Genomic DNA, 115,343 nt, shown 5'->3' with positions numbered 1-115,343 from the left:
TTTACCATTACTTGTTGGCGTTTTCCTGACTGCTCAGTTCACTCCAGCATTCCAAATAGATCAGACGGTGGTTGTCATGGCTGGCATCTTCGGTACCAGCCTGGCACCTATTGCCGGTTACTATGGTCCCATTTATGGCTTAATTGCAGGCTACCTGCATTTGTCTCTCGTCACGAATGTGAACTTTCTTCACGGGGGATTAAATCTCTATAACAATGGCTTTTCAACAGGCTTTGTGGCAGCAGTGATGGTGCCTCTGCTTGATAATATTTTACAGATTAAAAAGGAGAAAATGAATGCAGGAAAGAGAAAAAGCAAAAAGAATTATTGATGAACTGCTCACTTATTTCTTTTCTAATAATATTGAGGATATTCGGATTGGATTGGATTTTACTGAGGAGGGCTTCTATATTGAAATGCAAGGTAAAATTGATGAAGAGCCGGATGGAGTCATGGACTTGCTTGAGCTCTTAAATACACCGAGAGATACAAGCATTGAATCCTATTATGATGAGCTGCTGGGAATCTCTCATCATGAAGAAAAAGATTACCGCTTGTTGGGACTGATGATCGATGAGGCAGAGATTACTTTTGATTCTTCTATTTTTGATATTAAAGTATTTCGAAAAAGATAAAAGAAAACATTCAGATGAATTTTTGTGAAAAACTGAATGTTTTCTTTTTTATCTTTTTTAGTTGTAAACAGCACGCGGACCACCGATAAGCTTAGGTCGGGAAGCCAGATAAGTGGTATGCGCTTTACCGATTTCTTTAACAGAGGTACGAACTGGAATCTGCACATGCTTTACGTGCATGCCGATAAATGTATCACCAATATCAATTCCGCCGTTGCTGACAACCTTTTCGACTATTACAGGCTTTTCAAAAGAATGATACGCCGCTGCTGTTGCAGCACCGCCTGCCTGAAGGGAAGGAATTACTGTTACTATTTCAAAATCAAATTTTTCAGCAACTGCTTTTTCAACAACCAGTGCACGATTGATATGTTCACACCCTTGAACTGCAAGGTTGAGTCCTCGTTCTGTTAATATTGATTTTAGTGTTTCAACAACAACTTGACCCACTGCCAATGTGGAATGTTTGCCGATTCGTTCACCAAGTATTTCGCTCGTACTGCAGCCTAAAACAAATATCTTTCCTTCTTCCATCGGATACTGGGCAAAATATTCGTTCATCCCGGTTTCCAGCTGCCTCTGATAAGTATAAAGCTCTTTTTCCATAACAACGCCTCCTTGTACTTATTATCCTTCAGCAAAATAGAAAAAACCAGTAAAACAATGGATGTTTTACTGGCATAAAATTACTGTCCATCTAAAATATTTAAACGAACTTTCTTTGGTCCATCTGTACGAACGCTGTAAACAATTGTACGAATCGCTTTAGCAACGCGTCCCTGTTTACCAATTACTCGCCCAATATCTTCTTGTGACACAGTCAAATTATATTCAAAAAAATTATCTGACTCTTTGATTTCCAAAGAAACAGCTTCTGGATGACTTACTAACGGACGAACAATCGTTAATACTAACTCTTTCACATCAGTCATTTTTAGTCACCTTATTTCTTTTCAAGTTTAGCTTCATGATGTTTTTTCATCACGCCTTCTTTTGAAAGGATGTTACGAACAGTATCTGAAGGTTGAGCACCTTTAGACAACCAATCCAACACTAAATCTTCTTTTAAAACTACTTCCGCAGGATCTTTTAAAGGATTGTAAGTTCCTACAGTTTCGATGAAACGTCCGTCACGAGGAGAACGTGAATCTGCTACTACAATACGGTAAAAAGGACTCTTTTTAGAACCCATGCGTTTTAAACGAATTTTAACTGCCATTTTCTATTACACCTCCATTAACTTAATCACAAATGCTAGTTTAACAGATTTACCATTAGCTGTAAAGAGTTTTTTCTTGACACCTTTATTTTTGTTGTTTTTCATGGTATTGCCATGGTATAGTGGACTCACCTTGGCAGGGGCATCTTTTTGCCTTAGCTGAATACAGGCTGAACAGGAATTGGGCTGTAATACAAAATTCCAATACATTCTGTATTCAGCTTTTTTGTTCCAGATCGTGGCTGAAAATTATTAGGGCTTACAAATTGCCTGTCCATTGTTGCAGGAACAGCTAGTGGAATGATATGTGTACCGACATTCTTATAAATGTGCAGACATTCAATCTCCGCACTATTTAATCAACTCGATCTCCAGTCTCTGAATATAACCAAGTGCCTGTTCTGCTGAACCGTTAATCGTCTAGAGGCTCTGTGAATTGGATTAGAAACATAACTTATTTTTAATTCGGTCAACATACTAATACTTTAACACATAATAATTATATTGATTTCTCACCTGAAATCCCTCTGATAAATACAATTGGTAGGCAGGAACATTTTTAGTCTCAACTTCTAAATAAATACCAGCAGGATTTTTTTCCTTAATTGAATGAAGGACAGCAGACAGAACTTTTCTGCCTATTCCTTTGCCTCGATAATTCGCATTTACTACAAAGCCGTAAATTCCCCACAAACCAGAAGCTTCCTCCAAACGAATGCAAGCCAACAGTTCCCCTTCTTCTTTATAAATCAATGTATTGATAAGGTCTTCTTCTAAAGGTTCCCCTTCTAGCAAAAGCTCTAAATCAGGCAAATTCACCGATTTTGGTTGAACCAGAGAAACAGCTGCAGACAAGCTGTCAACCAAAGTATCCATTTGAAATTTCATATAATATTCCGAGAAAAGCAGTTTACACTGATTATTAATCAGATATTTAGTCAAAAACAAATGTGAGGAATCTACAATAAAAAGAATTTCTTTAATGTTATTCTTCTCTGAATACAGCTTAACCTCTTTTAGCAAAACGCTAAGTACAACCTTGGAATCTGGAACAATCATTGTTGCCTCAAGTGATGATACATCGAAGCTTGTGCACCAGACATACCCCTTCAGTTGATCCCCTTCCCAATAAAGAAGATGTGTTGCATAGGATTTTTCTTCTTCTGAAAAATTAAGATCCAACTTATGATAAACACTTTGTATATTTTCAACCTGCTTCAGCAATTCTGACACTTGGCGTCTTTCTTCTTTCGTCAGTTTCCTCTTCCAGATAATTTCATTTTTCAACCAGCAATCCCTCCTCACCTGTTATATCGATTATACGTGACTGAAATTCAGAATACAATCGCCTTGTAAAGCCCTTTTGCTTGCAATAATATAGCATCAGTCCTAGTATGAAGATAGAATCTTTTTCAGAATGGAGGAATTAGGTATGGTAAAAAAAATCGGATTTTTTGTAGGAAGTTTAAGAAAAGGATCTTATACTAGAAAGGTCGCAAATGCACTGGCTGGTCTGCTGCCAGATGGTTATGAAGCTGAATTTATCGATTTGGCGCCTTTAGAAATATACAATCAGGATCTAGATGATGAAAAAAGACCAACAGAGGCTTGGAAAACTTTTAGAAATCAGGTGAAACAGCTGGATGCGGTGGCCTTCTTTACACCTGAATATAATCGTTCTGTTCCAGGAGTTTTAAAAAATGCTTTGGATGTCGGCTCGCGTCCTTATGGTCAAAATGTCTGGGATAAAAAACCTGGGTTGGTTGTCAGCGTTTCCCCCGGTGCTCTGAGTGCTTTTGGAGCAAATCATCATTTAAGACAGTCACTTGTCTTCCTTAATGTTCCGACATTGCAACAGCCGGAAGCGTATATAGGAAATGTCACTCAATTAATCACTGATGATGGAACGCTTGTTGAAGGAACGATGAGTTTCCTTCAGGTAATTGTAGATGCCTTCATTTCATTTACTGAAGCAAACAGCTAAAATTTATTCTCTCCTTTACCCGTTGTTTACATGATGATAGATAAAGGAGAGTTCTTTTCATATTTTACAAATGATTATCATATCCTAAGAAGGAAATTCATTTTCATTCCAATCCTTAGCCAGCATTTTTTTATAAAATACATCCATTCCGACAGCTTCCATCGGTGCGGTAATAAGAATTGAGAGAACCGCAACTGTCAACATCATTTCTCCGTTATGAATTCCCATAGTTAATGGAATACTGCCGATTGCTGCCTGAACTGTAGCTTTCGGAAGATAATAGTAATTAAGTGAAAGAATTCTGTCACGATACCTTTCATTTCAGCTGTTATTTTTAGACTGCAACTCATCATGTCGATAACATTCCACAACGTGATCATTGATTATTCCAACCGCCTGAAAATAAGCATAAATAATTGTGCTTCCAATGAACTTAAATCCCTGTTTTTTCATATCCTGACTCGCTGCATCTGATAATTCACTGGTTGCAGGAATCGGTACATTCTTATATTGTTGTGTATCCAGAGGCTTATAATCAACAAACTTCCACAGGTAATCAGAAAAGCTGCCGAACTCTTTCTGGATTTTTTTAACTATCTGAGCATTGTGAATTGCAGCTTCAATTTTTCTGCGATTACGAATAATTTCTTTATTTTTCAAAAGCTCCTCTATTTTATTCTGATCATATTCTGCAACCGTGTCGATATCAAATGAGTCAAAAGCCAGATCAAAAGCATCTGACTTATTCAGTATTGTCTGCCAGCTTAATCCTGCCTGATTGATGTCAAGAACCAGTTTGCGAAACAATAGACGGTCATCATAAATTGGCACTCCCCACACCTGATCATGGTAGAGCTCCATAGTTGAACTGACTTTTGCCCAGTCACATTTTTCCATTTGAATTCCTCCATATAAAATCCATAACCAAACCCACTTTTCTCTAAAAAAGAGGAAAGACCACTTTTTATATCGCTGTCTTTCCCCTCTATTATTAAATTTGCTTATTTTTTCTTCTTCTTTTTTTTCTTCTTGTTTTTCTTGACCATACGATTCATAGCCATTTTTCCAAGTTTTCCTTTGACACCGCCGCCGAACATTTGATCCATTCCCGGAATGTTCATATTGCCGTTGGACATCTGCTGCATCATTTTTTTTGATTCCTTGAACTGTTTAATCATTTTATTGACTTCAACAACTGAATTTCCAGACCCCGCAGCGATTCGGCGGCGTCTGCTCGGATTCAACAAATCAGGATCTTCACGTTCTGCCGGTGTCATGGATTGGACCATCGCTTTTTTGCGTGCCATATCTTTAGGATCTACCTGTATATTTTCCAGCCCAGGCATCCCGCTCATTCCCGGAATCATTTTCAACAGGTCCTCAATAGGTCCCATCCCCATAACCTGATCCATCTGCTCAATAAAGTCATTAAAATCAAAGCTGTTTTCCTTCATTTTCTGAGCAAGCTCTTCAGCCTTTTTCTCATCATAGTCCTGCTGTGCTTTTTCAATCAGCGTGAGCATATCACCCATCCCCAAAATCCGGCTGGACATTCTATCGGGATGGAAAATTTCCAAATCAGTCAGCTTTTCGCCTGAACCGATAAATTTAATCGGCGCACCAGTCACTGCACGAATAGATAATGCAGCACCGCCTCGAGTATCTCCGTCAAGTTTTGTAATAACCACACCGGTGATACCTAGCTGCTGATTGAAACTGTCGGCTACATTAACAGCATCCTGACCAGTCATTGCATCAACAACCAGAAGAATGTCATTTGGTTTGGCAACTTCTTTAATCTGTTGCAGTTCGCCCATCAAAGCTTCATCAATATGGAGTCGTCCAGCTGTATCTATTAGAACATAATCATTTTTCTTCTCAGCAGCTAGCGCCATCCCCTGTTTCACAATCTCAACAGGATTTGTATCTGTGCCCATATCAAAGACCGGCACATCCAGCTGCTGTCCCAAAACTTTCAACTGATCAATCGCAGCAGGGCGATATACATCGGCCGCAATCATCAGCGGGCGGGCATTTTCATTTTTAATCAGCTGATTTGCCAATTTTCCGGCAAAGGTTGTTTTACCTGCCCCCTGCAGCCCCACCATCATTATTACTGTTGGGATTTTAGGCGATTTATTTAATCCAACCGTTTCAGAGCCCAGAGTTGCCGTTAATTCTTCATCAACTATCTTAACGATCTGTTGAGCTGGCGACAAGCTTTCAAGCACTTCGACACCAACCGCACGCTCTCTGACACGCTTTGTAAAATCTTTTACTACTTGGAGATTGACATCGGCTTCCAGTAAAGCCAGTCGGATTTCTCTCATCATTTCCTTTACGTCAGCTTCGGAAACCTTTCCTTTACGACGCAGTTTGCTCATCGCCTGTTGCAGGCGTTCTGTTAAGCTTTCAAAAGCCATAGTATCATTCCTCTATTTCCTGAATTTGTTCGATCAAAGTGACTAGTGTTTCATCTTTGGGATACGTCTCTGCAGAGTATCTTTTTAGTTTATCGAGTATTTCTCCTCTTACGATATAATCAGAGTATAAATGCAGCTTTCTTTCATATTCCTCAATAATCTTTTCGGTACGTTTAATATTATCATATACTGCCTGTCGGCTGACCTGATATTCTTCAGCAATTTCGCCCAGAGAAAAGTCATCTGCATAATACAGTTCCATGTAATTCATCTGCTTTTCTGTCAGCAAAGTGGAGTAAAATTCAAACAGGGCATTCATACGGTTCGTCTTTTCGATTTCCATGCTTCTCTTCCTCCATCATAATCCCTTTTAGGTTACCGATTTCACTTCGATTAGTCAAGAGTCTTCGTTTGATTTTCAAGAATTTTTTCAAACGAGAGTATCAGCTGATCATAGTAGCTCAGAGCATTCGCACAGAAATCCTTTATTGCGAATGTCTTTCGATCAGAAAATTGCCTTCCCTCTTTTTGAGAGATTCCATCTATTGTGATAGCTGTACGTTTCCCGTAGAAGATTTCTTTGAATTGTTTTAGTCTTATCGGGTATAGTCCAGACACTTCTTCTTCCTGAAGATAAAAAGAGCCTGGTGATAATGCTTTGTTAACGACAAATACATTGGTAAACTCATTATCAACAAAATCACCTAAATCAATTGCTACAATAAATACCCCAAGCTTTTCCGGTTCATCCTGTGTTAATTTTACACCCAACTCTTCTTCTACCTCACGAAATCCGTCCAAAACAGATTCATTTGACAACAAATGTCCTGCAGCAGTAATATCCAGTTGATTGGGAAAATCTTTCTTTTGAAGGGAACGCTGCTGAAAATAAATAATCAGATCTCCCTGATCCATCGTATAGAACCAGCAATGAAACGTTTCATGCCACAATCCTTTTTCATGTGCTTCAGCACGACTTGCTGTTCCAATTTGTTCATATTTTTGATTAAATATTTTCAATTGTTCATTTTCAGCCATGTAAATTTGCTTCCTCCAAAAATTTTTTCCAGTCATTTTCCGGAACAACTTTGATTCCCTTCTGTTCAAAATATGCCGCTGCAACCCCTATCCCGTTCTTGGTTATACCAGAAAAACTGCCATCATAAATTCTCAGCTTGCCGCAAGATGGACTGTTTTCTTTCATAAGAATACTGATTACGCCTTTTTCCTTCAGCTTTTTATAGGCCTCTATTGCTCCCTGCTTAAAAGCTTCTGTAATATCAATTCCAGAAGCTGTAATCACACGTGCATTTCCCAACCAGACATCTCGACCATCTCCAGTACTGATTTCTGAGGGCTCTCGAGGTGTTGATAAGCCGCCCATCACTTCTGGACAGACAAGTACTGCCTTCTTACTGTCAATCAGTTTTCTCAACTCAACGATTGGTTTAGCATTTCCGTCATATCTGCAGGAGACTCCTCCCAAACAGGCACTGATTCCAATCAAGCCGCTTCTCTCCTTTTCATGTTTCCTTTATTTTCCTGTCACCAAAAACATAAGAACAGTTTCCATTTGCTGAAAAATAGTCCAGTTGATTTTTCATGAACATTGTTTTTTCTATTCAGTCTATTATACCATCAACTTAAGGTTTCCTACAGAGATAATCCTATTCTGATCCATTAAAACTATGATAGAATAAAGAAAGGCAGAAAGATTATTTCGAATGAGATTGATGCAGATATCATCAATCGATCCTAAAAGGAGAACCGCAGTCCTTGCCGATTCATCGGCTTAGGAATGGGGCTATCGGACCAACAAAATGACAGTAACCGATTGTCGAGTATGGAAAGGCGGTTGCTTCAATAATTAAAAGGAGAACCGCAGTCCTTGCCGATTCATCGGCTTAGGAATGGGGCTATCGGACCAACAAAATGACAGTAACCGACTGTTGAGTATGGAAAGACGGTTGCTTCAATAATTAAAAGGAGAACCGCAGTCCTTGCCGATTCATCGGCTTAGGAATGGGGCTATCGGACCAACAAAATGACAGTAACCGATTGTTGAGTATGGAAAGACGGTTGCTTCAATAATTAAAAGGAGAACCGCAGTCCTTGCCGATTCATCGGCTTAGGAATGGGGCTATCGGACCAACAAAATGACAGTAACCGATTGTCGAGTATGGAAAGGCGGTTGCTTTCAATAATTAAAAGGAGAACCGCAGTCCTTGCTGATTCATCGGCTTAGGAATGGGGCTATCGGACCAACAAAATGACAGTAACCGACTGTCGAGTATGGAAAGACGGTTGCTTCAATAATTAAAAGGAGAACCGCAGTCCTTGCTGATTTATCGGCTTAGGAATGGGGCTATCGGACCAACAAAATGACAGTAACCGACTGTTGAGTATGGAAAGGCGGTTGCTTCAATAATTAAAAGGAGAACATTCATGAAACACGTATTAGTTGTAGATGACGAACCATCCATTTTAACTTTATTGCAATTTACTTTGGAAAAAGACGGATATAAAGTATCCACAGCAGAAACTGGAACTAAAGCTTATGAAATGGCTTTGGCCAATGTCTATGATTTTATTATACTGGATGTCATGCTTCCCGGGATGGATGGTTTGGAGATTACAAAAGCTCTTCGCAGAGAGCGGATCGAAACCCCAATTCTAATTCTTACAGCCAAAGATGATCAGGTAGATAAAATTATTGGACTGGAAATTGGAGCAGATGATTATCTGACCAAGCCGTTCAGCCCACGGGAAGTATTGGCGCGGATGAAAGCAATTTTCCGCAGAATACAGAAACCCATATCTTCAGCTGATACGCCTTCAGAAAACCCTAAAACACAGCTTGTTGTTGGTGAAATTGAAGTTGATGAAGAAAACTATGAAGTAGTGGTGCGAGGACAAAAAATTGAACTGACACCGAAAGAATTTGAACTGCTTGTTTACTTTATGAAGAGAAAGGATCGCGTCATCAATCGGGATACCCTGCTTGAACGAATTTGGCAGTATGATTTTTCCGGTCAAAGTCGGATTGTGGATGTTCATATCAGTCATCTGCGGGATAAGATTGAAAGAGATCCAAAGCGTCCAGCGTATTTATTGACTGTTCGAGGATTTGGCTACCGTTTTCAGGAGCCTAAAAAATGAATAAAAGACAGCGTTTGGAGTATTTTCTGGCCGTTTCATTGATGCTGATTCTGTTTTTTGTCAGCATTTTTACGATTAACTCTTTTTTCAAAAGAGAATTAATGTCTCAACAAGTATCCTATCTTCAAAAGAAAACAACATTTCTAAGTAAACAGCTTACAGACAACGTATTTTTGCAGGAAAGCCTGACCGCACAGGAAAGTAATCTGTTGAAAGAGTATACAGAAAGCAATGAAGAACGAATCAGCCTGCTAAACAGCGAAGGGGAATTGTTCTATGACACAACGGATAAAAATTTGGATGAGACCAGAGCGCAACGACCGGAAATAAAAGCTGTTATTGCAGGTGCTGATTTTGGCTCATCTCATCGTATCAGTACAACCTTAAATGTTGATCTGCTCTATCTTGCATTACCAATAAAATCCGATGGCAAATTAATTGGCATCATTCGAGTTTCTGAAGAAGCAAGTAAATTCTCAGGAAGCATTCGAACCTTTCGTAATTTTCTCATCAGTATTTTTAGTTTGCTGTTTTTAATCCTCACTATTTTTATTTTATTGATGATCCGTCAGAAAAACAAACCATTATTAACGGTACTCCCTTTTTTAAAACGAATGATTAAAGATCCTGAAAAAAATAGATCTATTATTCAGGAATCTTCGGAGTGGAATGAACTTTATGAGACTGCGAATGAACTTAGCCATCAAATGAGCGAAACCTATCGAGCATATACTTCTACAGAAGAACAGCTGCATAGTTTGCTGAACGGGTTAATGATCGGGGTCTTTATCATTGATAAAAATGGTAACTTGGAATTGATCAATGCAGTTATGCGTGACTTTCTAATGTTTACCGGAAAGCCAGCGGAAAAAGAAAGTTACTTAAAAACGATTAACGATCCTACTATGATTCATTTAATTAATCAGGCAATTACTGAAGAAAAAAATGTTCAGCAGGAAATCAGTTTAGCCGGCAGTAATGAAGAAAGAATAATCGATCTGTCACTGCACTATTTTGATAATGATTTTAACAACCATCAAATTTTTGGTGTGGCTTATGATTTATCTCAAGTACGCAGATTGGAAAAAATCCAAAAGGATTTTGTAGGAAATGTTTCTCACGAACTGAAAACGCCGGTCACTTCTCTAATCGGTTTTACTGAAACGCTTCTGGATGGTGCCAAAGAAGATCCGGAGACACTAAATCAGTTTCTTGAAATAATTCAAAAAGATGCGTATCGTTTGGAGCGCCTGATTCAGGAAATTATTCTTCTCTCCAGAGATTCAAAAAATTCGTATGAAAAGCAAGCGATTCATCTCTATCCGTTTACAAACGAAATCATTCAATCTTATCAAAAATCGATTGCAGAGAAAAAAATCCAAATTGAAATTGTAGGGGATCAAACGCTGTCCTTCACTACTGTTTATGAGCTGTTCCAGCCTATCATTAAGAATTTGATTGAAAATGCAATTCAATATTCTACTATAGAGGGACACATTACAGTGACTTTTGATACTATAGATCAGCACCTGAATTTCTCTGTACAGGATACTGGTTTAGGCATACCTTTAGAGGATCAAAAACGGATTTTTGAGCGATTTTATCGAGTTGATAAGGCGAGAACCCGTAATTCTGGCGGAACAGGTTTAGGATTGGCGATTGTTCAAAATTATAGTGAACTTCTTGGCGGTACAGTGACCGTTGAAAGCTATCCCGGCATTGGCTCACTTTTTACACTCTCTCTTCCACTATAAAAAAGGTTCTATGTTAAAAAATATTGGCAGATTTTCCACCAACACAAAATATTATAGAACCTAAAAAAGCAAAGCAGTTAGAAGGAGCGCATAAAAAAATGCTTCTCCCTCAACTGCTTGTTTATTTACAAATAATTTTTTATTTTCTGATAACTTCAACTGCAATCCCAGTTGTATAGGACATTGGAAAAGTTTTTCTCTTTTAATTCTTGATAATTGATAAAGAAATTACCAATACCAACATCTCCCCAGATAATTGGCCAGCTCCCATTTTTTGATTCACTATCCAATTGAAACAACAGCACATCATAGGTATCATCTGTTCTTGGATCTTGTTGTGTAAAGTATGAATAGCCGCCGATTTTACTGCCGGAAGCTCTTTTAGTCAATTTATTATAGATTTTTTCTTTCTGTTCCTCATTTTCAGCCACATCTGCCAGCCAGTCAAACAGATCTTTCCCAAATTTGTTTTCAAAATCAAAATTATCTCCGCATTGATATTGACTTTCTTTTGTTCCTTCCATTTTGAATTCTCCACTAACCACTTTATAGAGTTCGCCTGCTTCTTCTGCTTCTACCAAAATAGCAAGCTGCTGTTCTCTTGTATATGAACCTTTTGAGCAGTCTTCAAAATACAAAACTCTGAAACCGATCTGATTTGTTTGATCAGAGAAATCTAAACCCATTAAATCATCTGTGTAATCCACATAAAAGCTGAGAATTCCTTTTTGAGGAAATCCGTCCAGTTTAGGCAGCTCTTCAAAGTTAATCTGAGCCAACAAAAACAAAGGTACCCCTGTATCTCTGTTTCTTGGATAGTCCTGGTCAACTGGTAAATACCCCACACCGCCAGCCTTGCTTGCAGCCAGATCAAGTGACCCCCTATCACTGATTTTCAGCTTAATAAACTCACGCTTCGTTTCTTTATAACGCTCCCACCAAATCTCAGGCAACAAATCCTTTAATTCATTTTCCAAATCTTCACGTCCCTTCCTCTCTATTGTAACTTTTTCACAAACCTCTGTAAACACTGAGTTTATCAAGGGTTCAGATTGTGAATATCGTTTCCGGCTCTCTGTACTCAAAAAAGAGCAGCTTTAGCTGTCCAGTCACGTAGCAGTCGTTAATATTCAGATAAGTGAGTAACCGTAACACTACTCACTTTTTAGTCTTTCAGATTGCCGATAAAGATGTCAATAGTCAAGATGCGGTTTCGCTTTGTCCCTTCGGGCTTGTGAATCACATTCTTATCTAGTAACTCGTTAACACTCTCCACGTTTAGAGCTTCCAGTCGAGTATATTTTTTTACTCTATCCATAAACCGTGAAACATCTAAGCTTTGATTTTCCTACGTAGAAAGGCTCTCTTTGACTATTGAAATGGTTTAGCTAATTGATTCTGTTCTTTTTCTCGTAAGTCTGGCTCATCTTCATAAGGTATTCATCAGTCAGTTTTCCAGATAAATGATCTTCATACAAACGCTGGATAATTCGATCAATTTCTTCATGGCGCCGTTCATCAGAGGTTGTGACAAAGCTTCTCCATGCGACGAGTAACTGCAGGAGCAAGCTTTTTGTGCGACGAGTAACCGCAGGAGCAGAAGTATTCTATCTCAAGAACCAGGTAGGTATCATCTACTCTGACAGGTCAATCGTAGTGATTTATGTCAATAAGTCGGACTATACGAAAATTGTCAAGGAACACTAGTCATAAAATGACTAGCTGTGAATTGATACCTCCCTGGAGCTACTCATATTTTCAGTATCGTTCGACTTATTTCCAGAACTGCTGTCTCTACGCGTCTAACGATTCTCGAGACAAAACATTACGCTGTATCCATTTTTCTGCGTCTACGGTTTTCACTACACTTCGTTTCGATCTCATCAATTTCTAAACGGCAAATTTTTTCATCGAAAGTCTATCTGTCTATTAAAATGGACAGAACAGACTGTAGACAAAAAGGAGCTGGTTTGATTACCAACTCCTTTTTGTCTACAGTCTGTATAGCGGAAAAATAATAATAAGTCGATAAAGGATTCAACTTTCTATTTATAATCGCACACAGTGTATTTTGTTGCAACACAAGGCTATTTATTTATAATAAAGAAAAACAACTGACGGTGATGGTCAGTTGTTTTGGGTTATAGGTTATTTATTCTGACTGCTTTTACATTGCTAATAGAATAATTTTTTTCCTTTCCAAATAGCAGCTTCATATGAATACAAAGTGGACGGAACTGTTGAATAATTCATATATGTGGCAGAAGCCGTCCAACCATTTGATAATATAATGAAATTATTCATTGTTTGCCCTCGTTTACCAGTCATTGTTCCCTGAACAAATACTGTGTGACCTGAAACTCCACCACCATTTGTTTTATTATAAAAGACACTAAGTGCTACAGGATAACTCTGAGCAATAGCATTTTGAATTAACACAAAGCTTGGGGAAGGCGTTGTAGTCTGTGTTAATGTTACACCTTTCTCCCTTGCATAATTAACTAGTGCTGGTCCGATATAACGAGTTTGTGTCAAACCTTCATTACTTGTATAGGCAAGAGTCCATAATCTATCATAAGCAGCTTTATATTGACTTTCTACAGCTGTACTATAAAAATTGTAAGAACTTGCAATTGTAGCTAATGCAACTACCGCACAGGCATACTTTTTGTTAACTTTCAGCGTATAATCCTGAGTAATAGAATTAAACTGTCTAAGGTAGTATACTGAAGACATCTGAAAATCAGAAGGATAATCTATGAAAAACTCAGATGAATGACCATACATTGCTGAAGTAGCGTATTTTTGAGATTCTTCAACAACATTTAAAGCCTCCTCAGCTACAGAATCTTGATAGTTCTCAAATTCTTGTAAGGTTAACTCTTCACCATCGGACCTAAATACTTCGTCTTCAACTACTACATTATACTCTGTAGGCATCGTCTCTAAAATTTCAGCATTCGTATCATCACTAACTTCATTTGAAAGCTGTTTTGTCATTTGAGTATAATAATCAGGAACTCCTCGCTCTATACTAAACTGAGAAATATAATCATCTTGCAATCTAAAATCAATGATTACATAGCCATATTGCTCTGTATCTAAATTAAAGGCAATATCATAACCAACCGTTACACCCTCAACATCCCGAATAGGAGTCGTCGAACCGATAGTTAAATCTAGCGTTGGTTCAATAGTTTTAGCAAAATCTAAAGCCAGCCTAGACGCTACCTCTTCATTTCCAACAACTTCCGCTCCTTCTTCAATTTTTGAAACATTATCATCAGAAAACGAAACAGTTTCTGCACGGGCAACATCTAAATTTATAAAAAAAGGTGCTATAACAAAAAAAATACTGAATAAAATTTTTGACCTTTTCATAAAAAATCCCCTATCTAATTTACTTTTTTTATGCTACTTAACGAGTTTATTTTATAAACTCTTGTATCAGAATCAATTGTCCCTTTTCCATATGTTAATTCTATCTGATCATTTACTGTAAACATACTAACGAATTTATTCACACTGTCTAGAGAAGCCGACTCACCATTTTTATCAAAGATAACATCAGAAAAATCTAAAACTAAAGTAGAAAGTTCCTTAGTTTTATTATTCAAAATTAAAATTTCCATCTCATTCTTTTCGGATATATATGTTATTCTACCTTCTAAAATTTCTGGAGGCTGTTCGTCAACATATGAATTCATTTGATAATTTCCTTTCTTGTTAGTACACCCTGCTAAGAATACTAGAATCAACACAACAAATATGAATAGTTTAAAAACCGTTTTCATTTATTTGTATCAACAGCTCCTCACTTATTAATAAATATAAGTTTTACTTTATTATGAGTATATTATTTTGTAAATGACATAAATGTCTTGTTAGAAACATACATATTATATCAAGGGTATTGAAATCCACTTAAAGCGACTGAAAACATCTCCAAAGAGACAATTTCAAATGTTTTGCCTATTAAAACATTGTATGTAGGAAATAGGATAGCAAGGGAGTAATTAAGATTATGAGCGAAAAATGAATACTGTCAATTTTTTGACGAGAAAATATATTTTTAGATATTTTTGATAAGCTTGGTGCGACAAGTCATTTCAATAACTATTAGTCTGTGTAGAAGCAAAAAAGGTAGCGAAATTGACACTCGCTACCTTTTTTGGGGTTATAGGTTATTTCCGGCTCTCTGTACTCAAAAAAGAGCAGCTTTTCAGCTGCTCTTTTAATTAGGAGTTAGTTATCATTTCAAACAGTTTATTATTCGCTGCCTTTAGTTTTTGGTTACTTCACCATCAACACTTCTTTCTACTTTCATATCTGTAATCGGCAGATAGCCCAACTCTTTAACAATGGTTTGCTGAACATCGTCACTGACCATGTAATCAAGGAATTTCTTTACTCCAGCATCCGGCTCGCCATTCGTATACATATGCTCATAGGACCAGATTGGCCAAGAATTGTCAGCCACATTTTCTTCTTTTGGTTCTACTCCATCCAAGCTTAATGCCACGGTGGTATCATCCATGTATGAAAATGCCAGATAGCTGATTGCTCCAGGTGTTTGAGCAACAATTTGTCGGACAGTTCCTGAAGAATCCTGTTCTTGCGATTTTACTGCTTGTGCTCCATCAAGTCCCCACTTTTCAAATGTTGCTCGGGTACCACTTCCTGAAGGTCGATTAATCACTGCGATTTCCTGATCTTTACCGCCAACCTCTTTCCAATTAGTTACTTTTCCTGTAAAAATTTCAATCAGCTGCTCTTTTGTCAGCTCAGTTACACCAACATCTTTGTTGGTAACCGGTCCCATACCAACAACAGCTACTTTGTGGTCCACCAGTTTAGAAGCATCGATCCCTGATTTTTCCTCTGCAAATACATCTGAATTTCCAATTGTAACAGCTCCGTCAGCAATTTGAGAAAGTCCTGTTCCGCTTCCTCCCCCTTGAACCGAAATGGAATAATTTGGTTCATCTTCAACAAACTGATCCTTAGCCGTATCAACAAGTGGCTGCAAAGCGGTTGAACCAACAGCTACAATTTTTATCGGATCGCTTGATGCCGAGCCGGAATTAGAAGCTTCACTTCCGTTAGAACTGTTACAGCCTGCTAAAAGCACCCCAGCAGTAATCACTAAAGTCGTTAATAATCCTTTTTTCATTTCGACACTTCCTTCATAATTAGTTACAAGCACAGTCTAACAGGTGATTGTTAATCCTCATCCAACTTTCTGTAAATTTCACGTAAAGAATGTAAAAATTAAGTGTAGTCTACTGACTTTAGTCGACTAAAAACAAGAAAGCTCAATAAATCCATGCTGTTCTTATCTTTTGAACAGCTTCGAAAGACAGCTTTCTCTCACCTTGAACTTTCAAAAATGGTTAGCATGTAAATCAGCTGCTTCGATTACATAAGCAAAAAAATGCTGTTTCTTTTTTAGTGAGAAACAGCATTTTATCAATTATCGATTCATATAGACAGCCATACGCTTCATTGCTTCTTCCAGACGTTCCATATCAGCAGCATAGCTGATGCGGATGTATCCTTCGCCTTCCGGACCAAAGGCGATCCCGGGGATAAGTGCGAGTGCGCATTTGTTCGCCAGATCCAAACAGAATGCCATTGAATCTTGTTCATAGCCGTCTGGAATTTTAGCAAAAATATAAAAAGCTCCATTTGGCCGTGCAATCTCAAATCCCAAAGATGACATCCTATCATAGACAAAGTCTCGTCGTTTTCGATACTCTTCCTTCATAATCAGTCCATCATTCATTCCTTCAACAAGTGCTCTGACAGCTGCTTTTTGAGAAATAGTTGATGCAGCTGTAACTAAATACTGATGGACTTTAATGATTTCAGCAGTAAATTCTTTACTGGCGAAGATAAAGCCAATACGCCAGCCAGTCATTGCATGCGATTTAGAAAGACCGTTGATAACAACTGTTTGCTGTGGAATATACTCCGCAATAGACACATGAGAATTATCATAAGTCAGTTCGCTGTATATCTCATCACTAATTACAAATACCGGATATTTCTTTAAAACTTCTGCCAGAGCCTGAACTTCGGCCCGATTATACGTAACTCCAGTTGGATTACTTGGATAATTTAATATGACCGCTTTTACGGACTCCCCATGAACCGCCATCGCCTGATCAACCATTTCCGGTGTTAGCACAAAGCCATTAGAGGTTGTATCAATATAAACAGGGTCAGCCCCAGCCAACGTAATAACCGGTTCGTAGCCAGGATAGATGGGGGCAGGCAACAGTACTTTGTCCCCAGGTTCAAGAATAGCCAGCAAACTTGCTGAGATAGCTTCAGTTGCCCCAATAGTTACTAATATCTCAGAAAAAGGATCATATGAAAGTCCATATTTTTCCTTCATAAAACAGGCTGCTGCTTCTCGAACATCTGAAAGTCCGGCCATACCCGAATAGTGAGAAAAATTATTTTCGATTGCCTGCTGCCCCGCTGTTTTCACATGTTCGGGTGTATTGAAATCAGGTTCTCCCAGGGTCAGCTTCAATATATCAGGAATTGATGAAACTTGCTCATCAAATTGTCGAATAGTTGAGACAGAAATTTTATAAACCTGTGAGTTAAACTTTTGTGTTAAATCCATCATTATCGCTCCTTTTCACTTGCACATTATAGTACCATATTCTTTTTGAAAATGAAAATCCTATTTAAAATCCGAATCATTTACTATCCGTATTCTCATTTTCAGCTTGCAATTAAAGATTCTTTTCTTTATAGTAGAGAAAATTGAACCTTATAGTAGAGAGGCAGTGGACAAATGAAAGGCATTCGAAAAATAGCTCCTTATATACCGGGAACCCAGCCGAATATTTCCGGAATGATAAAAATAAACACAAACGAGAATCCCTATCCGCCATCACCTAAAGTTTCCGAAGTCCTTAAGAACTTTAAAACAGATAAGCTAAAACTTTACAGCTCACTGGATAACCAACCTTTGAAAGAGGCTCTTGCAGCAAAACACAATGTTCTTCCTGAACAGCTGATGATTGGCAATGGTTCTGATGAGGTGCTGGCTTTTTGTTTTCTGGCTTTTTTTAACAGTGGTGATCCGATTCTCTTCCCTGACATTACCTATGGTTTCTATAAAGTCTGGGCAGATTTATTCTCTATTCCTTTTAAAGAGATTCCTTTGAATGAAAACTTTGAAATTGATTTTTCCGATTACAATCAAATAAATGGCGGTCTTATAATCACCAATCCCAATGCACCGACAGGTTTATTTAAAACAAAAAATGAAATCAGAGAATTGTTAAAAAACCATTCTGATGTAATTGTTATTCTTGATGAAGCTTATATAGAATTTGCGGAAGATTCGATGACTTCTTTACTAGATGAATTTCCTAATCTGATTATTATTCATACACTCTCAAAATCCCAGTCACTTGCCGGTCTCCGAATTGGATATGCAATGGGAAATCCTGAATATATTGCTATTTTGGAAAGTGTAAAATCTTCGTTTAATCCCTATTCAGTTGACATGCTTGCTGAAGCACTGGCAACTGCTGCAATTCAAGATAGTGAATATTATCAAAAAATAACGGGCAAGATTTGCCAAACCAGAGACTGGTTTTCTCAGAAAATTGAGGAAAGCGGCTTCCGTTCTTTACCTTCTCAAACAAATTTTGTCCTTGTTTCACACGATAAAGTCAAAATGAATGAGCTCTTCCAATATCTCGAAGAAAAAAATATCTTTGTCCGCTACTTCACCAAGCCGGAACGCCTGAAAAAATTTCTTCGGATTTCTATCGGTACAGAGGAAGAAATGAAAAGAGTAGCAGCTGTATTGGCAAACTTTGTCAGTAAATAACCAAGATTGAGACAGAGAAGCTAGGTCTAATCTTAAGTATTGGATGGAAACTGAAGCAGTTCCATCAGTACAAAATTTAGATCTTTGTTCTGTCTCTTTTGTCTTTTTTAAGTAATCCTTCTGGAAATTTCTTTTAAAGACGATAAAATTTCCTCCGCGCTATTTTTAACCTCTTCCATTTCTTGAGCAAATTTTGCTTCTGTTTCATATACCTCATCAAAAATCCGATGAATCTCCATTGCAGAAATTTCCTGAATATCTATGATTTTCCGATAATAGTTCATCAGTTCCTTGCTGTTTCCCGGAAAATCTATCCCACCTAAAAAATATTGGTCAATACGATAAAAGACATCCCATTTCGTGATATCCCAAAATGGTTCGTCTTCTACTTCTTCCACTAATGCCAGCAGCTGATCTTTGGTACGGTGAGTGAAATCCCGTGTCAAGTCTGTAAAGCTTGTTCCAGTTAATCCATCATAACCATATCCTGTGATGCTGCTGATCATTAGGCTGCCAATGTTTAATCCAAGTATAGAGTTTAGAAACAAAAATACTTCGGAACTGTCGATCCCCTTTTGCTTCTGCAAATATCCTTTTGTTAAAGTCATTGTTCTCTCTATAAATCCGTCAGGCATTTTTGAATAATCTTCTCCATACGCTTTATCTCCACTCTGAACCGCAGACATTACCGAATAGCAAACGTAGCACCAATCCTCTTCACGCATATATTTGTTAAAATACAGCAGTAATCTCTGTACTTCTTTCATGGCTGTGCTTTGTTCTGTGACATCATTTAGAATCAACGTATCCTGTTTCGTGACTACAAACATTGAATAGGGAGAATGCCAGGCACCTGCTTTGTGTGCAGCTATATTTCCGCCTACAATTTTTGCCCATTCCAACACAGCCTTTCCTTGACCAAACCTCTCCTCCCTTAACTTCTCAATAGTTACATGTTCACTGCTGCTTAGAGCGAAGGAGCTTTTGTCCATGATTCCCAAACTTGTGGTTGAAGAAATATATTTGCGGTTGCCGGCTATAGGAAACAATAAAATATTTACAAAGTCATATTCATTACTAATATTGGTGATTTTATTTTTATTTACTTCAATTTGTTGCTTATATTTTAGTAAAAAGCTCTGATTAAATCCCTGACCGTCAAACGAGTAAACATGTTCTAGCTGCTCACCTCTTAATACACCTATATATTGGGCTTTATTCCCACCTTTTGAGTGCCCGGATACATAGATTTTATCTCTTCCATGTTGAATTCTCATCTTGTCAAAATAATCTAATGCCAGTTTTTGCTGCTCTGTATCTGTTATTTTTGTATAGCCGCCAATCCCATTATCACGCCACTCCAAATCTCCAGCTGTTCCTTTATATAGGATGATTAAATCCTCCCCATACGCAACGGCCGCATTCGTTACCCTCTGAGAACCGCTTTCATTTGCGTATTGTTCATTATTTATATCTCTTACAATCATCTGATGATATATAGATTTATTTTCTTTAATTGTGTGAATGACTTTTTGAAATTCAGTTTTAGACATTTCAGCCGGTTTTCTACTGTCATCCAGATTATCTGAATCAAATTGTACCGCCCATTCATAAATACTCATGTTTTCTGCCTGATTAACAAAATCATTTGTATAAATTATGGCATTCAGAATTAGTAATTCACTTTCTGTCGGCTGTGCCACTACTTATCTTCCCTGCCTTCAGTTCTATCTACTTTTCCCCAAGATTCTCTTAACTCAAAAAGCAGGCTTTCGGTAGGATAGTTATCACCGTTCTTCTTTGTTTCAAATCTGTCATTTTCTATATCCTTCTGGTAATCTGCTTCAAGATACGCATTAATACTGATTATTCCAATAGCAACGTTTTCTTTTTTTATTTTTTCTACTATTTCAAAAAGTTTATTTTCCAGCTTCTCTTTATCCTTTTCTGATGTCACAGGAACATAAAGTACCCCCATAATTGTTGTGCTTTTGTTTGCATACTTTTGAAACTCCGGAAAGGTCGTCTCTTTTGTAAAAAAATTGGGGTAAACCTGGTTATAATGAATAACCAGCTGATATTTATCAAAATAATCTTTTATTATGTCATCAAATAATTCATAATAGAACGGCTTCATCAAATAACCGATATATCCATCTTCATAATGCTGCCCATCTTCATAACGGTAAACAACAAAAGACTCTTCAGGATCGCCTTCTTTTGGATAGGCAAGCATGCTCTCATGGTTCGGCTGAGACCATGAACGATATTCGATTGAATGAGAAATAAATTCTTCTTTATACTTTTCTTCTAAATACTGTAATATTTCTGTCTTAACTTCCTCACGCGATGGCAATTTCTGGTTGATTGTTTCGTTCATCCGTTTACATCCCCCCATTAAAAGTATGTGTACTAAAACAATGGTCACAAAAAATCTTTGCATTTTCGTCTCATCCCTAAATAGTTAAAATTGAATATATCACTCATTTTATAAAACTGCTGACATTCAAAAAGGGGCCTCTTTTCTTATCTTTTTCAGAATAGGCTTACATGTTGTGTTGTCTACATTCTGATTCCATTCATTCCAAACCCATTCCAGTTATTAGCTGCCTTTTACTTTTCTTCTATTTATTCTCCAGTTATTTTTTTAGCCTGTACCTGATCTGTTTCCGTAAATCCTTCAATGATTTCTTCTAAAAATCTGATTGATTTGTCGGTAATTAGTTGAAGCTCATCTGCACCTTTAACAAGAATAGCCAAACACTGGTTTAGCATCTCTGTTGCCTGTCCCTGACTTTGTGTAAACAAATGTTCGGTAACATATCCTCCACAGGAAATTTCATTTACTTTTACACTGATGCTCATCAAGCGATTTTTAAGCAAAGCCATTTCATCAGTCTCTAAACTTATTTTCTCCATCTCATCCTCCTTAATAAATGAATTGATCCTTTTGATCGATTTCTTCAATAAATAAATAGCTTTTTCCGTTTAATGTTTCCGCAAGATTTTCAGCTTTTCCCGCGATACAGGCTATCTGATCAGCAAACTGTTTAAGTCTTGCAGAAATCTGCTGATCCTCTAAAGCCTGCGTGGTGACAGATATAAGAATTTCCTGAACTTCATTGCATATTTCACTGATCGCTATTAAATAGGTGATTAAAGATTTTTCAGCGAAAATAAATTCGGCATCAGCAATGAGCAATTCTTTATTAGCCATATCCCTCAGCCCTTTCCAGCTTCATTAAATTAGTTAAGGAAAATAATTGAGATTCATTTCTGATTCTTTGCTGCTTTAAATCGGTTATCTCCTGTTCCAATTGATAGATGATTCGAGTAATTGCCAAGTGCTCTTCTTCTGATTTTTGATAATATTTTTTACTCTCAAGTATCAGTTTACCCATAAATTCTCTGTACCCGCGATAAAAATTCAGATCGAACGCATCGGATGAAACCTGTTCAATTCTTCTGTTTCGTTCGTAAAAGTTCCAACTGATGTCATCCATCTGTGCAGTATGTTGTTTTTTTAAATGGTATAAGTCGTTCAAATCCTGTTCCTTTTTTCTAATTTGATCCTCAATATCAAAGATCTGCTGCTGTAAAGCTCTATTCTCAAACAAATATTCTTGTTCTTTTATGCTTCTTTTCTCCTTTCCTCTATTTTGATATTAAAAGTCCAGCTTACCGGCAAGTATATGATCTCTTTCTTTCATTACCATGATCGACTCCTTGATTTGCTTCTGCAAAATTTCAATTATTTTTCGCGTCTCTTCAAAGCTTGGTTTTAGATTCTCAAATCTTTGACAATAGGCTTCAGCTGCACTTCCTTCCCAAAATTGCGGAACTGTTAGGAGCATCTCATCCAAACTGCTTATACACTCTTCATATTTCTCTTCCTGCCTGTAAAGTTCTGAAGAAATGCGAAGTAATTCTGAATAATCAAGCTGTATTCTTATTTTAATCATCTCCTGTCGTAATAAAGATACGCAAAAAATAAATTTTTCAACAGATTATTAAAAACAAATCGAAAATCCAGATTCTCCAACTTAGGAAAATAAAAAAAGACTGAGAAAAATCTCAGTCAAACATCGTATTTTTACTTAGAGATAATTGTTTTTAGCTCATTAATAAAATAAGTTAAAATAGCACTTTTTTGTTGATTCTTCTGATAAATAATACAGATTTTGTTCTCTTCTTCCTGAACAAGAGGGATCAATTTAATCTCCTTCTTGGTAAATCCCGTAAGAATTCCAGAGCCTGAGGCATAAGAATTGGTTTCAGCCAAGATATTCATCAACGTTCCACGATCGTTCACACTAATAACTATATCCTGTTCATTTTCTTCCACCAGATCTTCAGACAAATACGAAAATTCACTGCCCTCCTGAATAAATCGAACCTGAGGATAATGTACCAACTGCTCAAGTGTTAATTCTTTTTTATGAGCAAGGGGATGATGATTGCCTAAAAAAATATGAGTATCAAAGCAGCCGACCACATCATATATTAAATTAGTTCCAGATAGGTGGCGTTTAATGCCAGAGCGATTGCTGCTATTTAAATACAAGATGCCAAGTTCACTGTGATAACTTTTTACATCCTCAATAACTTTCAATGTCGTTGTCTCAAAAAGACGAAATTCTTTATACTGATTGCCAAACTTCTGAACTGTTTTTGCCATTATACCACCTAAAAAATCATAATGTTGGGAAGAAATGGAAAAACGTGTTTCTTTTTGCTGATGTTGATAGCGATTTTCAAGCAGAGATAGTTGGGTCAAAATTTTCTCAGCAGATTCTAAAAAGGCAATACCCTCTTCTGTCAGCAAAGCCCCTTTATTAGTTCGTGTAAACAAGTTCACACCTAATTCGTCTTCCAGCTCTTTGATTCCATTAGAAAGGCTCGGCTGTGTAATAAACAGCTTTTTTGCTGCTTCACGAAAACTGCCATTATCTGCCACAGCCACCACATATTTCATTTGTTTAATATTCATGTGTTTTCTCCATTATTCAACCAAATAAATCTTTCGCTTATTTCTGCTTTGTATCGGCCGATTATTAAATTCCAACATATCTTTTTTTAAGTTTTTAACCAGCTGACGATCAATTTCTTCTACTTGTCGAAAAACAAACCATGGAATCGGGCCTTTCGTAGGAGGTGTTGTCAGCGATCCTATGTAATGATAGTGTGTACGCTCATTTGGCAAAAAAAGAACAGGATTAAAAACAAAATCATGTGCTCTTTCACTCACTTCAAGCAGTCTTTTCAATTTAGAAAACTTTTCTGTTTTATCTACAAGTTCAAAAAGACAGCCGACAACCAGATTTTGTCCTTCCTCATTCATATGAACAAGGTGAAATTCTATTGGATATTGAACCTCTTGAAGCAGATGTTCACTCGGTGTATGAAAGTGAATGTCTGTTAAACGATACTGCTGATTCTGATGAACAACATAGCTTTCTGTATTTGGCGGAACAAAATGCATGGTATTTTTAAATTCCTTTTCGGTAAAGGTTTCCTCTATATAGTGGAATGTCAGGCTGTCTACTGACGATTTTTTTTCATCTATTATTTTTTCTGAAAGCATGATTGGTGACTGATCGGGAAAAGCTGCTCCCTGAGCAAACCAGTCGCACAGAGTATGCCAGTGTTCCGTTCCTCTGTCTCCTGAATAACTCCATTCTACATCCATATTTCTAATTTTCTTCATAAAACCCTCCTGAATCAGAAAAATTTATTTTGATAACTGTAGCGTATTTCAAATTTTTAGTCAACTGATGAATACTTTGCACAGCAAACATGCAGTAAGTTTGCTGAATTGGTTCTAATAAGAGGGAAATGAAAACAGATAGCAAAGCATATATACACACTATAAAAAAGCTTCCTAATATATTTATGTTAGAAACTGAAAAAATTAAGCACGGCAAGGAAGAGCTTCGTTTTCAGCACGGTAATTGCTGTTTAAGCAGTTAGAAAATTTGCTGCAACACTATGCAGATACCTTCTTCTGTCCCTGTATTGAATCAATGTGTATATCACTCTAAACTATAGCATTTTTTGAATCATTGTCTAGTGTGCTGACCGAATTAAAATTAAGCTTGGCTTCTAAATCCAAGAAACGTATTGCCTATCCAGTAGTATTACATATGAGACTACTGGATAGGCAATGAGTATTTGCTAAAAGTACAGGAGTAAGCTATACAAAAAAATATTAGACATGTGCCAATATAAATGAACAGCTGCTCCTATTATGAGATGAATGTTTACACATAAAAAAATTGTCGTACGTATACAGCTGTCTCTTTGTATATGGAATAAATTTATCCCCTTCAGAGCTTCGCATACTAGTAATCTCTTAGTGATGAACATAAATGGTTGCCCATTTATTTCAACCAGAGCATTACTACCATCTCACTAGTTTATTTATCTTAGTGAGACTGGCAGCTACCTCCAAAAAGTGATTGAATATTTACACATTCCTCAGATTGTCAGCTCGCATACCATCCCACTAGATATTCCTGCATCAGTGGGACTGGCAATTTCACTAGATATTCCTACAAAAGCGGGAAATCCTTGTATCTATGAGTCTCACTACAACTACACTACACTTCGTTTCGATCTCATCAATTTCTAAATGGCAAAGTCACTAAAAATTGAAGGACTTCGTTCGATTCTTGATACAAACGTGTCTACTTGGAAAAGCGTTGGCATGTCTTGTATGTGGTTATAAGACATGCGACGAGCATCCGAAAAAGCGTAGAAGCACGCTTTTAATACAGGTTTAAAGCTGTTTGTTCTTGTCATTGAAGTATACAGGTTAACATTTTCTATCATTGAACATCATTTATAAATTATTTTTAATTATAATTTATAACATTGTCAGATCACTGGTCTTTTTGCCATGCCTCCGGGTTCTTTTTCCATTCTTTCAGAAGATCCAAATCTTGCGCTTCTATATAATTTGCCTCCAATGCTGCCTCCAGCAAAGTAGAATAGTTCGTTAAGGTAACCAAATCCATACCATGTGAAGCAAAATTCTCCTGACCTTTCGGCAGTTCATAGGTGAATATTGCTGCCACTCCTAAAACATCTGCTCCTTCACGCTTGGCTGCTTCTGCAGCTTCCAATACACTTCCGCCAGTAGAAATCAGATCCTCGATAACAACCATTTTCTGACCCTCAGTGATTCGACCTTCGATCTGATTGCCTTTACCGTGTTCTTTGGCTTTGCTGCGAATATACACCATAGGCAGATTCAAAATCTCTGCGACCCATGCTGCATGAGGAATACCCGCAGTGGCTGTCCCTGCAATCACCTCTACATCGGGAAATTCAGCTTCAATTTTGTCAGCCAAGCCTTGAGCGATTTCTTTACGGATCATCGGATAACTCATTGTAATTCGATTGTCGCAGTAAATAGGACTTTTAATCCCGCTTGCCCAAGTGAATGGTTCGTTTGGACTTAGGAATACTGCTTCAATTTTCAGTAAATCTTTTGCGATATTTATTGCTGATTCAGTCATTTATTTCTCTCCATTCCATTCTTTTTTAATAGAAAGATATGCCTCATAAGGATTGTCGCTTTTTGTTACTGGTCGCCCCACGACAATATAATCCGAGCCGATTTTTTTTGCTTCCTGAGGTGTCATCACACGTTGCTGGTCGCCAATCGCACTTCCTGTTGGACGAATGCCGGGAGTCAGACAAACGAAATCCTGATTTGTTTTCTTTTTAATCGTTTCAACCTCCCAGGCGGAACAAACTACACCATCAAGGCCTGCTTTTTCAGCACATTCTGCATAGTGCACAACACTCTCTTCCAGCAAAACGCTGATCAGCTGATCTCTCTTCATTTCTTCTTCACTTGTTGATGTAAGCTGTGTAACAGCTATTAAGACTGGCGTCTCAGCACCTTCCTTAGTCCCAGCCTCAAGCCCTCTTTTGGCAGCTTCCATCATTCGTATTCCTCCAGCAGCATGAACATTGGTCATATCCACACCCAATTTGGCTAGACCTTTCATTGCATATTCCACTGTATTGGGAATGTCATGTAGCTTTAAATCTAAAAAAACAGAATGTCCGGAAGCCTTAAGCCATTTAACAATTTCCGGTCCTTCCTGATAAAACAACTCCATTCCCACTTTTACATAAAGCAATTCCTCTTTTGGAAAGTGTTGCAGAAAATCTTCTACTTCCTTTCTTGAAGGGAAGTCCAATGCAACGACAGGTCGGCTGTTCATGACTGATGCTCCTCTCTGACTTCTTTAATTAATTCTTCCAGTGATTCAATTCCTAGTTCTCCCATGCGAACAGGCAATCCCTTAATTAATTTCGGGCAAATATACGGATCAGTAAAATTAGCAGTTCCAACCCCAACTGCACTGGCTCCGGCCATAAACATTTCAAGCACGTCGTCTACTGTCTGGACTCCGCCCATGCCAATAATCGGCAGTTTGGAAATTTTGGAAACCTGATGAATCAATCGAATTGCCACAGGTTTGATTGCTGGTCCTGAAAGTCCTCCCGTACTATTGGCTAAAATCGGACGCCGCGTTTTTAAATCAATCCGCATACCAAGCAGTGTGTTGATCATTGTAAACCCATCTGCACCGCCTGCTTCAATTGCCTGAGCAATAGGAGTAATGTCTGTTACATTTGGAGATAATTTAACATACACGGGAACCTTTGCCACTTTTTTCACCGATTCAGTCAGTTGAAAAGCAACATCCGGATCTGTTCCAAAAGCGATCCCCCCATGCTTTACATTTGGACAGGAGATATTTAATTCAATTGCTTTAACATTGGGCGCATCGCCGATTTTACTGCAAACCTCCACATAGTCTTCTTCGCAAGCACCTGCGACGTTGGCAATGATCGGCAAATCATATTTTTCCAAAGCTGGCAGTTTCTGGGTCATCACAGCTTCCAGACCGGGATTCTGCAGACCAATGGCATTTAACATTCCACTCGGTGTTTCAGCTACTCTAGGCGTAGGATTTCCAAAACGAGCTTCAGCAGTTGTTGCTTTTATCATGATTGAACCAAGTTGTCCGATATCATAATAATTTGCATACTCCTCTCCAAAGCCAAAACATCCGCTGGCAGGAATAATGGGATTTTTCAGTTCAAGTCCCGGCAAACTCACGGCTAATGGATTTTTCATCATAATACAACCTCCGTTGCTCTAAAGATTGGACCTTCGTCACAGACTTTAACACTTTTAACACCTGTTGCATCATCGGGAACATGACAGACACAGGCATAGCAGGCACCCATTCCACAGGCCATCCGCTGTTCCATTGACAAAAAGACATTTGGATTATCTGGAAATAACTGAGCTACAGCCTTTAACATGCCATTGGCACCGCACGCGAATACAGCAGCAGGTTCTTCATCTTTTAAAGCATCCAACAATAGATTACCGACATTTCCGTTTATGCCAAACGTTCCATCGTCTGTCGCAAAACGTGTATCCCCTAACGCAATGAACTCATTTTGAAAGTAGGAAACAGCCTTTGAAGCATATCCAAGAAAGTGGACAACCTCAACACCTTTTTCTTTTAGCTGACGGGACAGCTCATATAAGGGAGGAATGCCAATGCCGCCGCCAACAATATAAACCTTTTGTCCGGCTTCCAAAAACGATACATCAAAACCGTTACCCAGAGGTCCCATCACATCCAGTTTTTCACCAACAGACATGTTGGAAAAATAAAGGGTCCCATCACCTTCTGTTCGATAGATAATTGTACATGTTTTCTCTTCTTTATCAATCTGATTGATGCTGATTGGTCTTCTGAGCAGAAAATCTTCACGCGGGACTTTAATGTGTAGAAACTGACCGGGAATCCCCATCTCATTAACCAGCTCACCAGATAAAGTCATTTGAAAAATCCGCGGTGCCAGTTGTTTCTGTTCAACGATTGTCATCATTTCCTGTTTCATCTGCTGACTCCCTCCATAATATTCTTGTACCTGTTGATCATTCTTTTACCCATCTTTTTTCTCACAATAGAACATCAGCTCGGAGCAAATTCTGCCCAGCCTTGATTCTAAATTGCCTCTGTTGAAAAAGCCCTTGATTCCAATACCTTTAATATGGCATTTGCCGTATCAAGAGAGGTAAATAATGGTACCCCCTGCTCAACAGACTCTCTCCGAATAATAAATCCATCCTCATTTGAAGACGACCGGTCCTTATCCATTGTATTAACTACCACCTGTGTCTGACCATTTCGAATAACATCCACAACTGTTTCGTTGTCTTCCTCTTTATCTTCAATTTTGGATACAGTCTTTATATGAAGACCAGCCTTTTCAAAATATTTTGCTGTACCGGCTGTACCAACCAGGCTATAGCCAATCGCTGTAAACCGTTTTGCCAATGCCAAAGCTTCCTCTTTGGTTTCATCTGCAATCGTAAACAACACTGCACCATAGCTTGGCAAATGAAGACCGCTGGCTTCGAAAGCCTTATAGAGTGCTTTTTCAAGACTGTAGTCTGAACCCATGACTTCTCCTGTGGATTTCATCTCAGGTCCAAGATACGTATCTACTTTTTGTAATTTGGTGAAGGAAAAGACTGGTGCTTTAATATGAACCTGTTTACTTTCAGGATACAGCCCATCTTCATAACCAAGTTCTGTCAATTTTTCACCTAAAATTGCTTTTGTCGCTACCTGTGCCATTGAGATGCCTGTGATTTTACTTAAAAACGGAACGGTGCGGCTGGCTCTCGGATTCACTTCAATCACATAAACCGTTTCTTCATGAATAACAAATTGAATATTCATCATACCAATACAATTTAAGCCTAAAGCCAGTTTTTTTGTATACTCAGTAATCGTTTCTTTAATTGTTTCAGAAAGAGTCTGCGGCGGATAAACAGCCATCGAATCACCTGAATGCACGCCGGCACGTTCAATATGTTCCATAATTCCTGGGATCAGGACGGTTTCTCCATCACAGATAGCATCAACTTCACATTCTCTTCCGACCAGATAGCTGTCTACCAGAACAGGATGCTCAGGTGAAGCCTTTACTGCATGTTCCATATAATCCTCAAGATCACGCTGATTTTCGACAATTTCCATTGCTCGTCCCCCCAGTACATAACTTGGGCGGACCAAAACCGGATAGCCGATCCGATTGGCTACTTCAACAGCCCCCTCTGCACTGACTGCTGTATCTCCCGGCGGCTGAGGAATTTCGAGTTGTTTTAAAGCTTGTTCAAACAAGTCGCGGTTTTCTGCACGATCCAGATCTTCAATCGTCGTTCCAAGAATTTTCACGCCGTTTTTCGATAATGGCTCCGCCAGATTAATTGCCGTTTGACCGCCGAACTGAACGATCACACCCTCCGGCTGCTCCAAATCAATCACGTTCATAACATCTTCAAGTGTTAAGGGTTCAAAATATAATTTGTCTGAGATTGAAAAGTCAGTTGAGACGGTTTCCGGATTGCTGTTCATAATAATTGCTTCATAGCCTGCTGCCTGAATCGCCTTAACGGAATGTACGGTTGCATAGTCAAATTCCACACCTTGACCAATTCGGATAGGACCGGAGCCAAGCACCAGAATAGATGCCTTCTCAGAACGAATACTCTCATTTTCGAATTCATATGTGCTGTAAAAATATGGTGTTTGCGATTCAAATTCAGCTGCACAGGTATCTACCATCTTATAGACAGGAATCAGATTATTATCATATCTGTACTTCCTTATTTCCTGTTCAGTCATGGACCACAGATCAGCAATTTTACGATCAGAAAAACCGTTTTGTTTTGCTTCTTTCAGTGTTTCAAAATCGTTCTTGTTTGCAGCAAGCGCTGTTTCCAATTCCACAATATGCAATAATTTATCAAGGAAGAACAAATCGACCTTCGTTAAATAAGCAAGTTCTTCAATACTATAGCCTCTTCTTAATGCTTCTGACAGATAGAACAGACGGTCATCCTGTGCCTTAACCATTTTTTCAGTCAGTAATTCATCTGAAACCTCTTTTAACTCTTTCAATTCATTGTGATAGGCTCCGATTTCCAGAGAACGAACAGCTTTCAGTAAAGATTCCTCAATATTTCGACCGATTGCCATAACTTCTCCGGTTGCCTTCATCTGTGTACCTAAAAGACGTTCACCCTTTTCAAACTTGTCAAAAGGCCAACGGGGAATTTTCGCAACGACGTAATCCAATGCCGGTTCAAACTCCGCATAGGTTGTTTCAGTTACAGGATTTTTCATTTCATCCAGCGTTAAACCAACGGCAATTTTTGCTGCAAGCTTTGCAATCGGATAGCCGGTCGCTTTACTTGCCAATGCAGAAGAGCGGGAAACTCTGGGGTTAACTTCAATTACATAATAGTTAAAGCTATGAGGATCAAGCGCGAGCTGAACATTACAGCCCCCCTCGATCTTCAAGGCACGAATAATTTTTAGTGATGCATCTCTCAGCATTTGATATTCGTAATCTGATAATGTCTGACTTGGCGCAAATACAATCGAATCTCCTGTATGAATACCCACTGGATCAAAATTTTCCATATTGCAGACCACAATGGCATTATCAGCTGAATCCCGCATTACTTCATACTCAATCTCTTTATAGCCGGCTATACTTTTTTCAATTAGACACTGCGTTGCCGGCGAAAGTTTCAAGCCGTTTTCAGCTACCACTCGCAGCTCTTCCTCATTGTCGCACATTCCGCCGCCGGTTCCGCCTAAAGTAAATGCAGGACGAACGATAATTGGATAACCAATTGTATTGGCGAAAGCAACTGCTTCTTCCACCGTGTGCACGATATCACTTTCAGGAATCGGCTGTTCAAGTTCTTCCATTAACTGTTTGAACAGATCACGATCTTCTGCCTGGTCAATCGCACTCAGCTTCGTTCCCAGCAGTTCAACATTCAGCTCTTCAAGGATGCCTGATGCTGCCAGTTCCATTGCCATGTTCAGACCAGTCTGCCCACCCAGTGTTGGAAGTAACGCATCTGGTCTTTCTTTACGCAGAATTCTCGAAACAAATTCAAGAGTGATCGGTTCGATGTAAACTTTATGAGCAATCTCTTTATCCGTCATAATTGTTGCTGGATTGGAATTGACCAAAACAACTTCGTAGCCTTCTTCTTTCAGAGCAAGACATGCCTGTGTTCCTGCATAATCAAATTCTGCAGCCTGACCAATGATAATCGGCCCGGAACCGATGACCATAATTTTCTTTATATCTGTTCTTTTAGGCATTTTCCTGCTCCTTCCATGCATCCATTAGTTCCATAAATTCATCAAAAAGGTGTAGTCCATCATGAGGACCAGGGGCTGCATCCGGGTGATACTGCACAGTAAAAGCCGGAAATTCCTTATGTCGTACCCCTTCAACTGTACCATCATTTATTTCTATATGCGTGACCATTAATTTTTCTGGATCAACTGTTTTTTCATCCACTGCGTAACCATGGTTTTGAGAAGTAAAATCTATTCTCCCAGTCGCAATCTCTCTGACCGGATGATTCAGTCCCCGATGACCGAATTTCATCTTATAAGTGTCTGCTCCGTTAGCCAGCGAAAAAAGCTGATGTCCAAGACAGATTCCAAAAATCGGAACCTTCCCCTGAATCTGCTGAATCATTTCAATTGCTTCCGGGACATCTTTTGGGTCTCCAGGTCCATTTGTCAGCATCACTCCATCCGGATGGAGATCTAAAATCGTTTGTGCATCTGTATTATAAGGTAAAACAGTCAGATTGCAATTTCTCTTGGACAGCTCACGCAGGATGCTGTGTTTCAAACCAAAATCAATCACTACTACATTTCGTCCGACACCTGGACTCGGATAGGGCTTTGTTGTTGAAACCTGAGCAACCTGATTCTTTGGCATAACTGTCGCACGAAGCTGATCAAATAGATGATTAAAGTCATCCCCTTCATCTGTCAACAGTCCTTTCATGGTTCCAACAGAACGAAGCTTTTTCGTCAATGCACGTGTGTCAATTCCTGCAATACCGGGAATTCCTTTCCTTTTGAGAAATTCATCCAGTGTCATTTGGTTGCGCCAGTTTGACGCCAGTCTTGCATACTCTTTAACGATCACTCCTTTACAGGTCGGCGAAATGGACTCATAATCATCACGATTAATGCCGTAATTCCCTATCATCGGATAAGTAAATGTGATAATCTGACCGTTAAAGCTTTGGTCCGTAATTGTTTCCTGATACCCAGTCATACTCGTCGTAAATACGACTTCACCTACTACATTCACTTCTGCCCCGAACGCTTTTCCTTCAAAAACAGTGCCGTCTTCTAAAATCAGTAATCGTTTCAACGTTATGCTTCCTCCTTAGACCAAACCAGCTTCCCATCAACAAATGTCATCAATGTATTTCCTTTTACTCTCCACCCGACAAAAGGTGTATTTACCGCAAGTGATTCAAATTTTTTATCATCAATGGCTTCCTCAAGTTCTAAATCAAATACAGCCAAATCTGCTGCCGCACCAATTTTCAGTGTTCCAGCTTTCAATCCGAATATTTCAGCCGGTTTCACGGACATCCAATCTACTACTTGTTCCAGTGTGAATTTTCCTGTTTCAACAAAGTGAGTGTAAATCAGTTGAAAAGCCGTTTCACTGCCGACAATTCCAAATGGAGCTTTTAAAAATGACTGCTTCTTCTCTTCCAGACCATGCGGTGCATGGTCAGTTGCAATACAGTCAATCGTTCCATCCAACAGCCCTTCAATCAAAGCCTTGCGATCCGCTCTCCCTCTTAAGGGAGGATTCATTTTCCAAAAACCGTTATCTTCCGAGATGTCCTCATCAATCAGCAGAAGATGGTGTGGGGAAACTTCAGCCGTTACATGAATTCCTGCTCGTTTGGCATCACGGATAACCCGCACGCTTTCTTCTGCAGACACGTGACAGACATGATAGTGAACGCCTGTTTCCTTTGCCAGTGTGATGTCTCGTGCAATCTGTGAAGCTTCAGCAGCACCGAGAATACCTGGAAGTCCTAGTTTTTTCGATACTTTACCGGTATGCATTACTCCGCCAAACAAAAGCGATTCGTCTTCTGTATGTGCAACAAGAGCCATATTGTTTGCTGCTGCTTCCTTCATTGCCAGATACATGGTTCCTGCAGTCTGAACGCCCACACCGTCATTCGTAAATGCAAATGCGCCAGCTTCTTTTAAAGCCTTTTGATCCGTTAGCCGTTCACTTCTCAGCTCTTCTGTAATGGGTGCATACTGCAGCACCTTTACAACAGCCTCTTTGCTGATAGTCTTGTAGATTTCTTCCAGCTTTTCTGCAGTATCAGGTACAGGATTCAAATTCGGCATTGCACAAACAGTAGTGAAGCCGCCTCTTGCAGCTGCTTTGCTTCCTGTTGCAATTGTTTCTTTATACGTAAAGCCCGGTTCTCTCAAATGGACATGAACATCAACCAGTCCGGGTGTAATCAACTGTCCCTTTGCATCATAAACCTGCTCAAACAGTGCTTCATCAAATTTTTGACCAACTGCAAATATTTTCCCTGCTTCAATCCAAATTGAAGCTTCAGTTAATTCGTTCCCGTTTTCAACAATTTTTCCATTTTTAATTAATGTTTTCATACTTGCCTCCTATGCCTTTCCTGCTAATACAGCTTCTAATATTGCCATTCTCATGTAGACTCCGTTGTTCATCTGCTGAACAATTCTGGACTGAATACCTTCAACCAGAGAATCAGCCAGCTCCACGTCTCGATTAATGGGTGCCGGGTGCATAATAATTGCTTCTTTTTTCATTTTTTTTGCACGTTCAACAGTCAAACCGTGCTGCTGATGGTACTCCTCTTTTGAAAAGCTTTCCGTTCCGTCATGTCGTTCATGCTGTACCCGCAGCATCATCATTACATCTGCTTTTTGGACGACCTCGTCAATAGATTCGTAATCACCATAAACATCAAACTGCGCATCATACCACTCTTCGGGACCAGAGAAATAAATTTCAGCTCCAAGCCTTTTCAGCAGCTGCATATTTGATTTTGCCACTCTGGAATGTGTCAGGTCTCCAATGATACCGACCTTCAATCCTTCAAAATAACCAAATTCCTCATAAATGGTCATCAGATCCAGCAAGCATTGGGTAGGATGCTGACCACTGCCATCTCCACCATTGATAATGGAGCATTGAATCGTTTTGCTTTGAATCAGCTTATCATAATAATTCTCTTCGCCATGACGAATAACTGCTACATCTACTCCAAGAGCCGACATTGTCAGAACTGTGTCATACAGTGTTTCACCTTTTTGAACAGAGCTTGTACTGGCTTCAAATTCGATCACTTCAAGGCCCAGTTTCTTTTCAGCAACATCAAAGCTTTTATGCGTCCGCGTACTATTTTCGAAAAATAGGTTCGTTGCAAAGTACTGCTTCCTGCCGGATTGCCATATTGCTCCCTGTTTAAATTCCTGCCCTCGTCTGATCAATCCCATTACTTCCTGATCACTTAAGGCTTCAACAGTTAATAAGTGCTTTAAACTGACTCGTTCTGACGTATGAATCATTCGTCATTCCTCCTATTATTATGTCTACTCTTTCTTTAGAAACCAGATTTGATTTATCAGACAGAAAATGGTCAATTTTTCTGTCTCATTATTTCGTGTTCTATTACTAATACTAAAAGCTGCATTTACAGCTTATAAACCAATCATTCTACTTCGCTTCGTGCCTTCTCAGGTAAAATCAGATTCAATATGATTCCCAGCATGGTTGCTAATGCCATACTTGTTAATTCAAAGCTGGCAATTTTCAAATACGCTCCGCCAATCCCAATAACCAAAATGGATGATGTGATGACAAGGTTCCGTTTCTGATCATAATCGACTTTGTTGTCGATCAGTATCCGCAATCCGCTTGAAGCAATCACTCCAAACAGCAGAAAGCTGATTCCGCCGATTACCGGACTCGGAATACTCAGAATTAATGCACTGACCTTTCCGATGAATCCAGCTGCAATAGCCAGTACAGCTGCTCCGCCAATTACATAGACACTGTGAACCTTTGTAATCGCAAGTACACCTATGTTTTCGCCATAGCTGGTAGTCGGCGGCCCGCCTGTAAACCCGCCGATAATTGTTGACAGTCCGTCTGCCAACAATGTTTTATTCAGCCCCGGAGATTTAAAGACATTCCGTTTGGTGATTTTACTTAAAACCATCATGTGTCCCATATGTTCCGTCATCGTCACAAACGCAATCGGAGCCATGCTCGTCAGTGCTGCGAGTGAAAATGAGAGATCATAGTCTATGAAAGGCAGCTGAAATGCCGGCAGACTGAACCACCTTGCTTCATCAACCGCAGATAAATCCACAATGCCCATCAGCATTGCAAAAAGATAACCGCAGACGATCCCCAGTAAAATCGGAATCAGACTCATAAATCCTTTCAAATACATGTTGAAAAAGATCGTAATTCCCAAAGTAAATAATGCTACTATGAAAAATTTACTGTCATAAACAGCTTCCCCATTTGCCAGTGTTCTGAACATTGCCTGGTTCCCAGCGGTTGAAGCAAGCCCCAGTCCGATAACCATGATCACCGGTCCAACTACGACCGGGGGCAAAATTTTATTTATCCAGTCTGATCCGACTTTTGAAATAATCAGTGCGACAATCAGATAAACAATCCCCGCATAGATAATTCCCTGTGCCACAGCCGGATACCCTTGAGTCGCCATCAATGCATTAATTGCTGAGATAAAGGCAAAGCTGCTGCCAAGATACGCAGGTACTGACCCTTTAGTGATCAGGATAAATAATAGTGTTCCAACGCCCGAACTAAATAAAGCGATACTTGGTTCGAGTCCCGTTAAAATCGGCACCAGTACATTGGCGCCAAACATTGTAAATAAGTGCTGCAGGCTTAAGCCCATCCACTGCAGGGCACCTGGTTTATCTTGTATATCCAAAACAACATCTGTATTTCTAAACTTTTTCTCATCCATTTTCTCTTTTTCCAACTTTCTATCCAGCCTATTCTGATTCTTTATTGATTAAAATTCTATCTTTTCCATCCAGCTCTTCCATCTCTACAATGATCTCTTCTTTTAAGGAGGTTGGGATGTTCTTTCCTACATAATCTGCGCGAATCGGCAGCTCTCTATGCCCTCGGTCCACCAGCACAGCTAATGAAATTTTCTTTGGTCTGCCAAGATCAATGATCGCATCCAGTGCTGCTCGAATGGTTCTTCCAGTGAAAAGGACATCGTCTATCAGAATAACCTGCTTCCCTTCTACTGAAAAAGGAATATCTGAAGAATGAAGCTCCGGCTCTTGTGCTTCGGGATCTGCAACATCATCCCGGTATAAGGTGATATCCAGCTCACCGACTGGAACATCAACATTTTCCAGTTGTTTCAAACGTTCTGCAATTCTGGCTGCGATATAAATTCCTCTGGTCTTGATTCCCACAAGAACAATATCCTGAATGCCCTTATTCCTTTCAATGATTTCATACGTGATTCGTGTTAATGCCCGTTTCATTGTTACTGCATCTACAACTTCTTTTCCTTGCATGATATATGCCTCCTTATACATTTTACTGCTTTATTCATTAGGCTGTGGTTTCAAAAACGATTGAAGTACGAATTCTCAGACACGTCCTTATAAAAATACAATTGTTGAGCTTCTTATCCTTTTTTATCAAAGTAGCTTTTTGACAATAAAAAAACTCCTGCCCAGAGGACAGGAGGATAGCTTACATAAGTGTATACTGTAATACACACAGACCTTGATTTAAGCGCACTTAAATGTTTTCTGCATGTGTCCTTCTTAGCCTCACGGGACTACTCTTAAAGGAATAATATTCAACTAAAGATAGTGTACCTTTTAATAAAAAATAAATCAATCATTATTTCTTAATTGCTCCAAAGTTTTTTCAAAAACCTTTGGTAACGGCGTTTCAAACTCCATGTATTCACCGGTTGTCGGGTGAACAAAGCCCAGCGTTTTGGCATGAAGGAACTGACCATTCCCTTTCAGTGTTTTTTTTGGACCGTAAAGCGGATCGCCTGCCACAGGATAACCAATATATTTCATATGAACCCGAATCTGGTGCGTTCGACCCGTTTCAAGCTGAAGCTCTATCAGAGTATAGCCGGAAAAACGTTCGACTACCTGAAAGTGAGTGACAGCAGGCTTCCCTGTTTCAATAACTGCCTGCATTTTCCGGTCAGTTTTTGAACGTCCGATTGGGGCATTAATTTCTCCCTTATCGTGCGAAATCTCGCCATGAACCAACGCAAGATATTTTCTGACAGATGTTTTCTCTTTCAGCTGTTCCGCCAGAGACTCATGTGCTTTATCATTTTTTGCCACCATCAAAAGCCCGGAAGTATCTTTATCAATCCGATGGACAATCCCTGGTCGAATAACTCCATTAATTGAGGAAAGATCCTTAATATGATACATCAATGCATTGACCAGTGTTCCGTTTGTATGCCCTGCTGCCGGATGTACCACCATTCCTTGAGGCTTATCTATGACAGCAACATCCTTGTCTTCATAGACAATAGTAAGAGCAATATTTTCAGCCTCAATCAGCAATTCCTCAGGTTCGGGAATATCAATCTCAATTTGATCCTTCTGTTTTACTTTATAATTGGATCGAACGACTTCTCCATTTACTCGGACCTGCTGTTCTTTCAACCACTGTTGAATTTGTGAACGTGAATAATCTAAATGCTCACTTAAAACTTTATCTATTCTGCCTGTTTCTGTATTGATTGTTAAGCTGATTCGCTCCATTTTTTCCATCCTTCATTTCTTTCTATTTGACGATTACTGACATACATAATCTGCTGATTCATCTTACTAAATCATTTTGCTTTTTTTCTTTTTTCTGCCCGTTCATCTAAAATCAGGTAGATAAAAATACAGCCAACTCCTATAACTAAGGACATATCAGCAACATTAAAAATCGGAAATTTCATAAAATCCGTCTGTATCATATCCACAACATAACCAAGACGCAACCGATCAATAAAATTACCGAGTGCACCCGCCAAAACCAGACTAAGACCAAATGTAAACCATTTGCTTCCATTAATGTTTTTGAAGAGTAGATATAAAATAACCCCGGCCACGATTACCGTGATTATATAAAAAAAGGTCATCTTCCCTGCCAAAATACTCCAGGCTCCCCCTGTATTTCGAACATATGTGAAAGAAATAAATCCTGAAATAAAATCTTTCGTTTCTCCTAGTTGAATATTTTTCACAGTCAAATACTTGGTCCATTGATCCAAACCAATAATCACTGCGCTAAGAAGCAAATACACTGCTAACAATCCCATCATTCCTTTTCTCCGTTTTTATACAAATCTCTTGGGCGGATAATTCCCAGTAAATTCCCATCTGGATTTCCATCCTTCGTTATTAAAACAGCTTCCAGCCGAACATTTGAAGCAAACATTTCCTCCACCTGAAAAACTTTGGTATTTTCACCAACAAATTCGTAGTTTCCTTGTTTGTAATTGTTTGCAAGTAAATCACCTGCTGTTTTTCCAGCCAGTTTTATTTCTCCTTTTGTACTTTCGACTGCCAGCCAAATTCCCAATCCTCTAACCGTAATAAATCCCTTAAATTTACCCATGTGATAGATTGGAAACTGAGAATACCGTTTTTTGGCGACAATTCTCAAAATTTCCTCCAAGGAAATAGTCATTTCAAAGCCTGTGACGGGCTTTGAAAATTTCGGTAATACCTTTTCGGGTTCAATCAGCTGATGCTCAATTTCAGTGATACGGCTTACCGCCCATTCATTAGGCTCTGCTATAACAAAATCTTTTGATATCCGTTCATGAACAATGGCATTCCTCAGCTGAGCCATCTGGAGAAGATCATTTTCAAATGACGCTACCTGAGATTTGCTCTTTTTTGCCATTCGTCTGGTCATCTCGCTAAAACCCATTGTTGCCGGGTTATTAAGCTGATCTCTCAGCCATTTTTCTATTCGATTAAAACTATTTAAAAACTGCTCAGCATTATGTCCCATCTGTTTTCTCCTTAATTACATATGCTTTTTTGAGTACTGAAAATAAAAAGATACAGTATAAAGCCAAAAGAATCAATACACCCCAATACGAACCCCGAGCAACTAGAATCAGAAAAAAGAAAAATAAATAATTTGAAACCAGAATCGGATTCATTTTTATTTCCAACTCTTTCTCCGCCGAATCATTTGCAAGAAGGAATACATCACTTTTCATAAAATAAAAGCGGACCTGCACCTCAACCTCATTTTCATTTACTTCAACCATTTTTTCTGAATTATTAGTAATGAGAAACCAGCGCTCGCCGTTTTTCATTACCTCAATTGGTGTTGCCATCCCGTAAAAACCGGTCTTCCGTGTAAAATGAACAATCATTTTTATACACCTCCATGCAACTCTTATCAAGTATATACTAAATGAAACAGCTAGAAAAGAAAAAAACAAGGATTATTCCCGCATCGGAACATCCTTTTCTTTAATCATTTTCTATTTATTATTTTAATTCCTTCATGATTTAAGCATTTTTCTTCTATAAACTTTCTGCTATGGACATTGAATTCATTACTTCTAAAGCCATCAAAACATCTCAAAAGCGAAAATTATGCACAAAAATAGTCTGACAAGCATCTTTCTCTTCGTTTCCATACACATCAGAATTGAGGTTCTTATGTCCACTCAATCCAACAATTATCAGATACCTGCCAGACCATATTCAGTTGGTAAGGAGTTTCTCAAATTCCCACGTTCCTTTCAGCTTTGCCATCTTCGGCTCCCATTTTACGATGTTCTCTCAACATCTGTTTCACTATTCCTCCGCCATAACTCTGCGGCATTATTAGGGAATTTCTATTACCCCTTACATCTATTTTATACCATATTCCAAATCGTTTTGCAAGCGCTTTAACTCGGGTAATTCAGATTATTTTTATTGCCTTCACGCTATAAAAAATTCTAGGAAAAACAGTGCATTAACACTGCTTTTCCCAGAATAAATATCTGCACTGTGCTTGATTTATTTAGAATAATCCGATCGCATTTCCATCTTTATCAATATCCATATTTAACGCAGCAGGTTTTTTAGGCAGCCCCGGCATCGTCATAACATCCCCAGTCAACGCGACAATAAACCCTGCGCCCAGTTTAGGAACCAGTTCACGAATTGTAACAGTAAAGCCTTCAGGCGCTCCCAACTTTGTCGGATCATCTGAAAGAGAATATTGCGTTTTTGCCATACAAACAGGCAAACGATCCCAGCCATATCTTGTAAATGTTTCCAGTTGTTTCTGCGCCTTCGGAGAAAATGAAACGCCTTCTCCTCCATAAATTTTCGTGACAATAGTTTCAATTTTTTCTTCCAATCCGATACCCATCGAATAAATTGTACGGAAATTGGACATTTGAGTATCAAGCGTGTGAAGCACTGCTTTAGCCAGTGCCTCTCCTCCTTCCGCCCCTTTTTCCCAAACCTGAGTCAGTTCAACTGGAACGCCAGCTTTACTGCACAATTCAAGCAGAATTTCCACTTCTTTTTTTGTGTCGCTCACAAATTCGTTAATGGCAACAACAACAGGCAATCCATAGCTTTCCATGTTTTCGATATGCTTTTTGAGATTTGCAAAGCCTTTTTTCAAAGCAAATACATTTTCCGTTCCCAATTCATTTTTTGCAACACCGCCATGCATCTTCAACGCGCGAATTGTAGCTACAATAACTACTGCGTCAGGAGCTTTATTTAAATTCGGCACCTTAATATCCAAGAATTTTTCTCCACCCAAATCTGCACCAAACCCTGCTTCTGTAACAACATAGTCGCCTAATTTTAAAGCCGTTTTGGTAGCCAGAACACTGTTGCAGCCATGGGCAATATTTGCAAACGGTCCGCCATGCACAAGAGCTGCAGTCCCATAAATTGTCTGAACAAGGTTCGGCTTGATCGCATCTTTAAGCAAAAGAGCGAGTGCTCCCTGAACTTCTAAATCATTCACTGTTACAGGCTCGCGATCGAATGTATAACCGATAACAATATTTCCCAGACGAAGTTTTAAATCCTCCAGATCAGATGCAAGACAAAGAATAGCCATGATCTCACTGGCTACAGTAATATCAAATCCATCTTCTCTTGGTACTCCCTGAATCGGACCGCCTAAACCTACAATAACATGTCTGAGTTCCCGATCATTTAGATCCACGACCCGTTTCCAGATTATTCTTCTAACATCAATGTTCAATTCGTTTCCCTGCTGAATGTGATTATCCAACAACGCAGATAACGCATTGTTTGCCGTAGTAATGGCATGCATATCCCCGGTGAAATGCAGATTAATATCCTCCATTGGTAAAACCTGAGCATAGCCTCCGCCGGTTGCTCCGCCTTTGATTCCCATAACTGGTCCTAAAGAAGGCTCTCTTAAAGCAATAACTGTTTTCTTGCCAATTCGGTTTAGTGCATCCCCCAAACCAATTGTAACTGTAGATTTTCCTTCCCCTGCAGGAGTAGGGTTAATTGATGTCACTAAAATCAGTTTGCCATCATCATTTCGTTCAAGTTTTTTTATTGCTGGAAAATCAACTTTTGCCTTGTACTTTCCATGAAGTTCCAAATCATCCCCGCTTAAACCTATCGTTTCTGCAACTTTTTCAATTGGCAGAAGCTCTATTTCTTGTGAAATTTCAATATCTGTCTTCATTTTTACCTCTTTTCCCGAACTTTTATAAATATAAAATGCTTTTCGTTAAGTTATTTACTATTATAACGGTTATTTTTGTAGTTTTCCACGTTTATATTCTCCTATTCCAAAATGTTGACGTTTTCCTGTATAGTCTTTATAATTAGACTAGTTTCAAATTTTAAAGGGAGCGTGAAGCGAATGGAAAAAGGATTCGTCAAATGGTTTGACAATAGAAAAGGCTATGGATTTCTATCATATAATGAAGATGAAGAAATTTTCGTTCATTTCACTGCTATTGAAGAAGAAGGATTTAAACAACTGGAAGAAAATCAGGAAGTTACCTTTGAAGTTGTTCAGGGTAATCGCGGTCTTCAGGCTGCGCATGTAAAGAAAATCTAATCAAAAATAATATAAACTTTAAAACGGCTGAGAAACGAATCCACAGATTCTTCTTCAGCCGTTTTTTGGCTATTCTAATTTATTATCCAAGAAATTATATGCGACAAAATAAGCAAGCTTATTCCGATAACAAGCCAATACTAGTATTTTTTATCTTTAAACAAAATGCTGTATATTCCAGCCAAAGCTAAAGGAACAAAAACAAAACCCAACAACTCTCCTAAAGCATCTCTGACAATCATATCCTGAAAACAGCAATGCAATCCATCTTCTTTCAAATATGACCCTCCCGGAGAAATATGAGACAGCTGAAGTAATACATGTCACCAAAAACAAATACATCATATAAGCTATAAATCCATTATTACTAATTAATCGAAAAAGAACATATGATAATAGTAAAACAGATGGGGTCATAAAAAAAAGCCAGCTGGCATATGTTTCTAAAGTGAACCTTGAGCTACCAAAAGAAATATATAAATCTTATCGATAGGCATACAAAGACAGATTGCCTTTAAAAAGATGAGATAAAAGAGATAATTTTAGTATTCACAGAAGACGCAGAAATTAGAAATACCCGCTAAAGTCTATTTCAAACTTTAACGGGCATCATCTATTTTTTATCTTTTTAGAGGCGTTCGTTCAATTCTTTTGCCAAATCTTCAAATCCAGGTTTGCCAAGTAAGGCAAACATGTTCGCTTTGTATGCTTCTACCCCCGGCTGATCAAATGGATTTACACCGTTTAAGTAGCCTGAAATTCCTACAGCAATTTCAAAGAAGTACATCACATAGCCCAATGAATATTCATCCATTTTCGGTACTTTGACAATCATATTAGGAACATTTCCGTCCGTATGAGCTAACAGTGTTCCTTCAAACGCTTTTGTATTAACAAAATCAATCTCTTTTCCTTGAAGATAGCCCAGTCCATCCAAATCTTCATCCTGCAATGGAATCGTTAATGAATGACGAGGATTCTCAATCTTCACAACAGTTTCAAATAAATTACGAAGACCATCCTGAACATACTGCCCCATTGAGTGTAAGTCTGTTGAAAAGTCAGCAGCAGCCGGGAAAATACCTTTTTGGTCTTTTCCTTCAGACTCTCCATATAGCTGTTTCCACCATTCTGAGAAGTAATGCATTCCAGGCTCGTAATTAATCAGCATCTCTGTTGTCTTTCCTTTACGATATAAAATATTACGTAATGCTGCATACTGATAAGCCTGATTTTGTTTTAAGTCAGTTGTTGAAGCATATTCTTTGCGGGCATCATTTGCACCGTTCATCAATGCATCGATATCCGCTCCGCTGACTGCAATCGGCAGTAAACCTACAGCTGTTAGTACAGTAAAACGTCCGCCAACATCATCAGGAATTACAAATGTTTCCCAGCCTTCAGCATCTGCTTCAACCTTCACTGCGCCTTTTTCACGGTCAGTAGTTGCATAGATCCGTTTGTTTGCTTCTTCCTTGCCATATTTTTTAACCAATAATTCTTTAAATACACGGAAAGCAATTGCCGGCTCTGTCGTTGTACCAGATTTTGAAATAACATTGACAGAAAAATCACGGTCTCCGATTACATTGATTAAATCAACTAAATAAGTTGAACTGATGCTGTTCCCTGCAAAGAATACTTGAGGTACTTTGCGCTCTTCTTTTGTTAATGCATTGCTGAAAGAATGCTGCAGGAACTCAATCGCAGCACGAGCACCCAGATAAGAACCGCCAATACCGATAACAACCAGTACTTCTGAATCTGACTGGATTTTTTCTGCTGCTTTTTTGATACGGGCAAATTCATCTTTGTCATAATTTTCAGGCAGATCAATCCACCCAATGTAATCATTTCCGGCACCCGTTCCTTGTCTCAATGCTGCATCCACTGCATCGATTTGAGTTTGCATATATTCCAATTCATGTTCAGCAACAAAAGGTGCTAATTTGGAATAGTCAAAATTAATGTGTGACATTCCTTCTCCTCCTTGAAAATAAACTTAATACACTACTACTTTACGTTTTTTCAACATTTTAATCAAGTAAATTATGCATAGATAGACCAATTTAAAACAGAATACATCTTCATGGCTCATAACTGCGTATAAAAACTAAATCTGCTGTTTGGACTGTCAAGTTAATGAGAGGCCAGATTCCCTTCTGCATACTTCCAGACAAATACAGCAGCAGCTCGTTAAAGGCAGCATTCTGTCCTATACTAAAAAACGAGAGTGGGACAGAAATAAAGTTCCAAGCTCTCTTCGTATTTAGCCCCGAATAAACGGTGGGACAAACACTTATGAGGGCTATCGTCCTTCTAAGTGTTTGTCCCGACCTCAGTTTCATACTTTTGATTTAAAACATTTGCTGATGTTACACAAGTCCCTGACTTAACATAGCTGTTGCAACTTTTTCAAAGCCGGCAATATTTGCACCCAGCACGTAATTATTTTCTGCACCATATTTCACTGCAGTATCACGACAAGTTTCGTAAATATTTTTCATAATATCATCCAGCATAGCATCTACTTTTTCAAATGACCATGACAAACGTTCTGAATTCTGGCTCATTTCCAAAGCGGAAACAGCTACACCGCCCGCATTCGCTGCCTTACCTGGACAATATAAAACTTGATTTTGTTCAAAAATGTGTACAGCCTCCAAAGAACAAGGCATATTGGCACCCTCAGCAACAATTTTTGCGCCATTTTCCACTAAAACAGCTGCCTGCTCTTTGTTAATTTCATTTTGTGTCGCACATGGCAAAGCAATATCATATGCCTTCTTGAAGTCCCAAACTGACTGTCCATCGAAATATTCCGCATCCTTATGCGTTTCAACATATTTGGAAATACGTTCTCTGTTCTTTTCCTTTAGTTCTTTTACCAGTTCAACATCAATCCCATTAGGATCATAAACAAATCCATTAGAATCTGAACAAGTCAAAACAACAGCCCCTAGCTCTTTTGCTTTTTCCATTGCGTAAATTGCAACATTCCCGCTTCCTGAAACGACAACTTTCTTCCCTTCAAAAGAATCATTGCGGTCGTTCAGCAAATGGCGAACAAAGTAAACTGCACCATATCCTGTTGCTTCAGTACGTGTCTGACTTCCCCAGTATGTTAAAGGTTTACCAGTCAGAACGCCTGCATCATAATTTCTCAAACGTTTATACGTCCCATACAGATACCCAATTTCTCTGGCACCCACACCAATATCTCCTGCCGGAACATCTGTATCCGGTCCAATATGCTTTTGAAGCTCTGTCATAAAGCTTTGGCAAAAACGCATAACTTCATTGTCTGATTTCCCTTTAGGATCAAAGTCGCTGCCGCCTTTTCCTCCTCCAATCGGAAGACCTGTCAAGCTGTTCTTGAAGATTTGTTCAAATGCTAAAAACTTCAATACACTAATATTCACACTTGGATGGAAACGCAAGCCTCCCTTATATGGACCAATCGCAGAATTATATTGAACACGATAGCCGCGGTTCACACGCCAATTTCCTTCATCATCTTGCCAAGGCACCCTAAACTGAATCACCCGTTCAGGTTCAATCAACACTTCAAGAATGTTCGCCTCAACAAATTTTGGATTTTCGTTCAAGAAAGCTTCCATGCTTGGCAGAAACTCATCAATTGCCTGCAGATATTCTGTCTGCCCTCTTTCCTTATCTCCGATTTTTTCCCGAATTTCTTTTACATACTTTGTTACGTTCATATAGTCACCATCCCATTCAAGTTATTATTTATTTTACAGGAAAAAGTAGATTTTTCCACTCTAAGCATAAAAAAATCAAAAAAAACTTTTTTTATGCAGTTTATGATAAACTGTAATTTGAATTGGAGGAAAATTATGAATACGTTTGATGTAATAATTATTGGCGCCGGAACCAGTGGTCTAATGGCTTCTGTAGCGGCAGCAGAAAAAGGAAAACGAGTATTACTGGTAGAAAAAAACAAACGCATTGGTAAAAAACTTCTATTAACCGGAGGTGGGCGATGTAATGTTACTAATAATCGTTCTTCTGATGAGATTATTGCTCATATTCCCGGTAATGGTAAATTTCTATACAGTGCATTTTCACAATATGATAACCACGATATTATCAATTTCTTCGAAGCAAATGGAGTCAAATTAAAAGAGGAGGATCACGGACGCATGTTTCCTGAAACAGATCGTTCTCAAACAATTGTGGAAACCCTTCATGAGAAATTAAAGGAATTGTCTGTTACATTGTACACAGAGGCAGCAGTAAGAAAAGTATTAAAAAAAGACGAACAGATTATTGGAGTGGAACTGATTAATCAAAAAGTTTATGCGCCCTGTGTCATCATTGCTACAGGTGGTAAAACCTACCCTTCCACAGGGTCAACCGGAGACGGCTACAAATTCGCAAAAGCAATGGGACACTCAATTGAGACTCTTTACCCAACAGAATCCCCTATTCGCTCTGAGGAGTCATTTATTAAAGAAAAAACATTACAGGGAATTTCTTTGAGGAATGTTGCTTTATCTGTTTTAAGTAAAAAAAATAAACCGATTATCTCTCACACAATGGATATTTTATTTACTCATTTCGGACTTTCCGGTCCGGCGGCGCTACGCTGTTCCAGTTTTGTGAACCAGCAGCTTTCTCAAGAAGGAGTCTCCACTGTCTCTTTGTCATTGGACATTTTTCCAGAAGAATCAGCGAAACAGCTGCTGAATGAACTGTCAAAAAAAATCACAGCAGAACCGGAAAAACTTTTAAAAAATACGCTGAAGCAGTTCTTGCCGGAACGTCTACTGGATTTTTTACTGACGAAACAAAAACTTATAGCTCTAAAGGGGAAGCAGGTATCCGAAGTGCAGCTCGAAACATTTGTTTCTAACTTAAAGGATTTTCGTATCGAAGCCTCAGGAACCTTCCCAATTGAAAAATCTTTTGTTACCGGCGGAGGAATTGCTTTGAAAGAAATTAATCCCAAAACTATGGAAAGCAAACGAATTGAAGGTCTTTATTTCTGTGGCGAAGTCCTGGATATCAACGGGTACACAGGAGGTTACAATATCACTGCAGCTTTAGTAACTGGACATTGTGCCGGTGTTCATGCTGCTGAAGCTTCTGAATACAGTCAGTACAGAATTGAAGGCTATTAGTTTCAAGCTGTTAACTGGAAATCTTTTTTCTTTTCCGATATTTAAAAGCTAATTGCTCATTCATTAAAGAACAGACAAAAAGCAAGCAATAGATGAATTTTTCATCCATATGCTTTGCTTTTTTTGCTTTGTCAGCGTTTTTTTCATTTCATATAAATAATAGTTGCTTTTTCATATCTTTTTTTATATTGTAACAATAACTCGGTTACTGAAAGAATGTTCTGCAACTTTCAATTTTTCTATCCTAACTTCTTTCAATTAAAAAAATAAATCATTTTAGAGTAGAATATAGATAAAAAATCAGTATTAATAGGCTTCTATCTTTCGTCTCCTACTCCAGCATGAGAATTTACCAATGAAAAATCATTCAAAAGACTGATTTATTTTTTTGCACAACATGGGAAAATAGATTCATAAGGGAGGTGATTTTAATGAAAATCAAAATAAAAAAACAAACACATTGGGGCTGTCTTAAACCTTTAACTGTGACAGTCAATAACCAGTCAAAAGTAAAATTATTTAACTGTATTCCATTGGAAATAGAAGCTCAGCCGGGAGATGAAATCAGTTTTAAAGAAGGTATCTTTTCTTCTTTTAAGAAAATTGAAGTCACTGTCAATACACATGAAATCCTTATTACAAATTCAAATAACTTACAGCAATTATTCCTGAAATTCATGTTGCCATTCTTAGTCTTCACTGTTTCCTGTCTGATTATTCAGTCTATGTTAAATTTAGCTGCGTTCGCACTTGTTCTGTTTATTGGATTTATCCATGTTTTCAGACTTCAATCTTACCAGTTTGAAATAGATGGACAACTTGAATGGTCTTCATCCAGTCATTTACTGAAACTATACAAATAAGTGCTTTCCTTGCTTAAGAGATATCCTATATAAACGAAGTCCAAGTTGAATCAGCTACAGAGATTCAACTTGGACTTCGTTATTTTTATTTTAATAGGTGTAGGATATCTTGAGACATCAGATCAGGAGTAAGATGGAATTCTTTCATTAATTCATTTGTTGTCTGGTGAGGAAAGAACTGTTTTTCTGCTCCATAATTCAAAACCTTCATTTCATCGGCTCCATACCATCGGCTGATTTTTTCTCCATATCCACCATCCAAACTGCCATCTTCCAACGTAACAACGACACGATGACTCGTTTTTAATCCCTTTAACACAGCTTCATCCAATTCTGTAAAAGAATGGGGATTAATTACTGTAGCGGCTACACCATGTTCCAGCAGCTGTTTTTGTACTTGTCTGGCAAGAGGTAAAAAGCTTCCTAATCCCAGTAATGCCACTTCATTTCCTTGTATCTCGATTGTCCATTTTAGCGGATCAAATGGCTGATGCAGCGACAGTGAAACGACTTTGCTTTCCGGGATTCTTATAATTACCGGACGTTCATTCTGATCCAGTGCCCAATTCAGCATCGCAGACAGCTCTTCTTTACTTGTCGGAGCAAGATAAATCAGACCGGGAATGCTTGTTATATAAGGAACATCAAAACTCCCCTGATGAGTCGGATCGCCACCGCTGATCTTCCCTCCTCTGACAATTACAACTGCTGGATTTTGATCAATTCCAAGATCATGAGACAGCTGATCGTAGGCTCTCTGCAGGAAAGTACTGGAATGGAAAACAACAGGCTTTGCTCCTGCTTTTGCCATGCCTGCTGCAAATGTAATGGAATGCTGCTCAGCGATACCGACATCCACATAATTGTCTGGATGTCTTTGTTCAAATTCTTTTAATTTGAACAGTCCCGGAATTCCGGCAGTAATTGCGAGAATCGGCATTTCAGCTTCTGTAATACGCTGAGAAAGAATCTCAAGGACTACATCATCATAGCTTTCATTTGTTCCCTTTTTAATACTCTCACCGGTTTCTAGATCAAAAGGCATGTGCCAGTGAAAACCCATTTTGTTAGAAACTGCCGGCTCATATCCACGCCCCTTTTCTGTGTGGATATGAAGAACAATCGGTTTAGACGTGTCTTTTACTTTTTCAAAAGCTGTAATCATTTCCTGAATGTCGTTTCCTTCTTCAACGTACAGGTAATTAAGCCCTAAAGCAGTAAATAGATTTGTCTTCCCATTCCCTTTTGTTTGTCTGAGTTCTTTCAAGTTTCGGTACATTCCTCCATGATTTTCTGCAATGGACATTTCGTTATCATTAAGGACAACAATCAGATTGGAGTGAAGCTCTGCTGCATTGTTCAATCCCTCCAACGCCAAACCTCCCGACAAGGAGCCGTCACCTAAAACAGCAACAATATTCTCTTTTTTATGTTGTAAATCTCTGGCTTTTGCCATTCCAACGGCTAGACTGACAGAGGTTGATGTATGTCCGACTGTAAAGAAATCATGGGGGCTTTCCTCTGGACCGGTATAGCCAGAGACCTCATGATATTTTTCTTCATTTAGCCAGGCTTCCTTTCTTCCAGTAATTATTTTGTGTGGATATGATTGATGAGATACATCCCAGATTACTTTATCTTTTGGTGAATCAAAAACATAATGGAAAGCGAGTGTCATCTCTACTATCCCCAAATTTGGTCCGACATGCCCGCCGGTAATGCTGACTTTTTTCAACAGCAGCGCTCTTATTTCTTCAGCTAGGTCCTCCAGCTGTTTAATAGATAAATTTTTCAAATCTGACGGGCCGTTTATTTTATTAATAATTGTCAAAATAGATCATTCCTTCTTCTTTTTAATTATTGCTTTCATCTAGTGCTCTGACCAAATTATAAATTATAATAAAAAATCGTTTATAACTAATGTTCAATGATAGAAAATTTTAACTTGCATGCCTCAATGACAAGAACGAGCCGCCTTAAAAGCAACTGGGGAACTACTAGCTATTTTTACAGCTAATTTGACTCCAGTTAGGGATGAAATCGACGTTTTCTGCTGAGTTGCTCCCGGACTGACTGCACGTTTCTTGGATTGGAAGCATAGCTTAGTTTTAAGTCGGTCAACACACTAGTTGTTTGGAATCATTTTCTTTTATCTGACTGATTCTAAACGTTCTCCTTCTTCAGTTTTCAGTAAACACTTCTTTTTTATTTTTTCTCCTTTCTGCTAATGATGCGAGCGTTTCTATATCCTGCTTAACTGCTTCTATTTCACTCGATTTATCATCTGCTGAATGTATTTTCTCTGCAAAACACTACAATAATAGTATATGAATTTGTTCATTTTTCAGACTGTCAGCGTGCTTATTTTATCCTGTTTTCGTTGCTGCAAATCAATACTGACCGCTTTGACCAAATACAACATTACAAATGAACTATATCCATAATAAACGATTAAAGTTAGGTTTAGTCAATAAAAAGATGAATCTTTCCATCAAAAAAGCTGAAATCAAAATGTACTTGACCTCAGCTTAATTATTTGGTAAATGATAGTTAGTTGCTTTCCATCAGTTCAGTTACATAAGCAACCGTATCTGGCTGTTCTGCTTCAATTCTTGCTACAGTATCTGCGAATTTCGGCAGATGATCTTTATGAGCAACCAGCAGCTCATCCAGTAATGTTTTTGCCATTGTTCCTCCAGGTACCAGCGGATTCACTGTGAAAGCATGTAAAGCGGCACCATAATCACCGTCAATAGCGGCACGAATTACGGTTTCTTCCATGCCTTTCATTGATTGAATAATTCCGCGTGCTGCCGATGGGAAAGCTCCCCAATTATATGGCTCATGACCGTGAGAAGTAACAGGACCTGAAACTTCAACTACACAGTCGTATGGTAAATCGGTGATTGTTCCATTGTTTTCAGTAGAAACAACCATATCTGTCCGTTTGTCATTGTAGATAGAGGCAATCATTTCACAGGCAGCATCACTGTAGTGAGTCCCCCCACGCTCTTCTAATTCTTTTGGTTTGTAGTCCAGTTTAGGATCTTTATATAATTCGAACAAGCGTGCTTCTGTTTCTTTGACTACCTGTGCTCTAGTTTTTCCTTCTTTAAATTCATCGATTGAGTGCTGCAGCATTTCATCTTCGATATAGTAATAGCGATGATAACCGCAAGGAAGCATACCCAAATCCTTCAGCTGTTCATAATGGAACGGAGCATCCCAAATATTTTTCAGATGGCTTTCCTGTTCTTTTTTTGGTCCATAAATAAGATCAATCAGTTCCTGCGTACGTTCTTTTCCTTCTTTGTCCCAAACACGGTGCCAGTGGAAATGGTTAATACCGGCAAATTTAAAGAACAGATCTTCTTCAGGAACACCCAATGCTTCTGCCGCCTGTTTTCTGTGTCCAATCGGTACATTACACAAACCTACTGTTTTCTTCCATCCGCCATGCTTAATCGCTGCTTCAGTTACCATACCAGCCGGGTTCGTAAAGTTTACCAGCCATGCATCCGGACATAGTTCTCCCATGTCTTTAATAATATCTAAAATAACCGGAATTGTACGGAAAGCTTTGAACATTCCGCCTGCCCCATTTGTTTCTTGACCAAGTACTCCATGAGACAATGGAATACGCTCGTCTTTAATCCGAGCATCCAAAAGCCCTACACGGAATTGAGTTGAAACAAAATCCGCATCTTTTAACGCAGCTCTGCGGTCCAAAGTCAAATGAACCTCCCAGTCCAATCCTGCTGCTTTAACCATGCGTTTTGCCATTGCTCCGACAATTTCCAGCTTTTCTTTTCCTGCTTCAATGTCTACCAGCCAGATTTCTTTGATTGGCAGTTCATCTTTTCTTTTGATGTACCCTTCAATTAATTCAGGTGTATAGCTTGAACCTCCACCAATTGTTGCTATTTTTAGTGCTCCTCTTGACATGTAGTTCCCTCCTGATAGTTTTTCAGAATTAATCTGATATCGTTTACAAACATATTCTAATGTGTGGGAATGTTCCCATGTCAAGCGGTTTCAAATAATTTTTTCTTTTTTATCAGAACTCTTCTATTTTTATGGGGCTTTTTCCTGAAATTGCAGGAAGAATCATTATCCAGTATACTAAAAGAAAGCAGATCGACTTGGAGGTCGTTACATCAATGACAACAATAATTGACGTCGCAAAAGCGGCTAATGTATCCAAATCCACTGTCTCAAGAGTCCTCTCCGGAAATGGCTATGTCAGCAAGGAGAGCCGAGAAAAAATTCTGACCGCTATGGAAGAGCTTGCTTATTCTCCAAACCTGGTTGCCAGAAATCTTCAAAGCGGTGAGACAAAAACAATTGGCTTTCTAGCTCAAAGCTACATTGATCCTTTGGGTGTATTTCTAAGTAATTTTATTGCTATTGCAAAATCCTATAACTATTATGTTACCTTGTACTTCACTGATGGAGACAAAAAAAAGGAAATCGAAGCGCTGAATCAACTAAAATACAAACAAATTGACGGTATTTTCCTGCTGACTCGGGCAAACGACTGGGATGTGATTGAGCCTTATACAATGTATGGACCTATCTCCACCTGGCATAGAATAGACTCTGATCGAATCTATTCTTCCTATATTGATCATTATTCCGGTTATTTTAACTCATTAAGCTATCTCTATGAGCAAGGATATCGCAAAATCGCACACATTATGAGTAATCCCAAAAATTTGAATACAAAAGCTCGTGTAAAAGCAATTGACAGCTTTTATAAAGAAAAAAAGCTTGAACTAAATCAGGATTGGGTCTTTTATGATAGAACACGGGAAACAAGCGGTCAAAAACTGGCTTATCAGTGGCATCATATGGAGGATAAACCGGAAGTTATGGCCTTTTATACAGATTCAGTAGCTGCAGAATTTATTTCAGAGCTTCAAAATCTTGGTTATGATGTACCAAAAGATGTTGCCGTAATCGGTTTTGACAACAGTCAGATCAGCAAACTGATGCATATCACTACTGTAGACTATTCCATTAATCATCAAGCTGAAAATTCATTCATCCATATTTATAATCGGTTAAATGAAAAGAGTCTTCTCCCTCGTTCAATGGACATCCAGCTGATTGAGCGGAAAACAACGCCAAAAAAAGCAAGAGACAGTCTGGCTGATAAAATTAAGTGAAACGCTGTTGGATAAACAGTAAAAAACAAGAGATATAATCAATCGTTACTTATTAATTGTTTTATTATTAGTAATAGTCAGATTTAGATAAATATAAAAAAGAAACCAGGATACGAAAACCCGGTTTCTTTTTTTGAGCCCTCCATTAAGCTTTCTTACGTTCATTTTGCAGAATAGAGATTGATTGCTTCAGTGACTTGATTACGCCGCCTTCACTATATACCAGCACATTGGATTTGTACAGTTTTGCTGAAAACAGAGTTAGAATGATTCCAAATGCCAGTAAGATACCAATTGAAATCAACACCCCAGCCGTAGAAACAGTTTCTGTTGCCAAACGGATCGGCATAATAAAGGATGAAATAAACGGAATATAAGATGTAATTCTTATAATAATATTTTGTGGATCAGCTGTTCCCAATGTCAGACCGATAAAATAACCAATCATTGCCAAGTAAATAATCGGCTGAACTGCTTTTGGTGTATCTTCCGGTTTGGAAACCAATGAACCGCATAATGCCGCCAAAACTGAGTAGACAAAAATTCCCAAAATAACGAGAATAATCGTAAACCAGATAAAGCTTCCCAAAAGACTATCCAGAGAAATTCCAGATAAGAAGTCTTTAACAATATCAATGTTTTTAAACTGATTATAACCAAGCACGGCAGCAAGAACATAGATAATAATTTGAGTAAAAGCAACCAGTATAACACCTGTCAGCTTTCCGTAGAAGTGTGTTTGCGCTTTTGTGCTTGAAAGGATAACTTCCATAATTCTTGTACCCTTTTCAGACGCAATTTCCTGAGCAATAATTGATGCATAGGTAATAATAATTATCCATAAAATGATTGTCACTGCAAATGAGATACCCGTTTGGATGCCTGTGTTATCTATCCCTGTACTCATCTGACCGTCTTCATCAAAAGTAACTTTTGTTTTTGAGAACGTTGCCGGCTGCTGCAGGCTTGCTGCCTGTTCTGGAGTTAAATTCAGTTTCCCTGCATTAACAGAAGACTGGATACTGTTCAATATTTGTTGAATCATCAGATCAGTTGTGGCACCCAAAGATGATTCAGTATAAAGAGTCCCTTTGATTTCATCATTAGCAGTATCCAAAACAAGAAATCCTTCAATGTCTTCATTTTTCAGCTGCTCCTCGGCCTCTTCTTTTGAATCAACCGCTTTAAATACAAAATTTTCGATTTCTGTTTGGCTTAACTGCTCTGCAACAGCTGGGTTATCTGAAATAATGCCAATTGTATCTGCTTCTGAAAATCCTCCGGATAAGCTAATCGCAGCATACATTACACCCATCAACAGAAACGGTGCCAAAATCATAATCAAAAAGGATACTGATTTAATATTCTTTTTATAAACGTCTAATGCGATAATCCAAAACTTACTCATTTGGTTCACCTGCTTTCATCTTAAATATTTCCTCCAATGTCGGCGGCTGCTGATTAAACATTGAAATATAGCCGAATTGAGTGGCTCTTGTAAAAATTTCCTCACCGGCCTTGGGATCGCTTAGAGTAATATCCATCACGCCATCTCCACGCTTAAAGGCAGAAGCAACACCCTCTACAGAGGATATCTCTTCAACAGTGAGTGCAGATTCCAAAAATACTTTTGTCCGACCAAAGCTTTCTCTGATTTCATGAACTCTCCCATCCAAGACAACAGTTCCGCTTTTCAACATCAGGAGATGATCACAGATTTTTTCCACATTATCCATATTATGACTGGAAAAAATCACACAAGATCCTTTCTCCTTCAGTTCAATAATACCGTCTTTCAACAGCTCTGCATTTACCGGATCAAGACCGCTGAAGGGCTCATCCAAGATAACCAGCTTTGGCTCATGAATTAAGGTTGCAATCAGCTGAACCTTTTGCTGATTGCCTTTTGACAGTGCTTTTACCTTGTCTGTTTTCTTTCCCTTGACTTTAAATTTCTCCATCCATTCGTCAATTTTTGGCTTAATTTCTTTTTTTGACTTCCCTCTAAGTTCAGCAAAATAGATCAGCTGATCTTCAATCGTCGCTTTTGGATACAATCCTCTCTCTTCCGGAAGATAACCTATATCATTATAGTCCTTATCGCTTAATTCATGTCCATTCCACAAAACAGTTCCGCTGTCCTGAGAAAGAAAATCCAGAATCAATCTGAAAGTTGTTGTCTTTCCAGCTCCGTTCTGTCCAATTAATCCCAAAATCTTTCCATCTGGAATGTCAAATGAAACATTATCCACTGCGGTATAGTCCCCAAATGTTTTAACCAAATTTTTTACTTCTAACATTCTTATCCCTCCTGAATTAAACGTATTGACCGTGCTTCACTTCATGAATCTTTGTTGTGATTTATCAAACAGCCAGGTTAGCTGAGATAAACTAAATGAAAAACTAAAATTTTTTTGGCATTCTGCTGATAGCAGCTTCCTTTCGAAAATCTTTCAAAACAACAAACCTTCATCCTATTCTCCTCTTTAAGCAATATCTCCAAACATAAAGCTTAAAATCATACCAACGATTGCTCCGAAAAACATCAAAATAATTAAATCCCGCCAGAGCCGCTGCCGTTTTGCAAAAATCTCCGGCCTATTGAAAAATTTCTTCCGATCTTTATAAAAAAGCATTGAAAACAATATATTTAACAAGACTGAAAACGGCAAAACAGTAAAAATAGTCCCGAAGAAAAAAAGCAAGGCTCGTGAAATAATATACAAAATACCGTGACTGCTGTCAGACTGTCTGGTTAAATAAGTAATAAAATAGATCAACAAACCTATCGGAACATACGTTAGACTTGATTTAAAGTTCCAAAGCCATTCCTGCCGCATTCGGACAGAATAACTGTCTTCATCAGAATAAATCGTTAACGCAGATGGCTCTGCCTGAAAATAATAATACTTTTTCTTGTAGTCGGCAACATATTCCCAGCCTGCTTCTTCATAAATAGTCAAGTACTCGTCAAGCTCTTCTTTACTGCCTGAAAAGAAATCTACTGAAAACTTTTTATCCTCAATTTCACCTTTTTCAAACACGAGAAATCCCAAAGAATTAAGCTTTATGAAATGCCAGCCATGCTTGAGCTGCTCTTTCAGCAGTTCCATTTCCTTTTCGGGATAAAAAGCAACGCCTCTGGAAAATACATAATTTTTATCCTTAATGATCATTTTTTCTACTCCTTTTTTCAGTTAATAATGACTCTCCAACCTGATAAAGAAGCTTTCTTCGATTGATATCCTTCTCAAGGATCTTTAATCCCTGTTCAGAAATCAAATAGATTTTCTTTCGTTCTGCATTTTCCTCTAATGTAATCCAACCACTTTTCTGAAGCTTTTTTAAAATAGTATACATACTTGCAGGACCAATTGTGACTTTCCCCTCTGTCAGTTCATTAACCTGCTTCATAATTGCATATCCATGCTGCGGCTCAAGCAAAGCTAATAAAATCAAGTAGCTTGAATCTGTTAGCATCTCATCCATTGAGTTTCCCTCACTATATCGTGTTTAGATATATCACCCAACGATATATCGCTTAACGATATAATAACGAACTGCTGTTTATTTGTCAATCCATGATCTTACATTTTTTTCTGATAAACGATATGACAGATAAGATAGATGATCAGGAAGACGCAGCTTATCATCGCTAAAAGTATGCTATAGGTCGGGTTGAAAAAAGCTCTAACAATTGTTGAAACTGCCAGCAAAAACATCAGTATACTTGCAGCTGCTGCCAAGGCGCGATTATTTATTTCCTGATTTCGCTCGTCATACTCTTCTCGTTTATTTTTTTCCATTTTTTGTTTGTTTTGCATCATCAAATTATTCTTTACATAAAAAATAATACCAACAGAAAGCAGACCACCCCCCATTCCTTTTATAAATGAAGCCCGCTGACTCTGTTCGTTTAAAATAAAAAGTGCAATGACCTCCAAAGCAATGCCGACTGCTATCATAGTCAGAAATAATAATCTTCTTCTTTTTAATGCAATAGTGTAATTCTTTGAAGAGGTTGAGTTAATAATTTTTTTGAGTATCATATGTTTTCTTCCTCCAAATCAAATATAAAGATATCCTCAATTGTCTGTCCAAAATACTGCGCCAGTTTATGTGCTAATACCAAAGAAGCTTTATACCGGCCATTTTCCAGTGAAATAATTGTCTGCCTAGTTACATCAACTGCTTCAGCTAATTCATTTTGAGTGACTTTCCTTTCTTTTCTCAGTTTCTGGATATTGTTTTGCACAAAATTCCTCCTTCAAAAAAGTCTAGCTTGCTTTACAAAAATAGTATAGCTGACTTTACAAATAAAGTAAAGCGAGCTATACAAAATAATGAATGAAAAAATAAGCTTGAATCAAACTTGCTTTTTTCATAAACTTTATATAGTAAGAAAATCTGATGCCATAATAGACAATAGTATAAAAAGGGCTATATCTTAAATTTATCTTGGAAAAATAACTAGTGTCTTCTCCTAAGATTAATCACCTGTATATATCCCCTATGATTCGAATATTAACAAAGGTTTATCAACATAAAATAGAGAAGATAAATATCTGGACATAACACTAGTGCTCTGACCAAATTAAAACTAAGTGGTACTCCTAATCCAAGAAACGTGCAGCCAGCACGGAAGCAACTCGGTAGAAAATGCCGATTTCATCCCTAACTGGAGTCAAACTAGCTGTAAAGTCGTACACTATTTAACTGAGCTCGCTTCTTCCAAGGAATACTTATTGAAGCTACGCATATCATTTCACTAGAAGAGCTTACACCAGTGAAACTGACAATTCCCCAGTTGCTTTTGAGGTTGCTCGTTCTTGTCATTGAAGCATGCACGTTAACATTTTCTATCTTTGTATATCAGTTATAACCAATCATTTTAATGTAGAAAGTGAGCAAATTCAGAGCACAACAACTTAAATTCTATAGAAAAAATTCAACCTGTTTTCCTGTAAAAAAAATCCCACACAGTGAACCTATCTGCCAGCTATTTCCAGCTGCACATACGTACACCGTGTAGAACTTCCACTTACTCTTTCAACTTCTCTTCTTCTTGATGCAGGTGATTATAGACATTTTGAGCCACATTTTTAGGCAATCCGGCAGCTTTTAAATCATCCAGAGTTGCAGCAGTAATATTTTTTAATGACTTAAACTGACGCAAAAGCTCCTTTTTTCTCTTCGGACCCAACCCTTCAATATCATCCAGTTTTGAAGCAAAACTGTTTTTACTTCTCAGTTGGCGGTGGAAAGTTATCGCAAAGCGGTGAACTTCATCCTGAATCCGCTGCAGCAGAAAAAACTCCTGAGAATTTCTCTCCAATGGAACCACCGAAAGCTCTGGTCCAAACAACAGCTCACTTGTTTTATGTCTGTCGTTTTTAGCCAGACCAGCAATTGGTATGTCCAAACCCAGCTGGTTGGCAAGTACTTCTCTTGCTGCATCCACTTGACCTTTTCCTCCGTCAATCACTATCAGATCTGGGAAAGGCAATCCTTCTTTAAGTACACGAGAATAACGGCGGTAGATGACTTCTCTCATAGAGGCATAATCATCCGGTCCCTTCACCGTTTTTATTTTATATTTTCGATATTCTTTTTTGTCCGGTTTCCCATCAATAAAGACAACCATTGCTGAAACAGGGTCCGTTCCCATAATATTGGAGTTATCAAACGCTTCTATTCGAACAGGTGTAGGAATATTCATTGCATTACCCAAGCGTTCCGCAGCCCCAATTGTTCGTTCCTGTTTTCGGACAATCAGATCAAATTTTTCCTGTAGTGCAACAGCAGCATTTTTCCCAGCCAGTCTAACCAGCTTTTTCTTTTCTCCACGTTGCGGCTGTACAACAGTGGTTGAAAGCAGTGCTTCTACACTTTCCTTATCAATGTTGTCAGGAATCAGCACTTCTTTTGGAATAAAGTGTTCGTTTTCCTGATAAAACTGTCCAATGAATGTTAGAAAATCTTCTTCCGCTTCATTGTAAAATGGAAAAATGGATACATCTCTTTCGATCAGTTTTCCCTGTCTCACAAAGAATACCTGTACACACATCCACCCCTTGTCTACTGCGTATCCGAAGACATCCCGATCCACTAAATCGGCATTAGTCATTTTCTGACGAGTCATCACTGTCTCAATGGACTTAATTAAATCACGGTATTCTGCTGCCTTTTCAAATTCCATCGCTTCTGCTGCCTGACCCATTTTTTCTTCGAGTTCCTTTTCAATTTCCGGATAACCGCCGTTCAAAAAACGTCGAATCTCTCCTACCATTTCAGTATATTTTTCTTTTGGTATATCGAAAACACAAGGTGCCAAGCATTGACCCATATGATAATAAAGACAAACTTCTTTAGGCAGCACCCGACATTTTCTTAATGGAAACAGCCGATCCAGCAAACGTTTGGTATCATTTGCTGCTTTCACGTCTGGATAAGGACCAAAATAAAGTGCTTTGTCTTTCAGGACTTTTCTGGTAATCAGCAGTCGTGGATAGGATTCATTAGTTATTTTTATGAAAGGGTAACTTTTATCATCCTTCAACATGATATTATATTTCGGATCATTTTTGTGAATCAGATTGATTTCCAGCAAAAGCGCCTCAATATTTGATTCAGTAACAATATATTCAAAGTCTTCAATTTCGCTGACAAGTCGTTCAGTTTTTGTATCATGACTTCCTGTAAAGTAAGAACGGACACGGTTTTTAAGAATTTTTGCTTTTCCAACATAAATAACTGTACCGTTTTTATCCTTCATAAGATAGCAGCCAGGCTGATCAGGAAGCAGTGCTAATTTATTTGCAATTCTTTCATTCAAGAAGATTTCCTCCCCCTTTTTACCTGTAGTATTATAACACGAAGTCGGTAAATACGCGACAAGATACGAATGAATGTTCTTATATTGAATAAAGCAATTGGTGAATTCAACTACCCTCCAGATCGAATTGAAATTCACAATAAAAAATGAGATATTCCTCTCATACAAAGAAGAATACCTCAAGATTTCATTTTTTTATAAACAGCAGATAATTAAAGATACTTGCCCACTACGTCAGCCAGTTGCTCTTTTGAATGAACGCCTACCAGTCGTTCAACGACTTCGCCGTCTTTTTTCAGCATTAACGTTGGAATACTTAAAATACCGAAAGAACCCGGTGTTTCCGGATTTTCATCTACATCCATTTTCACAATTTTTAATTCATCTTCATAATCTGCAGCTAACTGGTCCAAAATTGGTGCCTGCATACGGCAAGGGCCGCACCATTCAGCCCAAAAATCAATAAGAACCAAGCCGTCAGCCGTTTCTGCTGCAAATGTTTTATCTGTAATTGCTTCAGTCATCTTTTATTCCTCCTACTTCTAAATACAAATTTATTATAGCATTCCAGGATTCGATAGACCATCATTTTGCTTATCATTAGTAAGAGATGATCAATAAGCTAGGGTGCTTAATAAAATATTTATGGCTAATTAACAGCGGTGATTTCTTCAAGAGATATGTTGATTTTTCACAAACATGATGCAAAAATCCCTTTTGTATAAATAAACTTCTGCTACTACACAGCTCTATTTGAATTTAACGATGGTCGCTCCGTTTCCGCCTTGATTCCCCGGAGCAAATTCAAAGCCCTGAACACTACGGTGATTCTTCAAATAATCAGTTATTCCGGTTCTTAAAGCCCCAGTACCTTTTCCGTGTACGATTGTGACCTGCGGATATCCTGCCAATATGGCGGCATCCAAATACCGATCGACTTCCTCCAGTGCTTCTTCATATCGTTTGCCTCGAAGGTCCAGCTGATTAGGAACATGACTTGATTCGACAGAGCGTATAGTGGTCATTTTCTGAACCGGTTCCTTTTCTTTCCCAACGAGTGTCATGTCTTCCTCACTTACAGCCATTTTCAGAATCCCCAGTTGAACCTGCCAGGTATCTGTTCCTGTTTTTTTCAAGAGTACTCCTCGTTGTCCATACGTATTGACAATCACTTCGTCTCCAGCTTTCAGCTGTTTCTGCTCTCTCGCTTTCTTCAGCACCTTGTTCTGTTTCAGGTGCCCCTCTTCCTGATGAAGATTAGACAATTTCGTTTTTGCATCGATCAATTGATGTTCTTTCACACCACCCTGATTTCCTCCTGCAAGCTGAAGTTTACGAATATCAGAAATGATTTTTTCAGCTTCTTCCTGTGCCTCGCTTACCAGCTTGTTTGCTTCTTTACGTGCTTTCGCCATTTCCTTTTCACGTTCATCAAGAAAATAATTGTAAGCTTCTTTCAAGTCTTTAAACAGACCCTGAGACTCATCCACGAAATGCCGAACTTCCAGATACTCGGTTTCGGCCATTTTTCTGCGATTTTCCAAATCTGCAATCATTTCATTCAAGTCTTGACTTTCACCGTCCATAATTTGTTTTGCTTCATTGATAATCACTTCCTCAAGACCCAGTCTTCTTGAAATTTCAAATGCATTGCTTCGTCCCGGAACACCAATAAGCAAACGATAAGTCGGACTCAAGGTATCCACATCAAATTCCATACTTGCGTTAATCGTTTTCGCTCGATTATAGCCGTACACCTTAAGCTCAGGATAATGGGTAGTTGCCACAACATATGCACTTTTGCTTCCTAAAGCATCCAGTATCGAAATAGCCAAGGCAGCTCCTTCCTGCGGATCGGTTCCAGCTCCCAGCTCATCAAACAGCACCAGAGAATTGCTGTCCACTTTTTTTAGAACATCTACAATGGTTGTCATATGAGAAGAAAACGTACTTAAACTTTGTTCGATGGACTGTTCATCCCCAATATCCGCAAAAACTTCCTTAAAGATTCCAATGACACTTTCTTCCTCTGCAGGTATCGGCAAACCAGACTGTCCCATCAGCTGCAGCAATCCCAACGTTTTTAATGTAATTGTTTTTCCACCCGTATTTGGTCCTGTAATGACGATTGCCTGATAATCCTCGCCTAAAGCAATGTCATTCGCAACAGCCATGTCCGGGTCCAACAGCGGATGACGTGCCTGTTTTAAGAAGATGTGATTTTCAAGACTCAGTTCAGGAACAATCGCTTTCAGCTCTTTCCCAAGTCGTGCCTTCGCATTAATGAAATCAAATTTTCCTATTACGTATGCATTATGGATAATTTCCTGCTGGTAAGGGACCAATTCTGCAGACAGCTCTGAAAGGATACGTTCAATCTCATTTCGTTCTGCAATCTGATGCTGGCGCAGCCGATTGTTCAATTCCACAATCTGCTTTGGTTCGATAAATAATGTTTGCCCCGAAGAACTTTGATCATGCACAACGCCGCCAAATATACCTCGGTATTCCTGCTTTACCGGAATAACATAACGTTCATTTCTCATTGTGACAATTGCATCACTCAGATAACGGGCATTCTTCCCCCGTACAATACCGTCCAGCTGTTCCCGGATAGTCTGTTCACTGCGTCGAATATTATTTCGAATAATTCTCAGCTCAGGTGAAGCTTCATCCTGAACCTGACCGTCTTCTGCAATTGATGCTCGCAATTTTCTGCTGAGCTCAGGGATAGTCACCAACTGATCAAGCCATTCATAAATTCGAAGCAGCTCGATTTCGCTGTCTTTTAAATCTTCAAAAAAGCGAATTACTTCATTTACCGTGGAAAGCACCCGACCAATTTGAGCCAGTTCAAGACCATTCAAATCAGCACCGATTTCAATTCGTTTCATATGCGGTCTGATATTCTCAAGTTTTGGAATCGGGATTCCTCCCCGCAAGCGCTGAACTTTATAGCCGTCTTCAGTTTCATTCAGCCAGGATTGTATCACTTGACTATCGTCACTGGGAACCAGTTTCTCCACTTCATCTTTTCCCTGTGCCGTAACGAGATACTCTGCCATCTGCTGCTTCACTTTATCAAAGTTTAGCGTTGTTAATATTTTTTCGTTCAATTTTTTCACCTACTCTTCTTTTTTCTTCATTATCAGTACAAAAAAAGCTGAAACAAAGAACCTAACGGACATTGTCTCAACCTCTCATTAAAATTCCAGCTTGTGTTAACCGATCATTTGTTTTACCCAGAGATCATAAATCTGCTTGGAAAATATCGGTGTGTCATTTACCATAAATCTTGCCAGCCCACTGTTTTCAAACTGATTCTGTATGATATCCATGGGAATCATCGCCAGGGCATTTAAAATTAGAAATAAGCCTATATACAGTACAACCGTGCTCAAAATTCCGCCGGCTATCCAATCTGCCTGTTTTAGTATGGGCAAAAACGTCAGTCCATGAGCAAAAATTGCAATAAAACGAACGACCAGCCAGCCAATAAACAGAATGATCAAAAAGGCAATTGCTCCATAAAATGCCTTATCCAGCTCAAACACAATTTCCTGATTAAATAATACCAGCTTTGTTTCTTCCGATGCCGAAGGATACGGGATATACAGTTCAAGATGTGAAGCCAGTTCTTTATAATTGCTCTTCGCTACCAAATACGAGATAGAATAGCCCACACTATATAATATTTGTAAAACAAATCCTCGCTTAGCTCCAGTATAAAAGCCGACTGCTAAAATGAAAAGTATCAGTAATGTTAACATCCTGCCATCCTTTCAAGATTAATTTTCCTGATTTTCTTGAGTTCCTTTGTTCTGAATCTGCTGTTTACGGTTTTCATTAAGAATCTGCTGAGCTTCCATATGATTATGAATTTCAACATCCTCCTTGCCATTTTTCTTCAGAACTCCCTTTGCCTCTGCTTCAATGGCTTCAATGCGCTTAATTCTATTTTCAAGCTCCGTAACTCTAATCGTACGGCGTTTCAGCTCTTCCACTTCATGTCTTAATTTAAGCACCTCTTCCTGTTTCTTCAATTGATCGGAAACAGCATTCACTGCCAACAGGACAGAGGCCTGTTCAGTGTTGGTTTGAGGAGACATATGCTTAATTTCTGCAAGTTGTTCATTTACGATTCTGGTGACCATATCCATATGTTTTTTACTTTCCTGCCCAATGATTGTATACGTATGATTTGCTATCACGGCTTTATATCTTGTTTTCTCTTTTGCCATGTTTTCCCCCTCCTGTACTAACCCATAACCCACATTATACCATGAATCACCGCTAAAAGTTATTTCCGGTGAATAATCCTATATCATTATATGCTAGTTATTGGAAAAATTAAAGGTTTAAGCCAATTATTCTTATGTGCTTTAAAGAGAATTAAAACACTTTCTTTCCTAATGAGCAATATCCTCAACAGATGTCATACAAAAAGTTTCATTTACTCTTTTGTTTTCCATTTAAGCTCTAAAATAATAACAGGAAATAAATAAACCCATGCCAGAAAAAATATACCATTATTAGATAGAATATGCTAATGTATGCTCTATATTCTTTGGAATTAATTATCATTTGATTTTAACGGATTGGTTGCAGTAAATCAGTAACGTGAACGAATAAACTGGTATTTCATTTTTGCTGTATACCACCTTTTAGTTCCACCCTATCACCTTGCCGCCTGCTTGCTTCTCTTATCAAATCAATTCTAAAAAAAAACAAAGATGCTTTGAGTCGAGCTCGCAGCATCTTCGTTTTTTCATTAATCCTTTCTTACAGCATATCAAACAGAGACAGCTGGTTCTCATCAGGTAAATCCTTTAGAACACCATTTTCATTCATATATTCAATCAGCGTTTTAGATACCTTTCCTCTGGTCGCCAGGTCTTCTTTAGAAAGAAACGGTTCTTCTCTTGCTTCGACAATTGACTTCGCCACATTCATACCCAAACTTGGTACTGCGCGGAATGGCGCAATCAGCGTGTTCCCGTCGATAACAAAATTTTCTGCATCAGATTTGTATAAATCTATCATACTGAAATTATAGCCCCGTTCAATCATCTCATTGGCAAGCTCCAGCACCGTTAGGAGATTTTTCTCTTTCGTTGAAGCTTCCAGACCTTTATCCTGAATTTCCTTCATTCGTGCTTTAACGGCATCCTTTCCCTGTGACATAGCCACAAGATCAAAATCATCTGCACGAACTGAAAAATAGGCACAATAATACAAGATTGGGAAGTAGACCTTAAAATAGGCTACCCGCAAGGCCATCAATACATAAGCAGCTGCATGGGCTTTCGGGAACATGTATTTGATTTTTGAACAGGAATCAATGTACCATTCAGGAACATTGTTTTCACGCATCGCCTTTAGATACGTATCCCGTAAGTCATCCGGAATTTTATTCCACTGCCCTTTACGCACTGTTTCCATTATTTTAAAGGCCATACCGTCATCCAAGCCGGCATGAATCAAATACACCATGATATCGTCCCGACAGCCGATAACCTCTGCCAGAGTGGCTTCACCCTTACGAATCAGCTCTTCCGCATTTCCCAACCATACATCAGTTCCGTGAGAAAGTCCGGAAATCTGCAACAGCTCCGCAAATGTTGATGGATGTGTCTCTTCCAGCATTCCACGGACAAAACGAGTTCCAAACTCTGGAATTCCCAAAGTACCTGTTTTCGAGAATATCTGATCCGGCTCAACGCCTAAAACATTCGTCCCTTCAAAAATCCTCATCACTTCCGGATCATCTGTTGGAATTGTTTTAGGATCAATTCCAGATAAATCCTGAAGCATTCTAATTACAGTCGGATCATCATGTCCCAGTATATCCAGTTTTAATACATTGTCATGAATAGAATGGAAATCAAAGTGAGTGGTTTTCCATTCTGCATTTTGATCATCAGCCGGAAACTGAATCGGCGTAAAATCATATACATCCATATAATCCGGGATAACAATAATCCCGCCTGGATGCTGTCCGGTTGTCCGTTTAACTCCAGTCGATCCTTTTGCCAGCCGATCAATTTCTGCTCCGCGAAAATTCAAATTGTGATCCCGCTCATAACCTTTCACATAGCCATAGGCTGTTTTATCTGCTACCGTACCTATTGTACCTGCACGGTAAACATACTCTTCTCCAAAGAGAATTTTTGTATAACCATGGGCTTCTGCCTGATAATCTCCTGAAAAGTTCAAGTCAATATCGGGCACCTTGTCTCCATGGAAACCAAGGAATGTTTCAAATGGAATATCATGACCATCTTTAAATAGTCTGGCTCCGCATTCAGGACATTTTTTTTCCGGCATATCATATCCGGAACCATAGGACCCGTCTTCAAAAAATTCAGAGTACTTGCAATTTGGACAATGATAATGAGGTGCTAATGGATTAACCTCTGTAATCCCTGTCATTGTGGCCACAAAGCTGGACCCAACTGAACCCCGTGATCCTACAAGATAGCCATCCTCCATACTCTTGTGAACCAGTTTTTGAGAGATCAGATAGATTACTGAGAAGCCGTTCCCAATAATACTGTCCAGTTCTTTTTTTAAACGTTTTTCCACGATATCCGGTAATGGTTCTCCATAAAGTTCTTTCGCTCTAGAATAACTTAAATTCCTGATTTCATCCTCAGAGCCCGGAATTTTGGGTGTATATAAGTCATCCTTAACCGGTGTAATTTCTTCACACATATCAGCAATTGCGTTGGTATTCTCCACAACAATTTTTTTTGCGGTGTCTTCTCCAAGAAAGTTGAAAGCTGTTAGCATTTCATCCGTAGTTCTAAAATGAACTAACGGCAGACTATGACGATTTAACGGGTTTGCGCCTCCCATTGAGCCAATCAGAATTTTACGATAGACACTGTCTTCCTCATTCAGATAATGAACATTTCCTGTAGCTGCTACAGGGATATTCAACTCGTCACCGATTTTAACAAGATTCGAGATAATTTCTTCCAAATCTGCTTCACTTTTAACCAGCTCTTGTTCAAGTAAAGGCGCATAGACAGCCTTGGGCATTACTTCGATGTAGTCGTAAAATTTTGCCCGGTTCTTTGCTTCTTCCACCCCTTTTTGCATCATTGCTTCAAAAATTTCGCCGCTTGAGCATGCCGACCCAATAATCAGCCCTTCTCTCAGTTTATTCAGCTGAGAACGTGGAATTCTCGGAATACGGAAAAAGTAATTCACATTTGACATAGAAATTAATTTAAATAAATTTTTCAGTCCAGCTTGTGTAGCAGCCAGAATTGTTGCATGGAAAGGACGCGCTCGTTTATAAGAATCACCCTCACCAATGTGCATGTTCAGCTCATCGTGATAGTGCATATTATGATTTTCTTTTGCATCTTTCAAGAAAATCCAGCAAAGATGTCCCGTTGATTCTGAATCATAAATCGCCCGGTGATGCTGTTCAAGATTGACACCAAATTTTTTGGACAGCGTATTTAATCGGTGACTCTTAAAAGTTGGATGTAAATAACGAGACAGTTCAAGTGTATCAATGACGGGATTATCTGCTTCCGGAATACCATATTTGCCGTAGCTTGTATTTAAGAAGCCCATATCAAATGAAGCGTTGTGGGCAACAAGAATCGTCCCTTCCGCAAATTCTTTAAATAACCGGAGTACTTCTTCTTCCGATTTAGAACCGCGAACCATTTCATCCGTAATCCCGGTTAAATTAATGGTTGTTTGTGACAAGGGATGTCCGGGATCAATGAATTGTTCAAATGTATCAATAATATTTCCTTTATGCATCTTGACAGCTGCCAACTCGATAATGGTATCATAAACAGCTGATAAACCAGTAGTTTCCACGTCAAACACAACATAGGTGGCATCCGTTAACTCAATATGTGCCTCGTTATAGGCAATTGGAACGCCATCATCAACAATGTTCGCTTCCACACCATAAAGAATTTTTACTCCGGCCTTTTTCCCTGCACTATGCGCATCCGGGAAAGACTGAGCTCCTCCATGATCTGTAATCGCAATTGCCTTATGCCCCCACTTGCCTGCCTGAGCAACCAGATCGCCAATATTATTGGTAGCATCCATTGTACTCATGTTGCTGTGAAGATGCAGCTCAACTCGTTTTTCCCCTTCAGGTGCATAATCTTTTCTGGCCTCGTGGCTGACTTCCATCAAGTCCTGAGCATTCATAACTAAATCACGCATAAAAGTATCTTCCTGGATACTCCCCCTGACGCGAATCCAGCTGTTATTCCTTATTGCTTCGAAAATCTGTTCATCTTTCTCACCATTTGAGAATTTCTTTACAATAAATGACGAAGTATAATCAGTAATCTTCAGGATTAAAATTTTTCGTTTTGAACGAAGCTCTCGGATTTCTTTATCAAAGATATAACCTTCAATCGTGACCCGGCGTTCTTCCTCTAAAATATTTCCCATTGGTATAATCACTTCATCATTGGGTATATTTCTTCCCAGCTTCACCGGTCCGTCCAATGCTCCGACAGCATTTTGCTTTTCTTTTTTACGCTGCTCATGTTTTACAAGAGACTCAGCTGCCTGTTGCTGAAACGCTTCAGCCTGTTCCTGTTTCCGCTCTTCAAAAAGCTTCAGTACACGTTCTGCCTGCTGCTGATCCATTTTAGGCTCAATATGAAATTTTTTAAACCCGTATTGTGTATATAAATTTTCAATGATTGGTAAATACTGCTGTTTCAAATAAGATATCACTGCTTCATTATCAACAGGTAAAATCACTCTTTGATCTTGAATAACAGGTGTTTGATTTTTTACGACACGTTGAACAAGCGGAGAATCACATTGATAATTTAACAAAGCGAGCTGCCAATAATCAGTCAGCTGCTCTTCTGAATAGCTTCCGCCGTTTAATGTCTGAAAGCTGACTGAAACACCGGCAATCTGTTGAAATGCCAGTTCAATATGCTGTATGAATGACTGATAAAGCATAACCGGCAAAATCTCAGGGATTTCCAAATGAAATTCCCATACACGGCTTTTTTGATGAACAACAACTTTTTTTATTTTTCCCTCTTGAAGAATAGGGTGTTCTCTTTCTGAATCTTCCAGTTGAATCTGATCCAACAACTTGATGAATAATTCTTTTTCCTGCTCCAAAAAATGAACCTCCTCTAACTTACTTGACTGCCATTCCTTTATTTAATTAAAAGCAAATGACCTTTATCATTCTAAATAATGAAATGAACCAAATTTCCTTTTTGTTCCAGACTGTCCTGTCTGAAAACAAAAAAAGCACACTTGATTCATAAAATAATAGGTTAAATTTTGTCTGTACTGTACAGTCCTGATCATTCTTAAGTATACTATTATTTCTCCTGAAACACAACGAAGTACATGATTTGAATTTACCCATTATTCACTAAAAATCCTATTATATCAGTAGTTACAGAAGCTGTTTCCTAAACAAATAGAATGTGCTTCGAAATACTGTTCGTTCAATGATTCTCTGTATTAGTTCCTAAAATTTGGGGTAAATTCAAAAGTGCATGGACAGCTGCCAGTGAAAATAGAAGATTCTTTCACTTGATCCAAGATCGTTTAATAGGTGGTTTAGCTGTTTGGTCAATGAGTATAAATACATTCCTTATTGAAACTTCGGCTGTTCGGAGAAGGTGCAGGAGCATGTAGTCTGTCTAGGGGCTTTTCTACATAAAATTCCTATTTTTTTATGCAGAGCTGCTTTTTTATAATTTATTTTGTTTGTTAATCCAGTGAGCCGACACAGCCATCCCTGCACGGGTTGTATTACTTTGGTCTATTGAATTCACCCCAACAAAATCATGAATCATTCCCTGAAATTGGATTTGTGTCATATCAGCTCCCGATCCCTTAAATAACAGACCTGTTCTTCTCCTTCAGCTCTTAAAGTATCTGCTCTGCCATTTAGAATCATTGCTGCTGGGGATCTTCAAAAACTTTTATTTTCTTATCACTTTTTAAATAAAAGTAGTGGAACTTACTGAATTTCAAATTAAGAAAAAAGAAAAGGCTCTGTGACATTAATATGTCCAGAACCCTTAAACCCGAATAAACGGCTTTGTTGCGACCTCTTCAAGTCTATATTCTTCAGTTATTTCATTGATCGGTATTCAATAAAATTGACAATGTGTTTTCCAGTTCTTCTTTACGAACTTCCAGCATCTCGCCGGTTTTCTTAATTTTCACTTCCACTACACCGTCTACTGCTTTTTTACCAACTGTAATTCTGATCGGACACCCAATTAAATCTGCATCAGCGAACTTAACTCCGGCACGTTCATTTCGATCATCAAGCAATACTTCATAGCCGGCCTGATTCATCATTTCATCTACTTCTTGAGCCAGCTTGCTCTGGTACTCATCTTTAATGTTCATTTGAACAACATGTAAATCAAATGGAGCAATTCCTTTCGGCCAGTTGATTCCTTCTTCATTCGCATTTTGTTCAACAATTGCTGAAAGCAGACGGCTGACGCCAATTCCATAACAGCCCATAATAACTGGGATCTCTCTGCCGTTTTCGTCCAATACATTAGCATTCATCGATTCGCTGTAACGAGTTCCCAGCTTAAAGATATGACCAATTTCAATTCCTTTGGTAAAGGCCAGTACTCCGTTTCCGTCAGGTGAAGGGTCTCCTTCCTGAACAAACCGTAAATCGATATACTTAATTGGATTAAAATCTCTTTCAGGATTGACATTTTTATAATGGTAACCAGTTTCGTTGGCGCCGGCTACTGCATTGCCCAAGTCCTGAATACACAGATCCGCAAACAGTTTGACTTCCTCTGACAGCCCAACAGGACCAATTGATCCGAACGCTGCACCAATATATTTTTCAACCTCTTCCTCAGTTGCTTCATCCATGAAATCCACACCCAGAAAGTTTTTCAGTTTTACATCATTTACTTCATGATCACCCCGAACCAGAACCATGACCGGCTCGCCATCAGCAATAAATAAAAGTGATTTGATGATTTTTTGAGGTTCAATATCAAAAAATTCTGCAACTTCCTGAATAGTTCCAACCTTTGGTGTCGCCTCTTTTTTAAGAACCTGCTGACTCTCATGAGATTTTTTTGGTGTGTAAAGACTTGTTGCCATTTCAAGGTTTGCAGCATAATCACCTTCTGTAGAATAACAAATTGTATCTTCACCAATATCTGAAATAGCCATAAATTCTTTTGAATCTTTTCCTCCCATAGCACCACCGTCTCCGATAATTGCACGGAAATCCAGACCGCAACGTTCAAAAATTGCAGAGTATGCCTTTTCATAGTCTTTGTATGTTTCATCAAGACTATCATAACTGGAATGGAAAGAGTAGCCATCCTTCATAATAAATTCTCTTCCGCGAAGCAGACCAAAACGAGGTCTTTTTTCATCACGGTATTTTGGCTGTATCTGATATAAATTTAAAGGTAATTTTTTATATGAATTTACTTCATTTCTAATCAGTTCAGTAAATGTTTCTTCATGTGTCGGACCTAAAATATAGTCCCTGTCATTCCGATCTTTAAGCCGATACAGATTAGGTCCGTAAGTTTCATATCTTCCCGACTCTTTCCAAAGCTCGGCCGGAAGCAGTGCAGGCATCAGCATTTCCACTGCATCAATTTTTTCAAACTCTTCCCTCATAATCTTTTTCAGCTTTTCCAACACACGATTTGCCAGCGGCAGATACGAATAAAGTCCGGCAGAAACCTGACGAATATAGCCAGCACGCAATAAAATCTGATGGCTTAGAACCTCCGCATCATTTGGCACCTCACGTAAAGTAGGAATTAACATCTTTGACTGTTTCATTAAAAACTCTCCTTTGTCAGACAAGCAAAACCGCTCACTGCACTATTTTCCAATAGATTCGACACGAAAAAACTACTTTCAGTGAAATATCCATTATCAATCAGTCAGCAGCCTGTTACGCTTAACTACTAAATTTATTCAACTTATATATTAAAGAGCCTGACACCAGAATGGCTGTTCCAGAGCTCTTTTCTTTTGCGAAACCAACAAATTTCCCCACAAATCCAATTCACAGTAAATTGTTCTTTTTTTTAGAAAAAGAACCGTTGAATATCATTCCAAGTGACTAAAATCATCAACAGCATGATAAAACCTACACCGATCAGTGTCAGAATCATCTCTTTTTCCTGACTAAGCGGTTTGCCTCTGACACCCTCAAAAATATTCAGTACAAGCTTACCGCCATCTAAAGCAGGAATCGGCAACAGATTTACGATACCGAGATTCACTGAAAGCATTGCCATCAGCCAAATCACTGTATCAACACCAGATTTGGACGCTTCAGAGGAAAGCTGGAACATCATAACCGGTCCACCCAGTTTATTAATGTTAAAGTTTGTAAACATTGAACCCAGTGTTTGGAAAATCGTTGTTGAATTGTTGATTGTTTCAGTCAGTCCGCCCAACAATTTATCTCCCAAGCTGTCTTTCTTCGGAACTGCAATACCAATTTTCCCTGCCCCTGAGCTGTCCTCCTCAGGAGTTACCATAATTGTCTGAGTTTCATTCCCTCTCTTTACTTCAAATTCAAGAGGCTTTTCAGGATTTTCCTGAACAATAGTTATCAAGCTTTGCCAGTCTGCTATTTTTTCTCCATCAATAGACAGGACCTCATCATTTTCTTTTAAACCAGCCTCAGAAGCAACACCATCCGGAAGTACTTCACCTAAACGATTCGTATCCGTAACAGTCACTCCGCCATTCATGAATACCCAAATGGTAAAAAGTACAATCGCCAACAGGAAATTATTCATTGGTCCGGCAAAATTAGTCAGCATTCTTTGGCTTAGCTTTGCAGACTGAAACTGGACATCTTCCGGTGCGATTCGAATTTCCACCCCATTCGGCTCAATGATGTTTGCATCGTGATCCACAGTGTAAACCACTTCCTGCGACTCATCACCATTTTCATACCCTTTGATAAACAGCTCCTTTTCCAAATCGTACTCCAGCAATTCAATTGGAATACTGTTTGGCAGCTGAACTTTTTTACTGGTATTGATTTTGACAACTTTGTTCTCTTCATTAACCACCAGGGAGAGCATCATCCCGGGTTTAAGCTCCAGATCATCTTCTTCAGCTCCAGCCATTCGAACATAGCCGCCTACAGGTAAAATACGCAACGTATACGTTGTTCCGTCTTTTCCCTGATGAGAAAAAATCTTGGGTCCCATTCCAATTGCAAATTCACGAACTAAAATACCTGCCCGCTTTGCAAAAAAGAAATGTCCGAATTCGTGCACAATGACTAGAATCCCAAAGACAAGAATAAATGTAATAATTGTTTTCATAAATTTCCTTCTTCCTCTATCCATCTTTCTACATTGTTTCGTGTTTCTTTATCAATTTTGATTACATCATCTAAAGTTATTATCTGTTGTTCTATATGATTATCCACCGCTTTGATAATAAACGCTTCAATTTGAAGATAAGAAATCTTCCCTGAAATAAAAGCTGCCACCGCTACCTCATTCGCTGCATTATACACTGTAGGATAGCCTCCGCCCAGTTTTCCAACTTTATACGCCAATTTCAGCATGGGGAAGCGTTCATAATCCATTGGTGCAAAATGTAATGCCCCCATTGCTGCCAAATCAAATGGCTTTTCATTTTTCATCGGCAGCCGCTCCGGATAAGTCAATGCATACTGAATCGGTTCTCTCATATCACTCGGACCGAGCTGAGCCAGATAAGCGCCGTCCCGAAATACAATCATTGAATGGACTGTACTTTCTCTATGTAAAACAACTTTTATTTTATCATAAGTCATATTAAATAACCAATGCGCTTCAATGACCTCAAGCCCTTTGTTCACCATTGTGGAAGAATCAATTGTTATTTTTTCTCCCATTGCCCAATTAGGATGATTCAGTGCCTGTTCCAATGTAACTTCTTTTAACTCTTCTCTGGATAATTCGCGAAAACTTCCGCCTGATGCTGTAATAACAATTTCTTTTACATTATTACAGGGCTGATTTCCTTCCAGACATTGAAAAATTGCTGAATGCTCACTGTCAACAGGAAGGATAGACACGCCTTTTCTTACTGCGGCTGCCATGACCCATTCACCAGCCATCACCAATGTTTCTTTATTTGCTAAGGCAATATCTTTTCCTGCTTCGATCGCAGCCAGTGTAGGGCGAAGACCAATACTTCCGGAAACTGCAGTTAGAACAACATCTACTTCTGGAAGTTCTGCTGCTTCAATCATTCCTGCTTCACCGATACCGAAATGTACTGCAGGATATTCTTTTTCAAGCTGCTCTTTCATTTCAACTGTACCGACACCTACATACACAGGCTGCAGCTGTTCAATCAACTGACGGCCTTTATCAATATTGGAATGAAAGGTTAATGAAATAATTTGAAATCGCTCAGAATAAGCGTTGACTACCTCAATTGTACTTGCTCCTATAGAACCTGTAGCTCCTAATAATGAAATTTTTTTCATGGTAATAAAGAAAAACTCTGAATGGTCAGAGTTTTTATACCTTCCCTTCCCTTATTCTTAAAACAAACCAAATAGATGCATAACAGGAAAAACAAACAACAAACTATCAAATCGATCCAAAATGCCGCCGTGTCCCGGAAGTATTTTCCCGGAATCCTTCACATCGTAATGTCTCTTAATTGATGATTCTACAAGATCTCCAAACTGTCCGACAATAGAAAAAATGACTGTTAGTACCAGCATGACAGGCAAGCTGTAGGTAAAAGCTTCTTTCCCCGGAACAAGTGCGATATAAACACCGCCAACTGCCACTGCCGACAAAATACCGCCGATTGATCCCTCAATTGTTTTATTCGGAGAAACAGAAGGCAAAAGTTTTCTATTCCCAAATTTTCTTCCTGCCATATATGCGCCTATGTCTGTTGCCCAAACAACGAAAAGTGCATAAAGTAAAACCACTAAACCTGTCTCTCTTGCAGCTACAAAATTTTGAAATCCTACACCAAGATACAAGCTGGCAATTACCGGAAAACCTGCCTGCGAAATACTGTATGTATTTTTTGAAGCAACCAGCGCGCCCAATAAGATCATAACCATTAAATAAAATAAAATAAAATTATCTGTTTTTTCAGGTAAAAAGAAGAACCAGCGATCTTTCGGTAAAACCAATACAATCGCAGCTAATGCTGAAAGTATTCCCTCGAAGCTCAGCAGATCAAGACCCTTCATTCTAAATAATTCATAGACACCAACAACTGCTAAAGCTGCAGCTGTAAGCTCTATAGCAATACCGCCATATACAATAATTGGAATAAACAATACCAGTGCCGCAACAGCTGTAATGACCCGTTGTCTCATTTATTTTCCTCCTTATTCTGCGTCAAACCGCCAAAGCGGCGATTTCTATTCTGAAATGAAGCAATTGCAGATTCTAATAAAAAATCATTGAAGTCAGGCCAAAGCGCATCGGTAAAAAAGAACTCACTGTATGCAATCTGCCATAACAGGAAATTACTGATACGTTCTTCTCCGCTTGTTCGGATCAGCAGCTCCGGATCTCGTAGATCTTTGTCCAATATGTTTGTCATTAAATGCTTGGAAATTACTGTTTCATCAATATCCTGAGGAGTGATTTTGCCATCTGCCGCCTCTTTGGCAATTTGCTGAACCGCCGTTACTATTTCTGCCCGTGAGCCATAGTTTAAAGCAAAATTGAGCACCATTCCTGTATTATCTTTTGTCTGTTCAATTGCCCGCTTTACTGCATCCTGTGTATGGGCAGGCAGAAATTCTTTATAGCCCATCACTTCAACTCGGACATTCTCCTCAATCAGCTCAGGTACAAATGTATCAAAAAAGTCCACTGGCAGCTGCATTAGGAAGTTCACTTCTTCAGAAGGTCTTTTCCAGTTCTCTGTAGAAAATGCATACAGGGTCAGGACTTTCACTCCCAAATAACTCGCATGCTTTGTAATTTTTTTGACTGTATTCATCCCTTCTTTATGTCCGGCTATGCGAGGAAGTCTTCTGTTTTGCGCCCATCTTCCATTACCGTCCATGATAATTGCCACATGTTTAGGTATACTGCCGTTTTTATCAAATATATATTCAGATTCTTTCTGTATATACTTATCTTTCTGCGGAAAAAAACGAAACATATTTCTTTTTCCCTCCAATTTTAAAAATCTATCTAGACTATTATAGCAATAACTTTCAGAAAAACCTATGCAAAGATCAAATTTTTCTGTTTTGTTAATAAAATGAAAAGGATCTCCCAGCAAAATATTCATTCCAAGGCATTTACTCCTAAATTCTACGACCTTATAAAACTTTGTTTGTTTTTTTATAGTCTAAAAAAACGCAGGATCATTTCATCTTTCCTGCGCTTTTTTCATAAAAATTTTCGTTTAATTATCAACAGAAGCTGGATCTTCCTCTGTACGAACAATATTTCCTCGGCTGATGCTAATCCGAATAACGGCATTTGTTGACACAAATTCATTATACTGGCTCATCTGTACAACTGTTCCTTTCGTTACCTCAGAGTCAACATAATACACTTGGAAAGTTACGTTCGCACCTTTAGACTGATATTCCTCGTAGAAAATCTTTTGCAGGTCCCCTTCAAGTGTCGAATCTTTCAGGTCTCTTATAAATGGCTTTCCAATTGAATAAACCAGTTCTATTCCCGGTTTCTCAGCTTCTTTAAATGTTTGTCCTGCTTCAACAGACTGACTGACAAATCCTCCATAAGGTACCGTATCGTGATAAATCTGTCTAACTGAAACTGACTCATTGCTTTCAGCATCAGTCATGGACATTTGAGAAAAGTCTGGAACAACATAAGCCTTTCCAGTCGAAATGACAACTGGGAATTTATCCTTTTTAGCCAGCTTCGTTCCTTTTGCCGCCTCTTGAGAAATCACTTTTCCAGTTTCGACTGTATCAGAATCGCTTTCGGAAATTTCAATTGCCAGCTCATTTTTCTTCGACCACTCTTCTGCTTCCTCCTTCGTTTTACCAACGAAATCAGTCACTTCAATTGTCTTTTCCAGCGGCTCTGCCCCTTTTGAAAAGTAAATATTTGCTTTGTCTTTTCTGCGATACGTTTCCACGGTGATATCTTTTGCTCCAATTTCAAGCTTAATAAACTCGCCGGCTGGTTTTGTCTCATTGTATTCTTCAATGAGACTGAGACTGTCTGCTTTGTTGGCTGCAATCCATTCATTCGCAGCTTCTTTAGACATATCTTTAAATTCCGGCAGCGCAATGACTTCTTCTGGATCAGGTCCTAAGCTGGCATCAATGAGTAATTCACTGCCCTTTTTAATTTTTTTATTTTGAACATTCTGAGAAATAATTTGATTTGTTGGTTTGTCAAAATCATAAATCTGTTCAATTTTAAGTGTCACACCGTTTTCTGTTGTCCAAGCTCTCGCCTCTGACAATTCCTTTCCAACAAAATCAGGAACGGTTACATGGGTATATTGATAGTAGGCAAAAATTCCAATTCCAATTGCCGCCGCTGTCCCTATTGCCAAAACAATATACTTAATAATCTTTTTTCTGCGATAACCAGGGTCTGTCTCTGTCAGCTCTTCTCCCGGAGCTGCTGTTTCATTTTCATACTCCAGTGATTGCTGGACAGGCTCCTGTATCTGTTTCACAGCTGCTTTAGAAGCAGTATTTTGAGCCTGCTGCTCATTTACTCCCTGAAGCAGCTGTACCTCTGCTGCTTCACGAGCTGCCTGCCGCTCATACCTCTGCTGCTTCTTTTGCCTCAGCAATTCTTCTACAGAAAGCTCTCCTATCGGCTCTGTCTGAACATTTTTTATAGGCTCTGACGTTTTTTTTAATGAAGATTCTGCTGAACGCAAATCATTTTCCTTTACAGCTTTTCCTGTTTGTTTCTGCTCTGATTCCTGACCTTTTTGACTATTCTTTCTTTGGCTGTCCTTCTTCTTTTCATAAAGCTTATCCTGACGTGTCTTCTCATAATTTTTATTTTCGAAGTTTGCTAGAAAATCACTCATATTGCTTCAACACACCTTTTTTCAAATAATAGGTCTTGTCAGACTGACTGGCAATTTCATTTGAGTGTGTAACAACAATCACGCATTTATTGTGCTGCTTCGCCAGTCTTTTAAAGATGTTGACAATTTCCTGCTCCATTTCCTCATCCAGATTTCCTGTCGGTTCGTCTGCTAAAATAATATCAACATTTGTTGACAGTGCTCTGGCAATTGCTACACGCTGCTGTTCTCCACCTGAAAGCTGATTAACAAGACGATCTGCTTTGCCTTTGGTAATCCCAATGTAATCAAGAAGATTATAGGCTACTTCTTTTTGATTTTCCGGCAGCTTATTATCGGTGATTGACATTGCAACCAGTACATTTTCCACTGCGGTTAAATAAGGTACCAGATTATAGCTTTGAAAAATAATACTGATTGCATCTCTGCGGTATTTATCATATCCTATCGTCTTAATGTCCTTATTTTTAAAGAGGATTTGTCCCGACTTAGGTGTATCCAATGCACTGATTAATGATAGAAAGGTGGTCTTGCCGGAACCGGACTGCCCTAATATAGTGTAGAAGGTTCCTTTTTCAAAAGCCGCATTTGTATCCTTTAGGATAAAGCGGCGCTTATCGCCATCCTGATAATAGTAATCCATTTTTTTCGTTTCCAGTATTGCCAATTTTTTTCCCCTCCTACATCATAATTTTTTTAGGATCAAGCCGAAGAATGTACAATAGAGGAATAACAGCGGAGAGCAATGTTGTTGTCATTCCAACAACCAGATAGGTAACGATATATCCCAGAGAAAACTCTACTTTATAAGAGTTCATGACATCTGTATTTGTCAAATTCGTCGTCCCCAAAGAGTCCCCTCCATAATAGACCATGCCATCCATCATTGTGTCCGCTGTACTCAGCATATCACTGTTCAATAATGCATCCGAAACAACTTTCCCCAGGAAATTACCTGTAAGTAATGACAAAATCAGAGCGATACCGCTTATTATGACCATTTCAATAATAATCTGTCCCATTACATGACCTCTTTTGTCCCCAAGAGAAAGGTAAATGCCCAGTTCATGTTTTCTATCCCGCATAAACAGTAGAACGACTAATGAAATAATCAGCAGAGCAGCTGCAACGGCTATTGTCACGACATAGCCGGAGATTTTAGAAAGGCTGCCCATACTGCCTGCAATTTGGTCGTACTGATCCGTTGACGCTCTCACTGTGTAAAGTTCAGGCAGCAATGGCTGTGTCTCTTCTTTAAAAGCTTCCACTTCATCTGCATTATTCATAACATAAACAGGTGTGTAATAATACTCATCTTCATTCGTTGTCAGAAACTCTGCTTCCTCTGGAACTTTTTCAATATATTTTTCTGTATACGTTTTATTCATTTCAAGGACCGTTTTGTTCGGCATGTACATCGTGTTCATTTTTTCCATTGACAGGTACTGATTCTCACTGTCACTTGCAGCAGCTGTGGAGCCGTCATTTCCTTTATTTTCTTCCAGCTCAACCGTTGTCGGCTCAAATATTCCAATAATTTCTACCGGAATATCTATTTTAAACACCTCATTCATTGTACCCTCTTTGGTGTACTGAGTCCCTATCTGGTCAATGATCATCTGATCACCCACTGAAAGTCCGTTCTTTTCAGCAACCTTGGATGAAATAACAGCAACATTATTCCCTTTAGTGATATCCTCCTGAGTAAAGGTTTTCCCTTCGGTTACATTAATTATTTTTTCTTCAGCATCTAAAATTCCCGGCAGATTCGAGCCTTTTATATTGAAGCCCTGTGAGGTAATGTACGATTCATCATTACTAAAATCTTCCATTGTTGCTGCTTTCAGTGTCTTTGTTTCTATCCAGCTGGTGATATTATAATCATAATATTTCACATACGGCGATTCACCCACCTGCTTAATAAGATCCTCTGACAAAAATTCCATCTTGAAATCTTCTGACATAAAAGCATCTTGATTGTTCTCATAATCTATTTCAATACTTGCCAGTCCGCCTAACTCTTTTTTGATATTTTTTTCAACATTCTGTGTTGACTGCTGAATGGCAATCGCTCCTGCTATAACGTTTCCCAAAATAAAAATCACTGCGAACAAAAGAATGGATTTTCCTTTTCTTCTGGCAACGCTGTATAACGCCCTTTTGACAAAATTCACATCCTCAGCTCCTTAACTATAATTTCTTTACTCATTCCTCATTATTCCATAATATAGAGGGAGTTACAATCTTTTTCTGACTTAAAAGAAAGATAAATCAAACATCCCTTGCGCCAATTTCCAAATAACTTTTTATAAAAAAAAGTATTTATCCTTTAAATCTCTATTTATTTCCATTTTTCTTAAGATATTGATAGAATAAAAAACTTAAATTATTGCTTCTTACCAAGAGGATAACTGATTCTTTCTGACAATTATCTGACTTTTTGAAGAAAATTTGCTCCGCTTCATTCTTTCAACTCTATAAAAACTCAATTTTGAATTGTCCTTTCCAACTGCTAATGAAGAAATAGAAAAAACACCTCTGACAGGGAAATATTTCCCAACCAAAGGTGTTGTGACTGCAGTTCTTGTATTATACTTCCAATAATTCTTTTTCTTTTTCCGCAGTAATGGCATCAATATCTTTCACGCCATCATCTGTCAGTTTTTGAACATCTTTTTCAAGACCTCTTAGTTCATCTTCAGTAATGTCTCCGCTTTTGTTCAGTTTCTTCAATTCATCCATTGCATCACGGCGAACATTTCTAACTGCAACTTTCGCATTTTCAGCTTCCTTCTTAACATCTTTAGCCAATTCTTTCCGACGCTCTTCAGTCAGCTGAGGAATAACCAGACGAATGACATTTCCGTCATTAGTTGGGCTGATTCCAATATCACTTACCTGGATTGCTTTTTCGATGTCTCCAATTGAATTTTTATCAAATGGAGTAATCATCAGAACACGTGCTTCTGGAATAGTGATAGATGCCAATTGGTTAACCGGAGTCATCGTTCCATAATATTCTACTGTCACACGATCCAGCAAGCTGGCATTTGCTCTTCCTGCACGAATCTGACCTAATTCACGCTCCAGACTTTGTGCTGCTTTTTTCATTTTTTGTTTTGCTGTTTCCAATACTTTTTGAGACATTATTATTTCCCCCTTACAGTTGTTCCAATATTTTCACCAAGACATGCCCGACGGATATTTCCTGGTTCGTTTAGATTAAAGACAAGCAGCGGAATATCATTATCCATACTCAATGAGCTTGCGGTTGAATCCATCACCTGCAGTCCCTTGGAGATAACATCTAAATGTGTCAGCTCTTCATATTTGACTGCGCTGGCATCTACTTTCGGATCAGCAGAGTATACACCATCAACATTATTTTTAGCCATTAAAATAACATCCGCATCAATTTCGGCCGCTCGTAATGCAGCAGTTGTATCTGTTGAAAAATACGGATTTCCTGTACCTCCGGCAAAAATGACTACACGTCCCTTTTCAAGATGACGTTCTGCTCTTCTGCGAATGTATGGTTCTGCAATTTGTCTCATTTCAATAGACGATTGGACCCGTGTTGGTACACCTAAATTTTCTAAAGTATCTTGCAATGCCAGTGCGTTCATTACAGTTGCCAACATTCCCATGTAGTCAGCCTGAGCTCTTTCCATCCCCATTTGGGCACCGATTTGACCTCTCCAGATATTCCCGCCGCCAACGACTATAGCCATTTCAATACCAAGTTCATGAACCTCTTTGATTTCCTGCACAATTTCTTTAATAACAGGAGGTTTAATTCCAAAACCATCGTTTCCTGCTAATGCTTCACCACTCAGTTTCAATACTACACGCTGATATTTAGGTTTTACCATCTTGTCTTTTCCCTCCAACATTTCTCTAAAGTCATTCTATCATAAGACAGGCATTCTTTCAGTTAATTCTTCTATATTGCTTAAAAAAAAGGAGCGCAGCAAGCTGCGTTCCCGTTAGGTAGGAACAGAAATGAGCAGCTTACGAAAATCCGGTAGAATTTCCAAGTTACTGTTTCTGCGCCTTCCTTCATTCAAAATTATTTTTTCATTTGACTCATTACTTCGTCAGCAAAGTTGTCTTCACGTTTTTCGATGCCTTCGCCCACTTCAAAACGTACAAATGAGTTCACTGTTCCGCCTTTAGAAGAGACATAGTTTTTAACAGTCATATCAGGATCTTTAACAAATGGCTGATCCACTAAAGAAATTTCTGCTTTAAATTTGTTCAGGCGGCCAATAACCATTTTATCTACGATATTTGCTGGTTTGCCTTCATTCAACGCTTGTTCAGTCAAGACTGTTTTTTCATGATCCAATTCTTCTTGAGGAATTTGAGACTCGTCAACATAACGAGGGTTAATTGCTGCAACATGCATTGCGATGTCTTTCGCCACTTCTTCGTCAGTAGTTCCGTCAACAACAGATAGCACAGCAATACGACCGCCCATATGCAGGTAAGCACCAAAAGCAGCATTGTCTGCTTTTTCAACAATTTCAAAACGACGGAAGCTGATTTTTTCTCCGATAACTGTTTGAGCTTCAATCAGTTCAGTTTCCAAAGTTCCTTTATCCGTTTTAATTGCCAATGCTTCTTCCATAGAAGCTGGTTTATTTTCAGCCACTTCTTTTGCAATGCTTTTAACTAAATCTTGGAACATTTCATTTTTAGACACGAAGTCAGTTTCTGAATTCACTTCAACGATTGCTGCGAAATTTCCATTAACTGCTACATTAGCCAAACCTTCTGCTGCAATACGGTCATTTTTCTTGCCGGCTTTAGCCATGCCTTTTTCACGCAGGTAGTCAACAGCTTTATCCATATCGCCTTCAACTTCCACTAATGCTCTCTTAGCATCCATCATACCGACACCTGTCATGTCACGTAATTCTTTTACCATCTTAGCTGAAATATCTGCCATTTTCTTATATCCTCCTCAAATAGTTGTCAAAATTGTTTTTAAAAAAGCTATCTCAAAGGAGAATCAGGCCTATCGCCCAGCCCTTGAGACAGCTCCGTCATCTATTATTTATGCTCGTGTTATTCTGCAGCGTCTTCGCCGGCACCTTCTACAACTTCAACAATTTCTTCGATTGATGTTGCTTCTTCAGGTGTTTCTTCAACGAACAGCTCTTCAACTGCCTGATCTTCACCTTGGTTTCCTTCGATGAAAGCATCAGCCATTTTAGCTGTAATCAATTTAACTGCACGAATTGCATCGTCGTTTGATGGAATTACTACATCGATCTCATCAGGATCGCAGTTTGTATCAACCATCGCAACGATTGGAATGTTCAATTTTTGTGCTTCCTGAACCGCAATACGTTCTTTACGAGGATCAACAATGTACATTACATCTGGAATTCTAGGCATATCAGCGATACCGCCTAAGAATTTTTCAAGACGTTCACGTTGTTTGTTTAAACCAACAACTTCTTTTTTAGGAAGAACATCGAATGTTCCATCTTCTTCCATTTTATTGATGTCTTTCAAACGTTTGATACGTTTTTGAATAGTATCCCAGTTTGTTAATGTTCCACCTAACCAACGGTGATTTACATAAAATTGTCCAGCACGGATTGCTTCATCTTTGATTGCTTCCTGTGCTTGTTTCTTAGTACCTACAAACAAAGCCACGCCGCCTTCTTCTGCAACGTTTTTCATGTAGTCATAAGCTACATCTACCAATTTCACTGTCTTTTGCAAATCAATGATGTAGATACCATTTCTTTCTGTGAAGATATACTTCTTCATTTTTGGGTTCCAGCGACGAGTTTGGTGTCCAAAGTGTACGCCGGCTTCCAGCAATTGTTTCATAGAAATTACTGCCATGTTTTGTTTCCTCCAATTTGGTTTTTTTCTCCCTCTCTCTATCTTTATGCTCTTTGAAGAACTGAATAAATCAGCACCGCTTCGCAGATGGATAGAGATGTGGATTTTTTGTGAATTTACTCTCGTAAACGCACCTCTAGTATTATACAATACGATTTTTGAATTTGCAAACAAATTTCATCAGCTTTTTCCACTTATTTCGAGTCATTTATTTCTGTCCTTTCTCTTCATATATTTTGTATTAAAAAATAGCTGAGAAACAGTAATATTTTGTCAACTTACATTAAAAGGATGAATGTTAAATGAAACAATTAGAAGCTATTGTTTTTTTGAATTGAACAGCATAGCTAAAGGAATTGAAGCTGGTAATTATACGTTGAAGACAGCAGTTACAAAACTGATTACAGCAAAAGCAAGTTGAAATTATCAGTATTCAACTAGGAACATGGCCTGCCAGAAAATCTTTACCGTTTTTATAGAAGATACATCAGCTATAACCAGCCTTGTAAAACAGCTGCTGATTCCCAATTTCCTTTGACACTGCAAAAATTCTTGATCGTCCGATCTTTTTGTTTCTCACTAACTCAAACATAAATCCTATCATTAGAGTGATTGTACTTGCTGCTAGTTCTCTCTATCTTCATTATTTTCTAATTTTTTAAAAAGCTTTCCAAATAATGGTGCTAAAATCCAATGAAATCCGCCATTTCCAGCTGCATGCAGCATATCAAACGTTAGTCCTTGAAGATAATAGACCCAAAAACTGGTGACTCCATATATTTGAACACTAATTACAGAAATGATAAAACCATAGATAAATCCTGCTAATACACTGACAACAATTTGAATGATCAAATGCTGCCGATACCAGTGAAACTGCCGCAGTATACCAACTAGGCAAATAATACATACATAGCTGGCTAATTGAGCGATCGTCCAAACACCCATCCCCATATATAGATTGGTCACCAGTACTGATAGTAAACACACCACTACCCCTCTGCTTGCCCCTAGTTGTAGTGTAAGGATTAAAAAAATTGCAGTCATCGGCTGTACATTGGGTATAACTTGAAGCAGTATGCGTCCAACAGTAGCCGCCGCTGCCATCAAACCAAGATAAGCAATTTCTCTAACAGAAAAAATAGTCGAATTCTTTTTAGAATTTTGCATAGGTAAACACTACCTTATCCCCGTCTTTCAAGATCGTTTCATTTGCACCTGTATTAACCATCTCCTCATTAATTGTATAAGTCCAGTAGCAGCCCTCATCTGCATTTTGTTCAATGCCGTCAATTGCCTGAATCATTCCGCTGTCTTCTGCCACCTCATAATTGGCCTTTAGAACCATCATCAAATCGCTGCCTTCCTTAAAAGAAACCTCTCTCCCTGCAACCTCTTCCCCGTCTTTTACCAATGAAATCAACGCAGTTATCTGATTCTCCTCAACCTTGCCGGAACTGAACTGTCGAGTATCTTCTGTTGTGCTGTCAGCTGTCATACCTGAATTACCAGAACAACCACTAATCATCAACAGACCAGCTATAACTATACTGCCTGCTAAAATCTGTTTCATTTATCCCCTCTCCTATACGATATTCTTTTTATTTTAATTTCTTTACCAATTATGTCTAGAAATCTGACGGCAACTAGTTTCAAAACATAGAAATGGGTAAAATCTGTTTAAAGAAGGCAGCTTGCCGCAACCTTCATATTGTCGTATACGTACTATCATATTTCGTTCCCAAAAGCTGACTTTCAAGTAAGCTACTTTAGAGAATTGATACTTACTAGTCTATTCTAAAGAATATCTGACAGAAATTCTCCAGCTTTACTTGGACACCCAAAATAATTTGGAAAGTGACAACTCAATGTAGCTGATTTTTATTTCCGCGGGATAAATCATACCTGATATAAAAATTTTATATACTACAGAAAATTCTTATATCGATTTGAAGCATGTTGACAATTTGGATTCCTCTATAGTACTCAACCGCTTCCTAACTAAGGTCATCTTTGTTTATATTAGATGAAAAAGGCTGAAGTACACAATAGGTTTGCTTCAGCTTTTAACAGGCAAACACTTTTTCCCTGACACAAGTGTTTTTTCATTTATTAACAGAGGGTCTGATTTCGTCTTCTTATTACATGTAGAAAGGAGCTGCTGACTGAGGATTCTCACCTCATTCCCTCTATTGAGTGCGTCTTAATTCATTATATTAAGAAACAACCTTGTTTAAGCAGAAGATGGCAGCATATAGATACTGCTCATTTTATTAGCAGAAAAACTTTGCTGCATAGAGAAATCGGTAATTTTTTTACCTCTCTTCTTTTTGGCTGCTCCGCTGTTTTTTTAACAAAACTTTATTTACTCGGCTATCTCCGCTGTTTCATTTCTTTACCGATATAATCCATTTGACAAATGATACATCAAAATTCCTGCTGCCACTGCTACATTTAAGGATTCCGCTTCCCCGCGAATCGGTATATAAATATTTTGATCGGTTTGATCTAATAACTCAGGACTCACACCCTGCCCTTCATTTCCCATAATCAGACAAGAATTCTGTTTCGGCGCAACAGAGGTGTAATGGACTGCTTTTTCATCTAGCTTGGTACCAAAAACAGGAATATTTTTGGATTTAAAGCTGTCAATCACCATTTCAATTTTCTTTCTAAGAACAGGTAAATGGAAATGACTGCCCTGCATAGCCCGTAAAACTTTACTGTTGTAAATATCTGCTGTCCCCTCACCAATAATCACCCCTGCGTATCCTGCCGCATCGGCCGTACGAATCATCGTGCCCACATTTCCCGGGTCCTGCACATTATCCAGTGCAAGCCAATGACCTTGAAGCTCATTTACTTCGACCTCATCCGGAATTGCTACAACGCCGATAATTCCCTGGGGAGTCGGCAGCTCAGACAAACTTTTCATAACATCCTGACTAACAAAAATCAGTTTTTCATCATCGTACTGACTTAGCCATTCTCCCCATTCTTTGCGTCCTCTCTCATCAAAAAGAATCCATTCAACAGGTGCTGAAAAACGAACAGCTTCTTCAACTAAGTGAAATCCTTCAATCACATATCGGCGGGCTTCTTCCCGGCCCTTTTTCTTATAAAGTTTTCTGATCTTTTTTATCAATTCATTTTTATTTGACATAATTTCTTTCATACTTCCACCTCGAAAGTATTATACCATTTTTTTTAATATTTATTGAAACTTGATATAGATTCAAAAAATCGTTATCATTAAGAAAATGAATAAAACAGGATGTGACAGTGATGAGAAAAGTTCGAATGAATGTCCAGGGAAGAGTTCAAGGTGTAGGTTTTCGATTTATGACTAAGATAGCTGCAGATCAATTGGGAATTACTGGAACAGTGAGGAATGAAGACGATGGATCGGTTTCAATTGAAGCAGTGGGATCTTTAGAAGCAATGGAAACATTTATTCAACAGGTCAAGGACTCACCTTCCCCTTCAGGGCGGGTAACTTACGTAGATATTCAGGATGATCCTCTGATTAACGACTATACCTCATTTAAAGTAACTAACTAGTATCTTCATACTAAGATTAATTACCTGTGCATAATAAGAGTAAAAAGGATGATAAAAATGGGACAACAAAAGCAGTACCCCGTTCGATTAAGCGAGAAAGAATATGACCAGTTAAATGTTTCACTAAAATTCACTTATGCTCAAGAATTATTATTGAAAAAAACTTTTTTTTCAAGTATAGTTAAATTTGTGCAAATTTTAGACGAAGGAAGAATTTTATGAAAAAATATAATAAGTGGTTATACAGTTCCGGCTTGGCAGCTCTAGTTGTTTTTCTTTCCGGATGTGTAAAAACCGGAAGTGACGGTCAACCTACCGGAGAAGGATTTGTCTATAATTTTTTAGTTCAGCCGATGAGCAGTCTCATTACTTATTTGGTTCAAAACTTTAACTGGAACTATGGTTGGGCAATTATTTTTATTACTGTTATTGCGAGAATCATCATACTTCCCCTTGGCTTATACCAGTCACGTAAAAGTATGGTCCAAACTGAAAAAATGCAGGTAATCAAACCTCAAGTTGATGCAGCACAAGCAAAATTAAAGCAGGCAGCAACAAGAGAAGAACAAGCTGCTGCTCAATTGGAGCTGCAGCAGGTTTATAAACAAAACAATGTCAGCATGATGGGTGGTATCGGCTGTCTTCCATTGCTGATTCAAATGCCGATCTTCTCTGCACTTTTCTTTGCCGCAAGATATACAGAAGGAATCAGCGAGGCAGACTTCTTTGGTATTAACCTTGGGCAGCCGAGCATCGTATTTGTTATTATGGCAGGTATCGCTTATTTAATTCAAGGCTATATTTCTACAATTGGCATTCCTGAAGAACAAAAGAAAACAATGAAATCAATGCTGATTGTCTCTCCGCTAATGATTGTTTTCATGTCTTTCCAGTCACCAGCAGGAGTAGCTCTTTACTGGGTAATCGGCGGGATTTTCAGTTGTATTCAGACATTCATAACCAACATTCTTTTGAAGCCAAAAATTAAAGCACAATTGGCAGAAGAGTTGAAAAAGAATCCACCCAAACAGGTAGTAACACCTATAAAAGATGTAACACCAACTGAGTCTCAAAATGTTTCATCTTCAAAAAAACAGCCGCAATATCCTTCCAAAGGCGGAAGAAATGCTGGAAAACAGCAGCGCAAATAAACAGGTACACCCTTGTCTGAATGTATCAGGCAAGGGTGTTTTAGCTTCTAGATCAGTCATTGATTTCTTCTGGAAATTTGCTGCTGAATAAAACTAGCTTCTTATTCGATCATCGGCTTCACATATTTTTCTATCAGCTCAATTCGGTCTCCAGTCTTCTGCTCAAACAGTCCCGTCAGGGCAATCACTGTTTTTTCTTTTGTATCAACATAAAGGATATCCCCTCCATCTCCCATTGCTGCAAATACTGAATCTGACAATACCCACCAGAGATAGCCATAAGATAAGCCGGCTTCTTTCCAATAGCTGTGTTTCTGAGTACTCTCTTCAACCCAGCGGGAAGAAACGATTTGCTTATTTCCCCATTTCCCTTCATTTAAATAGAGCTGTCCAATCTTCGCAAGATCCTGCAGAGTCAACGTTAAGCCCCAGCCAGCAGTATTTATACCCGCCGCATCTGAGACCCAGCCGCTGATCGTTCTTGATGCATAAAAAGCCATTTGTTCCTCTTGATTTTGAAAGATCAGATTCTTTTCAACTGTGATTCCCAGTGGTGAAAACAAATATTCCTTTGCGTAATCAAGGACTGACTTTCCAGCAGCATTTACGAGTATTCCTGACAAAATATCCGGCCCTACGAGTGGTGTATACCTGAATGTTCCACCTGACTCACTTTTACCCAACAAATCCAGTGCAAACTCTGAATAATTGCTGCTCATAAAATAGTCAATATAGGGTTCTTCCTGATAATTAAATGGAGCAGTCATTGTCAATAATTCTCTAATTTTAACCCTTTGAATAGATGTTTTATCCTTTTTTACAACATAATTCGGCAAAAACGCCAATATGTTTTGGTCAACACACTCAATTTCTCCTCTATCCAAAGCAATCCCGATAAGAATGGAAAGGATACTTTTCGTCACTGAAAAAACATGGATCGGGTTTTCTTCTGTACAATCATTAAAATAAGTTTCATAAAGTATTTGTCCGTTTTTCAAGACTATTATTCCAGCCGTATTTTGGTACCCCTGTCTAATAACCTGTTCCAATTCCGTTATTTTCTTCTGATTCATATGATTTCCTCCTTTGTTCGAAGGCGCCTTCAACTAAAGGATAAGGCCATTAAAAATCATTTTCAACCCCTATTTAAAAAAAGTTTCAAAAAATGAAAATTGTTTTTTTATATAAAAATTATCCTCTTAGAAACCATTGATTTAATGCCTATTGATACTCCTTTACAGACGATACATCCTTTCAGCTCAAAAAAATAGTCAACCTCACAGTTGGATAATTTGATCTAAAACTCTTTCCTCATTTTGACAGATTCCGCGCTATATCCTAAAGTCTCATAAAAGCTGACAGCATGATGGGTCACTGAAGAAACATTTTAACGAGATTCTCTGATATCCCTGCTCTTTTTCCCATTACTCGGCCTGATCCATCATCTCTTTTCCAAAACACCGACCTTCCATCTCCTCTACAATACAGATATAGGAAATATCTCCCTATTTGTTTCCAGTAATCCAATCTATTTCTTCCAACAGCTCAATGAAGCCGATCACCCGTTCCTCAACGATAAGTACCGACAGCTGTCTTTACTGTTTTCATTTCATTTAGTCTGAGCCTCTTTAAGCCATTTTCTTCGAATTCAATACAGTCAACCTTTGCAGGAAGTTCAACACCCGATAATCGTTCTGCCAAACAAACCAAAAACTTTTTATCTGCGGCCAAGTTATATTTTCTTAGCCCCAAATAAATCACTTCCTTTACCTGTTGCTGATAAATTTAAACATAGAAAACAGCCGGATGAATTCACAATCCGGCTGTATGTGTTCACTTGTTATTTTACATTCAGCAAATCCAAACTTGCCAGTGACAGAACCATTTTGGCAATACGATTCAATTCTGCCAGTCTGTTTGTTCTCACACAATCATCTTCAACCATAACCATAGTATGATCAAAGTAATTTTCAATCATGGGTTTTAAGCTGACCAATGCCAGATAGTTTTCGACCATTGTATTTGTCGCGAAGTCTTCTTCTACTTTATTTACTGCTTTATGCAATGCTTTTTCTGATTCATTCTCAAAAAGCTGCTCATCCACTGTTATGCTTTCTTGTACAAGAAGCTCCTGACCTTTTCTGACTAGATTCAAAACACGTGTTAGAGCTTCCATTGAAGGACGAAAATCCGAATCAGCCAGATGCTCTCTAATAATCATGGCAGAAGCGAACAGCTTCATCAGATCTCTTTGTTCCGAAGAAATAACTGCATCAATAATATCATGCCGAATATCTTTGGTTAACAACAGCTGACGTAAACGAGCTTTGACAAAATCAATCACTTCATTCTGACCGCTCGCCAGCTGAATACCAAATCTCGTCATATCAGTATTAATCGTCTCATCAATTTCTTTCTGCAGCTCAATCAACGGAAATTGCCAGTTTCTATTTTCAACAATTCGGACAATTCCATAGGTTTGTCTGCGTAACGCATAAGGATCGTTTGACCCGCTTGGTATCATTCCTGCTGCGAAGAATGTCAGAACACTATCCAGTTTATCTGCAATGGCCAGAACAGCACCGACAGAAGATTCTGGAAGTTCTCCCTCACTTGATGTCGGCATATAATGTTCACGAATTGCATGAGCAACTTCTGCTTTTTCTCCTTTCAGCAAGGCATACTTTTCACCCATAATTCCTTGAAGCTCAGGGAACTCACCGACCATATTTGTTACCAAATCAAATTTATAAATTTGAGAAGCACGGTTTAAATCATCCAATTCAGTTTCAGAAAGTCCGACATTTTTTCCAATGATGCCGGCAATCACTGATACACGCTGCATTTTCTCATAAATTGATCCTATTTTTTCGTGGAACGTCACATGCTTCAGTTTATTCACGCAACCGTCAATAGACAATCTTTTGTCTTCATTATAAAAGAATTCCGCATCTTCCAATCTTGCAACCAGGACTTTTTCGTTCCCTCTTATCACATTTTCAAGGTGGACATTATTTCCGTTTCTGACAGCAATGAAATGCGGAAGCAGCATTCCGCGGTCATTTCGAATCTCAAAATAGCGCTGATGCTCTTTCATGGAAGTCACCAGAACTTCGTCAGGAACGGATAAATATTTTTCATCAAAATCCCCAACGAAAGCTGTAGGATATTCCACCAGATTGTTCACTTCTTCCAGCAAATCAGCATCCATAGTCAAAACCCACTGATTTTTTTCTGTCAGTTTTTCTGCTTGTGCTACAATCATTTCCTGTCTTTTCACAGGATCTGCAATAACAAACTGTTCCAGAAGCTTTTCTTCATACTCATCCGCATGAGACAAAGCTGTATCATCACCAAGAAAACGATGACCTCTTGAAACTCTTCCCGTTTCAACATCTAAAATGGAAAACGGAATGACTTCCTCATCCAGCAATGCCACTACCCAGTGAATAGGACGAATATATTCAAAATCATAATCCGCCCAGTGCATAGTTACCGGGAAAGTCAGACTCAAAATGACCTCTTTAAGGTCCTTCAAAACTTCTTTAGATTCCTTGCCATGAACATACTTTGTCACATAGACATATTCCACTCCATTCACTTCACGAAACGTAATTGCATCTGTTGACATGCCCTGACCACGAACGAATCCTTCCGCTGCTTTTGACCAGTTCCCGGACTCATCCTGTGCAATCTTTCTGGCAGGTCCTTTTACTTCTTCCTGTGTATCCTCTTGTTTTTCAGGAATACCTGTTACATGAACCGCCAAACGTCTCGGAGTTGAAAAAGTCTGTACAGATTCATACCCAAGGTTATGCTCATCTAAAAACTTTACTATTTTTTCTTCCAGCTGTATACGGCTAGGTGTCACTACATGAGCCGGCATTTCTTCCAATCCGATTTCCAGTAATAAATTATTTGCCATCCTTATTCAGCTCCCTTCTCTGATCGTTCTTTATTCAGTAACGGATAACCCAGTTTCTTTCGTTCAGCAACAAAGATTTTTGCAACAGATTTTGCCATATTTCGAATTCGAGCCAAGTATCCGGCACGTTCGGTTACAGACACCGCTCCTCTGGCATCCAGTAAATTGAAAGTATGGCTGCATTTTAAAATATAGTCATAAGCTGGGTGCACCAGATTTTCATCAATACAGCGCTTCGCTTCTCTTTCAAATCTATCAAAGTTTTCCAAAAGCATGTCCTGATTGCTGATTTCAAATGAGTACTTAGAGTGTTCGTATTCAGGCTGTTTAAAGATTTCTCCATATTTGACACCCTCAGTCCACTGCAGATCATACACACTTTCAACTTCCTGAATGTAAGAAGCCAGACGCTCTAACCCATACGTAATCTCAGCAGTTACAGGTTGGCAAGGTAAGCCGCCTACTTGCTGGAAATAAGTAAACTGCGTGATTTCCATTCCGTTCAGCCAAACTTCCCAGCCCAAGCCGGCACAGCCCATGGACGGATTTTCCCAGTTATCCTCTACAAAACGAATATCATGTTCCAACGGTTCAATCCCCAACAGACGCAGACTTTCCAGATAAAGTTCCTGAATATTTTCCGGCGACGGCTTCATCACAACCTGAAACTGGTGGTGCTGGTACAAACGGTTTGGATTCTCGCCGTAACGCCCGTCAGCTGGTCGACGTGACGGCTCTACATAGGCTGCGTTCCACGGTTCCGGTCCGATCGCCCGCAAAAAAGTATAGGGACTCATCGTTCCTGCCCCTTTTTCCGTATCATACGCCTGCATCAGCATACAGCCATTTGATGACCAAAACTTCTGAAGCGTGAGAATCATGTCTTGTACCGTTAATTTTTGGTTATCCATTCTTTTTCCTCCTAAATATAATATAATCGTCTTCTCTCTATTGTTTTCAGGAATCATTCCATGAAAAAATCCCTATGCCTCCAGAGAGACATAGGGACGAAAAATATTCGCGGTTCCACCCTACTTCTGATTTCAATAACCAGCAGCTTCATTTCCTGTACTCAAAAGTGCCTTTCAAAAGGAATGACTTTCGGCTCACACTCTCCCGAAATCGCTGTCTGCTCAAAAACCTTTTTACTTCTCTTTTTCAACGTACTTATTTCATTACTCTTTATAATAAGGGGTTCGTTTTCAGTTGTCAAATCATTTTTTATTTTGGAAAAATTTTTCTCGAAAGGTATTTCACTCTAAAAATCAATATGCTCCTATTCAGTATTCAAACGGAAAGCCGACAAGCTGTTTGAATAAAATAAACCTCATCCTATTGCTCTGACTAAATTATAAATTACAATAAAAGATCGGCTATACATATACATGATGTTCAATGGTAAAAAAATTTTAACCTGTATGCTTCAATGACAAGAACGAACAGCCGTGAAATCGCCAATGCTTTTCCAAATAGAGGCGTTTGTATCGAAAAATCGAACAAGGTCCTTCAATTCTTAATGGCTTTGCCATTTAGAAATTGATGAGATCGAAACGAAGTCCTTCAATTCTTAATGGCTCTGCCGTTTAGAAATTGATGAGATCGAAACAAAGTCCTTCAATTCTTAATGGCTCTGCCGTTTAGAAATTGATGAGATCGAAACAAAGTCCTTCAATTCTTAATGGCTCTGCCGTTTAGAAATTGATGAGATCGAAACGAAGTGTAGTGTAGTATAGTGTAGTGAGACTCGTAGATACAAAAATTTTCCATAGTAGAAAGTCAGTTATCAGAATGGTATGCAATATTCTGATAGAGGATAAATGGATCAAATTTTATATCCTTATTTATTAGGAGTTTGTTCCTACATTTCTTCGAATACTCGTCCCATGTCTTTTAATCGTATAAGACTGCTATATGCACAGCCTCAATAAGTATTCCTTGAATAGGAGCTACCCTATCTAGGGGCATTAGCAGAACTGTATGCGAACGATACTCTTTGAATGTGAAGCATTTCTCCTTAATTGGAGCAGCTGCTAATTTATATTGGCGCATATCCAGCCGTCTCATATGTAATACTACTGGATATGCTGTATATTTCTTGGATTAGAAACCTAGCTTAGACTTAATTCGGTCGATATACTATGCTTGTTGAAAAAATCAGTTCCATCCCTAAAGCTCAATCTGTTTCACGTTCCTTTTTCAATGTATTTTCCCAGGTTTTCATCTGGTCAATAAATTTTTTACTCTTCAAATGTATCCCTACATATTCATCGTACAGCTCATCAATAATTTTTCTGATTTCAGCTTTTGTCTGAGTATTCAGCTCGATTTTATTAAGCTTCTCATAGGAAACTGCCGAAAACAGCCGGATAAAATGTATGGCTCTGGGGTTCCCATGATATCTCTGCGAATCCATCTGCCAGTGCTGCTCACATAGCACACCACTATATTTGGAAGAATAATCAAATTTTCCCTTTGTCTGACCGCAGACCCGACAGCTCTGCCAGTCAATGGAAATACCAAAGCGATGAAGAATTTGCAATTCATAAATATTAGTGATAATCTCAGGATCTTTTTCTTCATCAATAAGCTCAAGCGCCTGCAGCGTAAATGAGAACAATCCCGGATCATAGACACGATCTTCAACGGCTGTATCTGCCAGGTTAAGAATATAGGTAGCATAGGCATTGAGAAAAATATCCTGCTGAATCTTGAAAAATGGTTTAACCTCTTTACTGCCGTTAATGAATGACAAGCCTTCTGACCTGAAATCACCTATGTATACTGCCTGAGTAAATGGAAGAATAGCCGGAGTGATAGGATTGTTCTTGCGATGTGCCCCCTTAATAAAGAACATTTGTTTTCCAAAAGATTCAGTAAAAATTTTCACAAGTTTATCCTTTTCTTTATAGTCTCTTGTAAAAAGAATGAGTCCTTTGCTTTCTCCTAACGCCATAAACCAATCCCTCCTCTCATCGTTTCATTTTAGCAAAATCATTAAAAAAAGAACAGTTTATTAGTAGCAGCCAAAGGAATATACGATCAAAAGAAAAAAGAGAGGGAGCATACCAAAAGTTCCCAACTCTCTTCGTATCTACCCCCGAATAAGCGGCGGGATAAACACTTCATTTAAATTTTCGATAATCGTTTAGTAGTCATCCTTACGATAACCAAAGTCCTGCAGATAGATTTTTTTATCACGCCAGTCTTTCTGAACCTTAACCCACAGTTCCAGATAAACTTTATCATCTAGCAGATGTTCAATATCTCTGCGGGCTTTTGTACCAATCTGCTTCAGCATTTTTCCGCCTTTTCCAATAATAATTCCTTTTTGACTGTCCCGTTCTACGATGACAGTGGCCTGAATATGGACTTTATCATTTTCGTCCCGCTTCATTGAATCCACAACAACTGCGACAGAGTGAGGAATTTCATCTCTGGTCAAAAGCAATACTTTTTCTCTGACAAGCTCTGAAACAATAAAGTATTCCGGGTGATCTGTTACCTGATCCTCTGGGAAATACTGCGGTCCTTCCGGCATTTTTACAATTAATGTATCCATCATTCGCTCTACATTGTTTCCTTCTGTTGCCGAAATAGGAACAACTTCTGCAAATTCCATTTGATTGGAGTAGTCTTCAATGATTCCCAACAGCTCATCTGGATGAACCTTATCAATTTTATTAATAATTAAAAAGACCGGTGCCTGTTGATTTTTAAGACGCTCAATAATAAAGTCATCACCTTTGCCGCGTTTTTGATCGGCACTGATCATGAACAGCACTGCATCCACTTCCCTCAAAGCGCTGTAGGCAGTCTCCACCATAAAATCTCCTAATCGATGCTTAGGTTTGTGAATCCCTGGGGTATCAATAAATATCAGCTGTGCTTCCGGTACTGTATAAACTCCCTGAATTTTATTTCTAGTTGTTTGAGCCTTATCGCTCATAATAGCAATTTTCTGACCGACAATTCGATTTAACAATGTCGATTTCCCCACATTCGGTCTGCCTACAATAGCCACAAATCCTGATTTATGTGTTTCTGTCATGTATTTTCCCCTTGTCTTCTCTATTTTGATTTCGTAGTACTTATTATTATGATGATGTCTCAAGTGCAGAAAGAGTTATCTGCATATATAATCTGTTTATATAATTACCAATCAATGTTTAAAGAAAATCCTTTAACAAACCCCAGAATTTCGGTAAAAAGATAATCAGTCCGACGAACATAGAGAAAAGTGCAGTAATCAGCACAGCGCCTGCTGCCATATCTTTAATTTTTTTCCCAATAGGATGAAAATGAAAATCTGTAACCATATCTACTACATTTTCAAATGCAGTATTGATAATTTCAACAACAAATACCAGAAAAATACTAAGAATCAGCCAAAGCCATTCTCCTGCAGATAACTTAAAAACGAAGCCGAAGATAACTGCTGCAATCGCCGCAAGCAGATGTGTCCGCATATTTCGTTCTTCTTTGAAAACCGTACGAATTCCCTGAAGTGCGAATTCTAGAGACGCAACAAAGTGTTTATTTTTTTCTGTCTGTTTATCTTTCAAGTCCATAGGCATTCAGTATCTCTTTCTGTAAGTCGAACATCTCTTTCTCATCTGCTTCATTCATATGATCATAGCCGTTTAAATGCAGAAATCCATGAACTGCCAAAAAACCAAGTTCTCTTTCAAAGGAGTGTCCATAATCTGCCGCCTGCTCCTCTGCACGTTCAATCGAAATCATAAGATCTCCAAGATTTCTTGGGAATAGGGCGCTTTCTTCCTCATCAAAGATTATCGGCATCTCACCAGCGCCTTCTTCTTCCAGTGCAAAGCTGATTACATCTGTCGCTGTATCTTTTCCACGATAATCTCTGTTGATTACACGAATCTCTTCATTATCCATAAAGGTCACAGATAATTCTGTATCTTCAGAAATTTCCAGAAAATCTGCTGCAAACTGCAGCAGATTTTCCACCTCCTCCACATGATCGGCGGAGACCTTCTCTGTTTTATCAATAAAAGTAATATCCATTAAACCTCTCTCTTTTCCTGTTCATCTTTCATTTTTTCAGCTTCAGATTTCATTTTAGGATATTTGATTCTGGAATGGAACGTACTGCAAAGACCGTTAATCAGCGATTTTTCCACTTTACGAATTTCCCGCATTGTCAATCCGCACTCATCAAGCTGACCATCAGAAATTCGTTCCTGAATAACAGAATGAACAAACTCTCTAATTTTTTCATTTGTCGGGTTGCTCATTGCCCGAACAGCCGCTTCACAAGTGTCTGCAATATTAACTATTCCTGCTTCTCTCGTTTGAGGCTTAGGACCCGGATATCGAAAATCGACTTCCAAAGTTTCTGGATTACGCTCCTTTTCTTTCATATAAAAGAACTTCATAAGTGTTGTTCCATGATGCTGCCGACAAATGTCAATAACCATTTCAGGCATGTTATACTCTTCCAAAATCTTGGCTCCATCAATCACATGACCAAAAATAATTTGCTTACTGTCTTCCGGCAGAAGGAAATTATGCGGATTTTCAGCCCCGGCAGGCAGATTCTCAACAAAGAAATTCGCATGCTTCAGCTTTCCTATATCGTGATAATAACAGGCTACACGAGTCAATAAGGAACGTCCGCTGATTTCAGCCACTGCATTCGCACTCAAACTTGCTACCATCATACTGTGATGATAAGTTCCCGGAGCTTCTTCCAGCAGCCGTTTTAACAGAGGATGATTCGGATTACTCAATTCATTCAACACAATCATACTATCATCCGTGACAATCAATTCAATATATGGGTGCAGACCCATTGTCAATAAGAACGCAAGAACACTTCCTGCCAGAGCAGAAATCAGCATTGTCCATGTTTTTCCATCCAACAAACCCATCCCCTGATAAATAGCCAGAATAAAGTTCATAAAGATCGGCATTAAAATGACCCAGACAGCAGCACTCCACCCTTGTTGACTAATACGTGTTCGATTGACTACAGCTGCCAGTGACCCGGCAAATAGATAGGTTACCAAAATAATAGTTAATGTGTTGGTACCTATAGAATCATAAAATACAAAGAGTGCAAACAGCACCTGAAAGACTGCTGACAAAATTCCCGCACGGCGATTTACAAAAAAGCTGAGTACCAGCGGAACAAATGCAGCAGGGAAAAATAATGGAATATAAAGCAGCTGTTCACTTTGGAAAAGCTGGAAAAACTTCATCAATAGAATACTGATGGACATGGCACTCACATAAAAAAGAATAAAGGAGCGCCTGCTTTCTTCCTTGCTTATCTGCTTTGAGAAAAAGATCAGTACAATCACTTGGAATAAAATTGTCAAGGTAAGTGCTACGATCGGAAAAACCGAAGGATTTTGGTTTGTCATTCCCAGCAGTTTCAGTTTTTCTATAGCTTTTGCATCAATTTGAGTTCCTTCACGAACAATAATTTCACCCTGATAGATCATTACCGGCTGTACAGCATTACGAGCTGCCTGTCTTAACTCATCAGTTTTCTTTTCATTTGGAAAATCATTTGCAACAATCCCTGCATTTACCACATAGCGAATCTCCTGCTGCATCATTGAGGATACATCAAGAAACTGAATTTTGTTAATGGCTTTTTGTCGTATCTCAGAAAGTTCATTTTCACGAACATGATTCTGCATTGTCTCATCAATAATTTTCAAACTTTCTGTTTTTACCACATCGATTTGTTCACCGGTCAGATTAAAAATATTTTGATAAAAAACACTTGGAAATGATTGGTACAGTGTCACTTCATCCTGATTCAGCTTTTCAAATTCTGATTTTAACGCAGCTACACGTTCTTCATTCGTCGGCTGAGGAATGGTTTCATCCTTTTTAGCTTCTGATTTCTCTGTTTCATAAGCTTTATCTATTTTTTCGTTTGCCGTATAAATCAATGCAAAAAGCTTTTCTATCCGTTCATACTGAATATCAGCTGTATCCTCTTGAAAAATATATTCAGGAGTGACTGCTTCTGCAGCCAGTTTCTTTTTTTGTTCCGTTTCATATGTATTTTCAATATTCTTATTCGCACGAATCGTTGTATCTGCAAGTTGTCCCTCTTTAATAGCTATCTTCTTCTCGTAAACACTTCCAAACACAACACCAAATATCAAAATTGAAAAAACAACGAGTAAGGTGGGAATAAATGTCTTACCCAGCTTATCACGTACTTTAAGCAGCCATTGCTTCAAAAGAAAATCGCTCCTTCCTTTAAAAATTTTTAAGAGTTATTTTTCTCTTCATCATATGCGCGAATAATCTCTGCCACGATTGGATGTCTTACTACATCCCCTGTCTCAAAATGAACAAACGAGATTTTATTAATCGTTCTCAATGTCCGCTCTGCATGAACAAGTCCGCTAACAACACCTCGGGGCAAATCGATTTGGCTGGTATCCCCATTAACAATCATTTTTGATTGAAAGCCCAGACGTGTCAAAAACATTTTCATTTGAGCAACAGTCGTATTCTGTGCTTCATCCAATATGACAAATGCATCATCTAACGTCCGCCCTCTCATATAGGCTAGCGGTGCAATCTCAATCACATTTCGCTCCATCAGGCGATTCGTATGTTCCACACCGAAAATTTGATACAGCGCATCATAAACAGGTCGAAGATACGGATCGACTTTTTCCTTCAAATCACCTGGAAGAAAGCCAAGATTTTCTCCTGCTTCGACAGCCGGACGAGTTAAAATAATCTTCTGAACCTGCCCTTTTTTTAAAGCAGCTACAGCCATCACCACAGCTAAGTATGTTTTCCCGGTTCCAGCCGGACCTATTCCAAATACAACATCATGATTTTTGATGGCATCTATATATTTCTTCTGTCCAGAGCTTTTGGGACGGATTGATTTTCCGTAATGATCTTTTAGGATTTCTTCTTCGTACATTGCTATGAATGCATCAAGCTGCTGATTCTTAGCCATTTTTAACGCAGTCACTACATCAGGAGTGCCTATTTTGATTCCCCGACTAATCAGTGTCTGAAGTGAACGAAAAACAGAGCCTACAATCTGAACATTTTCTTCCTGTCCTATAATTTGGATAACTTCTCCCCTGGTATTGATGATTACGGCACCATTCTCTTCTAAAAATTTTAAGTGTTTGTCATGTGTGCCAAACAGCATGCTCGCATCATCAGTATCTGTCAATTTAATTTCTATAGAAATTTCACGATTTCCATTTTCTGTCAAAAAAAGTCCAGCTCCTTTTATTTACATTCCTAGTAATGATACCATATTCTTCTTCCATAAAAAAGAAGCAGTCATTGTTGATTAAAAAAACTGTCATTCTCTTCTAAGATAGTCAAAAGACATTAGGTCAACAACCATGATAAATAGAATGTTCTTTTAAACATTTAACAGCAAAATAATAAGATTAAATTATTAAGCTCTGCAGAAAAACCAAATGAATGCTCTCAATTTACTATCTGACACTCCGATCATATCAGCTGAAAGAAACAGTGAGCAAGTCCTGCATTTTTTATAAAAATAGAAAAAACAGCTGGAAACGAAAGCTCCCAACTGCTTTTCTGCTTAATTCTTTTGTAATAGCTCTTTGACCATTGCATTTACTGAGTTACCATCTGCTTTACCTTTTATCTGCGGCATCACTGCACCCATCACTTTCCCAAACTCTGCTTGAGAAGTCGCTTCGGTTTTTTCAATGGCTGCTGTCACAATCTTCCGAAGATCCTCTTCAGAAAGCTGTTCCGGCATATATTTCTCAACAATTGCAATTTCAATTTTTGCTTTCTCGACTAGATCTTCACGTCCCGCTTTTTCAAACTCCATTAAAGAATCTTTTCTCTGCTTCATCTCACGAGATAAAACAGTTAATTCTTCGTCTCCGTTCAAATCACGGCCTACGTTGATCTGCTCATTTTGAATGCCGGTCTTCAACAAGCGCAGAACAGCTAAAGAATTTTTGTCCTTCGCTTTCATTGCTGTTTTAATATCGTCATTCAAAGTTGTCAATAATGACATGCAACCAGCTCCACTTCATCAGAAACTAGAATTTTTTGCGTTTTCTAGCAGCTTCTGATTTTTTCTTGCGTTTTACGCTTGGTTTTTCGTAGAATTCACGTTTACGAGACTCTTGCAGAGTACCCGCTTTTGAAACGGAACGTTTGAAGCGACGAAGAGCGTCATCAAGAGATTCGTTTTTACGAACGACAGTTTTTGACATTGTAATTCCCTCCCTCCGGGCTTAAAAAGTAACCGTTTTTCTTATTTATAAAGTAAATTCATAAATAGAATACTGTCCTTTTTACATTATAGCTAATGCACATTTTATCGTCAACCTCTGTAATGAAAAATTGACGAAAATATTTTATTTATTCAAAATTCTAACCTGTTTTTTCTGAAAATCATTGACAGTTTTCACATCTTCCAAGAATTTCAAATCGATGTCCTTCTATACTGCAGCCATTCAGCTGCTCTTCAAAGTACTGCATCGGACACATATGAATTTCCTTTGTTTTTCCGCAAACCACACAGATAAAATGGTGATGATGCTCAAGTTCATGGCTGCAGTGAAACCGATATTTCTTTTCTCCATTTAGATCGGTTGTTTCAAGCAGCTCCATCTCTTCAAAATCATGCAGATTCCGATAAATCGTGTCGTAGCTCACGCCCTTATACTCCCCATTCATGAACTCATAGACTTCTTTTGCAGATATGTATCGATTCCTTTTTATCAGATATGTAATAATGGCTTCTCTTTTTTTTGTATATTTCAGACCATGCTCCTTCATAGTTTCAAGTGACTGTTCTACCTTTGATTTAACTTGGCTCATACTTTTGCTCCTTCTAAATCGAAATTATTACGAACTATCTCCTAAGTTGTATGGTATAATAATCTCAGAAAAAAATCAAGAAAGGTTGTTTTTATGGAAAATACTGAAAAGAAAACAGTTACTATTTTTGTTATTTCTGATTCAGCAGGTGAGACTGCTTCAAAACAAGCTGCTGCCATCATGGCTCAGTTCCCAACCGTGGATTTTTCTTTGTACAGAAGAACTTTTGTCAAAGAAAAGGATAAGCTTGAACAGGCGCTTGAAGAAGCTAAAAATGAAAATGCAATGATCCTGTACACAATTATTAGTAAGGAGCTTGTAAAAACAGCAACAGATTTCTTTGAAAAAAATGCACTTTATCATTTTGACATTCTAACCTCTCCTATTGAAGAGATTGAACGCTTTACGGGGATCTCCAGAAGCGGTGAAGCAGGTGCTCTGCACCACTTAAATGAAAATTATTTTAATCGGATTGAAGCAATGGAATTTGCGGTTAAATACGATGATGGTAAAGATCCTCGTGGGTTTCTTGAAGCAGATGTTTTACTGCTGGGTGTTTCAAGAACATCAAAAACTCCATTAAGTCTATTTTTAGCGAATAAAAACTTGAAGGTTGCTAATCTTCCGTTAATCCCAGAAGCACATCTGCCAAAAGAATTATGGGAAATGGACCCGAAAAAAATTGTAGGGCTTACAAATGATCCAGAGATCTTGAACGGCATCCGGAAAGAGCGAATGAGAGCTTATGGTTTGCCCGCAGATACTTCCTATTCGGATATTGAAAAAATCCGGAAAGAACTGACTTATGCTGCGGATCTTTACAAAAAACTTGACTGCGTAACAATTAATGTAGCCTCTCTTTCAATTGAAGAGACTGCTGCAATGATTTTAAATGCTTTGCATTTGGAAGATCACAGCTACTATTCCGCAGAAGAATAAAAATTATGGTTGTATGATATTTCGTGCTGGTAGAGAATTCCTTGAGAATCTCTACCAGCACTTTTTTGGGAAAGGAGTGCTTCATTCCATGAAAAATCAACTTTTTATGCACATGCTCATTGGCTATATTTCAGGGTTCTCAAGAAATAAAGCAAGCCAGTTTGACATTCGGCATAACTAACTTTTCCAAATTAGTGGCGTTTTTTCCCTTTCCACTATTATTGTACTATAATTTCTCGCATTCATCCTTCAGGCTGAATGAGCTTGCGAATTCATGTTTATTCGACGTAAAGTAAAAATTATTCGTCCACTTGAACACAAAAAGACTGAGAATGAAGTCGTCTCAAAAAGTTAAATCAAACCTGTACCTTTTCGAAACCGACTTGTCATTCCAGTCTTTTTTACTAATCTAGAATACCTGGACACCTTCCTGATCAACCGACAACAGATGAATGGAAGCCTCCATTGTTAATTTTTCAAGTTCTTTAATCATCTGGTCTGTCTTATCTTCTGGAGATAGAACTAGAACTGTCGGTCCTGCTCCACTTAGAAAGGCACCATAAACACCTACTTGATGAGCCAGAGTGCGTATTTCAGTTAAATGAGGAACTAGATGCTTTCTATGAGATTCATGCCAGCGATCCTTTTCCATCATGGCACCGGCTAGCGGCAGATTACCATTCAAAATAGCGGCAATCATCACATTTGCAATGGAGCTGGCCTGGACTGCTGCCTGATAAGACATTGTTTGAGGAAGTACCTCGCGGCTTTCTTTTGTCAGCAGCTCACGATCGGGAACATAAGCAATCACATCACACATCGGAAAATGATGTTTAACATAACGCACTTCCCCATCTACATAGCTGGCTACTACAAAATCACCACATATAGCCGGAGCTACATTATCAGGGTGGCCTTCTATCTCTGTCGCAATCTGGACCTTATCTTTTTGCGACAAATGCATGCCGCCTAAACGATTCGCCAGTTCAATGCCGGCAACAATTACACTGGAGCTGCTGCCCAATCCTCTTGCTAATGGAATATCCGATGTCATCTTCAACCGCTTTGGTGATAATTTAGGATTCACCTTTAATGCTGTTTGAATCAGCAAATTTTTTTTATCCCTGGGGATTTCCTCACCAAGCGAGTGCTCAATCTCCCACTCTTCTGTATCTTTCACAATTTCAACACTCAAGAACTGGGACAGCGCAATGCCGCAGGAGTCAAAACCAGGTCCTAAATTAGCACTGGTCGCCGGAACTCTTATCTTCATAAACTAGCCACTCCATCACGTAAATGAAGACGCATTTCTTCGAGATCACTCATTTTTGAGATCGATACATCTACTACATTCAGTGCAGTATCCGGATCTTTCAAGCCGTTTCCGGTAAAGACAGCTACAACCGTTTCACCTTGTTTTATTTTTCCGGATTGAACATGCTGAATAACTCCCGCCAAAGATGCTGCTGAACCTGGTTCGATAAATACACCGTCCTGTGCAGCTACTTTGCGATAGGCATTTAAAATTTCTTCATCTGTCACACTGTCAATGTATCCTTTTGATTCATCTCTCGCTGCTTCAGCCAGTTTCCAGCTGGCTGGATTGCCGATACGGATCGCTGTTGCCACTGTTTCAGGCTGTTCGATGACTTCTCCTTTTACGATTGCCGCAGCTCCTTCTGCTTCAAAGCCGTGCATCCTTGGAAGAAGAGTTCCTTTCACATCATGCCATTCTTTAAACCCTTTCCAGTAAGCAGAAATATTACCGGCATTCCCAACAGGAATTGCAAGTACATCCGGAGATTTGCCCAACTGTTCGCAAACTTCAAACGCTGCTGTTTTCTGCCCTTCAAGACGATAAGGATTCACTGAATTGACTAATGCCACTGCTTCTGTTTGTGCAATATCTCTAACAGCCTTCAGCGCTTCGTCAAAGTTACCCGGAATAGAAATAATATCGGCACCGTAAATGATCGCCTGAGCCAGTTTTCCCATCGCAATCTTCCCATCAGGAATAATAACATAGGCTTTGATTCCGGCACGTGTCGCATAAGCTGCCGCTGCTGCACTGGTATTTCCTGTTGATGCACAGATAATAGCTTTCGCTCCGTCTTCAACAGCCTTTGCTACAGCCATAACCATACCGCGGTCCTTAAATGAACCAGTAGGATTTAATCCTTCATATTTTCCGTAAAGAGTAATTCCAAGCTCTTTTGATAAATTATTTAATGGAATTAAAGGCGTATTGCCTTCTGCCAGAGAAATCATCGGTGTTTTCTCAGTAATCGGTAAGTACTCTTTATATTGTTTTAGTAATCCTTCGTACATTGTATCATCCCTCCAAAACTTTCAACGTATTCAACAGCTCGAAATCTGAAACAGCTTCTATTTGATCTGTTACTTTCAGCATCTGTTCTTTCGTAATCGTATGTGTAATCAACACGACCTTGGCGCGAGTCCCATCAGATTTCTGTTGAAGCATCTGATCCAGACTTACGTTTGCTTCAGCCATCAGCTTGGTTAGAAGTAAAATTTGTCCCGACTTGTCAGGAACTTCGATTGAGAAGTAATATTTCCCAAAAATTCCGTCATTGTCTGTTAATTTTGTCTCATGCTGATATTCATTAAACATATGACCCGTTGTCCCCAGATTCATATTTTTTGCAATTGTAATGATATCGCTGACAACACTTGTTGCAGTTGGTTTTGCTCCTGCTCCCGGTCCGTAATACATAGATTCTCCTACACCGGCACTGTTAATAAATACCGCATTAAATTCATTCCGTACAGAAGCCAAAGGATGTGATTTAGCTACCAGCATTGGGCCCACTTCAACAGCAATCCCGCCATTGCTTTTTTCAGAAGAACCGATCAGCTTAATTTCATACCCTAAATGAGACGCTATTGACACATCATCGGAAGTAATTCCTCTAATCCCTTTTTTGTCAACCTGATCCAGTGCAATGTTCATTCCAAACGCAAATTGGCTGAGAATGACCATTTTGTATGCTGCATCAATCCCGTCTACATCATTTGTCGGATCAGATTCAGCGAAACCTAAATCCTGTGCTTCTTTCAACGCTTGCTCGTAGGATTTCTTTTCCGACAGCATCTTTGTCAGCATATAGTTGGTTGTCCCGTTCACAATCCCAAGAACCTTCTGAATATCATCAGCTGCAAGACTATTTGCTATTGTTCGCAGAATGGGTATCCCCCCGGCAACACTGGCTTCATAATACAAATCACAATGATTTTCCTGTGCCAACGCCACAAGCTCACTGCCATGTTGAGCCAACAAGTCTTTATTTGCCGTAACGACATGCTTGCCATTCTTAAGCGCTCTTGTAATAAAAGTTTTAGCCGGTTCTACTTTTCCAATCAGTTCCACAACAATGCTGATTTCCGTATCATTGATGATTTCCTCAACATCCGTAGTCAGATCAATATCAAATCGTTCAGACTGATATTGTTTTTCCTTTTCATCACGAACAAGTGCTTTGCTGATAACTACTTCCATCCCTGTCACCTGAGAAATCTTCTCACGATGCTCCTGAAGGATTGTTGGAACACCGGAACCTACTGTTCCCAGTCCCAGTAAACCGATTTTCAACTTTTCTTTCATAATTTTATTTCCCCCAACTAATTAATGTGTATATGGATAGTGAAAAATGAAACAGGCTGTTCAATCTGCAAACCAGGCATCTTCTTCTTTCCAATTATAAACAGACCTGATTTTCAACAGAACCTGCTGTCCTTTTAACGATATTTAAAATGAGAAACGTTTCATTTTTTTCTCATAAAATATGTATCTAGTATACCTAACCGATAAATAAAAAACTAGCCTTTTCTCCTAATTTCTCACTAAATTAAAAGAAAAAACCAGCTTAAACTGATTACTTGAGAACACTAAAAAGTTTGTGACAGAATTTTATTTATCTTGGGCTGCCAGTTCTATTAGCGTTTCGACCAAATTAAAAATAAGTTATGTTTCTAGTCCATGAAACATGCAGTCAGAACGAGAGCCACTCGGCAAAGAACACCAATTTCAACCCTCCTTTTTTACTTCCTTCCAGAGGATGAATTATGGTATATGTGTAGGACAATCAAATGAATTAGCAATAATTCATTCCTATGTTAAAAGCTTACTCCTACGCTTCTTTGAATACTCGTCGCAGGTCTTAATAGTTGTGCTGTATGCGAAACAACGCTCTGATGAATGGGTAGACATTCAAACTTGAATAGACAATAAACAACTGTATAGGCAGAAGTCCAGCTTCTAGCACCAAACAGATATCATCATCCTCTATTCTGACAAATCAATCATAGTGATTTACTACACAGTTTATTCTATATTAAAACAAATCGTTCCCACTCCAATGCTGTTATAAAAGATCTGTAACCCTTGGTATAACAGCACTTTTAGGGGTTGTTTTTATTTCTGGAGACATTTTTGGAGACAATGCCTTTTATTGCTTGATTGCCATTGAAATAGAAAAATTTCTGCTGGGCTGTTTTTATGGCAATTCTTCCCGTCATATCAAGTGCAAGCTCCTTATCGGCTCCTGCCCACATATGAGCATAGTGTTTTAAGGTAATATCTGGTGAAGAGTGCCCTAGCCGTTTTGAAATGACCAATACATTAGCATTTAGCTCATTGATTAAGTAACTAGCATGAGAATGGCGTAGCCCTTTAGCCTGAATCTCTGGCACACCAGCTTCTTTAGCGTATTTCTTAATGTTTCTTGAAAGGGTTGATTTCATCATAGAAGCACCATCATAGCTGAAGATGAAATCTGTCGTAATACCTATATCAAGCTGTCGTTTTTTTCAGACTTTTAAGATTTCAATTGTGTCATCATCTAGCGTGATAATACGACTTCCAGCTTCAGTTTTAGTGTAGTTTTGGCGATGCCAATTCGTTTTTGATTTAAGCTTCAACATATGGCTAACTCGCAGTTCCTTTTTTGAAAAATTAACGTCTTTCCACCATAGAGCACAGCCTTCATTCACTCGAACACCTGTATTAAAATAGACCCATAACATCACAAAGATAAGGTGGTCGTAGAAATCCTCTATATAGATAGTCGTAATGACTTTTTCAAAGTCGTTCTTTGTCCAATATTCTACATGAGCTCTACCTTTTGGAATAGCTTTCACTTTACTTGCAACGTTTACATTCAAATACTGTAAATTTACAGCAAATTCTCATGTTTTCTTGAATGTTCCATAAGATAAGCTTGCGTATGCTTGTGAGTAGTTAACGCCTTTTTTAGAAAGAAGCCATGTTCTAAAGTTTTGAGCATCCTGAACGGTCAAGTCACGAAGTTTCTTCTTTCCAAAACGTCTTACAAGCACATCTAACATAGGTTTTCGGGATTCAAAGGTACTCTCTTGAACATCTGATTCATAAAAAGGGATGTAATCCTGCTTCATGAACTGTCCATAAGTAATGTTGTGGTTTGAGAAGCCATTATTTTGCAAATAAAGGTTCATAAATCTAGTTGCCTCAGTATAAGCTTCTTTAGCTGTTTCAAACTTCCTGCCGTTTTCAAAGCTTTGAGACTTCGCTTTAACTCGTTTACCCGTAATTCTATCAATTCCCAAACTAATCTCATAATAAAATTGTCCTTGGGTATTAACATATACCCCTTTGAAATTTGTTTTTGCCATATCTAAATCATCCTCCGATTTAGATAACGTTACACCTAGAATTGCTTGTACCAGCAGACTAAATATAGCCTAGGCCTTATTATACAACGGAAACTATAATGTTACTATAACTGAAGTTGATTTGTTCTGAGAAACGAAAAGAGTACCCCTTAGAACTCAAAAGGTACTACTTTAAGTATTCCTAAAAACTTGGTCGTGTGAGCCAGTTGCAAGTAGCCACAATTCTAAACAACCATTATCGATTCAATAAACTAGTAACCAATCCTTTTCAATATGCAATTCTCGTAGACCTTGTTTATTTCCTTTTAAGGCATGGTCTTTATAAATACATACCAGTTGCTCAGTGTCTTGACTAAATAGCAAATCAAGAACTACCTCGAATTTATCCATGTCATAATGTTTTTTCTTTAAAGCCTTGTAGTTGCGTTCAAATGTGGGAGCTGTTCTAATCTTCATTGTTTAGTTCTTCCATCAGCTCTTGTTTGTTATTAAAGGTCTTGTAATTGCCACTTTCAATTTCTTTTAGTGCTTGAGATAAATCGTCTTGACCTAGAGATAACGTGAATGGAATAGCTTGTTCCTTAACAACCTTAGTTAAATAAATTTTGATTCCAGTGGAGAGATCCATGCCGATATCGTTAAAAAACTTAGCAGATTCTTCTTTTAATTCGTCGTCTAATCGCAAGTTTAACTGTGCCATATTCTCAACCCCTTTCTTACAACTATTATAGCATCATCGTATATACGTTGTAAAGCGTTGTGAGCCAATATAACTTAATGTATACCAGCTTTTTTGGAGCTAGAGAATGAATACAAGGAGACGCTTATTACTGATACTGTTAGATGGAACAAGATATTTTGAGTAATCTTGGAAGCGAGGTTAGGAAGCTAAGAGCAGCTAAAAAAATGACACAACGGGAGTTAGCTGAGGTTTGTAATTTAAGCCTTCCGTTTATTAACTTAATTGAAAATAATAAGAGAAACGTGTCTCTGGAGACGCTAGTGAAGTTATTATCTGCTCTTGAGGTTTCTTTAAGTGATTTTTTTCTACCGTTTTCACAGACAGATGAGAGTTTAACTGTGCTACTGCATTTACTTCTAAAATCACCAAAAAAAGCCCAGTATATTGAGCTTTTCACTCAAATACTGAAGCTTTCAGAATTATAAAACTCTGCCTAGTAAAAAAATCTTGGCAGAGTTATTTTTTTGGAGACAATCTCGGAGACAGTTCAAGTCGCTTTAACTGATTTCAAACAATTCTAACTAACTCCAAATGCTATTAAATCAAGGATTCTAGGCGTACATTCCCCCTAACTATTATTCCCTTAGTGATGACTAATATGTTCAAAGGTCTGCGTTAAAATATCAATAACATGATGATCGTCTAATGAGTAATAAATGGTTTTCCCATCTCTTCTTGATTTTACAACACGGCTTTGTCTCAGCAGCTTCAATTGATGAGACACTGCTGACTGCTCCATGTCAAGTTCTGCAGCTATCGCCGTTACATTTAATTCACCTTTTTTCAAAACAAGTAAAATACGTAATCGTGTAGGATCACTTAATACTTTATACAGCTGACTGACTTGTTGAATTTCTTCGGTTAACTCCATAACTCTCAACTCTTTCCGTGAAGTCGGGACGAAAGCATTTATCTTCTGACAGTAAGAAGAAATTCACTAAAAAAATTCATTTATTTTAGTGACCAGATGGTATTGTTCAACATCCATTTTATTTATAAAACAGTGTCTCTCAACAATTTCGTTTATTATCGAAGGAACTGCTTCTGTGCCGCCGTTAATTCGGTTTTCATATTTTGTAAAACCGGAAACTGTTTTTTACTGCTCTTATAAGATTTTTTACTTTGAATAGTTCAAACCGCTCTCAGCTTAACAGCTGAAGGATAGGATAACAAAGTTTTTGCGTTTTTCAATATAAATTGTTATCTATGCATTATTTGCCTGTCTTACTGCATCAATGACCGCATAACGAAATCCATTTTTTTCTAAAGCGGCAACTCCTTTAATGGTGGTTCCTCCCGGAGAAGTTACATCATCTTTTAATTCAGCCGGATGTCTTCTGGATTCTATCGCCAGTCGAGCCGTCCCAAATATCATCTGTGCGACAATCTCATAGCTGAGGGCTCTTGGCAGGCCTTCCATTACAGCTGCATCACCCAAAGCTTCCATAAACACATCTACAAATGCAGGACTGCATCCCGCCACTGTTCCGACAGTTCCAAGAAGATCTTCTGGAACTTCCACCACTTTTCCAAGGCTTTCCAAAATCTTTTTAGCCGCTTCCTTTTCTTCTTTCGGCAAATTATCTGAATAAGCTGCACCAATCATTCCTTCATTTACGCTGACTGGGGTATTGGGAATAGCATGAACAACATAGCTTTCATTCCCTAAAACTGCCTGAGCCTCTGCTATTGTATGTCCGGCGGCAACCGAAATCAGCACGGTGTCTTTAGACAGAAAGGGAGCGAGCTCTTTCAATACATGCAAAACAATTTTTGCACCAGTTGCGATAAAAATCAGTTTACAGTTTTTAAACTGCTCGTAGTCAGGAATCAGCTGAAATTTAAGTTTTTTCTGAAGTTTTTCTGCTGTGCCGCTGGAACCGCCCTTCACAAAAAGATGTTTAGCGGAAACAATTTTTACTTTGAGCAAGCCCTCAATCATTGCACCGCCCATTTGTCCTGCGCCAATAAAACCAATATTCATTTTGTTGCTCCCCTTTCTTACTGCATATGTATAAATTAAGAAAGCCTCTGCTGGAAAAGTATACTAAAAAACTTTTTTCTTAAATAATAAAGGATGGCATAATTTTAACGCAAATTATTAACCATCCTCTTCTCATTAGAGTTTTGCTATTCAGTAATTTTGTTTACTGCATTTTCAAATGCAGCAAGTTTTTCATCTGCGTTCTCATGACTTGTGCCAATAGTTGCCACATAAAATTTAATCTTCGGTTCAGTACCGGAAGGTCGAATAGCAATCCAGCTGCCATCTTCCATATAATATTTCAGAACATCAGACGGCGACGTTAAGATTTTTTCCTCTTTCCCATCCGCAGTTCGACTGACTAATTCTTTGAAATCTTCTGTTTTAGTCACTGAAACCTCTGCAAACTCACTTGGTGCTTCTTGTCGGAATTTCGCCATTAATTCTTTAATTTTTTGGCTTCCTTCAATTCCACTCAGTGTAACTGAAATTGTTTTTTCCTTATAATAGCCATACTCTGCAAAAATATCCTGTAAACCGTCATATAACGTTTTTCCTTGCTTCTTGTAATACGCAGCAACTTCTGCAAGAAGTACCAGCGCCTGAATGGCATCTTTATCACGGACAAATGATTTTACAAGGTAACCATAGCTTTCCTCAAACCCAAACATAAATGTCTGCGAATGGTCTTCTTCGTACTCTTCAATTTTTTCGGCAATAAATTTGAATCCAGTCAGTACATCAATCATTTTTGTGTTGTATTTTTCAGCAATGGCAGTTGCCAGTTCACTGGATACAATGGATTTTAGAACTACTGCATTTTCAGGTAATGTTCCTGCTTGTTTATGTGCTTCAAGAATATATTGAAGCAGAACAGAACCAATCTGGTTTCCAGTTAGAACCTGATAAGAGCCGTCAGGAAGACGAACAGCTGCACCCAAACGGTCCGCGTCAGGATCTGTCGCAATCAGCAAATCCGCATTTTCTTTTTCCCCCAAACGAATCGCATATTCAAAAGCTGAATGTTCTTCCGGGTTTGGAGACTTAACTGTTGTAAAGTCAGGATCTGCAACTGCCTGTTCAGAAACAAGCGAGAACTGAGTAAAGCCAGCTTGCTTCAGTGCCTTTTCTCCAAGCATCTTCCCTGTTCCATGCAGCGGTGTATAAATCAGCTTCAATTCTCCGCCCATTTCATTGATTAATTCCTGATTAATCGTTACAGACTTCAATTTACTCAGATATTCTTTATCGACTTCTTCACCGATAATTGTAATCAAGCCACGGTTCTTACCTTCTTCCTCAGACAGAACTTCAACTTTTAATGGATTTTCTACTGAACGAACATAAGTAGTTAAAGCATCTGCATCTGCTGGAGGCATTTGTCCGCCATCAGCACCATAAACTTTATACCCATTATATTCGGCAGGATTATGAGAAGCAGTAATCATGATGCCGGCAAAAGCATTAAGATGTCTCACTGCAAAAGAAAGCTCAGGGGTTGGTCTCAGACTTTCAAATACATAGGCGGGAATTCCATGTTGGGCTAATGTTTTCGCAGCCTCCATTGCAAATTCAGGTGACTTATGACGAGAATCATATGCAATTGCCACCCCGCGTTTTTTTGTTTCAACGTCCTGTCCGTCCATAAACAACGCCAGACCTTCAGTTGCCTGACGAATAGTGAAGATATTCATTCGGTTAATTCCGGCACCCAAAATCCCCCGCATTCCTGCTGTCCCAAATTCCAAAGGAGCATAAAATGCATCTTGGCATTTTTCGCTGTCATCAGCAAGTGAATTAAGCTCCTCTTTCAATTCTGCAGGTAAATTTTCTTCATTTAGCCATTGCTCATATACTTGTTCCCAAGACATGAATAAAACCCCTCTCATACTTTGTTTTTTTCTTCTAACAGTATAGCATTCCTTCTTCGCTTAAGAAAGTAATGTAATAAAAAACCGTAAGCAGCCAAAGGAAACATATAGCTTTACTGAATGTTGTACTGAAAATAATTATTTCAGCATGCCTTGTATGACCATCAGACCTGCGACGAGCATTCAGAGAAGCATAGGAGCAAGTCCTTGCATTTAAAATCCCTGAAATTTTCGTTTCTTCAACAGCTTCCAGCCAGATCCCAGTTAATCTCAATATCCGATTTATTTCTATTTAAATACCCTTTTAAGTTTCAACAGTTGATCAATCAACCGATTTGGTTTGGATGAAAAATAATCGGCAAATTTCTTACTCCATAATTTTGTTTCACGGACTTCTCCAAATTTTTCCATGGTCTCATCGTATTCTTCTATTAAGGTATACGGATAAGATGTAAATTTTTCATGGAAAATTATCGTCTCTTTCGGAAGCCTTGGTTTCACTTTCATTTCAACAGTCGGCTTACCGATACTCAAACCAAACAATGGAAACATTCCCGCAGGCATTTCCAGCAGTTCGCTGATTTCTTTCCCATGTTTGCGAATACTTCCAACCACAACAGAGCCCAACCCCAT

109 protein-coding genes and 2 pseudogenes (2 of these 111 cut by a window edge) are annotated in these 115,343 nt (G+C 38.6%); 16 read left to right on the top strand and 95 right to left on the bottom strand.

Going from position 1 to position 115,343, the window contains the following annotated elements; all coding sequences use genetic code 11:
- Together LI951_RS00785 and LI951_RS00780 are read left to right on the top strand one after the other, a co-directional pair.
- Positions 1-331, top strand: the 3' end of a protein-coding gene (locus LI951_RS00785; RefSeq protein WP_229440959.1) for a DUF1576 domain-containing protein. It extends 1,010 nt beyond the left edge of the window; the window shows 331 of its 1,341 coding nt (coding positions 1,011-1,341); the start codon falls outside the window, past its left edge; it ends in the stop codon at positions 329-331.
- Entirely contained in the window at positions 297-635 is a 339-nt protein-coding gene (locus LI951_RS00780) for a hypothetical protein (protein ID WP_202066135.1), read from the top strand. The genes LI951_RS00785 and LI951_RS00780 overlap by 35 nt, the downstream gene beginning before the upstream one ends.
- A gap of 57 nt (positions 636-692) precedes the next feature.
- Here LI951_RS00780 and LI951_RS00775 read toward each other — a convergent pair whose 3' ends face one another.
- From LI951_RS00775 to LI951_RS00760, 4 genes are all read right to left on the bottom strand, one after another.
- Complete coding sequence (locus LI951_RS00775; RefSeq protein WP_202066134.1) at positions 693-1,241, bottom strand: TIGR01440 family protein; 549 nt, start codon at positions 1,239-1,241, stop codon at positions 693-695.
- An 80-nt stretch (positions 1,242-1,321) separates the two neighbouring features.
- Positions 1,322-1,567, bottom strand: a complete 246-nt coding sequence (locus tag LI951_RS00770) for a KH domain-containing protein (protein WP_202066133.1) — start codon at positions 1,565-1,567, stop codon at positions 1,322-1,324.
- Positions 1,568-1,578: 11 nt separating this feature from the next.
- Positions 1,579-1,854 (bottom strand): 30S ribosomal protein S16, encoded by a 276-nt coding sequence (rpsP, locus tag LI951_RS00765; RefSeq protein ID WP_202066131.1) that lies wholly within the window; start codon positions 1,852-1,854, stop codon positions 1,579-1,581.
- 477 nt (positions 1,855-2,331) lie between these two features.
- Complete coding sequence (locus LI951_RS00760; RefSeq protein WP_229440958.1) at positions 2,332-3,141, bottom strand: GNAT family N-acetyltransferase; 810 nt, start codon at positions 3,139-3,141, stop codon at positions 2,332-2,334.
- Positions 3,142-3,286: 145 nt separating this feature from the next.
- On the opposite strand from LI951_RS00760, the gene LI951_RS00755 reads away from it, so the two are divergent.
- On the top strand, positions 3,287-3,838 hold the full coding sequence (locus LI951_RS00755) for an NADPH-dependent FMN reductase (RefSeq protein WP_229440957.1): 552 nt from the start codon (positions 3,287-3,289) through the stop codon (positions 3,836-3,838).
- 84 nt (positions 3,839-3,922) lie between these two features.
- Here LI951_RS00755 and LI951_RS00750 read toward each other — a convergent pair whose 3' ends face one another.
- From LI951_RS00750 to LI951_RS00725, 6 genes are all read right to left on the bottom strand, one after another.
- Positions 3,923-4,066, bottom strand: a complete 144-nt coding sequence (locus LI951_RS00750; protein WP_202066120.1) for a hypothetical protein — start codon at positions 4,064-4,066, stop codon at positions 3,923-3,925.
- Between the two features lie 93 nt (positions 4,067-4,159).
- Positions 4,160-4,735: a DNA-3-methyladenine glycosylase I gene (locus tag LI951_RS00745; RefSeq protein WP_202066119.1), complete on the bottom strand. Its 576-nt coding sequence runs from the start codon at positions 4,733-4,735 to the stop codon at positions 4,160-4,162.
- A 104-nt stretch (positions 4,736-4,839) separates the two neighbouring features.
- Positions 4,840-6,261: a signal recognition particle protein gene (ffh, locus tag LI951_RS00740; protein WP_202066117.1), complete on the bottom strand. Its 1,422-nt coding sequence runs from the start codon at positions 6,259-6,261 to the stop codon at positions 4,840-4,842.
- A gap of 4 nt (positions 6,262-6,265) precedes the next feature.
- Positions 6,266-6,604 (bottom strand): putative DNA-binding protein, encoded by a 339-nt coding sequence (locus tag LI951_RS00735; protein WP_202066115.1) that lies wholly within the window; start codon positions 6,602-6,604, stop codon positions 6,266-6,268.
- A gap of 50 nt (positions 6,605-6,654) precedes the next feature.
- Positions 6,655-7,299: an NUDIX hydrolase gene (locus LI951_RS00730; RefSeq protein WP_229440956.1), complete on the bottom strand. Its 645-nt coding sequence runs from the start codon at positions 7,297-7,299 to the stop codon at positions 6,655-6,657.
- Complete coding sequence (locus LI951_RS00725; RefSeq protein ID WP_229440955.1) at positions 7,292-7,768, bottom strand: DUF523 domain-containing protein; 477 nt, start codon at positions 7,766-7,768, stop codon at positions 7,292-7,294. The genes LI951_RS00730 and LI951_RS00725 overlap by 8 nt, the downstream gene beginning before the upstream one ends.
- Before the next feature lie 938 nt (positions 7,769-8,706).
- Between LI951_RS00725 and LI951_RS00720 the strand changes: the two genes are divergently transcribed.
- Both LI951_RS00720 and LI951_RS00715 read left to right on the top strand, forming a co-directional pair.
- Positions 8,707-9,420: a response regulator transcription factor gene (locus LI951_RS00720; RefSeq protein ID WP_229440954.1), complete on the top strand. Its 714-nt coding sequence runs from the start codon at positions 8,707-8,709 to the stop codon at positions 9,418-9,420.
- Positions 9,417-11,174, top strand: a complete 1,758-nt coding sequence (locus LI951_RS00715) for a sensor histidine kinase (RefSeq protein ID WP_229440953.1) — start codon at positions 9,417-9,419, stop codon at positions 11,172-11,174. Before LI951_RS00720 ends, LI951_RS00715 begins: the two co-directional genes overlap by 4 nt.
- Positions 11,175-11,329: 155 nt before the next feature.
- Here the strand turns inward: LI951_RS00715 and LI951_RS00710 are convergent, their stop codons facing one another.
- Both LI951_RS00710 and LI951_RS00705 read right to left on the bottom strand, forming a co-directional pair.
- Entirely contained in the window at positions 11,330-12,151 is an 822-nt protein-coding gene (locus tag LI951_RS00710) for a YwqG family protein (RefSeq protein ID WP_229440952.1), read from the bottom strand.
- A gap of 188 nt (positions 12,152-12,339) precedes the next feature.
- Positions 12,340-12,510 (bottom strand): annotated as a pseudogene (locus LI951_RS00705) (DUF4368 domain-containing protein); the annotation flags it as partial.
- Between the two features lie 239 nt (positions 12,511-12,749).
- Between LI951_RS00705 and LI951_RS15025 the strand changes: the two are divergent.
- Positions 12,750-12,881: a hypothetical protein gene (locus tag LI951_RS15025; RefSeq protein ID WP_267491675.1), complete on the top strand. Its 132-nt coding sequence runs from the start codon at positions 12,750-12,752 to the stop codon at positions 12,879-12,881.
- A 468-nt stretch (positions 12,882-13,349) separates the two neighbouring features.
- Here LI951_RS15025 and LI951_RS00700 read toward each other — a convergent pair whose 3' ends face one another.
- The 4 genes from LI951_RS00700 to LI951_RS00685 all read right to left on the bottom strand — a co-directional run bounded on the left by LI951_RS00700 (position 13,350) and on the right by LI951_RS00685 (position 17,811).
- Entirely contained in the window at positions 13,350-14,555 is a 1,206-nt protein-coding gene (locus LI951_RS00700; protein ID WP_229440950.1) for a hypothetical protein, read from the bottom strand.
- A 14-nt stretch (positions 14,556-14,569) separates the two neighbouring features.
- Entirely contained in the window at positions 14,570-14,881 is a 312-nt protein-coding gene (locus LI951_RS00695; RefSeq protein WP_229440949.1) for a hypothetical protein, read from the bottom strand.
- A gap of 575 nt (positions 14,882-15,456) precedes the next feature.
- The gene (locus tag LI951_RS00690) at positions 15,457-16,347 is read right to left on the bottom strand and encodes a phosphate ABC transporter substrate-binding protein PstS family protein (protein ID WP_229440948.1); all 891 of its coding nucleotides are present in this window, start codon (positions 16,345-16,347) and stop codon (positions 15,457-15,459) included.
- A gap of 300 nt (positions 16,348-16,647) precedes the next feature.
- Positions 16,648-17,811 (bottom strand): pyridoxal phosphate-dependent aminotransferase, encoded by a 1,164-nt coding sequence (locus tag LI951_RS00685; protein ID WP_202066088.1) that lies wholly within the window; start codon positions 17,809-17,811, stop codon positions 16,648-16,650.
- A gap of 174 nt (positions 17,812-17,985) precedes the next feature.
- On the opposite strand from LI951_RS00685, the gene hisC reads away from it, so the two are divergent.
- A complete protein-coding gene (gene hisC / locus LI951_RS00680; protein ID WP_229440947.1) occupies positions 17,986-19,035 on the top strand; it encodes a histidinol-phosphate transaminase in 1,050 nt (349 codons plus the stop codon).
- Between the two features lie 107 nt (positions 19,036-19,142).
- On the opposite strand, the gene LI951_RS00675 is transcribed toward hisC, so the two are convergent.
- The 23 genes from LI951_RS00675 to LI951_RS00565 form a co-directional block, all read right to left on the bottom strand.
- A complete protein-coding gene (locus tag LI951_RS00675) occupies positions 19,143-20,738 on the bottom strand; it encodes an Mbeg1-like protein (RefSeq protein WP_229440946.1) in 1,596 nt (531 codons plus the stop codon).
- Positions 20,738-21,415 (bottom strand): hypothetical protein, encoded by a 678-nt coding sequence (locus tag LI951_RS00670; RefSeq protein WP_229440945.1) that lies wholly within the window; start codon positions 21,413-21,415, stop codon positions 20,738-20,740. The genes LI951_RS00675 and LI951_RS00670 overlap by 1 nt, the downstream gene beginning before the upstream one ends.
- Before the next feature lie 248 nt (positions 21,416-21,663).
- Positions 21,664-21,954 carry a hypothetical protein gene (locus LI951_RS00665; protein ID WP_202066079.1) on the bottom strand — a complete coding sequence of 97 codons (291 nt, stop codon included), beginning with the start codon at positions 21,952-21,954 and terminating at the stop codon, positions 21,664-21,666.
- Between the two features lie 10 nt (positions 21,955-21,964).
- Positions 21,965-22,252, bottom strand: a complete 288-nt coding sequence (locus LI951_RS00660; protein ID WP_202066077.1) for a hypothetical protein — start codon at positions 22,250-22,252, stop codon at positions 21,965-21,967.
- Complete coding sequence (locus LI951_RS00655) at positions 22,245-22,652, bottom strand: hypothetical protein (protein WP_202066069.1); 408 nt, start codon at positions 22,650-22,652, stop codon at positions 22,245-22,247. Before LI951_RS00655 ends, LI951_RS00660 begins: the two co-directional genes overlap by 8 nt.
- Before the next feature lie 48 nt (positions 22,653-22,700).
- Positions 22,701-22,997, bottom strand: a complete 297-nt coding sequence (locus tag LI951_RS00650; protein WP_202066061.1) for a WXG100 family type VII secretion target — start codon at positions 22,995-22,997, stop codon at positions 22,701-22,703.
- A gap of 131 nt (positions 22,998-23,128) precedes the next feature.
- On the bottom strand, positions 23,129-24,025 hold the full coding sequence (locus LI951_RS00645) for a LysR family transcriptional regulator (protein WP_202066059.1): 897 nt from the start codon (positions 24,023-24,025) through the stop codon (positions 23,129-23,131).
- Between the two features lie 12 nt (positions 24,026-24,037).
- The gene (locus LI951_RS00640) at positions 24,038-24,742 is read right to left on the bottom strand and encodes a carbonic anhydrase family protein (protein ID WP_202066057.1); all 705 of its coding nucleotides are present in this window, start codon (positions 24,740-24,742) and stop codon (positions 24,038-24,040) included.
- 1,174 nt (positions 24,743-25,916) lie between these two features.
- Positions 25,917-26,555, bottom strand: coding sequence for an orotate phosphoribosyltransferase (gene pyrE, locus LI951_RS00635; RefSeq protein ID WP_229440944.1), 639 nt, complete (start codon positions 26,553-26,555; stop codon positions 25,917-25,919).
- Positions 26,556-27,272 carry an orotidine-5'-phosphate decarboxylase gene (pyrF, locus tag LI951_RS00630; RefSeq protein WP_229440943.1) on the bottom strand — a complete coding sequence of 239 codons (717 nt, stop codon included), beginning with the start codon at positions 27,270-27,272 and terminating at the stop codon, positions 26,556-26,558.
- Complete coding sequence (locus tag LI951_RS00625; RefSeq protein WP_202066050.1) at positions 27,269-28,198, bottom strand: dihydroorotate dehydrogenase; 930 nt, start codon at positions 28,196-28,198, stop codon at positions 27,269-27,271. The genes pyrF and LI951_RS00625 overlap by 4 nt, the downstream gene beginning before the upstream one ends.
- Positions 28,195-28,977, bottom strand: a complete 783-nt coding sequence (locus tag LI951_RS00620) for a dihydroorotate dehydrogenase electron transfer subunit (RefSeq protein WP_202066041.1) — start codon at positions 28,975-28,977, stop codon at positions 28,195-28,197. The genes LI951_RS00625 and LI951_RS00620 overlap by 4 nt, the downstream gene beginning before the upstream one ends.
- A gap of 107 nt (positions 28,978-29,084) precedes the next feature.
- A complete protein-coding gene (gene carB / locus LI951_RS00615; RefSeq protein WP_229440942.1) occupies positions 29,085-32,273 on the bottom strand; it encodes a carbamoyl-phosphate synthase large subunit in 3,189 nt (1,062 codons plus the stop codon).
- Positions 32,266-33,351 (bottom strand): carbamoyl phosphate synthase small subunit, encoded by a 1,086-nt coding sequence (locus LI951_RS00610; RefSeq protein ID WP_202066033.1) that lies wholly within the window; start codon positions 33,349-33,351, stop codon positions 32,266-32,268. Before LI951_RS00610 ends, carB begins: the two co-directional genes overlap by 8 nt.
- A 2-nt stretch (positions 33,352-33,353) precedes the next feature.
- A complete protein-coding gene (locus tag LI951_RS00605; RefSeq protein WP_229440941.1) occupies positions 33,354-34,637 on the bottom strand; it encodes a dihydroorotase in 1,284 nt (427 codons plus the stop codon).
- A gap of 9 nt (positions 34,638-34,646) precedes the next feature.
- A complete protein-coding gene (locus LI951_RS00600) occupies positions 34,647-35,573 on the bottom strand; it encodes an aspartate carbamoyltransferase catalytic subunit (RefSeq protein WP_229440940.1) in 927 nt (308 codons plus the stop codon).
- Positions 35,574-35,716: 143 nt separating this feature from the next.
- Complete coding sequence (gene uraA / locus LI951_RS00595) at positions 35,717-37,012, bottom strand: uracil permease (protein ID WP_202066023.1); 1,296 nt, start codon at positions 37,010-37,012, stop codon at positions 35,717-35,719.
- 28 nt (positions 37,013-37,040) lie between these two features.
- Positions 37,041-37,583, bottom strand: a complete 543-nt coding sequence (gene pyrR, locus LI951_RS00590) for a bifunctional pyr operon transcriptional regulator/uracil phosphoribosyltransferase PyrR (RefSeq protein WP_202066020.1) — start codon at positions 37,581-37,583, stop codon at positions 37,041-37,043.
- 327 nt (positions 37,584-37,910) lie between these two features.
- Positions 37,911-38,813 (bottom strand): RluA family pseudouridine synthase, encoded by a 903-nt coding sequence (locus LI951_RS00585; protein WP_202066018.1) that lies wholly within the window; start codon positions 38,811-38,813, stop codon positions 37,911-37,913.
- 71 nt (positions 38,814-38,884) lie between these two features.
- Positions 38,885-39,355, bottom strand: a complete 471-nt coding sequence (gene lspA, locus LI951_RS00580) for a signal peptidase II (protein WP_324254761.1) — start codon at positions 39,353-39,355, stop codon at positions 38,885-38,887.
- Between the two features lie 5 nt (positions 39,356-39,360).
- Positions 39,361-40,062, bottom strand: coding sequence for a CBS domain-containing protein (locus tag LI951_RS00575; RefSeq protein ID WP_202066014.1), 702 nt, complete (start codon positions 40,060-40,062; stop codon positions 39,361-39,363).
- Positions 40,052-40,435 carry a hypothetical protein gene (locus LI951_RS00570; protein ID WP_229440939.1) on the bottom strand — a complete coding sequence of 128 codons (384 nt, stop codon included), beginning with the start codon at positions 40,433-40,435 and terminating at the stop codon, positions 40,052-40,054. Before LI951_RS00570 ends, LI951_RS00575 begins: the two co-directional genes overlap by 11 nt.
- 641 nt (positions 40,436-41,076) lie before the next feature.
- Positions 41,077-42,747: a formate--tetrahydrofolate ligase gene (locus LI951_RS00565; protein WP_229440938.1), complete on the bottom strand. Its 1,671-nt coding sequence runs from the start codon at positions 42,745-42,747 to the stop codon at positions 41,077-41,079.
- A gap of 180 nt (positions 42,748-42,927) precedes the next feature.
- On the opposite strand from LI951_RS00565, the gene LI951_RS00560 reads away from it, so the two are divergent.
- Entirely contained in the window at positions 42,928-43,128 is a 201-nt protein-coding gene (locus tag LI951_RS00560; RefSeq protein WP_202066002.1) for a cold-shock protein, read from the top strand.
- A 140-nt stretch (positions 43,129-43,268) separates the two neighbouring features.
- On the opposite strand, the gene LI951_RS00555 is transcribed toward LI951_RS00560, so the two are convergent.
- The 3 genes from LI951_RS00555 to gdhA all read right to left on the bottom strand — a co-directional run bounded on the left by LI951_RS00555 (position 43,269) and on the right by gdhA (position 46,850).
- Positions 43,269-43,406 (bottom strand): hypothetical protein, encoded by a 138-nt coding sequence (locus LI951_RS00555; protein WP_229440937.1) that lies wholly within the window; start codon positions 43,404-43,406, stop codon positions 43,269-43,271.
- A 350-nt stretch (positions 43,407-43,756) separates the two neighbouring features.
- On the bottom strand, positions 43,757-45,106 hold the full coding sequence (locus LI951_RS00550; RefSeq protein ID WP_229440936.1) for a glucose-6-phosphate isomerase: 1,350 nt from the start codon (positions 45,104-45,106) through the stop codon (positions 43,757-43,759).
- Between the two features lie 397 nt (positions 45,107-45,503).
- A complete protein-coding gene (gdhA, locus tag LI951_RS00545; RefSeq protein ID WP_229440935.1) occupies positions 45,504-46,850 on the bottom strand; it encodes an NADP-specific glutamate dehydrogenase in 1,347 nt (448 codons plus the stop codon).
- A 135-nt stretch (positions 46,851-46,985) separates the two neighbouring features.
- Between gdhA and LI951_RS00540 the strand changes: the two genes are divergently transcribed.
- Complete coding sequence (locus LI951_RS00540; RefSeq protein ID WP_202065994.1) at positions 46,986-48,272, top strand: NAD(P)/FAD-dependent oxidoreductase; 1,287 nt, start codon at positions 46,986-46,988, stop codon at positions 48,270-48,272.
- A 431-nt stretch (positions 48,273-48,703) separates the two neighbouring features.
- Complete coding sequence (locus LI951_RS00535) at positions 48,704-49,135, top strand: hypothetical protein (RefSeq protein ID WP_229440934.1); 432 nt, start codon at positions 48,704-48,706, stop codon at positions 49,133-49,135.
- Positions 49,136-49,220: 85 nt separating this feature from the next.
- On the opposite strand, the gene LI951_RS00530 is transcribed toward LI951_RS00535, so the two are convergent.
- Both LI951_RS00530 and LI951_RS00525 read right to left on the bottom strand, forming a co-directional pair.
- The gene (locus LI951_RS00530; protein ID WP_229440933.1) at positions 49,221-50,966 is read right to left on the bottom strand and encodes a 1-deoxy-D-xylulose-5-phosphate synthase; all 1,746 of its coding nucleotides are present in this window, start codon (positions 50,964-50,966) and stop codon (positions 49,221-49,223) included.
- 719 nt (positions 50,967-51,685) lie between these two features.
- Positions 51,686-53,080, bottom strand: a complete 1,395-nt coding sequence (locus LI951_RS00525; protein ID WP_229440932.1) for a 6-phospho-beta-glucosidase — start codon at positions 53,078-53,080, stop codon at positions 51,686-51,688.
- A gap of 215 nt (positions 53,081-53,295) precedes the next feature.
- On the opposite strand from LI951_RS00525, the gene LI951_RS00520 reads away from it, so the two are divergent.
- Positions 53,296-54,303, top strand: coding sequence for a LacI family DNA-binding transcriptional regulator (locus LI951_RS00520; RefSeq protein ID WP_202065985.1), 1,008 nt, complete (start codon positions 53,296-53,298; stop codon positions 54,301-54,303).
- Between the two features lie 145 nt (positions 54,304-54,448).
- Here the strand turns inward: LI951_RS00520 and LI951_RS00515 are convergent, their stop codons facing one another.
- From LI951_RS00515 to LI951_RS00385, 28 genes are all read right to left on the bottom strand, one after another.
- Positions 54,449-55,711: an ABC transporter permease gene (locus LI951_RS00515; protein ID WP_202065983.1), complete on the bottom strand. Its 1,263-nt coding sequence runs from the start codon at positions 55,709-55,711 to the stop codon at positions 54,449-54,451.
- Positions 55,704-56,603 (bottom strand): ABC transporter ATP-binding protein, encoded by a 900-nt coding sequence (locus LI951_RS00510; protein WP_202065981.1) that lies wholly within the window; start codon positions 56,601-56,603, stop codon positions 55,704-55,706. The genes LI951_RS00515 and LI951_RS00510 overlap by 8 nt, the downstream gene beginning before the upstream one ends.
- Before the next feature lie 186 nt (positions 56,604-56,789).
- Positions 56,790-57,479, bottom strand: coding sequence for a DUF2812 domain-containing protein (locus LI951_RS00505; RefSeq protein ID WP_202065979.1), 690 nt, complete (start codon positions 57,477-57,479; stop codon positions 56,790-56,792).
- Entirely contained in the window at positions 57,469-57,792 is a 324-nt protein-coding gene (locus LI951_RS00500; protein ID WP_202065977.1) for a PadR family transcriptional regulator, read from the bottom strand. The genes LI951_RS00505 and LI951_RS00500 overlap by 11 nt, the downstream gene beginning before the upstream one ends.
- 98 nt (positions 57,793-57,890) lie before the next feature.
- Complete coding sequence (locus tag LI951_RS00495; protein ID WP_229440931.1) at positions 57,891-58,352, bottom strand: DUF6442 family protein; 462 nt, start codon at positions 58,350-58,352, stop codon at positions 57,891-57,893.
- Positions 58,349-58,558 carry a helix-turn-helix transcriptional regulator gene (locus LI951_RS00490; protein ID WP_202065964.1) on the bottom strand — a complete coding sequence of 70 codons (210 nt, stop codon included), beginning with the start codon at positions 58,556-58,558 and terminating at the stop codon, positions 58,349-58,351. Before LI951_RS00490 ends, LI951_RS00495 begins: the two co-directional genes overlap by 4 nt.
- 786 nt (positions 58,559-59,344) lie before the next feature.
- Positions 59,345-61,138, bottom strand: coding sequence for an excinuclease ABC subunit UvrC (uvrC, locus tag LI951_RS00485; RefSeq protein ID WP_202065961.1), 1,794 nt, complete (start codon positions 61,136-61,138; stop codon positions 59,345-59,347).
- Positions 61,139-61,350: 212 nt separating this feature from the next.
- On the bottom strand, positions 61,351-61,662 hold the full coding sequence (gene trxA / locus LI951_RS00480; RefSeq protein ID WP_202065958.1) for a thioredoxin: 312 nt from the start codon (positions 61,660-61,662) through the stop codon (positions 61,351-61,353).
- Between the two features lie 225 nt (positions 61,663-61,887).
- Positions 61,888-64,254 carry an endonuclease MutS2 gene (locus LI951_RS00475; RefSeq protein WP_229440930.1) on the bottom strand — a complete coding sequence of 789 codons (2,367 nt, stop codon included), beginning with the start codon at positions 64,252-64,254 and terminating at the stop codon, positions 61,888-61,890.
- A gap of 105 nt (positions 64,255-64,359) precedes the next feature.
- Positions 64,360-64,908 (bottom strand): CvpA family protein, encoded by a 549-nt coding sequence (locus tag LI951_RS00470; RefSeq protein WP_229440929.1) that lies wholly within the window; start codon positions 64,906-64,908, stop codon positions 64,360-64,362.
- Positions 64,909-64,926: 18 nt separating this feature from the next.
- Entirely contained in the window at positions 64,927-65,379 is a 453-nt protein-coding gene (zapA, locus tag LI951_RS00465; RefSeq protein ID WP_202065938.1) for a cell division protein ZapA, read from the bottom strand.
- A 541-nt stretch (positions 65,380-65,920) separates the two neighbouring features.
- Complete coding sequence (locus LI951_RS00460) at positions 65,921-70,273, bottom strand: PolC-type DNA polymerase III (RefSeq protein ID WP_229440928.1); 4,353 nt, start codon at positions 70,271-70,273, stop codon at positions 65,921-65,923.
- A gap of 587 nt (positions 70,274-70,860) precedes the next feature.
- Positions 70,861-70,989, bottom strand: coding sequence for a hypothetical protein (locus LI951_RS15020; protein WP_267491498.1), 129 nt, complete (start codon positions 70,987-70,989; stop codon positions 70,861-70,863).
- A 262-nt stretch (positions 70,990-71,251) separates the two neighbouring features.
- Positions 71,252-72,961 carry a proline--tRNA ligase gene (locus LI951_RS00455; RefSeq protein WP_229440927.1) on the bottom strand — a complete coding sequence of 570 codons (1,710 nt, stop codon included), beginning with the start codon at positions 72,959-72,961 and terminating at the stop codon, positions 71,252-71,254.
- A 251-nt stretch (positions 72,962-73,212) separates the two neighbouring features.
- Complete coding sequence (rseP, locus tag LI951_RS00450; RefSeq protein WP_202065908.1) at positions 73,213-74,472, bottom strand: RIP metalloprotease RseP; 1,260 nt, start codon at positions 74,470-74,472, stop codon at positions 73,213-73,215.
- Complete coding sequence (locus LI951_RS00445) at positions 74,469-75,632, bottom strand: 1-deoxy-D-xylulose-5-phosphate reductoisomerase (protein ID WP_229440926.1); 1,164 nt, start codon at positions 75,630-75,632, stop codon at positions 74,469-74,471. Before LI951_RS00445 ends, rseP begins: the two co-directional genes overlap by 4 nt.
- A gap of 57 nt (positions 75,633-75,689) precedes the next feature.
- Positions 75,690-76,490, bottom strand: a complete 801-nt coding sequence (locus LI951_RS00440) for a phosphatidate cytidylyltransferase (RefSeq protein ID WP_202065895.1) — start codon at positions 76,488-76,490, stop codon at positions 75,690-75,692.
- On the bottom strand, positions 76,487-77,290 hold the full coding sequence (locus LI951_RS00435) for an isoprenyl transferase (protein WP_229440925.1): 804 nt from the start codon (positions 77,288-77,290) through the stop codon (positions 76,487-76,489). The genes LI951_RS00440 and LI951_RS00435 overlap by 4 nt, the downstream gene beginning before the upstream one ends.
- Before the next feature lie 249 nt (positions 77,291-77,539).
- Entirely contained in the window at positions 77,540-79,165 is a 1,626-nt protein-coding gene (locus LI951_RS00430) for a PASTA domain-containing protein (protein WP_229440924.1), read from the bottom strand.
- Positions 79,158-79,832, bottom strand: coding sequence for an ABC transporter ATP-binding protein (locus tag LI951_RS00425; protein ID WP_202065881.1), 675 nt, complete (start codon positions 79,830-79,832; stop codon positions 79,158-79,160). Before LI951_RS00425 ends, LI951_RS00430 begins: the two co-directional genes overlap by 8 nt.
- Before the next feature lie 13 nt (positions 79,833-79,845).
- Entirely contained in the window at positions 79,846-81,339 is a 1,494-nt protein-coding gene (locus LI951_RS00420; RefSeq protein ID WP_229440923.1) for an ABC transporter permease, read from the bottom strand.
- 415 nt (positions 81,340-81,754) lie between these two features.
- Positions 81,755-82,312: a ribosome recycling factor gene (gene frr, locus LI951_RS00415; protein ID WP_202065870.1), complete on the bottom strand. Its 558-nt coding sequence runs from the start codon at positions 82,310-82,312 to the stop codon at positions 81,755-81,757.
- A 2-nt stretch (positions 82,313-82,314) separates the two neighbouring features.
- Complete coding sequence (pyrH, locus tag LI951_RS00410; protein WP_202065867.1) at positions 82,315-83,037, bottom strand: UMP kinase; 723 nt, start codon at positions 83,035-83,037, stop codon at positions 82,315-82,317.
- Between the two features lie 197 nt (positions 83,038-83,234).
- The gene (gene tsf / locus LI951_RS00405) at positions 83,235-84,116 is read right to left on the bottom strand and encodes a translation elongation factor Ts (protein WP_229440922.1); all 882 of its coding nucleotides are present in this window, start codon (positions 84,114-84,116) and stop codon (positions 83,235-83,237) included.
- A gap of 119 nt (positions 84,117-84,235) precedes the next feature.
- Positions 84,236-85,027 carry a 30S ribosomal protein S2 gene (gene rpsB / locus LI951_RS00400; protein ID WP_202065854.1) on the bottom strand — a complete coding sequence of 264 codons (792 nt, stop codon included), beginning with the start codon at positions 85,025-85,027 and terminating at the stop codon, positions 84,236-84,238.
- A gap of 624 nt (positions 85,028-85,651) precedes the next feature.
- A complete protein-coding gene (locus LI951_RS00395; protein ID WP_229440921.1) occupies positions 85,652-86,197 on the bottom strand; it encodes an ECF transporter S component in 546 nt (181 codons plus the stop codon).
- A complete protein-coding gene (locus tag LI951_RS00390; protein WP_202065837.1) occupies positions 86,184-86,600 on the bottom strand; it encodes a DUF4430 domain-containing protein in 417 nt (138 codons plus the stop codon). Before LI951_RS00390 ends, LI951_RS00395 begins: the two co-directional genes overlap by 14 nt.
- Before the next feature lie 822 nt (positions 86,601-87,422).
- On the bottom strand, positions 87,423-88,202 hold the full coding sequence (locus tag LI951_RS00385; RefSeq protein WP_229440920.1) for a TrmH family RNA methyltransferase: 780 nt from the start codon (positions 88,200-88,202) through the stop codon (positions 87,423-87,425).
- Positions 88,203-88,312: 110 nt separating this feature from the next.
- On the opposite strand from LI951_RS00385, the gene LI951_RS00380 reads away from it, so the two are divergent.
- The 3 genes from LI951_RS00380 to yidC are packed head-to-tail and all read left to right on the top strand — an operon-like array spanning position 88,313 to position 89,739.
- The gene (locus LI951_RS00380) at positions 88,313-88,588 is read left to right on the top strand and encodes an acylphosphatase (RefSeq protein WP_202065826.1); all 276 of its coding nucleotides are present in this window, start codon (positions 88,313-88,315) and stop codon (positions 88,586-88,588) included.
- A gap of 57 nt (positions 88,589-88,645) precedes the next feature.
- Positions 88,646-88,810 (top strand): hypothetical protein, encoded by a 165-nt coding sequence (locus tag LI951_RS00375; protein WP_202065824.1) that lies wholly within the window; start codon positions 88,646-88,648, stop codon positions 88,808-88,810.
- Positions 88,807-89,739 (top strand): membrane protein insertase YidC, encoded by a 933-nt coding sequence (yidC, locus tag LI951_RS00370; protein ID WP_202065822.1) that lies wholly within the window; start codon positions 88,807-88,809, stop codon positions 89,737-89,739. Before LI951_RS00375 ends, yidC begins: the two co-directional genes overlap by 4 nt.
- 101 nt (positions 89,740-89,840) lie before the next feature.
- Here yidC and LI951_RS00365 read toward each other — a convergent pair whose 3' ends face one another.
- The 13 genes from LI951_RS00365 to LI951_RS00305 form a co-directional block, all read right to left on the bottom strand.
- Positions 89,841-90,812 carry a serine hydrolase domain-containing protein gene (locus LI951_RS00365; protein WP_229440919.1) on the bottom strand — a complete coding sequence of 324 codons (972 nt, stop codon included), beginning with the start codon at positions 90,810-90,812 and terminating at the stop codon, positions 89,841-89,843.
- Positions 90,813-91,308: 496 nt separating this feature from the next.
- A complete protein-coding gene (locus LI951_RS00360) occupies positions 91,309-91,491 on the bottom strand; it encodes a hypothetical protein (protein WP_229440918.1) in 183 nt (60 codons plus the stop codon).
- Between the two features lie 88 nt (positions 91,492-91,579).
- On the bottom strand, positions 91,580-93,664 hold the full coding sequence (gene glyS / locus LI951_RS00355) for a glycine--tRNA ligase subunit beta (protein ID WP_229440917.1): 2,085 nt from the start codon (positions 93,662-93,664) through the stop codon (positions 91,580-91,582).
- A gap of 2 nt (positions 93,665-93,666) precedes the next feature.
- Positions 93,667-94,575 (bottom strand): glycine--tRNA ligase subunit alpha, encoded by a 909-nt coding sequence (glyQ, locus tag LI951_RS00350; RefSeq protein ID WP_202065818.1) that lies wholly within the window; start codon positions 94,573-94,575, stop codon positions 93,667-93,669.
- A 1,262-nt stretch (positions 94,576-95,837) separates the two neighbouring features.
- Complete coding sequence (recO, locus tag LI951_RS00345) at positions 95,838-96,617, bottom strand: DNA repair protein RecO (RefSeq protein WP_229440916.1); 780 nt, start codon at positions 96,615-96,617, stop codon at positions 95,838-95,840.
- Positions 96,618-96,809: 192 nt separating this feature from the next.
- Positions 96,810-97,712 (bottom strand): GTPase Era, encoded by a 903-nt coding sequence (gene era, locus LI951_RS00340; protein ID WP_229440915.1) that lies wholly within the window; start codon positions 97,710-97,712, stop codon positions 96,810-96,812.
- Between the two features lie 118 nt (positions 97,713-97,830).
- Complete coding sequence (locus tag LI951_RS00335) at positions 97,831-98,232, bottom strand: diacylglycerol kinase family protein (protein ID WP_202066202.1); 402 nt, start codon at positions 98,230-98,232, stop codon at positions 97,831-97,833.
- Positions 98,216-98,695 (bottom strand): rRNA maturation RNase YbeY, encoded by a 480-nt coding sequence (ybeY, locus tag LI951_RS00330; protein ID WP_202065814.1) that lies wholly within the window; start codon positions 98,693-98,695, stop codon positions 98,216-98,218. The genes LI951_RS00335 and ybeY overlap by 17 nt, the downstream gene beginning before the upstream one ends.
- A complete protein-coding gene (locus LI951_RS00325) occupies positions 98,695-100,893 on the bottom strand; it encodes an HD family phosphohydrolase (protein WP_202065812.1) in 2,199 nt (732 codons plus the stop codon). The genes ybeY and LI951_RS00325 overlap by 1 nt, the downstream gene beginning before the upstream one ends.
- A 29-nt stretch (positions 100,894-100,922) precedes the next feature.
- Positions 100,923-101,834, bottom strand: a complete 912-nt coding sequence (locus LI951_RS00320) for a PhoH family protein (protein ID WP_202066200.1) — start codon at positions 101,832-101,834, stop codon at positions 100,923-100,925.
- Positions 101,835-102,242: 408 nt separating this feature from the next.
- Positions 102,243-102,692, bottom strand: coding sequence for a GatB/YqeY domain-containing protein (locus LI951_RS00315; protein ID WP_229440914.1), 450 nt, complete (start codon positions 102,690-102,692; stop codon positions 102,243-102,245).
- Positions 102,693-102,717: 25 nt separating this feature from the next.
- A complete protein-coding gene (gene rpsU, locus LI951_RS00310; protein ID WP_002356740.1) occupies positions 102,718-102,894 on the bottom strand; it encodes a 30S ribosomal protein S21 in 177 nt (58 codons plus the stop codon).
- A 181-nt stretch (positions 102,895-103,075) separates the two neighbouring features.
- Positions 103,076-103,504: a Fur family transcriptional regulator gene (locus tag LI951_RS00305; RefSeq protein ID WP_202065810.1), complete on the bottom strand. Its 429-nt coding sequence runs from the start codon at positions 103,502-103,504 to the stop codon at positions 103,076-103,078.
- Between the two features lie 93 nt (positions 103,505-103,597).
- Between LI951_RS00305 and LI951_RS00300 the strand changes: the two genes are divergently transcribed.
- Positions 103,598-104,443 carry a pyruvate, water dikinase regulatory protein gene (locus LI951_RS00300; protein ID WP_202065808.1) on the top strand — a complete coding sequence of 282 codons (846 nt, stop codon included), beginning with the start codon at positions 103,598-103,600 and terminating at the stop codon, positions 104,441-104,443.
- 409 nt (positions 104,444-104,852) lie between these two features.
- On the opposite strand, the gene thrB is transcribed toward LI951_RS00300, so the two are convergent.
- The 6 genes and pseudogenes from thrB to LI951_RS00270 all read right to left on the bottom strand — a co-directional run bounded on the left by thrB (position 104,853) and on the right by LI951_RS00270 (position 110,813).
- Positions 104,853-105,716: a homoserine kinase gene (gene thrB / locus LI951_RS00295; RefSeq protein WP_229440913.1), complete on the bottom strand. Its 864-nt coding sequence runs from the start codon at positions 105,714-105,716 to the stop codon at positions 104,853-104,855.
- Positions 105,713-106,771: a threonine synthase gene (gene thrC, locus LI951_RS00290; protein WP_229440912.1), complete on the bottom strand. Its 1,059-nt coding sequence runs from the start codon at positions 106,769-106,771 to the stop codon at positions 105,713-105,715. Before thrC ends, thrB begins: the two co-directional genes overlap by 4 nt.
- Positions 106,772-106,775: 4 nt before the next feature.
- Entirely contained in the window at positions 106,776-108,065 is a 1,290-nt protein-coding gene (locus LI951_RS00285) for a homoserine dehydrogenase (RefSeq protein ID WP_202065802.1), read from the bottom strand.
- 760 nt (positions 108,066-108,825) lie between these two features.
- Positions 108,826-110,113 (bottom strand): annotated as a pseudogene (locus tag LI951_RS00280) (tyrosine-type recombinase/integrase).
- A 243-nt stretch (positions 110,114-110,356) separates the two neighbouring features.
- Positions 110,357-110,569 carry a type II toxin-antitoxin system YafQ family toxin gene (locus LI951_RS00275; RefSeq protein ID WP_202065800.1) on the bottom strand — a complete coding sequence of 71 codons (213 nt, stop codon included), beginning with the start codon at positions 110,567-110,569 and terminating at the stop codon, positions 110,357-110,359.
- The gene (locus tag LI951_RS00270; RefSeq protein ID WP_202065798.1) at positions 110,559-110,813 is read right to left on the bottom strand and encodes a type II toxin-antitoxin system RelB/DinJ family antitoxin; all 255 of its coding nucleotides are present in this window, start codon (positions 110,811-110,813) and stop codon (positions 110,559-110,561) included. Before LI951_RS00270 ends, LI951_RS00275 begins: the two co-directional genes overlap by 11 nt.
- Positions 110,814-110,956: 143 nt before the next feature.
- On the opposite strand from LI951_RS00270, the gene LI951_RS00265 reads away from it, so the two are divergent.
- Complete coding sequence (locus tag LI951_RS00265; protein ID WP_202065796.1) at positions 110,957-111,280, top strand: helix-turn-helix domain-containing protein; 324 nt, start codon at positions 110,957-110,959, stop codon at positions 111,278-111,280.
- Positions 111,281-111,438: 158 nt separating this feature from the next.
- Here LI951_RS00265 and LI951_RS00260 read toward each other — a convergent pair whose 3' ends face one another.
- From LI951_RS00260 to LI951_RS00245, 4 genes are all read right to left on the bottom strand, one after another.
- The gene (locus LI951_RS00260) at positions 111,439-111,726 is read right to left on the bottom strand and encodes an ArsR/SmtB family transcription factor (protein ID WP_202065793.1); all 288 of its coding nucleotides are present in this window, start codon (positions 111,724-111,726) and stop codon (positions 111,439-111,441) included.
- 333 nt (positions 111,727-112,059) lie between these two features.
- Positions 112,060-112,839 (bottom strand): pyrroline-5-carboxylate reductase, encoded by a 780-nt coding sequence (gene proC / locus LI951_RS00255; protein ID WP_229440911.1) that lies wholly within the window; start codon positions 112,837-112,839, stop codon positions 112,060-112,062.
- 146 nt (positions 112,840-112,985) lie between these two features.
- Positions 112,986-114,710 carry a phospho-sugar mutase gene (locus LI951_RS00250; protein WP_229440910.1) on the bottom strand — a complete coding sequence of 575 codons (1,725 nt, stop codon included), beginning with the start codon at positions 114,708-114,710 and terminating at the stop codon, positions 112,986-112,988.
- A 288-nt stretch (positions 114,711-114,998) separates the two neighbouring features.
- Positions 114,999-115,343: the 3' end of a nitroreductase family protein gene (locus LI951_RS00245; RefSeq protein ID WP_202065787.1), read on the bottom strand. Its footprint extends 381 nt past the window's final position; 345 of the gene's 726 nt are visible here — the last part of the coding sequence; its start codon lies off the right edge, out of view; it ends in the stop codon at positions 114,999-115,001.

Source organism: Enterococcus sp. BWT-B8, assembly GCF_020567625.1.
Classification (GTDB): domain Bacteria; phylum Bacillota; class Bacilli; order Lactobacillales; family Enterococcaceae; genus Enterococcus_L.
This window is presented reverse-complemented; position numbering and strand designations above follow the sequence as displayed.

Bases quoted from the DNA above. Each gene is read 5' to 3' on its own strand.
- LI951_RS00780 (WP_202066135.1), top strand. From the start codon at position 297: ATGCAGGAAAGAGAAAAAGCAAAAAGAATTATTGATGAACTGCTCACT.
- LI951_RS00775 (WP_202066134.1), bottom strand. From the start codon at position 1,241: ATGGAAAAAGAGCTTTATACTTATCAGAGGCAGCTGGAAACCGGGATG.
- LI951_RS00770 (WP_202066133.1), bottom strand. From the start codon at position 1,567: ATGACTGATGTGAAAGAGTTAGTATTAACGATTGTTCGTCCGTTAGTA.
- rpsP (WP_202066131.1), bottom strand. From the start codon at position 1,854: ATGGCAGTTAAAATTCGTTTAAAACGCATGGGTTCTAAAAAGAGTCCT.
- LI951_RS00755 (WP_229440957.1), top strand. From the start codon at position 3,287: ATGGTAAAAAAAATCGGATTTTTTGTAGGAAGTTTAAGAAAAGGATCT.
- LI951_RS00750 (WP_202066120.1), bottom strand. From the start codon at position 4,066: ATGGGAATTCATAACGGAGAAATGATGTTGACAGTTGCGGTTCTCTCA.
- LI951_RS00745 (WP_202066119.1), bottom strand. From the start codon at position 4,735: ATGGAAAAATGTGACTGGGCAAAAGTCAGTTCAACTATGGAGCTCTAC.
- ffh (WP_202066117.1), bottom strand. From the start codon at position 6,261: ATGGCTTTTGAAAGCTTAACAGAACGCCTGCAACAGGCGATGAGCAAA.
- LI951_RS00735 (WP_202066115.1), bottom strand. From the start codon at position 6,604: ATGGAAATCGAAAAGACGAACCGTATGAATGCCCTGTTTGAATTTTAC.
- LI951_RS00730 (WP_229440956.1), bottom strand. From the start codon at position 7,299: ATGGCTGAAAATGAACAATTGAAAATATTTAATCAAAAATATGAACAA.
- LI951_RS00720 (WP_229440954.1), top strand. From the start codon at position 8,707: ATGAAACACGTATTAGTTGTAGATGACGAACCATCCATTTTAACTTTA.
- LI951_RS00715 (WP_229440953.1), top strand. From the start codon at position 9,417: ATGAATAAAAGACAGCGTTTGGAGTATTTTCTGGCCGTTTCATTGATG.
- LI951_RS00700 (WP_229440950.1), bottom strand. From the start codon at position 14,555: ATGAAAAGGTCAAAAATTTTATTCAGTATTTTTTTTGTTATAGCACCT.
- LI951_RS00695 (WP_229440949.1), bottom strand. From the start codon at position 14,881: ATGAATTCATATGTTGACGAACAGCCTCCAGAAATTTTAGAAGGTAGA.
- LI951_RS00690 (WP_229440948.1), bottom strand. From the start codon at position 16,347: ATGAAAAAAGGATTATTAACGACTTTAGTGATTACTGCTGGGGTGCTT.
- LI951_RS00685 (WP_202066088.1), bottom strand. From the start codon at position 17,811: ATGGATTTAACACAAAAGTTTAACTCACAGGTTTATAAAATTTCTGTC.
- hisC (WP_229440947.1), top strand. From the start codon at position 17,986: ATGAAAGGCATTCGAAAAATAGCTCCTTATATACCGGGAACCCAGCCG.
- LI951_RS00670 (WP_229440945.1), bottom strand. From the start codon at position 21,415: ATGAACGAAACAATCAACCAGAAATTGCCATCGCGTGAGGAAGTTAAG.
- LI951_RS00665 (WP_202066079.1), bottom strand. From the start codon at position 21,954: ATGGAGAAAATAAGTTTAGAGACTGATGAAATGGCTTTGCTTAAAAAT.
- LI951_RS00660 (WP_202066077.1), bottom strand. From the start codon at position 22,252: ATGGCTAATAAAGAATTGCTCATTGCTGATGCCGAATTTATTTTCGCT.
- LI951_RS00650 (WP_202066061.1), bottom strand. From the start codon at position 22,997: ATGATTAAAATAAGAATACAGCTTGATTATTCAGAATTACTTCGCATT.
- LI951_RS00645 (WP_202066059.1), bottom strand. From the start codon at position 24,025: ATGAATATTAAACAAATGAAATATGTGGTGGCTGTGGCAGATAATGGC.
- LI951_RS00640 (WP_202066057.1), bottom strand. From the start codon at position 24,742: ATGAAGAAAATTAGAAATATGGATGTAGAATGGAGTTATTCAGGAGAC.
- pyrE (WP_229440944.1), bottom strand. From the start codon at position 26,555: ATGACTGAATCAGCAATAAATATCGCAAAAGATTTACTGAAAATTGAA.
- pyrF (WP_229440943.1), bottom strand. From the start codon at position 27,272: ATGAACAGCCGACCTGTCGTTGCATTGGACTTCCCTTCAAGAAAGGAA.
- LI951_RS00625 (WP_202066050.1), bottom strand. From the start codon at position 28,198: ATGATGAAAAATCCATTAGCCGTGAGTTTGCCGGGACTTGAACTGAAA.
- LI951_RS00620 (WP_202066041.1), bottom strand. From the start codon at position 28,977: ATGAAACAGGAAATGATGACAATCGTTGAACAGAAACAACTGGCACCG.
- carB (WP_229440942.1), bottom strand. From the start codon at position 32,273: ATGCCTAAAAGAACAGATATAAAGAAAATTATGGTCATCGGTTCCGGG.
- LI951_RS00605 (WP_229440941.1), bottom strand. From the start codon at position 34,637: ATGAAAACATTAATTAAAAATGGAAAAATTGTTGAAAACGGGAACGAA.
- LI951_RS00600 (WP_229440940.1), bottom strand. From the start codon at position 35,573: ATGATTCATACGTCAGAACGAGTCAGTTTAAAGCACTTATTAACTGTT.
- uraA (WP_202066023.1), bottom strand. From the start codon at position 37,012: ATGGATGAGAAAAAGTTTAGAAATACAGATGTTGTTTTGGATATACAA.
- pyrR (WP_202066020.1), bottom strand. From the start codon at position 37,583: ATGCAAGGAAAAGAAGTTGTAGATGCAGTAACAATGAAACGGGCATTA.
- LI951_RS00585 (WP_202066018.1), bottom strand. From the start codon at position 38,813: ATGGAGCGAATCAGCTTAACAATCAATACAGAAACAGGCAGAATAGAT.
- LI951_RS00575 (WP_202066014.1), bottom strand. From the start codon at position 40,062: ATGGGACATAATGCTGAGCAGTTTTTAAATAGTTTTAATCGAATAGAA.
- LI951_RS00570 (WP_229440939.1), bottom strand. From the start codon at position 40,435: ATGATTGTTCATTTTACACGGAAGACCGGTTTTTACGGGATGGCAACA.
- LI951_RS00565 (WP_229440938.1), bottom strand. From the start codon at position 42,747: ATGAAGACAGATATTGAAATTTCACAAGAAATAGAGCTTCTGCCAATT.
- LI951_RS00560 (WP_202066002.1), top strand. From the start codon at position 42,928: ATGGAAAAAGGATTCGTCAAATGGTTTGACAATAGAAAAGGCTATGGA.
- LI951_RS00550 (WP_229440936.1), bottom strand. From the start codon at position 45,106: ATGTCACACATTAATTTTGACTATTCCAAATTAGCACCTTTTGTTGCT.
- gdhA (WP_229440935.1), bottom strand. From the start codon at position 46,850: ATGAACGTAACAAAGTATGTAAAAGAAATTCGGGAAAAAATCGGAGAT.
- LI951_RS00540 (WP_202065994.1), top strand. From the start codon at position 46,986: ATGAATACGTTTGATGTAATAATTATTGGCGCCGGAACCAGTGGTCTA.
- LI951_RS00535 (WP_229440934.1), top strand. From the start codon at position 48,704: ATGAAAATCAAAATAAAAAAACAAACACATTGGGGCTGTCTTAAACCT.
- LI951_RS00525 (WP_229440932.1), bottom strand. From the start codon at position 53,080: ATGTCAAGAGGAGCACTAAAAATAGCAACAATTGGTGGAGGTTCAAGC.
- LI951_RS00520 (WP_202065985.1), top strand. From the start codon at position 53,296: ATGACAACAATAATTGACGTCGCAAAAGCGGCTAATGTATCCAAATCC.
- LI951_RS00515 (WP_202065983.1), bottom strand. From the start codon at position 55,711: ATGAGTAAGTTTTGGATTATCGCATTAGACGTTTATAAAAAGAATATT.
- LI951_RS00510 (WP_202065981.1), bottom strand. From the start codon at position 56,603: ATGTTAGAAGTAAAAAATTTGGTTAAAACATTTGGGGACTATACCGCA.
- LI951_RS00505 (WP_202065979.1), bottom strand. From the start codon at position 57,479: ATGATCATTAAGGATAAAAATTATGTATTTTCCAGAGGCGTTGCTTTT.
- LI951_RS00500 (WP_202065977.1), bottom strand. From the start codon at position 57,792: ATGGATGAGATGCTAACAGATTCAAGCTACTTGATTTTATTAGCTTTG.
- LI951_RS00495 (WP_229440931.1), bottom strand. From the start codon at position 58,352: ATGATACTCAAAAAAATTATTAACTCAACCTCTTCAAAGAATTACACT.
- trxA (WP_202065958.1), bottom strand. From the start codon at position 61,662: ATGACTGAAGCAATTACAGATAAAACATTTGCAGCAGAAACGGCTGAC.
- LI951_RS00470 (WP_229440929.1), bottom strand. From the start codon at position 64,908: ATGTTAACATTACTGATACTTTTCATTTTAGCAGTCGGCTTTTATACT.
- zapA (WP_202065938.1), bottom strand. From the start codon at position 65,379: ATGGCAAAAGAGAAAACAAGATATAAAGCCGTGATAGCAAATCATACG.
- LI951_RS15020 (WP_267491498.1), bottom strand. From the start codon at position 70,989: ATGACACAAATCCAATTTCAGGGAATGATTCATGATTTTGTTGGGGTG.
- LI951_RS00455 (WP_229440927.1), bottom strand. From the start codon at position 72,961: ATGAAACAGTCAAAGATGTTAATTCCTACTTTACGTGAGGTGCCAAAT.
- rseP (WP_202065908.1), bottom strand. From the start codon at position 74,472: ATGAAAACAATTATTACATTTATTCTTGTCTTTGGGATTCTAGTCATT.
- LI951_RS00445 (WP_229440926.1), bottom strand. From the start codon at position 75,632: ATGAAAAAAATTTCATTATTAGGAGCTACAGGTTCTATAGGAGCAAGT.
- LI951_RS00440 (WP_202065895.1), bottom strand. From the start codon at position 76,490: ATGAGACAACGGGTCATTACAGCTGTTGCGGCACTGGTATTGTTTATT.
- LI951_RS00435 (WP_229440925.1), bottom strand. From the start codon at position 77,290: ATGTTTCGTTTTTTTCCGCAGAAAGATAAGTATATACAGAAAGAATCT.
- LI951_RS00430 (WP_229440924.1), bottom strand. From the start codon at position 79,165: ATGAGTGATTTTCTAGCAAACTTCGAAAATAAAAATTATGAGAAGACA.
- frr (WP_202065870.1), bottom strand. From the start codon at position 82,312: ATGTCTCAAAAAGTATTGGAAACAGCAAAACAAAAAATGAAAAAAGCA.
- pyrH (WP_202065867.1), bottom strand. From the start codon at position 83,037: ATGGTAAAACCTAAATATCAGCGTGTAGTATTGAAACTGAGTGGTGAA.
- tsf (WP_229440922.1), bottom strand. From the start codon at position 84,116: ATGGCAGATATTTCAGCTAAGATGGTAAAAGAATTACGTGACATGACA.
- rpsB (WP_202065854.1), bottom strand. From the start codon at position 85,027: ATGGCAGTAATTTCTATGAAACAATTGCTGGAAGCCGGCGTACACTTT.
- LI951_RS00395 (WP_229440921.1), bottom strand. From the start codon at position 86,197: ATGCAAAATTCTAAAAAGAATTCGACTATTTTTTCTGTTAGAGAAATT.
- LI951_RS00390 (WP_202065837.1), bottom strand. From the start codon at position 86,600: ATGAAACAGATTTTAGCAGGCAGTATAGTTATAGCTGGTCTGTTGATG.
- LI951_RS00385 (WP_229440920.1), bottom strand. From the start codon at position 88,202: ATGAAAGAAATTATGTCAAATAAAAATGAATTGATAAAAAAGATCAGA.
- LI951_RS00380 (WP_202065826.1), top strand. From the start codon at position 88,313: ATGAGAAAAGTTCGAATGAATGTCCAGGGAAGAGTTCAAGGTGTAGGT.
- LI951_RS00375 (WP_202065824.1), top strand. From the start codon at position 88,646: ATGGGACAACAAAAGCAGTACCCCGTTCGATTAAGCGAGAAAGAATAT.
- yidC (WP_202065822.1), top strand. From the start codon at position 88,807: ATGAAAAAATATAATAAGTGGTTATACAGTTCCGGCTTGGCAGCTCTA.
- LI951_RS00365 (WP_229440919.1), bottom strand. From the start codon at position 90,812: ATGAATCAGAAGAAAATAACGGAATTGGAACAGGTTATTAGACAGGGG.
- glyS (WP_229440917.1), bottom strand. From the start codon at position 93,664: ATGGCAAATAATTTATTACTGGAAATCGGATTGGAAGAAATGCCGGCT.
- glyQ (WP_202065818.1), bottom strand. From the start codon at position 94,575: ATGGATAACCAAAAATTAACGGTACAAGACATGATTCTCACGCTTCAG.
- recO (WP_229440916.1), bottom strand. From the start codon at position 96,617: ATGGCGTTAGGAGAAAGCAAAGGACTCATTCTTTTTACAAGAGACTAT.
- era (WP_229440915.1), bottom strand. From the start codon at position 97,712: ATGACAGAAACACATAAATCAGGATTTGTGGCTATTGTAGGCAGACCG.
- LI951_RS00335 (WP_202066202.1), bottom strand. From the start codon at position 98,232: ATGGACTTGAAAGATAAACAGACAGAAAAAAATAAACACTTTGTTGCG.
- ybeY (WP_202065814.1), bottom strand. From the start codon at position 98,695: ATGGATATTACTTTTATTGATAAAACAGAGAAGGTCTCCGCCGATCAT.
- LI951_RS00320 (WP_202066200.1), bottom strand. From the start codon at position 101,834: ATGCTGTTTGGCACACATGACAAACACTTAAAATTTTTAGAAGAGAAT.
- LI951_RS00315 (WP_229440914.1), bottom strand. From the start codon at position 102,692: ATGTCATTATTGACAACTTTGAATGACGATATTAAAACAGCAATGAAA.
- rpsU (WP_002356740.1), bottom strand. From the start codon at position 102,894: ATGTCAAAAACTGTCGTTCGTAAAAACGAATCTCTTGATGACGCTCTT.
- LI951_RS00305 (WP_202065810.1), bottom strand. From the start codon at position 103,504: ATGAGCCAAGTTAAATCAAAGGTAGAACAGTCACTTGAAACTATGAAG.
- LI951_RS00300 (WP_202065808.1), top strand. From the start codon at position 103,598: ATGGAAAATACTGAAAAGAAAACAGTTACTATTTTTGTTATTTCTGAT.
- thrB (WP_229440913.1), bottom strand. From the start codon at position 105,716: ATGAAGATAAGAGTTCCGGCGACCAGTGCTAATTTAGGACCTGGTTTT.
- thrC (WP_229440912.1), bottom strand. From the start codon at position 106,771: ATGTACGAAGGATTACTAAAACAATATAAAGAGTACTTACCGATTACT.
- LI951_RS00285 (WP_202065802.1), bottom strand. From the start codon at position 108,065: ATGAAAGAAAAGTTGAAAATCGGTTTACTGGGACTGGGAACAGTAGGT.
- LI951_RS00275 (WP_202065800.1), bottom strand. From the start codon at position 110,569: ATGAAGATTAGAACAGCTCCCACATTTGAACGCAACTACAAGGCTTTA.
- LI951_RS00270 (WP_202065798.1), bottom strand. From the start codon at position 110,813: ATGGCACAGTTAAACTTGCGATTAGACGACGAATTAAAAGAAGAATCT.
- LI951_RS00265 (WP_202065796.1), top strand. From the start codon at position 110,957: ATGGAACAAGATATTTTGAGTAATCTTGGAAGCGAGGTTAGGAAGCTA.
- LI951_RS00260 (WP_202065793.1), bottom strand. From the start codon at position 111,726: ATGGAGTTAACCGAAGAAATTCAACAAGTCAGTCAGCTGTATAAAGTA.
- proC (WP_229440911.1), bottom strand. From the start codon at position 112,839: ATGAATATTGGTTTTATTGGCGCAGGACAAATGGGCGGTGCAATGATT.
- LI951_RS00250 (WP_229440910.1), bottom strand. From the start codon at position 114,710: ATGTCTTGGGAACAAGTATATGAGCAATGGCTAAATGAAGAAAATTTA.